The 115,343-nt window shown below is 37.9% G+C and carries 127 protein-coding genes, 2 pseudogenes and 1 other annotated feature (1 of these 130 running past the window's edge); of the genes and pseudogenes, 41 read left to right on the top strand and 88 right to left on the bottom strand.

Translation table 11 applies throughout. The features are described from left to right. The 4 genes from FQ085_RS13260 to FQ085_RS13245 all read right to left on the bottom strand — a co-directional run. A protein-coding gene (locus tag FQ085_RS13260; protein ID WP_149456819.1) for a 2-oxoglutarate dehydrogenase E1 component crosses the window boundary here: on the bottom strand, positions 1-1,892 show its 5' portion. The gene continues 919 nt to the left of window position 1, outside the view; 1,892 of the gene's 2,811 nt are visible here — the first part of the coding sequence; the start codon lies at positions 1,890-1,892; the stop codon falls past the left edge of the window. A 452-nt stretch (positions 1,893-2,344) separates the two neighbouring features. Then, entirely contained in the window at positions 2,345-2,500 is a 156-nt protein-coding gene (locus FQ085_RS18310) for a PAS domain S-box protein (protein WP_237150223.1), read from the bottom strand. A 395-nt stretch (positions 2,501-2,895) separates the two neighbouring features. Next, entirely contained in the window at positions 2,896-3,849 is a 954-nt protein-coding gene (dapF, locus tag FQ085_RS13250; RefSeq protein WP_058385245.1) for a diaminopimelate epimerase, read from the bottom strand. 29 nt (positions 3,850-3,878) lie between these two features. Beyond that, positions 3,879-4,955 carry an undecaprenyldiphospho-muramoylpentapeptide beta-N-acetylglucosaminyltransferase gene (locus tag FQ085_RS13245; RefSeq protein ID WP_149456818.1) on the bottom strand — a complete coding sequence of 359 codons (1,077 nt, stop codon included), beginning with the start codon at positions 4,953-4,955 and terminating at the stop codon, positions 3,879-3,881. Positions 4,956-5,228: 273 nt separating this feature from the next. On the opposite strand from FQ085_RS13245, the gene FQ085_RS13240 reads away from it, so the two are divergent. Beyond that, the gene (locus tag FQ085_RS13240) at positions 5,229-6,605 is read left to right on the top strand and encodes an MATE family efflux transporter (protein ID WP_149456817.1); all 1,377 of its coding nucleotides are present in this window, start codon (positions 5,229-5,231) and stop codon (positions 6,603-6,605) included. Between the two features lie 60 nt (positions 6,606-6,665). On the opposite strand, the gene FQ085_RS13235 is transcribed toward FQ085_RS13240, so the two are convergent. From FQ085_RS13235 to FQ085_RS13125, 23 genes are all read right to left on the bottom strand, one after another. Next, positions 6,666-6,905, bottom strand: a complete 240-nt coding sequence (locus FQ085_RS13235) for a hypothetical protein (protein WP_058385242.1) — start codon at positions 6,903-6,905, stop codon at positions 6,666-6,668. Beyond that, positions 6,902-7,783, bottom strand: coding sequence for a CobW family GTP-binding protein (locus FQ085_RS13230; protein ID WP_058385241.1), 882 nt, complete (start codon positions 7,781-7,783; stop codon positions 6,902-6,904). The genes FQ085_RS13235 and FQ085_RS13230 overlap by 4 nt, the downstream gene beginning before the upstream one ends. Positions 7,784-7,838: 55 nt before the next feature. Beyond that, positions 7,839-9,353, bottom strand: coding sequence for a lmo1851 family serine protease (locus tag FQ085_RS13225; protein WP_058385240.1), 1,515 nt, complete (start codon positions 9,351-9,353; stop codon positions 7,839-7,841). A 101-nt stretch (positions 9,354-9,454) separates the two neighbouring features. Beyond that, complete coding sequence (gene deoD, locus FQ085_RS13220; RefSeq protein ID WP_058385239.1) at positions 9,455-10,159, bottom strand: purine-nucleoside phosphorylase; 705 nt, start codon at positions 10,157-10,159, stop codon at positions 9,455-9,457. Positions 10,160-10,228: 69 nt separating this feature from the next. Then, positions 10,229-10,444: a YozE family protein gene (locus FQ085_RS13215; protein ID WP_058385238.1), complete on the bottom strand. Its 216-nt coding sequence runs from the start codon at positions 10,442-10,444 to the stop codon at positions 10,229-10,231. Between the two features lie 59 nt (positions 10,445-10,503). Further along, entirely contained in the window at positions 10,504-10,929 is a 426-nt protein-coding gene (gene msrB, locus FQ085_RS13210; RefSeq protein ID WP_058385237.1) for a peptide-methionine (R)-S-oxide reductase MsrB, read from the bottom strand. Beyond that, a complete protein-coding gene (gene msrA, locus FQ085_RS13205; protein WP_058385236.1) occupies positions 10,926-11,456 on the bottom strand; it encodes a peptide-methionine (S)-S-oxide reductase MsrA in 531 nt (176 codons plus the stop codon). Before msrA ends, msrB begins: the two co-directional genes overlap by 4 nt. 16 nt (positions 11,457-11,472) lie before the next feature. Then, complete coding sequence (locus tag FQ085_RS13200; protein WP_149456816.1) at positions 11,473-12,048, bottom strand: YpmS family protein; 576 nt, start codon at positions 12,046-12,048, stop codon at positions 11,473-11,475. A gap of 11 nt (positions 12,049-12,059) precedes the next feature. Beyond that, positions 12,060-12,857, bottom strand: a complete 798-nt coding sequence (locus FQ085_RS13195; RefSeq protein WP_058385234.1) for a GDSL-type esterase/lipase family protein — start codon at positions 12,855-12,857, stop codon at positions 12,060-12,062. A gap of 39 nt (positions 12,858-12,896) precedes the next feature. Then, complete coding sequence (locus FQ085_RS13190; RefSeq protein WP_058385233.1) at positions 12,897-13,736, bottom strand: DegV family protein; 840 nt, start codon at positions 13,734-13,736, stop codon at positions 12,897-12,899. A 75-nt stretch (positions 13,737-13,811) separates the two neighbouring features. After that, a complete protein-coding gene (locus tag FQ085_RS13185; RefSeq protein WP_058385232.1) occupies positions 13,812-14,561 on the bottom strand; it encodes a lysophospholipid acyltransferase family protein in 750 nt (249 codons plus the stop codon). After that, positions 14,554-15,051 (bottom strand): dihydrofolate reductase, encoded by a 498-nt coding sequence (locus FQ085_RS13180; protein WP_149456815.1) that lies wholly within the window; start codon positions 15,049-15,051, stop codon positions 14,554-14,556. The genes FQ085_RS13185 and FQ085_RS13180 overlap by 8 nt, the downstream gene beginning before the upstream one ends. A gap of 103 nt (positions 15,052-15,154) precedes the next feature. Next, positions 15,155-16,099 carry a thymidylate synthase gene (locus FQ085_RS13175; protein ID WP_149456814.1) on the bottom strand — a complete coding sequence of 315 codons (945 nt, stop codon included), beginning with the start codon at positions 16,097-16,099 and terminating at the stop codon, positions 15,155-15,157. Positions 16,100-16,343: 244 nt separating this feature from the next. Continuing rightward, positions 16,344-16,937 (bottom strand): YpjP family protein, encoded by a 594-nt coding sequence (locus tag FQ085_RS13170; RefSeq protein WP_071154572.1) that lies wholly within the window; start codon positions 16,935-16,937, stop codon positions 16,344-16,346. A 451-nt stretch (positions 16,938-17,388) separates the two neighbouring features. Continuing rightward, entirely contained in the window at positions 17,389-17,697 is a 309-nt protein-coding gene (locus FQ085_RS13165) for a rhodanese-like domain-containing protein (RefSeq protein WP_149456813.1), read from the bottom strand. Positions 17,698-17,775: 78 nt separating this feature from the next. Continuing rightward, positions 17,776-17,958 carry a glutaredoxin family protein gene (locus FQ085_RS13160; protein ID WP_262499798.1) on the bottom strand — a complete coding sequence of 61 codons (183 nt, stop codon included), beginning with the start codon at positions 17,956-17,958 and terminating at the stop codon, positions 17,776-17,778. A gap of 244 nt (positions 17,959-18,202) precedes the next feature. Next, complete coding sequence (locus tag FQ085_RS13155) at positions 18,203-18,991, bottom strand: class I SAM-dependent methyltransferase (RefSeq protein WP_149456812.1); 789 nt, start codon at positions 18,989-18,991, stop codon at positions 18,203-18,205. Then, positions 18,988-19,425: a BrxA/BrxB family bacilliredoxin gene (locus FQ085_RS13150; RefSeq protein ID WP_058385226.1), complete on the bottom strand. Its 438-nt coding sequence runs from the start codon at positions 19,423-19,425 to the stop codon at positions 18,988-18,990. The genes FQ085_RS13155 and FQ085_RS13150 overlap by 4 nt, the downstream gene beginning before the upstream one ends. A gap of 1,191 nt (positions 19,426-20,616) precedes the next feature. Next, a complete protein-coding gene (locus FQ085_RS13145; protein WP_058385225.1) occupies positions 20,617-20,823 on the bottom strand; it encodes a hypothetical protein in 207 nt (68 codons plus the stop codon). A gap of 426 nt (positions 20,824-21,249) precedes the next feature. Then, entirely contained in the window at positions 21,250-21,552 is a 303-nt protein-coding gene (locus FQ085_RS13140) for a hypothetical protein (protein ID WP_071154576.1), read from the bottom strand. A gap of 150 nt (positions 21,553-21,702) precedes the next feature. Beyond that, positions 21,703-22,833, bottom strand: a complete 1,131-nt coding sequence (locus FQ085_RS13135; RefSeq protein WP_149456811.1) for a conserved virulence factor C family protein — start codon at positions 22,831-22,833, stop codon at positions 21,703-21,705. Between the two features lie 25 nt (positions 22,834-22,858). After that, positions 22,859-24,736: an ABC-F family ATP-binding cassette domain-containing protein gene (locus FQ085_RS13130; RefSeq protein WP_058385222.1), complete on the bottom strand. Its 1,878-nt coding sequence runs from the start codon at positions 24,734-24,736 to the stop codon at positions 22,859-22,861. Then, positions 24,733-25,368, bottom strand: coding sequence for an HD domain-containing protein (locus FQ085_RS13125; protein WP_149456810.1), 636 nt, complete (start codon positions 25,366-25,368; stop codon positions 24,733-24,735). Before FQ085_RS13125 ends, FQ085_RS13130 begins: the two co-directional genes overlap by 4 nt. 165 nt (positions 25,369-25,533) lie before the next feature. On the opposite strand from FQ085_RS13125, the gene FQ085_RS13120 reads away from it, so the two are divergent. Then, positions 25,534-25,743, top strand: coding sequence for a cold-shock protein (locus FQ085_RS13120; protein WP_058385221.1), 210 nt, complete (start codon positions 25,534-25,536; stop codon positions 25,741-25,743). Positions 25,744-25,811: 68 nt separating this feature from the next. Here FQ085_RS13120 and FQ085_RS13115 read toward each other — a convergent pair whose 3' ends face one another. Continuing rightward, a complete protein-coding gene (locus FQ085_RS13115) occupies positions 25,812-26,003 on the bottom strand; it encodes a zinc-finger domain-containing protein (protein WP_410477408.1) in 192 nt (63 codons plus the stop codon). Positions 26,004-26,158: 155 nt separating this feature from the next. Here FQ085_RS13115 and FQ085_RS13110 point away from each other — a divergent pair, with 155 nt between their 5' ends. The 4 genes from FQ085_RS13110 (at position 26,159) to FQ085_RS13095 (ending at position 27,903) form a co-directional block, all read left to right on the top strand. Further along, on the top strand, positions 26,159-26,842 hold the full coding sequence (locus FQ085_RS13110) for a queuosine precursor transporter (RefSeq protein ID WP_149456809.1): 684 nt from the start codon (positions 26,159-26,161) through the stop codon (positions 26,840-26,842). 8 nt (positions 26,843-26,850) lie between these two features. Then, positions 26,851-27,240, top strand: a complete 390-nt coding sequence (locus tag FQ085_RS13105) for a ribonuclease HI family protein (protein ID WP_058385218.1) — start codon at positions 26,851-26,853, stop codon at positions 27,238-27,240. A 118-nt stretch (positions 27,241-27,358) separates the two neighbouring features. Next, on the top strand, positions 27,359-27,568 hold the full coding sequence (locus tag FQ085_RS13100; RefSeq protein WP_058385217.1) for a hypothetical protein: 210 nt from the start codon (positions 27,359-27,361) through the stop codon (positions 27,566-27,568). A gap of 20 nt (positions 27,569-27,588) precedes the next feature. After that, the gene (locus FQ085_RS13095) at positions 27,589-27,903 is read left to right on the top strand and encodes a hypothetical protein (protein ID WP_058385216.1); all 315 of its coding nucleotides are present in this window, start codon (positions 27,589-27,591) and stop codon (positions 27,901-27,903) included. A gap of 82 nt (positions 27,904-27,985) precedes the next feature. Here FQ085_RS13095 and FQ085_RS18305 read toward each other — a convergent pair whose 3' ends face one another. Beyond that, positions 27,986-28,108 (bottom strand): hypothetical protein, encoded by a 123-nt coding sequence (locus FQ085_RS18305; protein ID WP_262499797.1) that lies wholly within the window; start codon positions 28,106-28,108, stop codon positions 27,986-27,988. Between the two features lie 75 nt (positions 28,109-28,183). On the opposite strand from FQ085_RS18305, the gene FQ085_RS13090 reads away from it, so the two are divergent. Further along, positions 28,184-29,194 carry a PQQ-dependent sugar dehydrogenase gene (locus tag FQ085_RS13090; protein WP_149456808.1) on the top strand — a complete coding sequence of 337 codons (1,011 nt, stop codon included), beginning with the start codon at positions 28,184-28,186 and terminating at the stop codon, positions 29,192-29,194. 89 nt (positions 29,195-29,283) lie between these two features. Here FQ085_RS13090 and FQ085_RS13085 read toward each other — a convergent pair whose 3' ends face one another. Further along, complete coding sequence (locus tag FQ085_RS13085) at positions 29,284-30,294, bottom strand: S66 family peptidase (protein ID WP_149456807.1); 1,011 nt, start codon at positions 30,292-30,294, stop codon at positions 29,284-29,286. A gap of 20 nt (positions 30,295-30,314) precedes the next feature. Next, on the bottom strand, positions 30,315-30,521 hold the full coding sequence (locus FQ085_RS13080) for a hypothetical protein (protein WP_149456806.1): 207 nt from the start codon (positions 30,519-30,521) through the stop codon (positions 30,315-30,317). Positions 30,522-30,714: 193 nt separating this feature from the next. Here FQ085_RS13080 and FQ085_RS13075 point away from each other — a divergent pair, with 193 nt between their 5' ends. Continuing rightward, positions 30,715-31,359, top strand: a complete 645-nt coding sequence (locus FQ085_RS13075; RefSeq protein WP_058385210.1) for an SDR family oxidoreductase — start codon at positions 30,715-30,717, stop codon at positions 31,357-31,359. Positions 31,360-31,439: 80 nt separating this feature from the next. On the opposite strand, the gene FQ085_RS13070 is transcribed toward FQ085_RS13075, so the two are convergent. Next, entirely contained in the window at positions 31,440-31,685 is a 246-nt protein-coding gene (locus tag FQ085_RS13070; protein ID WP_058385209.1) for a hypothetical protein, read from the bottom strand. 68 nt (positions 31,686-31,753) lie between these two features. Next, the gene (locus FQ085_RS13065) at positions 31,754-32,263 is read right to left on the bottom strand and encodes a cupin domain-containing protein (protein WP_149456805.1); all 510 of its coding nucleotides are present in this window, start codon (positions 32,261-32,263) and stop codon (positions 31,754-31,756) included. Positions 32,264-32,361: 98 nt separating this feature from the next. On the opposite strand from FQ085_RS13065, the gene FQ085_RS13060 reads away from it, so the two are divergent. The 3 genes from FQ085_RS13060 to FQ085_RS13050 all read left to right on the top strand — a co-directional run bounded on the left by FQ085_RS13060 (position 32,362) and on the right by FQ085_RS13050 (position 35,146). Then, on the top strand, positions 32,362-33,162 hold the full coding sequence (locus FQ085_RS13060) for a TIGR00266 family protein (RefSeq protein ID WP_058385207.1): 801 nt from the start codon (positions 32,362-32,364) through the stop codon (positions 33,160-33,162). A gap of 164 nt (positions 33,163-33,326) precedes the next feature. After that, positions 33,327-33,905 (top strand): TetR/AcrR family transcriptional regulator, encoded by a 579-nt coding sequence (locus FQ085_RS13055; protein WP_058385206.1) that lies wholly within the window; start codon positions 33,327-33,329, stop codon positions 33,903-33,905. Between the two features lie 62 nt (positions 33,906-33,967). Next, complete coding sequence (locus tag FQ085_RS13050) at positions 33,968-35,146, top strand: MFS transporter (protein ID WP_058385205.1); 1,179 nt, start codon at positions 33,968-33,970, stop codon at positions 35,144-35,146. 119 nt (positions 35,147-35,265) lie between these two features. Here the strand turns inward: FQ085_RS13050 and FQ085_RS13045 are convergent, their stop codons facing one another. From FQ085_RS13045 to FQ085_RS13025, 5 genes are all read right to left on the bottom strand, one after another. After that, positions 35,266-35,982 (bottom strand): MurR/RpiR family transcriptional regulator, encoded by a 717-nt coding sequence (locus tag FQ085_RS13045; RefSeq protein WP_058385204.1) that lies wholly within the window; start codon positions 35,980-35,982, stop codon positions 35,266-35,268. 255 nt (positions 35,983-36,237) lie between these two features. After that, positions 36,238-37,536, bottom strand: a complete 1,299-nt coding sequence (locus tag FQ085_RS13040) for an MFS transporter (RefSeq protein WP_149456804.1) — start codon at positions 37,534-37,536, stop codon at positions 36,238-36,240. Between the two features lie 16 nt (positions 37,537-37,552). Continuing rightward, positions 37,553-38,986: an FGGY-family carbohydrate kinase gene (locus FQ085_RS13035; protein WP_058385202.1), complete on the bottom strand. Its 1,434-nt coding sequence runs from the start codon at positions 38,984-38,986 to the stop codon at positions 37,553-37,555. A gap of 135 nt (positions 38,987-39,121) precedes the next feature. Continuing rightward, the gene (locus FQ085_RS13030; RefSeq protein ID WP_058385201.1) at positions 39,122-40,606 is read right to left on the bottom strand and encodes an FAD-binding oxidoreductase; all 1,485 of its coding nucleotides are present in this window, start codon (positions 40,604-40,606) and stop codon (positions 39,122-39,124) included. A 29-nt stretch (positions 40,607-40,635) separates the two neighbouring features. Beyond that, positions 40,636-41,430: an SDR family oxidoreductase gene (locus FQ085_RS13025; RefSeq protein ID WP_316834440.1), complete on the bottom strand. Its 795-nt coding sequence runs from the start codon at positions 41,428-41,430 to the stop codon at positions 40,636-40,638. Positions 41,431-41,682: 252 nt separating this feature from the next. Between FQ085_RS13025 and FQ085_RS13020 the strand changes: the two genes are divergently transcribed. After that, complete coding sequence (locus FQ085_RS13020) at positions 41,683-42,204, top strand: GNAT family N-acetyltransferase (RefSeq protein ID WP_149456803.1); 522 nt, start codon at positions 41,683-41,685, stop codon at positions 42,202-42,204. 78 nt (positions 42,205-42,282) lie between these two features. Here FQ085_RS13020 and FQ085_RS13015 read toward each other — a convergent pair. The 6 genes and pseudogenes from FQ085_RS13015 to FQ085_RS12990 all read right to left on the bottom strand — a co-directional run bounded on the left by FQ085_RS13015 (position 42,283) and on the right by FQ085_RS12990 (position 48,453). Then, positions 42,283-42,735, bottom strand: a pseudogene (locus FQ085_RS13015) (GNAT family N-acetyltransferase). A 39-nt stretch (positions 42,736-42,774) separates the two neighbouring features. After that, complete coding sequence (locus FQ085_RS13010) at positions 42,775-44,037, bottom strand: MFS transporter (protein ID WP_149456802.1); 1,263 nt, start codon at positions 44,035-44,037, stop codon at positions 42,775-42,777. Positions 44,038-44,302: 265 nt separating this feature from the next. After that, positions 44,303-44,710, bottom strand: a complete 408-nt coding sequence (locus FQ085_RS13005) for an HIT family protein (RefSeq protein ID WP_058385197.1) — start codon at positions 44,708-44,710, stop codon at positions 44,303-44,305. A gap of 392 nt (positions 44,711-45,102) precedes the next feature. After that, positions 45,103-45,642, bottom strand: coding sequence for a PadR family transcriptional regulator (locus tag FQ085_RS13000; protein ID WP_058385196.1), 540 nt, complete (start codon positions 45,640-45,642; stop codon positions 45,103-45,105). A gap of 45 nt (positions 45,643-45,687) precedes the next feature. Further along, positions 45,688-46,881, bottom strand: a complete 1,194-nt coding sequence (locus tag FQ085_RS12995) for a YhgE/Pip domain-containing protein (protein ID WP_058385195.1) — start codon at positions 46,879-46,881, stop codon at positions 45,688-45,690. Between the two features lie 186 nt (positions 46,882-47,067). Further along, positions 47,068-48,453 (bottom strand): M1 family metallopeptidase, encoded by a 1,386-nt coding sequence (locus tag FQ085_RS12990; RefSeq protein WP_237150140.1) that lies wholly within the window; start codon positions 48,451-48,453, stop codon positions 47,068-47,070. A gap of 320 nt (positions 48,454-48,773) precedes the next feature. On the opposite strand from FQ085_RS12990, the gene FQ085_RS12985 reads away from it, so the two are divergent. From FQ085_RS12985 to FQ085_RS18470, 3 genes are all read left to right on the top strand, one after another. Next, entirely contained in the window at positions 48,774-48,980 is a 207-nt protein-coding gene (locus FQ085_RS12985) for a helix-turn-helix transcriptional regulator (RefSeq protein WP_058385193.1), read from the top strand. Then, complete coding sequence (locus FQ085_RS12980; RefSeq protein WP_058385192.1) at positions 48,977-49,240, top strand: hypothetical protein; 264 nt, start codon at positions 48,977-48,979, stop codon at positions 49,238-49,240. The genes FQ085_RS12985 and FQ085_RS12980 overlap by 4 nt, the downstream gene beginning before the upstream one ends. A gap of 83 nt (positions 49,241-49,323) precedes the next feature. Further along, positions 49,324-49,689, top strand: a complete 366-nt coding sequence (locus tag FQ085_RS18470) for a DUF3169 family protein (RefSeq protein ID WP_082707563.1) — start codon at positions 49,324-49,326, stop codon at positions 49,687-49,689. Between the two features lie 33 nt (positions 49,690-49,722). Here FQ085_RS18470 and FQ085_RS12970 read toward each other — a convergent pair whose 3' ends face one another. The 5 genes from FQ085_RS12970 to FQ085_RS12950 all read right to left on the bottom strand — a co-directional run bounded on the left by FQ085_RS12970 (position 49,723) and on the right by FQ085_RS12950 (position 53,648). After that, positions 49,723-49,938, bottom strand: coding sequence for a hypothetical protein (locus FQ085_RS12970; protein ID WP_058385191.1), 216 nt, complete (start codon positions 49,936-49,938; stop codon positions 49,723-49,725). Positions 49,939-50,233: 295 nt separating this feature from the next. Beyond that, the gene (locus FQ085_RS12965) at positions 50,234-51,172 is read right to left on the bottom strand and encodes a metal ABC transporter substrate-binding protein (protein WP_149456801.1); all 939 of its coding nucleotides are present in this window, start codon (positions 51,170-51,172) and stop codon (positions 50,234-50,236) included. A 26-nt stretch (positions 51,173-51,198) separates the two neighbouring features. Next, entirely contained in the window at positions 51,199-52,056 is an 858-nt protein-coding gene (locus FQ085_RS12960; RefSeq protein WP_071154592.1) for a metal ABC transporter permease, read from the bottom strand. Positions 52,057-52,058: 2 nt separating this feature from the next. Further along, complete coding sequence (locus FQ085_RS12955; RefSeq protein WP_058385188.1) at positions 52,059-52,799, bottom strand: metal ABC transporter ATP-binding protein; 741 nt, start codon at positions 52,797-52,799, stop codon at positions 52,059-52,061. 300 nt (positions 52,800-53,099) lie between these two features. After that, positions 53,100-53,648, bottom strand: a complete 549-nt coding sequence (locus FQ085_RS12950) for a CGNR zinc finger domain-containing protein (RefSeq protein ID WP_262499796.1) — start codon at positions 53,646-53,648, stop codon at positions 53,100-53,102. Positions 53,649-53,774: 126 nt separating this feature from the next. Between FQ085_RS12950 and trxA the strand changes: the two genes are divergently transcribed. The 5 genes from trxA to FQ085_RS12925 all read left to right on the top strand — a co-directional run bounded on the left by trxA (position 53,775) and on the right by FQ085_RS12925 (position 57,827). After that, complete coding sequence (gene trxA, locus FQ085_RS12945) at positions 53,775-54,092, top strand: thioredoxin (protein WP_149456799.1); 318 nt, start codon at positions 53,775-53,777, stop codon at positions 54,090-54,092. Positions 54,093-54,192: 100 nt separating this feature from the next. Beyond that, positions 54,193-54,840 (top strand): peroxiredoxin-like family protein, encoded by a 648-nt coding sequence (locus FQ085_RS12940; protein ID WP_149456798.1) that lies wholly within the window; start codon positions 54,193-54,195, stop codon positions 54,838-54,840. Positions 54,841-55,356: 516 nt separating this feature from the next. Next, a complete protein-coding gene (locus FQ085_RS12935; protein ID WP_149456797.1) occupies positions 55,357-56,319 on the top strand; it encodes a LacI family DNA-binding transcriptional regulator in 963 nt (320 codons plus the stop codon). A gap of 255 nt (positions 56,320-56,574) precedes the next feature. After that, positions 56,575-57,015 (top strand): MarR family winged helix-turn-helix transcriptional regulator, encoded by a 441-nt coding sequence (locus FQ085_RS12930; protein WP_058385182.1) that lies wholly within the window; start codon positions 56,575-56,577, stop codon positions 57,013-57,015. An 11-nt stretch (positions 57,016-57,026) separates the two neighbouring features. After that, a complete protein-coding gene (locus FQ085_RS12925) occupies positions 57,027-57,827 on the top strand; it encodes an SDR family NAD(P)-dependent oxidoreductase (protein WP_058385181.1) in 801 nt (266 codons plus the stop codon). A gap of 434 nt (positions 57,828-58,261) precedes the next feature. Here FQ085_RS12925 and FQ085_RS12920 read toward each other — a convergent pair whose 3' ends face one another. Further along, positions 58,262-59,623: a copper amine oxidase gene (locus FQ085_RS12920; protein WP_149456796.1), complete on the bottom strand. Its 1,362-nt coding sequence runs from the start codon at positions 59,621-59,623 to the stop codon at positions 58,262-58,264. 380 nt (positions 59,624-60,003) lie between these two features. Here FQ085_RS12920 and FQ085_RS12915 point away from each other — a divergent pair, with 380 nt between their 5' ends. Together FQ085_RS12915 and FQ085_RS12910 are read left to right on the top strand one after the other, a co-directional pair. Next, complete coding sequence (locus tag FQ085_RS12915) at positions 60,004-60,510, top strand: plastocyanin/azurin family copper-binding protein (protein WP_149456795.1); 507 nt, start codon at positions 60,004-60,006, stop codon at positions 60,508-60,510. Positions 60,511-60,652: 142 nt separating this feature from the next. Next, entirely contained in the window at positions 60,653-60,913 is a 261-nt protein-coding gene (locus FQ085_RS12910; protein ID WP_149456794.1) for a hypothetical protein, read from the top strand. An 88-nt stretch (positions 60,914-61,001) separates the two neighbouring features. On the opposite strand, the gene gshAB is transcribed toward FQ085_RS12910, so the two are convergent. The 3 genes from gshAB to FQ085_RS12895 all read right to left on the bottom strand — a co-directional run bounded on the left by gshAB (position 61,002) and on the right by FQ085_RS12895 (position 65,499). Then, entirely contained in the window at positions 61,002-63,260 is a 2,259-nt protein-coding gene (gene gshAB, locus FQ085_RS12905) for a bifunctional glutamate--cysteine ligase GshA/glutathione synthetase GshB (RefSeq protein WP_149456793.1), read from the bottom strand. A 285-nt stretch (positions 63,261-63,545) separates the two neighbouring features. Further along, positions 63,546-64,379 carry an S-formylglutathione hydrolase gene (gene fghA / locus FQ085_RS12900; RefSeq protein WP_058385176.1) on the bottom strand — a complete coding sequence of 278 codons (834 nt, stop codon included), beginning with the start codon at positions 64,377-64,379 and terminating at the stop codon, positions 63,546-63,548. 4 nt (positions 64,380-64,383) lie between these two features. Then, positions 64,384-65,499, bottom strand: coding sequence for an S-(hydroxymethyl)glutathione dehydrogenase/class III alcohol dehydrogenase (locus FQ085_RS12895; protein ID WP_149456792.1), 1,116 nt, complete (start codon positions 65,497-65,499; stop codon positions 64,384-64,386). A gap of 413 nt (positions 65,500-65,912) precedes the next feature. On the opposite strand from FQ085_RS12895, the gene FQ085_RS12890 reads away from it, so the two are divergent. After that, positions 65,913-66,275 carry a winged helix-turn-helix transcriptional regulator gene (locus FQ085_RS12890; protein ID WP_058385174.1) on the top strand — a complete coding sequence of 121 codons (363 nt, stop codon included), beginning with the start codon at positions 65,913-65,915 and terminating at the stop codon, positions 66,273-66,275. 62 nt (positions 66,276-66,337) lie between these two features. On the opposite strand, the gene FQ085_RS12885 is transcribed toward FQ085_RS12890, so the two are convergent. The 5 genes from FQ085_RS12885 to FQ085_RS12865 form a co-directional block, all read right to left on the bottom strand. After that, a complete protein-coding gene (locus FQ085_RS12885; RefSeq protein WP_058385173.1) occupies positions 66,338-66,832 on the bottom strand; it encodes a GNAT family N-acetyltransferase in 495 nt (164 codons plus the stop codon). Positions 66,833-67,014: 182 nt separating this feature from the next. Continuing rightward, a complete protein-coding gene (locus FQ085_RS12880) occupies positions 67,015-69,855 on the bottom strand; it encodes a YhgE/Pip domain-containing protein (RefSeq protein WP_149456791.1) in 2,841 nt (946 codons plus the stop codon). Further along, entirely contained in the window at positions 69,852-70,358 is a 507-nt protein-coding gene (locus FQ085_RS12875) for an RrF2 family transcriptional regulator (RefSeq protein WP_058385171.1), read from the bottom strand. The genes FQ085_RS12880 and FQ085_RS12875 overlap by 4 nt, the downstream gene beginning before the upstream one ends. A 234-nt stretch (positions 70,359-70,592) precedes the next feature. After that, positions 70,593-71,864: an ergothioneine biosynthesis protein EgtB gene (egtB, locus tag FQ085_RS12870; protein WP_149456790.1), complete on the bottom strand. Its 1,272-nt coding sequence runs from the start codon at positions 71,862-71,864 to the stop codon at positions 70,593-70,595. A 60-nt stretch (positions 71,865-71,924) separates the two neighbouring features. Beyond that, a complete protein-coding gene (locus tag FQ085_RS12865) occupies positions 71,925-72,827 on the bottom strand; it encodes a glycine betaine ABC transporter substrate-binding protein (protein ID WP_149456789.1) in 903 nt (300 codons plus the stop codon). A gap of 348 nt (positions 72,828-73,175) precedes the next feature. Between FQ085_RS12865 and FQ085_RS12860 the strand changes: the two genes are divergently transcribed. The 3 genes from FQ085_RS12860 (at position 73,176) to guaD (ending at position 76,332) form a co-directional block, all read left to right on the top strand. Then, the gene (locus tag FQ085_RS12860) at positions 73,176-73,925 is read left to right on the top strand and encodes a Crp/Fnr family transcriptional regulator (protein WP_262499795.1); all 750 of its coding nucleotides are present in this window, start codon (positions 73,176-73,178) and stop codon (positions 73,923-73,925) included. A 156-nt stretch (positions 73,926-74,081) separates the two neighbouring features. Continuing rightward, positions 74,082-74,786, top strand: coding sequence for a purine-nucleoside phosphorylase (gene deoD / locus FQ085_RS12855; protein ID WP_058385168.1), 705 nt, complete (start codon positions 74,082-74,084; stop codon positions 74,784-74,786). 196 nt (positions 74,787-74,982) lie between these two features. Next, positions 74,983-76,332 carry a guanine deaminase gene (gene guaD, locus FQ085_RS12850; RefSeq protein WP_149456788.1) on the top strand — a complete coding sequence of 450 codons (1,350 nt, stop codon included), beginning with the start codon at positions 74,983-74,985 and terminating at the stop codon, positions 76,330-76,332. Between the two features lie 97 nt (positions 76,333-76,429). On the opposite strand, the gene FQ085_RS12845 is transcribed toward guaD, so the two are convergent. Then, positions 76,430-77,533, bottom strand: a complete 1,104-nt coding sequence (locus tag FQ085_RS12845; RefSeq protein ID WP_149456787.1) for a flavin monoamine oxidase family protein — start codon at positions 77,531-77,533, stop codon at positions 76,430-76,432. Between the two features lie 288 nt (positions 77,534-77,821). On the opposite strand from FQ085_RS12845, the gene FQ085_RS12840 reads away from it, so the two are divergent. After that, complete coding sequence (locus tag FQ085_RS12840; RefSeq protein ID WP_149456786.1) at positions 77,822-79,138, top strand: VTT domain-containing protein; 1,317 nt, start codon at positions 77,822-77,824, stop codon at positions 79,136-79,138. Positions 79,139-79,144: 6 nt separating this feature from the next. On the opposite strand, the pseudogene FQ085_RS12835 reads toward FQ085_RS12840, so the two are convergent. Further along, positions 79,145-79,710, bottom strand: a pseudogene (locus tag FQ085_RS12835) (2Fe-2S iron-sulfur cluster-binding protein). A 247-nt stretch (positions 79,711-79,957) separates the two neighbouring features. Here FQ085_RS12835 and FQ085_RS12830 point away from each other — a divergent pair. Beyond that, on the top strand, positions 79,958-80,149 hold the full coding sequence (locus FQ085_RS12830; RefSeq protein WP_149456785.1) for a hypothetical protein: 192 nt from the start codon (positions 79,958-79,960) through the stop codon (positions 80,147-80,149). 223 nt (positions 80,150-80,372) lie between these two features. Here the strand turns inward: FQ085_RS12830 and FQ085_RS12825 are convergent, their stop codons facing one another. Beyond that, positions 80,373-80,552 (bottom strand): hypothetical protein, encoded by a 180-nt coding sequence (locus FQ085_RS12825; RefSeq protein WP_149456784.1) that lies wholly within the window; start codon positions 80,550-80,552, stop codon positions 80,373-80,375. A 157-nt stretch (positions 80,553-80,709) separates the two neighbouring features. On the opposite strand from FQ085_RS12825, the gene FQ085_RS12820 reads away from it, so the two are divergent. Both FQ085_RS12820 and FQ085_RS12815 read left to right on the top strand, forming a co-directional pair. Further along, a complete protein-coding gene (locus FQ085_RS12820) occupies positions 80,710-81,330 on the top strand; it encodes a hypothetical protein (protein WP_149456783.1) in 621 nt (206 codons plus the stop codon). After that, entirely contained in the window at positions 81,327-81,875 is a 549-nt protein-coding gene (locus FQ085_RS12815; protein WP_149456782.1) for a peroxiredoxin family protein, read from the top strand. The genes FQ085_RS12820 and FQ085_RS12815 overlap by 4 nt, the downstream gene beginning before the upstream one ends. A gap of 559 nt (positions 81,876-82,434) precedes the next feature. On the opposite strand, the gene FQ085_RS12810 is transcribed toward FQ085_RS12815, so the two are convergent. From FQ085_RS12810 to FQ085_RS12800, 3 genes are all read right to left on the bottom strand, one after another. Further along, on the bottom strand, positions 82,435-82,935 hold the full coding sequence (locus tag FQ085_RS12810; RefSeq protein ID WP_316834412.1) for a GNAT family N-acetyltransferase: 501 nt from the start codon (positions 82,933-82,935) through the stop codon (positions 82,435-82,437). A 23-nt stretch (positions 82,936-82,958) separates the two neighbouring features. Then, positions 82,959-83,678: a nucleotidyltransferase domain-containing protein gene (locus FQ085_RS12805; protein WP_149456781.1), complete on the bottom strand. Its 720-nt coding sequence runs from the start codon at positions 83,676-83,678 to the stop codon at positions 82,959-82,961. 74 nt (positions 83,679-83,752) lie between these two features. Then, on the bottom strand, positions 83,753-84,850 hold the full coding sequence (locus tag FQ085_RS12800; RefSeq protein ID WP_149456780.1) for a hypothetical protein: 1,098 nt from the start codon (positions 84,848-84,850) through the stop codon (positions 83,753-83,755). Between the two features lie 153 nt (positions 84,851-85,003). Between FQ085_RS12800 and FQ085_RS12795 the strand changes: the two genes are divergently transcribed. Next, positions 85,004-85,327, top strand: a complete 324-nt coding sequence (locus FQ085_RS12795) for a hypothetical protein (protein WP_149456779.1) — start codon at positions 85,004-85,006, stop codon at positions 85,325-85,327. Positions 85,328-86,133: 806 nt separating this feature from the next. Beyond that, a complete protein-coding gene (locus tag FQ085_RS12790; protein ID WP_149456778.1) occupies positions 86,134-87,795 on the top strand; it encodes a M4 family metallopeptidase in 1,662 nt (553 codons plus the stop codon). Between the two features lie 96 nt (positions 87,796-87,891). Here the strand turns inward: FQ085_RS12790 and FQ085_RS12785 are convergent, their stop codons facing one another. The 6 genes from FQ085_RS12785 to solA all read right to left on the bottom strand — a co-directional run bounded on the left by FQ085_RS12785 (position 87,892) and on the right by solA (position 94,219). Then, positions 87,892-88,386 carry a DinB family protein gene (locus tag FQ085_RS12785; RefSeq protein ID WP_149456777.1) on the bottom strand — a complete coding sequence of 165 codons (495 nt, stop codon included), beginning with the start codon at positions 88,384-88,386 and terminating at the stop codon, positions 87,892-87,894. 87 nt (positions 88,387-88,473) lie between these two features. Next, positions 88,474-88,917, bottom strand: coding sequence for a hypothetical protein (locus FQ085_RS12780; protein ID WP_149456776.1), 444 nt, complete (start codon positions 88,915-88,917; stop codon positions 88,474-88,476). Positions 88,918-89,198: 281 nt separating this feature from the next. Next, on the bottom strand, positions 89,199-90,341 hold the full coding sequence (locus FQ085_RS12775) for an SH3 domain-containing protein (protein WP_149456775.1): 1,143 nt from the start codon (positions 90,339-90,341) through the stop codon (positions 89,199-89,201). Between the two features lie 277 nt (positions 90,342-90,618). Beyond that, positions 90,619-91,557 carry a magnesium transporter CorA family protein gene (locus FQ085_RS12770; protein WP_149456774.1) on the bottom strand — a complete coding sequence of 313 codons (939 nt, stop codon included), beginning with the start codon at positions 91,555-91,557 and terminating at the stop codon, positions 90,619-90,621. Positions 91,558-92,088: 531 nt separating this feature from the next. Next, positions 92,089-92,568 (bottom strand): hypothetical protein, encoded by a 480-nt coding sequence (locus FQ085_RS12765; RefSeq protein WP_149456773.1) that lies wholly within the window; start codon positions 92,566-92,568, stop codon positions 92,089-92,091. A 523-nt stretch (positions 92,569-93,091) separates the two neighbouring features. Further along, positions 93,092-94,219, bottom strand: a complete 1,128-nt coding sequence (gene solA, locus FQ085_RS12760) for an N-methyl-L-tryptophan oxidase (protein WP_149456772.1) — start codon at positions 94,217-94,219, stop codon at positions 93,092-93,094. Positions 94,220-94,666: 447 nt separating this feature from the next. Next, positions 94,667-94,892 (top strand) — a binding site (T-box leader). Between the two features lie 57 nt (positions 94,893-94,949). On the opposite strand from solA, the gene FQ085_RS12755 reads away from it, so the two are divergent. Next, positions 94,950-96,320, top strand: coding sequence for an amino acid permease (locus FQ085_RS12755; RefSeq protein ID WP_149456771.1), 1,371 nt, complete (start codon positions 94,950-94,952; stop codon positions 96,318-96,320). Between the two features lie 657 nt (positions 96,321-96,977). Here the strand turns inward: FQ085_RS12755 and FQ085_RS12750 are convergent. Continuing rightward, entirely contained in the window at positions 96,978-97,628 is a 651-nt protein-coding gene (locus FQ085_RS12750) for a hypothetical protein (protein ID WP_149456770.1), read from the bottom strand. A gap of 1,604 nt (positions 97,629-99,232) precedes the next feature. Between FQ085_RS12750 and FQ085_RS12745 the strand changes: the two genes are divergently transcribed. Next, positions 99,233-99,499 (top strand): SunI/YnzG family protein, encoded by a 267-nt coding sequence (locus FQ085_RS12745; RefSeq protein WP_149456769.1) that lies wholly within the window; start codon positions 99,233-99,235, stop codon positions 99,497-99,499. Positions 99,500-99,769: 270 nt separating this feature from the next. Here FQ085_RS12745 and FQ085_RS12740 read toward each other — a convergent pair whose 3' ends face one another. Together FQ085_RS12740 and FQ085_RS12735 are read right to left on the bottom strand one after the other, a co-directional pair. Continuing rightward, the gene (locus FQ085_RS12740) at positions 99,770-99,949 is read right to left on the bottom strand and encodes an ABC transporter permease (protein WP_149456768.1); all 180 of its coding nucleotides are present in this window, start codon (positions 99,947-99,949) and stop codon (positions 99,770-99,772) included. Positions 99,950-100,037: 88 nt separating this feature from the next. Further along, positions 100,038-100,367: a GNAT family N-acetyltransferase gene (locus FQ085_RS12735; RefSeq protein WP_149456767.1), complete on the bottom strand. Its 330-nt coding sequence runs from the start codon at positions 100,365-100,367 to the stop codon at positions 100,038-100,040. A gap of 614 nt (positions 100,368-100,981) precedes the next feature. Between FQ085_RS12735 and FQ085_RS12730 the strand changes: the two genes are divergently transcribed. Next, positions 100,982-101,416 carry a hypothetical protein gene (locus FQ085_RS12730; RefSeq protein WP_149456766.1) on the top strand — a complete coding sequence of 145 codons (435 nt, stop codon included), beginning with the start codon at positions 100,982-100,984 and terminating at the stop codon, positions 101,414-101,416. A gap of 161 nt (positions 101,417-101,577) precedes the next feature. Further along, positions 101,578-101,988, top strand: a complete 411-nt coding sequence (locus FQ085_RS12725; protein ID WP_149456765.1) for a GNAT family N-acetyltransferase — start codon at positions 101,578-101,580, stop codon at positions 101,986-101,988. A gap of 248 nt (positions 101,989-102,236) precedes the next feature. Here FQ085_RS12725 and FQ085_RS12720 read toward each other — a convergent pair whose 3' ends face one another. The 3 genes from FQ085_RS12720 to FQ085_RS12710 all read right to left on the bottom strand — a co-directional run bounded on the left by FQ085_RS12720 (position 102,237) and on the right by FQ085_RS12710 (position 104,389). Continuing rightward, positions 102,237-103,340, bottom strand: a complete 1,104-nt coding sequence (locus FQ085_RS12720; RefSeq protein ID WP_149456764.1) for a DUF4179 domain-containing protein — start codon at positions 103,338-103,340, stop codon at positions 102,237-102,239. Continuing rightward, entirely contained in the window at positions 103,315-103,737 is a 423-nt protein-coding gene (locus tag FQ085_RS12715; protein ID WP_149456763.1) for a sigma-70 family RNA polymerase sigma factor, read from the bottom strand. Before FQ085_RS12715 ends, FQ085_RS12720 begins: the two co-directional genes overlap by 26 nt. A gap of 274 nt (positions 103,738-104,011) precedes the next feature. Beyond that, the gene (locus FQ085_RS12710) at positions 104,012-104,389 is read right to left on the bottom strand and encodes a hypothetical protein (protein WP_149456762.1); all 378 of its coding nucleotides are present in this window, start codon (positions 104,387-104,389) and stop codon (positions 104,012-104,014) included. Between the two features lie 572 nt (positions 104,390-104,961). Between FQ085_RS12710 and FQ085_RS12705 the strand changes: the two genes are divergently transcribed. Together FQ085_RS12705 and FQ085_RS12700 are read left to right on the top strand one after the other, a co-directional pair. Next, a complete protein-coding gene (locus FQ085_RS12705) occupies positions 104,962-105,483 on the top strand; it encodes a TetR/AcrR family transcriptional regulator (protein ID WP_188074752.1) in 522 nt (173 codons plus the stop codon). Between the two features lie 28 nt (positions 105,484-105,511). Beyond that, entirely contained in the window at positions 105,512-106,561 is a 1,050-nt protein-coding gene (locus FQ085_RS12700; RefSeq protein WP_149456760.1) for a flavin-containing monooxygenase, read from the top strand. A 301-nt stretch (positions 106,562-106,862) separates the two neighbouring features. On the opposite strand, the gene FQ085_RS12695 is transcribed toward FQ085_RS12700, so the two are convergent. The 4 genes from FQ085_RS12695 to FQ085_RS12685 all read right to left on the bottom strand — a co-directional run bounded on the left by FQ085_RS12695 (position 106,863) and on the right by FQ085_RS12685 (position 109,373). Beyond that, the gene (locus FQ085_RS12695; RefSeq protein WP_149456759.1) at positions 106,863-107,423 is read right to left on the bottom strand and encodes a class I SAM-dependent methyltransferase; all 561 of its coding nucleotides are present in this window, start codon (positions 107,421-107,423) and stop codon (positions 106,863-106,865) included. Positions 107,424-108,027: 604 nt separating this feature from the next. Further along, entirely contained in the window at positions 108,028-108,282 is a 255-nt protein-coding gene (locus tag FQ085_RS18400; protein ID WP_316834396.1) for an FAD-dependent oxidoreductase, read from the bottom strand. Beyond that, on the bottom strand, positions 108,283-108,933 hold the full coding sequence (locus tag FQ085_RS12690; protein ID WP_316834394.1) for an NAD(P)/FAD-dependent oxidoreductase: 651 nt from the start codon (positions 108,931-108,933) through the stop codon (positions 108,283-108,285). It lies immediately after the preceding gene. Positions 108,934-108,959: 26 nt separating this feature from the next. Continuing rightward, positions 108,960-109,373 carry an RrF2 family transcriptional regulator gene (locus FQ085_RS12685; RefSeq protein ID WP_149456758.1) on the bottom strand — a complete coding sequence of 138 codons (414 nt, stop codon included), beginning with the start codon at positions 109,371-109,373 and terminating at the stop codon, positions 108,960-108,962. A 511-nt stretch (positions 109,374-109,884) separates the two neighbouring features. Between FQ085_RS12685 and FQ085_RS12680 the strand changes: the two genes are divergently transcribed. Continuing rightward, on the top strand, positions 109,885-110,331 hold the full coding sequence (locus tag FQ085_RS12680; RefSeq protein WP_149456757.1) for a site-2 protease family protein: 447 nt from the start codon (positions 109,885-109,887) through the stop codon (positions 110,329-110,331). A 348-nt stretch (positions 110,332-110,679) separates the two neighbouring features. Beyond that, complete coding sequence (locus tag FQ085_RS12675; protein WP_149456756.1) at positions 110,680-110,877, top strand: hypothetical protein; 198 nt, start codon at positions 110,680-110,682, stop codon at positions 110,875-110,877. A gap of 314 nt (positions 110,878-111,191) precedes the next feature. On the opposite strand, the gene FQ085_RS12670 is transcribed toward FQ085_RS12675, so the two are convergent. Then, positions 111,192-111,542, bottom strand: coding sequence for a YciI family protein (locus FQ085_RS12670; protein WP_149456755.1), 351 nt, complete (start codon positions 111,540-111,542; stop codon positions 111,192-111,194). 375 nt (positions 111,543-111,917) lie between these two features. Beyond that, positions 111,918-112,115 (bottom strand): DUF6440 family protein, encoded by a 198-nt coding sequence (locus FQ085_RS12665; protein WP_149456754.1) that lies wholly within the window; start codon positions 112,113-112,115, stop codon positions 111,918-111,920. 275 nt (positions 112,116-112,390) lie between these two features. Here FQ085_RS12665 and FQ085_RS18115 point away from each other — a divergent pair, with 275 nt between their 5' ends. Continuing rightward, a complete protein-coding gene (locus FQ085_RS18115; RefSeq protein ID WP_188074751.1) occupies positions 112,391-112,567 on the top strand; it encodes a hypothetical protein in 177 nt (58 codons plus the stop codon). 484 nt (positions 112,568-113,051) lie between these two features. Here FQ085_RS18115 and FQ085_RS18110 read toward each other — a convergent pair whose 3' ends face one another. The 6 genes from FQ085_RS18110 to FQ085_RS12640 form a co-directional block, all read right to left on the bottom strand. Continuing rightward, positions 113,052-113,225: a hypothetical protein gene (locus tag FQ085_RS18110; RefSeq protein WP_188074750.1), complete on the bottom strand. Its 174-nt coding sequence runs from the start codon at positions 113,223-113,225 to the stop codon at positions 113,052-113,054. Positions 113,226-113,272: 47 nt separating this feature from the next. Further along, positions 113,273-113,455, bottom strand: a complete 183-nt coding sequence (locus FQ085_RS12660; RefSeq protein ID WP_149456753.1) for a hypothetical protein — start codon at positions 113,453-113,455, stop codon at positions 113,273-113,275. Positions 113,456-113,584: 129 nt separating this feature from the next. Further along, positions 113,585-113,878: a hypothetical protein gene (locus FQ085_RS12655; RefSeq protein WP_149456752.1), complete on the bottom strand. Its 294-nt coding sequence runs from the start codon at positions 113,876-113,878 to the stop codon at positions 113,585-113,587. A gap of 157 nt (positions 113,879-114,035) precedes the next feature. Beyond that, positions 114,036-114,479: an ASCH domain-containing protein gene (locus FQ085_RS12650; protein WP_149456751.1), complete on the bottom strand. Its 444-nt coding sequence runs from the start codon at positions 114,477-114,479 to the stop codon at positions 114,036-114,038. A 136-nt stretch (positions 114,480-114,615) separates the two neighbouring features. Next, positions 114,616-114,843 (bottom strand): hypothetical protein, encoded by a 228-nt coding sequence (locus FQ085_RS12645; protein ID WP_149456750.1) that lies wholly within the window; start codon positions 114,841-114,843, stop codon positions 114,616-114,618. A 101-nt stretch (positions 114,844-114,944) separates the two neighbouring features. Beyond that, positions 114,945-115,160 (bottom strand): hypothetical protein, encoded by a 216-nt coding sequence (locus FQ085_RS12640; RefSeq protein ID WP_149456749.1) that lies wholly within the window; start codon positions 115,158-115,160, stop codon positions 114,945-114,947. Positions 115,161-115,343 lie beyond the last annotated feature (183 nt).

Here is a 115,343-nt window from a genome sequence, read left to right as displayed (position 1 = left end):
TCATGCAGAACAAGGTGACGATGAGCAAATGTGCCTCGCTGTGCATCTTGACCAGTCAATCGAATGGGGTTGCCGTCTTGCAAAATCGTACCGAATGCAAGTGTTTCAGCATGCGCCCAATCAATTTTCCCTTTTCCTTTAAAAGGCTCTTCACGACGCTTTAAAATTTTAGCTAATTTACCAAAAGTTGAAAAGTCGGTTGGCCAAGTCAATAATTCTTCGTTCATTTTAGTTAAGACAGCTTTATCAACGCCCGTTGGCACTTCAGGATAACCGTTTAAAACAGCTTCCGGAATTTCAAGTTTCGGGAATTCTGCAGATTTGTTTTCTTTCACTTTGTCATAAGCTTCTTGCATTTCTTTTTGAGTATCAGTATCAAGTTTCTTCACATCAGCCTCAGATAACACTTTTTCAGCTGCTAATTGTTTACCATACAGTTCACGAACTGTATCATGCTGATGAATGCCATGATACATGGTTGGATTCGTCACTAATGGCTCATCCATTTCGTTGTGTCCGTATCGACGATAACCGATTAAATCAATTAGTATATCTTTGCCAAATTTCGCACGGTATTCAAAGGCCAAACGAGCAACTGCAACTACTGCCTCAGGCTCATCCGCATTAACATGAATGACAGGCACTTCAAAACCTTTTGCAGGATCAGAAGAATAATGTGTTGATCTCGAATCAAATTGCTCTGTCGTGAAGCCGATCAAGTTATTGGCAATAATATGAATAGAACCACCTGTTTGATAGGCTTTAACACGACTGAAATTTAATGTTTCGGTTACGATACCTTGTCCTGGGAATGCCGCATCCCCGTGTACAAGTATCGCGTAGGATTTTTTAGGATCCATTTTTGCGATACCGGTTTCATCCGTTACTTCCTGCGCAGCACGTGTTTGCCCGACTACAACGGGACCGACAATTTCCAAATGAGAAGGGTTATACGCGAGTTTTACGCTTGTTCCATTTACAGACTTATAAGCTGCACCCATATGGTATTTCACATCGCCAAACCAACCTTTAGTGATTTGAAGTGAACCGTCTTCTGGTAGAAAAGCATCGTCTCCTACGTGCGCGAAACCGGCAAACATCATCTCATATGGTTTATTCAAAATATGCGTAAGCACATTTAAACGACCGCGATGCGCCATCCCGATCATGATGTCTTTCGTGCCTGCTGATTCAGATAACTGAACTAGCTCATCCATTAAGACAACTAATGAATCGACACCTTCAATAGAAAAGCGTTTTTGTCCGACGAATGTGCGGTGAACGAATTTTTCAAAACCTTCAACGCGAGTTAACAAATCAAGAACTTGTTTTTTCTTGTCTGCATCGAGTGTTGGTTTAACTTCTCCTGCTTCGATTTTCTCCTGCAACCAGCTGCGTTCTTGTGGCTGAATTACGTGTGAAAATTCAAAAGCAACTTTATCTGTATAAAGAGATTTCAAATAATTAATCGCTTCCAAGCCATTTGTTACATTGCTTGGTGCATTATTTAAAATCAACGCTACAGGTACTTCTGTTAAATCTTGTTCGTTCAAGCCATATGTTGATGGTTCCATACGACTCGTATCTTTTGGTTGATCATTTAACGGATAAATATCTGATGCCAAATGACCATGTGCACGAATTGCTTCTGCTAGATGAACAGTAGCCAAAACCTTTTCAAAATTATTCGGATCTACAGCTGTTCTAGCTGAAGATTGGTGGCCTACAGTAACTTCAATAGGTGATCCGTATTGCTTAAAAAGTTCAACGTATTCTGGATCAAGCAATTCCGGGGATTCTTGATACAGGTCATACATTTCCATTATGTATCCCAAGTTAGGACCCGTAATGGAGCTCCACGGTGATTTTGCATCTGAATAATTGCTAGACATTAAAAAACCTCCAACTAGTTGTTTGACGGCAGTCACTTTATTTGTATATGTCTTGCCTATTTTATCACGCATCCCATTAGACTTAAAGCAGAAGGCGCTTAGGCAGGACAAGTTTAAAATTCCCTATCAATCTTACTACTTCCTCGTTGAAAAACAAAGCATTTTCGTGAAAAGATTCACATAACAGGATTTAAAGTGATTTTATCCATTTTCTTACTCTCGTCTGACCAATTTACAGGGATTTAGTCAGTAGTTTGAATAGAAATGACAAGTTCCCTTGCCTTTGGCTTTCGCCATATAATGAAGCTGCTCTTCTAGCAGTTTTCGATCTGTCACATCGAATAAGATTGATAAACTTGATAAATCTTTCCGTCTGCATTCACTAAAGGAATGATTGTACTATCTACCCAAAAAAAGTTACCGCTTTTCTTCAAGCTTTTAATTTGTCCAGGCTAAATCACTTTGTGAATTTCGTCGTATTGTTCTGCAGAAATTTTTGTATTTCCTATTTTAGAGATAGTTAAGCCACTTAATTCTTCAGACTCATAGCCCGTTAATTCATTAAAATCATCATTGACGAATTCTATCGTACCAGAGACGTCCCATATTGCGACAAGCGCTGCGTAATTAAGAGTATCCTCGTAGCTTTCCAGAATATTCTCCGTTTTTTCAGCTCATTTTTTACTAACAGTTCGCTCGTTAATTCCCTAAAGACCCTATTTTTGGACCAAGGACTCATAAAACAAATAGTCTTCTTCTGAGCGGCGACGTTTTTCGTTACCGCTAGCACAAATGTTTCACCTTCAAACACGATTGGCGTCAATTCGGTTTCTATTGCCACACCCAGGTCACTAAACAAATTATAATCACGGTAAGTATGTGTCATACCTACTTTTAAGGCAATTAGATATTACTTTTTACATTTCCTTCTAAAGCTCAATTTGTAAAGCGAATCCAGTTGTTCTGTAGTAAAAGGCATTCGCATCTAACGCACCGCTTTCCTTTACACAAATTGACTTGAAAGCGTTGTAACTTGTTCGATAAATTCTTTGTAATCTGTTTGCTCATCCAAAGGTTCAGTAGATAAAATGCAGCTATTTTCCCCACTGCTAGACCAGTTAAATTTAACAACTGATAAATACGTCGCATTACCAGTTAGTTGAAGACGAATAGTATCTTCTGTTTTAGAGACAGCACATTTCACCATGCCACCTGGATTGTATACAGTTACGTCGCCATAAGGCACGAGCCCTGCTAGACAGCTGATTAGTGCCGAAGCTGTCATTGCTGTACCACAAGCATTTGTAAACCCAACACCCCGCTCATACGTCCGTACGAAGATTCCGTTTTCTATTGGCGTTACATAGCTAACGTTAACACCATCTGAAAAATAATTGTTTTCTTCATTAAAATAGTGTGCCCATTTTTGCTGATGGCTTGTATCTTTCTGTAATGCTGCTGGAACGATGCCAATTAAATGTGGATTGGGGACAGATACCGCTGAAAATGGAATTTCTTCCGATATAAAAGGCAATGGTTTGTGAAGCCATTCACTGTTACTTAAGTAACTCATTGGTAAACTGTTTAATGCAAATGATATCGGGGAGATTTCCACGGCGTAAGTTTCGATTTTATCGTTCAAGGTTTCTTCTTTTTTAACATGAAGAGAAGCTTTCATCGTTTCGATCACCGCTTCGGTCACACCGTCACGTTCACACACAAACCGAGCAACGCAACGGAGACCATTTCCACACATGGAAGCTTCCGAACCGTCAGTATTGAAAACTCGCATTTTTGCATGAGCAATCGTTGATGGCAAAATCACTAAAATTCCATCGATGTCTTGATCTATTGAAGAAAGCTGAATTGCCAATTGTGCATAATCCTCATGTTCCTCACCTTCAAACATATAAAAAGTGTTCATAGAGCCGTGGACTTTTAGCAACGTCATTTCCATTTTGATCACCTCTTTAAATTAGTTAGGTATTATTTTGTATGAACTGCTACTAATTTAGCCATTTCTGCCGCCGTAATCGGGGCTTCTGCTTGTGTCATTGCTGTAATTAGCTGCTCTTTATCCGTTTGTAAACGCTCTAGTTCTTCCATGAAACGATCTGCAGACAGCTGTTCTTCTTCCACAACATGTGCAAATCCTTGTTTTTCAAATAAATTCGCATTCAGAATTTGATCGCCGCGGCTTTTTTGCATAGATAATGGAACGAGTAGCATTGGTTTTTTCAAAGCCAAAAATTCAAATATGGAATTAGAACCAGCTCGCGATACGACAAAATCTGTCAGATGTAATAGATGTGGCAATTCATGCGTGACATACTCAAATTGACAATAATTTGAATGATGATCTAATTCTGTCATGTAATTTCCTTTACCACATAGGTGGATGATATTAACTTGCTTTAGCAAACGCTCTAGGTTGTTGCGGACGGCCGAGTTAATCATAGCCGATCCTTGACTACCTCCCATGATCAGTAGAACCGGTAAGTCGTTGTCGAATGAACAAATTTCCTGTCCTTTTATTGCAGAGCCTTCCATAAGTTCACTACGAATAAGTGATCCCGTGCAAGTCGATTTGCTGCTTGGCACATGCGCCAAAGTTTCCTTGAATACAGTAAAGATATGATCAGCAAAAGGTAAGGCAATTTTATTTGCCAATCCAGGTGTAACGTCCGATTCGTGAATAATGACCGGAATTGACATCATACGCCCTGCCATTACGACTGGTACAGAAACAAATCCACCTTTAGAAAAGATAGCTACTGGCTTAGTTTTACGAATAATAGCAACTGCTTGCATAAGTCCCGCTCCTACGCGAAATGGATCCGAGAAATTTTTAGTTGAAAAATAGCGTCTCAATTTACCACTAGAAATTGCATGGTAAGGAACGGAAGGGAAGGACTCCCGGATTAGCTCATTTTCGATACCGTCTTTAGAACCGATATATTCAACGTTAAAGCCTAAATTTTTTAATTCTGGAATCAATGCCTGATTCAAGGAAACATGTCCTGCTGTTCCGCCTCCGGTTAATAAAATTGTTTTGTTGTTCATTTCTTGTCCTACTCTCATCTGTTAATTTGGCTTAGAGGATATGCCTGAAGCATACTTATCTATGCTATACTGGATTTTATTTGCTAAATTGTAATTGAGTAAGTTTATCTCATGATAACGTTTTCTGGGCAGTTGGCGCTGTAACGTTTTTACATCCCGACTGTGTGCTAGAAATCGTCCGTCCAAAATAGTATAAAATTTGCTGCGCTTTGATCGATAACATTTGATGCATAAGTTTGACTTACTAAAGGTAAATTGCGGGAGGAACGAGATATGTACCAGACAAGAACCAAAAAAGAAAAGCTACTGCTTTTAGTGAAAATTGTTTTCCCGATTCTCGTCACACAAATAGCGATGTACATGGTGACGTTTTTTGATATTTATATGACTTCCCGCTACGGAACAGAAGACTTAGCCGGCGTTTCCATCGGGTCCTCATTTTGGGTTCCCGTCTACATCGGACTTGCCGGTATCCTCATGTCCATTACTCCAATTGTAGCACAATTGATGGGAGCTAAGAAAAAAGATCAAGTAAAACAAGCTGTTCAACAAGGGATTTATTTGGCTATTTTGTTGGCTGCTATTGTCTTCGCTTTCTTCTATCTTGGCATTGATTACTTGATTGCCTTTATGGATCTCGAACCGACTGTTGCCGACGTTGCGAGCCGCTATATTTTCGCAATGACGATTGGGTTACTTCCGCTCTTTGTCTATAACGCTTTGCGTTCTTATATCGATGCACTTGGAGCTACACGCGTAACGATGGTTATTTCGCTTTTATCAGCACCTATCAATATTTTCTTTAACTACTTACTAATTTTCGGACACTTTGGTTTCCCAGAACTCGGAGGTCCGGGCGCTGGACTTGCATCAGCTATTACCTACTGGCTGATTTTAGTTATTGCAGTCTGGATCATCCACACGAGAAGCCCGTTCAACTCCTATAATATCTTCCGGACTTGGCCGAAATTGTCATTAACTCGCTGGATGGAGATTAGTCGCATTGGCGTGCCGATTGGTATATCCATATTCGTAGAAACTAGTATTTTCTCTGCCGTCACGTTTATGCTGGCTGTTTACGGCACTGTCACTATTGCCGCACATCAAATTGCGTTAAATTTTGCATCTTTGCTATACATGTTACCGCTCAGCATTTCTATGGGTGCCACAATTCTTGTAGGCTATGAAGTCGGTGCCAAGCGTTTGCAGGATGCGAAGCAGTATAGCTGGCTGAGTGTTGGCACGGCTGTTTCGTTAAGCTTCCTGTCAGCTTGCGTATTGTTCTTTATGCGTAGTGAAATTGCAGCCTTGTATTCGTCAGATCCTGTAGTGGTCGAACTGGCTGTTCAGTTCCTACTGTTTGCTGCTTTGTTTCAATTGTCAGATGCTATTCAAGCGCCCGTCCAAGGGGCACTTAGAGGTTATAAAGACGTCAACATTACCTTCGTCATGGCGTTAATTTCTTACTGGGTTATTGGGCTACCTACAGGTTACTTACTCGCAAACTTCACTGATTATGGAGCTTTCGGTTATTGGATCGGCTTGATTGTTGGTTTAACAGCAGGAGCGATTACGTTATCACTCCGTTTACTACTGATCCAAAAAAAATTGCAGCATGTTCAACCTAAGATTATTAATTCCAAACCATAAAAAAGCAGGAGACGAAAAATCAATGATTTTTCGTCTCCTGCTTTTTTAATAGCGTTCTCTTTATGGGTTCGCAAGCTTATTATACAGTGTGATTAATTCACTTTTTTCTGAATCTGACAAATCCGATTGCTCGATTCGCTCTAAAGCCAACGCCAGCTTTTGCTGCTTGGTTTTGCGAACACGTGGATGAGTCAGTTCGTCATTCAGTTCGATAAGTACGTATTTTTCGAGTTCTTGTTGAGTGGTGATTTGTTGTACAGCTACTCGTTGTGGCCAGAGCTTACGATATGATTCAATCATGGAAGCTCGACTCCTTCCAGCCCTTCTCCAATAATCACAATTTGATTCTGCATTTTCATGTACTCGGGAAGCCATTGCGCCATTCCGTAAGCAAACTGAAAAGCATGAGGGTATTTATCGCCTTCAAGCGGTACATAGCCTTTGATTCGAAAAACCGTATCTGGTAGCGCACGTAGCCATTCTTCAAATAGCTCTCTTCGAACTGGCGCCTCAAATTTCAACACCTTAGCATTTAAATTCAATTTTGAAACAGGTGCTTTGACGACCTCTTCATTTTGTAATGGCGACAATTTTTCTAATGCCGAGAATGGTATTTTAGCGTGTATCGTTTGGATGATTTGTGCTTTTGGATTGAGTGATTGGATTTCATATACGACAGTGGCCTGCTGTCCTTCTGTCAACAAATCCATTTTATTGGCCAGTAGTAGGTCAGCATGGCGAATCTGCTCTAAAAACAGCGAACGAATTTGTGGAGATAAGCTGTTGCGATCCATCCATCTTTTGCTGTCTGCTACTGTTACAATGCCTTTAAAGTTTAGTTGTTCAGCAAATAGTGGGGAAAAAATAGCATCCAGTGCTTCTACAGGGTGTGCTGCACCTGTTGTTTCAATGAGTAGGACATCAAAATCTTCTTCTGCCAATAATGTTTGAATTTGCGCTTCTGATTTCTCTGATCCCGAACAACAGATGCATCCATCAAGAATTTCTTTCAGTGGAATGCCCTCTTCTACTGCATCCGAATCCATGTTCATTTGGCCTAGTTCGTTCATGAAAACTGCCGGTTTTAACCCTTTATCTTTCATTTGACTAATCATTGTTTTTAATAATGTTGTTTTGCCACTTCCTAAAAACCCACTAAATAAATATACATCTTTCATCGTCTCATCCTTTCAATTTTGAAGAAGAAAAGGCCCGCATAAGCGGACCTCCAAATCATTCATCAGTTTTTTTAGATGCAGAAGCTTTGATTCCAGCTTCTTCCATTATAATTGTTTTAGCTTTCTGTAATTGCGGATCATCATTTTCAATTTTCTCACGCAATGCATCCATTACTGCGAATGTACTTTCTCCAGTCAAGATACCTGTCACTTCCAATTCGTTTTCTTCTTGGAAAGTTTCTACAGCTTCTTGCATCTGCTCTTCGAACACGCCATCTACTTTTCCAACTTTAAAGCCAAGCGCTTCAAGCATTTGTTCAGCGGTTTTGACTTGTTCGGAAATAGTGCCGTCTTTTAGCTCCAGTGAAGTATCCAAAAGCGGAAGCGACGCATATGCGGGATACGCAACTTCTACGTCTGGTTCGATTCCTTTTTCATGAATCCAATTGCCGTCTGGCGTTAGCCATTTAGCCGTTGTAAACTTCAGGTTCGAACCATCTTGAAGATCGTTAGCTGTTTGTACAGTCCCTTTTCCGAAAGTCTTTTCTCCGACCAATTTGATATCTGCTGACTCATTCATTGCACCGGCCAAAATTTCAGATGCCGAAGCACTTCCACCATCAATCAATAAAGTAACGGGTACTTTGATTTTCGTACCTGGTGAAGACATATAAACTTCAGGTTCAGCGCCTTTTGCCTGAACTTCAAACAATGGTTTCCCTTCTTCAATAAACAAGTCAGAAATATCAAGCGCTACATCAAGTAAGCCACCCGGATTTCCACGAACGTCCATAACGACGGCTTTCATTCCTTCAGCTTCCATTTCTTTAATGGCATCAAGCAATTCTTGATACGTATTTTCAGAAAAACTAGTAATTTGAATATGAGCTACATTGTTTCCAATCATTTCTGCGTACACAGTTTCAATCGGTATTTCATCACGAGTGATGGTAATATCAATTGGATCTGCATTTTTACCACGCATAATGCTCAGCTTGACGTCAGTTCCTTTTTCGCCACGGATCAGCATGACAGCTTCAGTTGTTGTAAAGCCTTGTATGCTTTCACCATCAACTGCTATAATTTGGTCATTTGGCAATACGCCTGCTTTTTCAGCAGGTGAATTTTTGATCGGTGAAACTACCGTGATATAACCTTCACGCTCTTGCACTTCTGCGCCAATGCCTTGGAAGCTTGATGAAATTCCTTCCAGAAATTGAGAAGCTTCTTCTTCGTTTAAATAATCGGAATAAGGATCTTCCAAAGAATCGACCATCCCATTGATGGCTCCATTAACTAGAACATCTCTGTCGACATCTTCAAAATATTGATCCTGTATTTGATCATAAGCTGTATAGAGTTTCTCGAATTCGCGACGCTCTGGAGAATTTACTTCTACAGCTTTATCGTCGCCGAATGTCAATGCAAAAACAGTTAATCCCGCCGTTGTCAAGATTAAGAGGAATCCAAGCATAATAAAAGTGAATGTTTTCATCTTAATAATATGTGACGGTGATTCTTCTACCGGCGGAATTTGTTGCTGCTCGTCTTCCGGGCGTTTATCATCCATCTATTTCACCACTTTCGTAATTGCCTTTAGAACCGTAGGATATGAAAAGAAAAAGACTGTCAAGACAGTCTTTTTCTAATTTGAGAAAGAACGGCTTTTTTCTACTCTTGAATTGCTGCCTCTAAAGCTACAACAATCATGTCGTTAAACGTCGTTTGACGTTCTTCAGAAGTTGTCACTTCACCCGTCAGTAAGTGATCGCTTACTGTTAAAATAGACAACGCTTGGCAACCGAATTTGGCAGCCAATGTGTATAGAGCTGAAGATTCCATTTCAAGACCAAGTACTCCGTATTGCGCCCATTTTTCGTGTTCTGCAAATTCGTTGTAGAAAACATCTTCAGTAAAGACATTCCCAACACGCAAGTTTAATCCTTTTTCCATACCTGCATTATATGCTTTCAATAATAATTCAAAATCAGCAGTCGGTGCATAAGTAATGCCTTTAAAAATGATATCATTCATTTTTGAATCGGTTGATGCACTTTGAGCCAAAATTACGTCACGTACTTTTACGTCTTTATGGATAGAACCACATGTTCCAACACGGATCAATTTTTTCACATCGTATTCTTGCATTAATTCTGTTACATAAATTGAAATTGATGGTACACCCATTCCAGTTCCTTGAACAGAAATACGTTTGCCTTTATATGTTCCGGTATAACCAAACATATTACGAACTTCATTGTACATCGTTACATCTTCTAAAAAAGTTTCCGCTATGTATTTTGCGCGAAGCGGGTCTCCTGGTAGTAAAATTGTTTCGGCAATATCGCCTTTTTTCGCATTAATATGAACGCTCATCTAAAAAACCTCACTTTTATATAGTAGATTTAATCATACTGTTTTTTTAACTATAGTGCAACGACAAGCCTATTCACTTATGTAGTCTTCCCATATTTCATCAAAGATTGAGGCTTTCATAACGGGATGCGCTTTTTCTTCAATGTATTTAGAAAGCAGTTCAAAGTCTGTTGCTGTTTTAGGAAATGAATGATCCAAAAATAACGCATCGGCAAAACTTGAATAGTCATCTGGATCAATTTTCCCACGATATTTTAATGCAAATTGATAAAAAGAACGTTCCATAACGGTCTCCTTTCCTATTTTGGGCAAAAAAAACCGGACTTAGTTGTCCGGTTAACCCATTATTCAAATAGTTTGTTGTATTCGGATAGACCTTCTGCATCCAATTGCTCTTTAGGAACAAAACGTAGTGCTGCAGAATTGATGCAATAGCGAAGGCCTCCCATAGACGATGGTCCATCTGGGAATAGGTGCCCTAGGTGAGAGTCAGCGGTTGAGGAACGGACTTCTGTTCTTCTCATGCCATGACTGGTATCTAGATTTTCTTTTACTTCTGTACCTTCGATTGGTTTTGCAAAGCTCGGCCATCCGCAATGAGCGTCGAACTTATCTTTAGAACTAAATAGCGGTTTGCCGGAGACAATATCTACGTAAATGCCGTCTTCAAAATGCTGATCAAATTCACCTTGAAAAGGTGGTTCTGTCCCACTTTCCTGGGTTACATGATATTGCATTGGCGTTAATTTTGCTTTTAACTCTTCTTTCATGCTTGTCCACCCCAATTCTTTTCGATAAACGCAGTCCGCCCAGAACCAACTGAATAACGGTTGTAATGAGCAGGATTTTTCTTATAGTAATCTTGATGATGCGTTTCTGCTAAATAAAATGGTTTTGCTTCTAGTATCGGCGTTGCAACAATTTTTTCAAACCTTCCCGAGTTGTCCAATTCTTGCTTAGACTTTTCTGCAGCTAGACGCTGTTCTTCGGAATGAAAGAAAATCGCGGTTTGGTAAGATTCGCCACGGTCAAAAAATTGACCACCAGCATCTGTCGGATCTATTTGTGTCCAGAAAACATCCAATAATTTCTCATATGGGAAGACGTCTGGCTGAAATGTAATTTGGACTGCTTCCACATGACCAGTCGCATTCGAACAAACCTGTTCGTAAGTTGGGTTTTTTAACTCTCCACCTGTATAGCCACTTACTACTTCTTCAATGCCGTCTAATGAATCAAAAGGCTTGACCATACACCAAAAACAGCCTCCTGCAAATGTAGCTTTTTCCGTATTCATATACCCACTCCATTCTTTATGGTTCAATTGTCACCAATAATCGAATATCGTCTTCTTCCAAATTGAACGATGCCGCTCGCACTGAAATTCCTCCATCTAACGGAATATCCGTTAACTTTAACAACACTTCTTCATCCGCAGGCATGACTTCCATAAATTCTGGAAGTTCTACTGAGTCTCTAAGCAATTTTAACGCAGCTTCAGGAGGAATATCCAGCATACCGACTTCTACTGACTTTTGTTCTAACAGCAAATTGCCATCTTCTTGCACAAGTGGTTCGAATTTCATTAAAATAGGCAAAGTTACTGAAAAAACGGTAAGTTCCGTTGATATACTAACGTCATCATCAACTGATAAAGCCAAAGGAATTGGCTGGTCTTTCATAGCTTCTTGTATATAGGTGTTGGCAATTCCTTCAAAATCTGCTTTTGTAGCGTTGACGACTACTGTGTTTCCTTCCGTAGAGGTATTTTTCAAAGCCTCATAAGACGTAAAATCTTTGGAAGGAGTCGTAACAAAAAGTACCACTCCCACAAGCGCCAACACATTTATTGCGAGTAAAACAAAAAATGCAACGCGCCATTTTTTCATCAGTTCACCACCTATCCTTCATAAGTCATGCCACATTCATTCATCCGTTTTAAAATACGTTCTGTCATTAAATCATAGCCCTTGCTATTCGGGTGAAAAAAATCAGAATGGTAAACCAAATTCTGATTGCCAACAAATAAATCACTGACAGGCACGAAGCATGCTTGTGGATCTGATTCTGCTCTTTTTTGCATCGCCTGATTATAGGAATCAATAATTTGATCAAACTCTTCTACTTCATCCGTTACAAGTGAAAACGGGTTATAGATGCCCATGATGATGATAGGCGCATTCGGATTAATATCTCGAATGGCTGTCAAAATATGATCAAATCTACTTTCATAAAATACCAATTCGTCTTCAAAGGCTTCTGTATTCAATGAAAACAAGTCACGTTTGACGACTCGCATAACATCATTTCCACCAATGGTCAGCGTTAAGTAATCGGCATCTGCTATAGGACTCGTTAGTTTTCCTTGTTGGAACATGGCCAGCAGCTGATCACTACGACGTCCACGTTTTGCTGTATTTTCAACAGCCACGCCTTTAATTCCTTGCCAGGTCTTAACCTCTGCTGCCACTCTGCCTGTGTAGCCGCCTAACTCCTCTTCATCGCCAACACCTTGAGATAAGGAATCCCCAAGAGCGGTAATAACCACTGCTTGAGGAATGAAGTTTGGCGGTATGGTATAAGAGTCGATAGCCGGTTCATTTCTCGGTTCTGCTTTTTCATTGCCAAAGTTAAAAGATGGACTGCACCCCGCTAGTATACCCATAGACAAGATGATGATAAACAGGATGACTTTCACGATTGTCTCTCCTTTTTCAACTAGACCTTGCTAATTCGTTTAATCCGTATAGTACATAAAACCAATTGCCCCAATACCTGTATGAGTAGAAATAACTGGCGTTGTAAAATCAAATTGGATATCGCTAAAGCCTGTTTCTTTAATTTTTTCACGCAGTGGCTCAGCCATTGCCAATCCATTCGCATGAGCAATGCCAACCCCTTTAACAATTTTGCCTGCTGTCCGCTCTATAAAATCCTTCATCAAGTAATCGACTACTTGCTTATGGCTTCTGACTTTAGCAACCGGAGTATACGATCCATCATCTAAAGAAGCAATTGGCTTGATTTTCATTAAAGATCCTAACAAAGCACGGCCTTTCCCAATGCGGCCTCCCTTCACCAAGTTATCAAGGGTATCTACAACGACGAACAATTTTGTATTGAGACGAATCTGCTCTACTCGTTTAACGATTTCTTCCATTGATTTTCCCGCTTTTGACATCTCTGCCGCTTCAAATACTTGGAAAGTTAAGGCGTGAGAAATATAACGAGAATCGATGACAGTAACGTCTGATTCAGTCAATTGAGCTGCTGTTTTTGCTGACTCCACAGTACCACTCATCCCACCTGTCATATGAATAGACAAGACTTGGTCACCGTTTCTACCTAAGTTATCGTACAACTCTTTGAATACGCCTGGTGCTGGTTGAGAACTTTTTGGCATTTCATCGGTATTTTTCATCAATTCAAGGAAAGATGCCGGCTCTAAGTCAACGCGGTCCAAATAGGTTTTTCCACCAATTTGAATACTTAGAGGAACCACATGCAAATCATATTTTTCAATGATCTCTGGCTTTAAATCAGCGGTCGAATCCGTGACGATGTGAATCTTTGACATGAAATCACTTCCTTTTTACCTTAGTCTAAGCAATTATTTAATATCTAACAACTACAAAGCAGATTGTTTTACCGGTTAGTTGTCATTATTTCTTTGTTTTTCCGCAGACATAGCAGAAACAGCTTCTTCAATTTGCGTATGGATCACCGCAATTGCTTCTTTTGGCTTCATGTCCTTAAGAACATCAACAGAAACAGGATCCAATAGTTGTACGGTGACCGTAGCTGCCTTTACTTTATTGTTGTTTTTTTCCATTATGTCTGAAGTTCCGTGAATCGCAACCGGTAAAATAGGGACATCTGCATCTTTTGCAATACGCATAAATCCTGCTTTAAATTCACCCATACTTTGACCTTTACTTCTTGTGCCTTCCGGAAAAATCAAAATCGAATGACCTTCTTTTAATTTTTCTATAGTGTCAGTAATGGATTTCAATGCACTCCGACGATCTGTGCGGTCTAAAAAGACACAATTCATTTCTTTCATATACATCGGAATAATCGGGAATTTATTTACTTCTTTTTTGGAAATAAAACCAAAAGGCTTCGGAATGGTCGAAAGCAATGTTGGGATATCGAAATTCCCTTCATGATTGCTGACAAACAATACCGGTCCATCAGGTAATTTATCCAGTCCTGCAATCGTAACGGTGCTTTTTGTCCGTTTCATAATACCGGCTGCCCATTTTTGAGGTTCTGTATGAATCAGCTGGTCGTACTCTTTTACGCTTAATGTTGATTTTTGCTTGATATTTTTTTTCAAATTCACAGCGCTAATCGGTAAATAACCAAATAAAAAAGAGAACGTGCGAATGGTATTAAACATTGGCCGTTTTCTTTCGCCGTCTTTCGTATACCAAGTACGAAAAAGGCACTTCATTTGAAATTTGCTGCTCAGATTCAGAAACGAGTTTCCACTCACGTCCATATTCCGGGAAATACGTATCACCATCAAAAGCTTGATGAACCAGTGTTATGTAAAGACGGTCAGCATCTGGTAAAATTGATTCAAAAATCTGTTCTCCACCGATAATCATTACTTCTTCATGAAATTCTGTCGCTAACTTTATAGCATCTTGCACATTATGAACGACATCTACTCCATCTTCCTGATAATCATCGTTGCGCGTAACTACAATATTGCGGCGCTTCGGAAGCGGTCGCCCAATAGATTCATACGTATTACGGCCCATAACAATCCCTTTTCCGATTGTCTGTTTTTTAAAATATGCCAAGTCCGCTGGAATATGCCAAGGCAGTTCGTTATCTTTTCCGATAACTCGGTTCGGATCATGCGCGACCATCAATGAAATCATGTATCTTCCTCCTATCCCGCTTTTCGCGGGTATTACGTATTATTTAAAGTATTTTGAAGTTCAAACTAATTGATACACTGTAGATGAAAGTTAGTACTTGCTATTAAACTGCAACAGGCGCTTTAATCCGAGGATGTGGATCGTAGCCTTCGATCGTAATGTCTTCTAGTTTCAAGTCGAAAATCGATTTGACTTCCTCGTTAATTTTTAAGGTTGGCAGTGGTTTTGGTTGTCTAGCTAATTGTTCTTGCACTTGAGACAGGTGATTTGAATATAAATGTGTATCGCCTGTTGTGTGAACAAAATCACCGACTTCTAAGTTACATTCTCTGGCAATTAGCTGTGTTAATAGCGCGTAAGATGCGATATTAAAAGGCACGCCTAGAAAGACATCTGCACTGCGTTGATAAAGTTGGCACGACAATTTGCCATCCGCTACATAAAATTGAAACATAATGTGGCATGGTGGTAAAGCCATGTCATCAATAAATTCCGGATTCCACGCGGTCACTAAGTGACGTCTGGAATCTGGATTTTTTTTAATCGATTCAATGACGTTTTTCAATTGGTCGATGGTACCACCTTCTGTTGTCGCCCATGAACGCCATTGCTTGCCATAAACGGGACCGAGGTCTCCGTATTTTTCAGCAAACTCTGGACTTTCAATTACCTTGCGCTGAAAGCTTTGCATCTCAATCTTATATACTTCCGCAAATTCCGTATCTGTTTGTGCACGGCGACCGAAATCAGACATGTCAGGTCCCGCGTATTCGTCGCTTGCTACCCACTGTGCAAACGCCCACTCATCCCAGATGTGATTATTATCTTGCAATAAAGATCGGATATTGGTATCACCTTTAAGAAACCAAAGAAGTTCCGAGACAATCAAGCGGAACGCCGTTTTTTTTGTTGTCATTAAAGGGAACCCTTCCGTTAAATCGAATCGCATTTGATGGCCAAAGACACTCAAAGTACCTGTACCGGTCCGATCTTCTTTTGTTGCTCCGTTATGTAGAATGTGTTCGCATAAGTCTAAATATTGCTTCATATAACTCGCCTCCGTTGTTAGTTTAATCATAACAATACTACCGGTGTTAATAAAGATTTTAGACATCTTAAATTATACGGAAAATTTGTATTTACTAAAACCTCTTCGCTCTCATTATGGTTCACTCGATAAACCGATAAATTCACACACTTTCTCTTTCTCCTTCTCCCTTGGACGCACCAGTTACGCTAGTTTGGCAAAAAAAATCGAGCACACATAAAAAAAACCGCCAAAATTGGGCGGTTTAAGAAAGCCATTTCGGCGGTGTATTTTTAGACCAGTAGATGTCTCCTAGCGTAATATGCTTTTGGAAATCATCTTCAGCTAAATGATAGTGAAAATTAAAAGAATAGCCTAGCTGTGGTTTGTTCTCCGTCCTAACGTGGAAACGGATTTCGTCTTTGTTGGTTTCAGTGTTATATACATGGAAGATTTTTTCAGCATAATCACCAGATGGCTTTTCAGAAATGGCTAATTTTTTTAATTTGCCGATATCTAGGGTTGCCAAATGGACATCAATCGCTCGTTGAATGTTTGGCAAAATCATGGTTTGGAACTGGTCTCCAATAACTGGTCCAATTCGCGAACCAAATTTCAAATACGATTGCTCTTCTGCAGATTGATACACAGAATGGATAAAAGAGTCACCGGTGTCGTAGAACTCACTGGGGTCGACCCAATCGTAGATATATTGTTTGTTATCACTTTCCGCTGCATGTGATTTCGGTTGACCTTTTTCGTCTAGAAGCGACTCCCAGATTAAATGGTTCGGAGAGATTGCTCCCAATGTTAAAACGGCAACAGTAATCATCAGCGACTTTTGCCACCAATTTTTCATCAATATCACCTTTTCTTTTATGAACATTTTTGTCATAAGGTTTGCTTATTTATACGAATTTCGCGGGTAAAGGTTTCATCTTCTTGAAATTCATTGTACAATAAAGTCATTAACAACGCCTTGTTTTTTTATTGAAAAGGAGGAATTTTTGTGGATGCATCATTATTAATCGGACTGGGTCTCCTGTTTATGCTTGGATACTTGACTTCACTTTCATTTACAGACTAATAAACACTAAAAAAACTCCCTGAATTTCAGGGAGTTTTTTGTTTCAGATGGTCGATAAATCAGACTTTTTACATCATTATGCAATAAAAGAACTGTCAATTCAATTGTCCATTGACAGTCCTTTTGCTATTTATCTTCAGTTTTTGCATAAACCAACTCTTACTCTTCAGTGTCTTTTCACAAAGACTTGCCTTGAGCTCCATTGCTAAACTCATAAGCTTTTTCAATTATCAATCCGCTCGATGTCACCTGCCCATGCGTTCATGCCACCTTCGACATTTATCACTTTATAGCCCTGATAGTCTAAGAATTTACATGCCGAACCGCTACGTCCGCCAGCTTGGCAATTAACATAGTATTCTTCTGATTTGTCCAATTCATTCATCTTAAATTCCAATAATCCTAAAGGCATATTGACAGCTCCAGGAATTTTCCCACCGGCTACTTCTGACGCTTCACGCACGTCGATTATATTCACTTGTTTGCCTAGTTCTAGTAATGTTTGCAATTCTTGCGTCGAAATCACTTTCACTTGTTATTCCTCCTGGTAATTTAGTTTTCGTTGAATTTTACTCAATGTGGGTTTCACATTTGTTGTTTTAGGCGTTCACTAATTCCGTGGCACGGTTTGGATCAAATCCAAGCACCCATTTGGTCGTTTGTCTGCACGAGGCGCTTTGTCTCGCTGTACGTTTACTTTCGTATAAGGGACATCACTTGCCGCTAGAAGTTTTTTCATCATGATGCAATGTGGGCAGGTATCCGTTGAATAAACTGTTACTTGGTTTGACATAACGGCTCACCCCCTCAAAAAAGAACTATTTTGAATACACCCAAAACATACCACGGGGGGTATATTTTGCGCAAGAAATTAGCTTGCTTTGAAAATAGATTCACAATACAAAACACATGCAGATAAATTGAATCTGCATGTGTTCTATAAGTGAAACCAAATGTACTCCAGAACACTGTCAGCTTGAGATCACGAACCTGAAACATAGCTATACTTTAAATTCCCAACTAACGAGCATCCGTTTTTATTGTTTACTCTCTGGTTCAATTGAAATGACACCATAGTGGAACTTGGTATTGGGCCGCATGCGCCTAATAAATCCAAAACGTTCGAAATCCTGAGAACGAAAATGTGCTTTTAAAACGACAGTTTTTCGTGCTACACGCTTTGCCTCAGTTACCCACTGCACTGTTAATTGCCCTCGGTCAGCTGTTCCTCTGAGTGGCGTAAAATTTGAAGCTTCTGTTATTTCTTCTGTAAACATCGGATCCATGTAAATTACATCTATCGAATCTGCTGGCAAAGTTCGCAAAAATGAAACTGCTTGGCATGACATTACCTCAATACGCCTCATCGCCTCTTCTAAATGTGGCATGTTGCTATATTGCTGCAACCCTTGCGCCACCACGTAAGCGAGCACTGGATGGCTTTCACAGCCCACCACTCGTCCTCTTTGACCAACACGCTGTGCTGCCACAATTGAGTCAGCTGCTAACCCTAATGTACAATCTAAAAATGAGTCGCCTGGAACTAAACCTGCCACTTCAATCAGCGGATCTTGTTCAAGAGGTCTTTTTGTTCGAAAAGCTGCTGAGTTCGGATGAAAAAAGAACGGCTCGGTTTTACCCATTGGGTAAAACTCAAGTCGTTCTTTTAAGCACACCAACAAATCAGCTTGTTCATCTTCTTGCATCCGGTCAATGGAACGCTTATTGCGCGGAACTTGTAAAATTTCCAGTTCTGCTGAAACGCGATTTGCCCATGCCAATGCAGACGAAGTTGGCCGGTATGCTGTGGTGACTATTGTTTTCACTGAGCTGCCACCTGTTCAAGAACTTGCGACAAATGATCGCGAATCTGTTCCATTGGGTAGCCTTCAATTTGTTCACGTGGAATAAAATGAGCCAATTCACCGTCTTTCAATACGGCAATCGATGGAGACGATGGTAGCACTTCTTCAAAGTAATTGCGCATCTGTGCAGTTGCTTCTTTATCTTGACCTGCAAATACGGTCACTAAATGATCTGGTTTTGCTTCCACAGCTTGAATGGCTCCAATAGCTGCTGGACGCGCTAACCCTGCTGCACAACCACAAACAGAGTTAATCACAACAAGACTCGTTCCTTTAGCACTGCTCATATGTTCATTGACTTCTTCTGCTGTCAATAATTCTTTAAAACCTGCTCCAGTCAACTCCTGGCGCATAGGCACGACAATGCCTTTCATATACTCATCATATGCGTTCATGCTTTCGCCTCTTTTCTTTAAAATCGATTTTCTCAATATATTGTTTCCTATCTATTTCAGTGTAACCTAGTTTGTTGGTAATTTCATCGTGAAAGGATTTGAATAGGAGTTTACTTAAAAGGAATAGATAATGGAACATTCATTAAAGGAGACTAGAGTCGTATTATTGAAAAGACAGATTACACCAAACTCAACAAAGAGCCGAGCTTTCCTAAAGAAGCGATCGGTGAAGTGGTCTCATTTTACAAATGCTCAAATATTGTCCCTGGATTTCACTTAGATAATGTTCAGTCTCTAACAACGTTTATAACTCAGTTGCAGAAAAAAGACTTTCGGTTTGAACGTCTTTACAGCCTATTCAGCCATGGAATCAGAAAACACCCCTGCTCCCTTTACGTAAAGATGCGATAATAGAAAGAGTAACTTCCGAGAATTATTACGAAGCACTATGGATAGGATGTCAGATTAAAGAATTCGGAGGAAAAGCAGTTCGCGAAAAGGCACTTGAATCTGAATTTGCCGATAATCGCTACTGTCATTACCTAATTAAGATACAAAGGAGTACTATGTCCGATTGCCTGCTTATTTGCTCATGGCAGTCAAGGGAAACTAGAAAATTTCGCCTCAATCGAAGAAGGCAGAGGAAAAGGATTAATCGATTTGCTGCAACAGATACAAAAAGAAGCGTAAAATCTCCAACCGGAAAAACTATCGGTTTACCCAATCAACGACCCCGTTGAAAAAGTTTACAGTTGTTACGGCATTACAACGCTCTTTACAGTCGGTCCATGCTTTTTAAGCGACAAAAGGATTACGTATACAAAGACACGCCTTGCCGAATTAGAAGAACATGACAAGGAGACCACCAATGAAGAAGAACAAGCAGAAGAGAGAAAACTGTTTTACTGATTTATTTATGGACCTTAGTATAGGGGTAATTTTTGAAATTGTTTTTTCATTGGTTTGGAATACCTTAATCGCCATTCCTAGATCAATCATTCGTTTTTTTAACATATAATTTTTTTAAAATCACTTAACCATCAGTGAACTCTTAAACAAAATGAAGAGTATGCCCATTTTTCTGAACGCTAAGCAGTCATTAAAAACGCCTTGCCTATCTAGTTTTCTAAGATTTACCTACACTAAAATAGCAGATAGCTTCTTTTTCCACACAATATAAAAAGCCACCCCTCAGGATGACTTGAATAATGAAATTTGAATTCCTTCAATTGACGGCGGACGAAGAATAATCGAACTTCCCAAGTCTTCTACCTGATAATCCTTTAAATACTCTTCTACGTCTTTCGCATGTTCTGCGACAGACTCTCTTATTAATTCTCTAACGATAAGTGCACTTCTTTTTTGACTCAATACTACTCCATTGACCGTAAGATTCACCTGTAACCCTCCTATGTATACTTACAAGATATCATAAATTTAACAACAACAAACGTATACATGGACCTAATATTGTTTATTTTTTTTATTAAAAATAAATAACTTTATGCCTTTTGTTATATAAAGTGATTTTAAATACCTATTCTGCTCTATATTTATGATAACCCGAAATAGCCTATCACATATTTCTAGCAATAAAAAAACTACCCGAATTGGGTAGTTTTAGATATTTTCAGTATGCTCTGACTATTTATCGGCATCGTTTTAACTCATTAATTCTTTAGTACTAGCTTTGTAAGTCTAAGTAAAAAAAGCAATAGCTTTTTAAAAAATATTCAAAAGACATCTTTATTCACCGAGTCTTTGTACTTCTACACTTTATCATTTTATATTTGATTGCATTTAAAAATTTATTTTCTAACAAACTTACTCGCTTTGGTTATACTTGTTGTTAATAAAGTCCAACATTTGGCTAAATACATCGTACTCAAACCATTCATACCTTGTATCCTGAGCGTATTCTCCATTTTCTTGGATTTTCAGATTGTTAGAAGACAGTTGGACAATGCGTGTATCATCGATCCCTTCCTCTTGACCATTTATTTTTTGATCAGCAAACTGCTGAACGACTTGCTCATAAAAAACATCGCGTTTTTGTCGATTTTCAAACTCCCATGATTCATATTTTCCGCTGTATAAAATCTCCATTGAAAAAACATTGTTTGACATATTTATTTCCTCCTCGTATAGCAACTATTATAATTAGTTTGATTACCAGCACTTTACCTCTTAACAGCAATGAGGAAACATTTAATGCAGTTCTAAGCAGCCAACAAGCAAAAAAAAGGCCAGTGACTGTTTAGTCACGGGCCTTTTCTACTATTCCTCTTTTATCGCTTGACGCGCTTCGGTCATTTGTTTCCAAACTGACCCTTTTGCATCTTCGCCTTCTTCAATACGTGCAATTGCCATTTTGATTTGTAGTTTCACTTCAAACTCCGGATCATTTTCGGCTTGCTTCAGACCTGGTAAAGCGGCTTCTGTTCCTGTTTCATAGAGGAACATCGCTGCTCTCCAACGAACCAATTTGTTTTTATCACGTAAGGTTTCAAGCATAACCGGCTCAAATTCCTCAAAACCGAGATCGCTGATGGTATCGCCTGCTGTTCTGCGGACAGCCCAGCTCTTGTCTTTCATCGCACGTTCAACATAGGGCACAACAGCTTTGTCTTTAACGTCGCCTAGGAAAATAGCGGCTTGACGACGAATCGACATTTTTTCATCGTTTAATGCCGCTGCCAGTAACGGTAAATCATCAACATCTGCCTCAATCATTTGATCAAGTAGCTGAAAGCGAGTTTCCCAGTCGGGTGCATCAAAGTCTTCTACTGACACTCTTTGACCACGAGGGGCTGACTCAGCTTGGGCTGCATCTTCTTTCGTCGTCATTGCAACTAATCGTTCTTGTGGATACGCAGCTTCGATTTCTTCCATCAGGCTTTTGCCAATTTCACTTTTATCCCCATAGCGAACGCCATAATCCACCCATTTACGCTGCATGAGGTAGTTTTCTTCTGTCGGGTCCAAAACTTGCTTCATCGCCGCGACAAAACGTTCTGGCATACCAAAGCGTTGCTCTGAACTATTATCGAACACTTTGACTTGCAGTGGAATTCCTTTGAATTGTTGCACATGGACATAAATTTCTCCAAAATGCTCGTCTAATTGGACTTCTTCTCCACTATGCTGACGGTCTTCGCCAAAAACATTCCGGACCTGCGTCAAAATAATTTCCCAATCGAATTTAGAGATGCGCTCGACTGCCAAAAAATCAGCTACGTGGTAAACGCCTTTTACACCGTCAATCGCTAGCAACTGCTGCACTTCTTCAGATGCACCTTCTAACTTATCTTTCGTGTAGTTATGACTTTTGCCAAATGGCAATTCCTGGTCGATGATCACTTTCATCGTATTCGGGCTTGGTGTCGGTTCAATCGTTAAAATTTTCACAAAAATCCCTCCTGCAATTAATAGATCATGTTTCTGCTATTTCTTGAAGATAAGTCCAACGTTCAATTAACGCGTCATACTCAGCAGTTAATCCATTGACTTCTTCGGTCAATTTCTGCAATTTATCGTAATCGGCCCCAGCTAAAGCCATTTCTTCCTCACGAGCTTCAATCTTCGCTTCTGTTTGTGCAACTTTATCAAGAATACCGTTGTATTCCTGCTGCTCCTTGTAGGTCATTTTCTTTTTAACTTTGGCTGGTTGTGCGACTTCCGTTTCAACAAGCTGTTGTTCAGCTAATTCAACCGGATTATTTTTTTCTTTAATAAACTCAGAGTAAAGACCTTGATATTCTTCGATTTTTCCTGTTCCTGTTGTCCACAATTTCTGGGCAATGCGGTCAAGGAAAAAGCGATCATGCGAAATTGTAATAACTACGCCTGGGAAGTTTTCTAAGAAATCTTCCAAAACAGATAGTGTTTGGATATCCAAATCGTTTGTCGGCTCATCGAGGAATAAGATATTCGGCTGTTCCATCAATAATTTCAATAAATACAGACGCTTTCGCTCGCCGCCTGATAATTTACCAATTTGCGTGCCGTGACCATTTGACGGGAATAGGAAACGTTCAAGCATTTGAGTTGCCGATAAACGAACACCTTTTTCTGCTTCAAAATCACTCGACGTTTCTTGAATGTATTCAATCATGCGCTGCGATTCATCCATTTCAGGCAAATGCTGTGTAAAGTGAGCAATTTTCACGGTACTGCCGTATTCCATTTTTCCTGAAGTTGGTTCTAATTCTCCGGCAAGCATTTTCATCAACGTCGATTTCCCGGCACCATTTGGTCCAACAATTCCAATGCGATCTCCACCTTGCAACAGGAAATCAAAGCCGCTGAAGATTTGTTTGTCCCCATAAGCAACGCCCATGTCTTGGCCTTCAATGATTTTCTTGCCAAGTCGCTGGCTTTGCATGGATAGTTCAAGCGATGTATTGTCGTTTTCTTTTTGCACGTTTTCTTTGATTTCATCGAAACGCTGAATCCGCGCTTTTTGTTTAGTCGAACGAGCTTTTGCACCGCGGCGAATCCATTTTAACTCAGAACGGAAACGGTTTTCTAATTTTTGCTGAGACGATGCATTCATTTCATCACGAATCGCTTTGTTTTCCAAATAATCGCCGTAGTTGCCTTTGTGCGTGTACATGGTTTGGTCTGCTATTTCGAAAATATGTGTAGAAACCGCATCCAAGAAATACCGATCATGCGTGACAAAAAGCATAGCTGAACCCATGCGCAACAGGGTTTCTTGCAGCCATTCAGTTGACACCGCGTCCAAATGGTTTGTTGGCTCATCCAAAAGAATCAAATCTGCTGGTTCAATCAATGCTTTCGCAAGAGCCACACGTTTACGCTGACCGCCTGATAATTCACGTACTACTTGGTCATACATATCGATCCCTAGTTTTGACAGTGCGGTTTTGGCCAAGGCATTAATATCCCATGCATTTTCTTGCTCCATTTTTTCTTGAATATCCATCAACTCGTCTTGTAATTGTGTAGAACTTGAATCGACCATCATATTTTTCAAGGCATTTTCATAAGCACGGTTTAATGCTAAAATCGGGGATTTCCCTGAGAAAACTGTTTCGAGTACAGTCAATGATTCATCAAATTCAGGTTCTTGCATTAAATACGTAATTTGATATTTTTTCGGGTGGTCCATGACAACATTATCTGCATCCATTGATCCCGCTAGTATTGACATTAAAGTCGATTTCCCTGTACCGTTTACGCCGATTAAACCTGCGCGTTCTCCTGGATATAATGAAAATTCGACATCCTTGAATAATGTTTTTGCTCCAACAGTTTTCGTTAACTTCGTAATATTTAAGTGGCTCATTTATTCCCATCCGTTTCTGTTTGTAGTTGCTTTAAAAAGATTAGCATAAATTCATGGCGCTCTTCAGCCATGTGCTTACCCGTTTTCGTAGTCATTTGGTCTTTCAACAATAAAAGCTTTTCATAAAAATGTGTGACGCTACTGGTTTGCGCTTCGCGGTATTCATTTTCCGTCATTTTTGTACGTGCCTGTTCGTTCCAGTCGTACAACTTACGTCCCTTTGCCCCACCGTAAGCAAATGCTCGCGCGATCCCGATTGCACCAATAGCATCTAATCGGTCAGCGTCTTGGACGATTTTCGCTTCGATGCTCGTTGCCGGTTTGCCATTGCCGCCTTTAAAAGAAACCGATTCAATAACTTTCTGAATCTCTTGGCGCTGAGCATCTGAAAGTTCTAAACGATTCAGAATATCACGCTCCAAGTCTTCCTCGGGCTTTTTATACTTCGGGTCCGAAACGTCATGTAAAAGTACGGCCAATTCGACTATAAATGCATCTGCTGTTTCTTGTTGCAAAATCATTTTGGCGTTTTTCATGACCCGTTCGATATGCTGCCAATCATGGCTAGCATCAAACTGTTCATAGATTTTCTTAACCTCATTGCGACATTGCTTGATTTTTTCCTGGTCCATACTTCCGCTCCAATCGCTTGTTTCTTCTATTATAACCTGAAGTTGAAGCAAAATGCCTGTATTCCCAACGATTATTGACGTTTCCATAGGCTTCATGTATAGTATACCCATCCATAACATGGCGTCTATAGGTCCATGACATACTCAATAATAGGGGGAACTCGCATGCACCAGGGAACAGTGAAATGGTTTAACTCAGAAAAAGGTTACGGATTTATTGAGTATAATGACGGTGATGATGTATTTGTTCATTTTACCGGCATCCAAGGTGAAGGGTTTCGAACATTGAATGAAGGCAAAACTGTATCGTTCGATATTATTGATGGCAACCGTGGACCTCAGGCTGCAAATGTTATCCAAATTGATTCAGAATAAACTAATAGAAAAAAGCAGGGGCGGGAATTCCGTCTCTGCTTTTTATAGTTTTGAAGAACAACCAGTCGTTACGCTTTGCTGCCGGTTCCGACTTTATTCAGTTCGTTTCCAAGGAATTGCAGTTGACTTCCAACTGTACAATTGCTAATACAAAATCTATGAGCAGCGGTCTTTCCTTCATCTTTGCGAAGCTGAGATTTCACAAAGCAACCTTCACAGTATGTGGTCATCATTTCATCAATTTCGTTAATAATAGACATTTTTTTCACTTTGTCACCTCACTGCAAATCGTCATTTCTTCATTCTACTACGCATTTGTTTTTTATTCCAACAATAGTTATACTAACTGAGGACATTTTTACGGTACCAAGCGGTTCGCAAATTCCCGCTTTACCAAAACTAAGGAGGACGTATTTTGTTTAATGAATTTTGGGGACTTGGCTTTGCCTTGTTCAATTTTGTTCTGTTAGTAATCATGTATAAATTTTTCGGAAAGACTGGATTGTTTGCGTGGGTAGCTATTTCGACCGTTTTGGCTAATATCCAAGTAACGAAGACGATCGAAATCATAGGATTGACAGCAACTTTAGGCAACAGCCTTTATGCTTCGACTTTTCTCGCGACCGATATATTGAACGAGAAATATGGCAAAAAAGAAGCCAAAAAAGCTGTCTGGCTTGGTTTTTCTTCTTTGCTCATTATGGTACTAGTCATGCAGTTCGGGATTAAGTTCATACCGGATGACAGTGATTTCGCACAAGATTCGTTGGAAACCATTTTTGGTTTAATTCCGCAAATTGCTATTGGTAGCATGGTAGCTTATCTCGCCAGTCAGCATCTAGATGTCATCATCTTCAGTGCACTGCGCAAAATGTTTCCAAAAGATAGCCAGTTTTGGATCCGCAATAACGGCTCTACGTTGATTAGTCAGTTGTTGGATACGTTAATTTTTACATCCATTGCATTTGGGGGAGTTTTTCCGTTTGATGTGTGGATTCAAATTTTCATCTCAACATATGTATTGAAGTTTATTGTTTCTGTCATGGCTACGCCTTTCGGCTATTTGGCAAAAATCATCAAACCCATTGACGAAAAGTAGGTGATCAGATGCTTGAAGTGTTTGTGGATGCGGCGACTGCGGGTTCACCTCAAGTAAGTGCAGTCGGTGTTTTTATTCGAGGGGAAGGCCATTTGATTCACTGGAGCGAATACGTGGGTGAAATGGACAACCATACTGCGGAATTCACCGCGCTCGTAAAGGGATTGGAACTAGCAATAGGGTTAACATCTGGAATGGTATCGATTAAATCTGATTCCCAAGTAGCGGTAAACGCTTTTGAAAAAAGAGGCATCAAAAATGCTAAGTTTAAGCCATTGCTTTTACACGCGCTTGAACTCGGCGACCAATTTGATTTTTGTTTTATCAAATGGATTCCAGATTCTCAAAATCGGGCAGCCGACGCCTTAGCCAGAACTGAACTTCGCGCACATAAATAATCTGTCCAAACTGTGTCAGCCGCCCTTATCTTTTCAGGGTGGCTGTTTTGGTTTCTGTGCATACTCTTCAGCGAAAGTCTGATAAGATAAATGTATTATCTTTTATTGGAGGAACCTCATGAGAACAAAACTTGGTACTGCACTCGATATTTTCATTTTGGTCATTGGACCATGGATCGTCTATTCCCGCATTATTGAAATGATGCAAAGTGGAGTTTCTGTTTATCCGATGATTTCGGTCGTTATCGTTACCGTCGCGGTTATTTTTTCCATTTACAATCTTTATTTGCTGGCAGTTCGCAGACAGCAAAATAACATGAAAAAATAAGGAGAAATGAGGCTTTTAATGTGAAATCGCTATTGTTTTATCTTATACCGCTGTTGATTTTCGCAGTGATCAATAATACGATCGCTGTTTTAACGTGGCCCTATTATTTAGTTTTACTACTGGCTTTCCTTGTTTTTCAATTAGGCCGCACGCGCTATCCGAAAGACGCATTACCGGCAGTTGCAAAAACTTCACAAGTGGCTTTTTACATACTGACAGTTGCAACTATTTTCCGCGATCAATTTTTAAGTCCTTTGCTTATTAATGTGCTATTGGGTATCACGATTGGTGTCGTTATCGCAGAAATAATTCAAACGAAAAAAAAGTCCTCTTAAGACAGTAAAACCACAGTCAGCTCGAACAATTCGAGTTAACCGTGGTTTTTTTGTGTATTGCAGTTGAATTTATGCCGCCTTTTTAGCTAGTAAAATACCAAATAAGTACGAGCGCAATCGCTATAAACACCCATGTCATGACGCGAATCAAGTTCTGTTTTTTACGAATTTCTCCTTGTTCTTTAACGTCTTTTAATAATGGCATAAGTTCACCTCTCTCATTAGATTATTGCCTATAGGCAGTTTGTTCAATTATGATAGAAAAAAGGAGGTTTTCTGAATGAGAAAAATTTTAGTTTCTTCACTTTCCCTACTGCTTTTAGCAGCTTGCGCTAACGAGGCTCCTAATCCAGACAAAGCGAACGCCCCTTTTGAAGAAATTGCGTCAGGGCTTGAAGCTCCATGGGCGATCAATAAAATAAATGATGAATTTTATATTTCGGAACGACCAGGAAAAGTTGTTCATATAGACAAAGAAGGGGTCATGACACGGCAAAGCGTCAATTTTTCTGATAGTTTATCTGAAGCTTCAGAAGCTGGATTTTTAGGCTTTGTTTTGGCACAAGATTTTGAAGAAAGTCAAACTGCATACGGCTATTACGTCTACGAACAAGACGACGAAGATTACAATAAAATCGTCACACTTGTTTTAGAAAATGGAACTTGGCAAGAACAAGATGTCTTGTTAGCAGGTATTCCAACAGGGAATGTGCATCATGGTGGCCGCTTAGAATTGGACGATGATGGGACACTTTTTGCAACAATTGGTGATGCTTCCACTCCTGAACTTGCACAAGACTTAGGTTCAGTAAACGGCAAAATATTGAAACTCAATACAGCCAACGAGTTTGAAATTTATTCGTCCGGTCATCGCAATCCACAAGGAATGACTTGGGACAATGACACGATGTTCGCGTCTGAACATGGTCAATCCGCCAATGATGAAATCAATATTATTGAACAAGGCAATAACTACGGTTGGCCTACAATCGAAGGCGATCAGTCAAAAGACGGCATGGAGGCTCCTTTTTACACAACAGGCTCTAGCGATACTTGGGCGCCAAGTGGAATCGACATGCATAATGGTCTGCTTTACGTAGCTGCGCTTCGAGGAACCGCAATTAAAGTGGTGGATCCTAAGAGTGCTGAAGTGACAGATTCAATTGAAGGGTTTGGCCGTGTCCGAGATGTTTTTTCTGATGGCGACTCGCTCTATTTTATCACGAACAACACGGACGGTCGCGGCACACCTGCAGACGGTGACGATAAACTTTATAAATTGAATGAATAGCCGTGTACAAACTAAAAGGTGTATTGGACAAGTCCAATACACCTTTTAGTTACTAAATAAATTTGACCATCAGATTTTCATCAACGCTTTTATATGAATTTCTGTATCACAGTTCCTTTACCGTCTGCGACTCGTACTTCTGCATGTGCGCCATTGATAAATGTGATCTGTGGTGGCATATGACCTAAATCGATATCGTACGCAATCGGTAACTCTAATTCTTTTGTTAAATCTTGGTACATTCTATCGATAGTGTATCCACCGACCGGCTCATTTGCCATACTTCGCCCAAAGAGAATACCTGAGCAATTGTCAAACCATCCCGCGTATTTCATTTGCGTTAGCGACCTTTTTAAATCCGCCACTGACATTTCGCAGTTTTCTAAGTACCAAATGACCTGTTCGCCCGGAATGTGCTTGTCCCTAAATGGTTGAACTTCTCCGAATGGTGTTCCAATTAGGTGATGGATCACATCAATGCAGCCTCCAAGCAAGCGGCCTGAGAATATTTCCTCGGTTCCCGAAACCGTTTGCCATTTAGTCGGTTCTGTCAAATGAAAGACGACTGGTGAAGCAATGGAATGGTCCCACTCTTTCTGATAGAGTTTAGAAGAAATTTGCTTTACAGTTTCTCCTTTTGCTGTTTTTAAAATATCTAGCCAGCGCGCTGTTGTTTCATCGCTTTTTTCACCACGCAAATCAATAATGTTCGTACCATGTGCCGTGGCAATACCGGTTTTCAACGTGATAGCCAACAACAACACGCTGATATCAGAATAACCAAGTACCCATTTCGTTTGTATCTTTGTGAAGTCTACATATTCCAACATCTCAATCAATAATTCCCCACCCCAGGGCGGGAAGATCAACTCAATTTCTGTGCTGGTCATCATTTCCATAAATTCTTCTGCACGCTTTTTAGCAGGAGCTGATTTAGCCAACTCTTGAGTCCAAGCCGTGTCCCCTGTCACAACAGTAAACCCCTTCTGCTCTTGCCGTTCAATCGTCAGTTTGAGAAGATCGTGGTGCTCAGTTCCCACTCCTGAAGACGGTGCGGTAATGCCCATTGTTTTAATGGTAGTAGCAGGATAACGAATCATTCAATAGTCCCCCTTTTAGTTTAAACAAAATAAAAAAGCGAAAAAATCATTGCGATTAAAATACTAGCACCTACACAAAACCAAAGTGCTTGTTTGACCATTTCGAAAAACCGACTCGGTTCCTTATCCAATCTTTCCCCTTTAAATTGTGAAAAGTCAGGCGGTATTTCTCTCTTTGGCTTGATTTTTTGCAATTTTGTCGTTTTCGTTTCTGTCATCGGGTTCATTGTGTTCCTCCTAAAATCAGTAGCAATAGAATCTGTAAGATACCTTCCATTATACTAAACTTAACTTGAGAATATAGTCCCCTTTTTGGCTAATTGTCATTTTTCAGAACAAATAAACAGAAGTACTTCTTGAAATGACTTTTTTGAGGTATATGATAGGAGAGAATAGAAAAATTCTGGAGAGGTGATTGGGATGAAAGTGTTGGTAGTTGGGGCAAATGGACAAATCGGACGGCAGTTTGTCAAAATGCTTGCTGATAGTGATAAATACACACCTAAAGCGATGATCCGTAAAGAAGAACAAATCAGCTATTTCAATGGTCTCGGAGTAGAATCCGTATTAAGTAGCCTCGAAGGCAGTGTTGAAGAAATTACTGAAGCGATGAAAGATTGTGACGCTGTGGTCTTTGCAGCTGGTAGCGGTGGCAAAACCGGAGCCGATCAAACCTTACTGATTGATTTGGACGGTGCTGCAAAAACCATTGAAGCCGCCGAACAAACGGGGACAGAACGCTTTCTCATGATCAGTGCCATCAATGCCGACAAACGGCAAATGTGGAAAGAAGATATGGCTCATTATTATGTCGCAAAACATCATGCCGATAACATTCTACGCGCAAGCGGTCTAGTCTATACCATCATTCGCCCAGGTCTTTTAACAAACGATGCCGGTACCGGTAAAATACTAGCGGTAGAGGACTTGGAATCGGGACAAATTTCTCGCGAAGATGTAGCGCGTGTCCTTTTGCATTCGCTTGATAACGAACATGTCTTCAACAAAACGTTTGCCATTATTTCTGGTGAAGACGACATTGACCATGCGCTCAATCAGCTGTAAATATGTTTATGATGTAAAAAAACAGGCCAGATGATTTAAGATCATCTGGCCTGTTTTTTGATTATTCAACTGTTTTTTGATTATTCAACTGTTTTTAAATTTCTAATACCTATCACCACTTGGAACAAAAATGCAATCGAACAAAGAATAATAGCGGCATAGCCGAGTCCGCCAATTGGTGTCATTTGAAATGTCTGTATAACCAATAAAGCCATCATTACAGCAATCCCAAAATTCATAATATAGGGCTTGTCGTAAAATTTCTTAGAAGCGATCCCTACAAATATCGCAACCGCAATAATAGATATCAATAAAAAATTCCCCATTACTTTCCCTCACCCTTTGCTTCGTCTTTCATAAGTCTAGCATGTATCCTTTAGCTCTGATAGTTTAATTAGAATTTTTCATAAGCCATTTTCTTAATAATTTGCTCGTGTTCAGGATAGAGTGCAAGCAGTTCCGCCTGCAGCAATAATTCAAAATCCTCAAAATCAAAACCTGGTGAAACCATGCAGCCCACTAGTGAAAATGTATCTGCCGCTTCTACTGTTGAACCGAAAATACTGCCTTTTTTAACCAATACTTGTGGCCTTTCCCCTGCCGCTAAATCCAGTCCCAGTTTTTCAGCACGATAATTTCCATTCGCATCTAAAATATGCACTGTAACGGCATGACCTGCGTGAAAATACCACAGCTCGTCTGATTTCAATCGGTGAAAACGAGAGATATCTTGCGATCGCAACAAAAAATAAATACTGGTGTACAAATTTCGTTCTACCGGATGTTCAGTGGTCCTGATTTTTTCAGGAGAAACGAACGATTGTTTGTAATATCCTCCCTCGGGATGCGCCGTCATGTCTAAATAGGTAATCCAATCTTCAGCATTCACTATATCCAACTCCATTCCTTCTCTTCTAACCGCTTGTTTATATGAAACTTTCTATCTCTATAGACGTATTCATTATATAACATAAGTCCATAAACAAACGAGGAGGAATAATAATGAATAACCACGAAATTGATTTTAAGTTGCACGGAGACGATATGCAGTTTGTGGAAGTAGAACTAGACCCAGCTGAAACGGTTGTTGCAGAAGCAGGAGCTTTAATGATGATGGAAGACGGTATTGTGATGGAAACGATTTTCGGAGACGGTTCTACAAGTTCAGGTGGCAGCGGCTTGATGGGCAAACTAATGGGCGCAGGAAAACGAATTATCACAGGTGAAAGTTTGTTTATGACGGCATTCACTAATAATGGAACAGGTAAACGCCATGTGTCATTTGCTGCGCCTTATCCTGGCAAGATTATTCCTATGGACTTGAGCATGCTAAACGGCAAGATTATTTGTCAAAAAGATTCTTTCCTAGCTGCTGCCAAAGGAGTTTCAATTGGCATTGAATTTCAGCGCAAATTGGGTGCAGGATTTTTTGGCGGTGAAGGCTTTATTATGCAGAAACTGGAAGGAGATGGCTTGGCGTTTGTACATGCTGGCGGTACGATTTACCGAAAAAACCTTCAAAAAGGAGAAGTATTGCGTGTGGATACGGGTTGTTTAGTCGCCATGACCGGAGATGTTGATTACAATATTGAAACAGTCCCGGGCATTAAAACAGCATTGTTCGGTGGTGAAGGTTTATTCTTTGCAACTTTGCGTGGTCCCGGAAGTGTCTGGATTCAATCGATGCCATTCAGCCGATTAGCGAGTCGTGTATTTGCAGCCGCTCCACAAAACCCTGCTGGTCGTTCGAAAGGGGAAGGCAGTGCCGCTGGTGGATTATTTGACTTACTCGGTGGAAGATGATTAATTGACTTATTAAAATAAAAGACGCCTATTCATTTCCTTACAGGGTTTGAATAGGCGTCTTTTATTGTTCTATTAGAGAGATTTGATAAAAAGCTTGAAAAATTGACAAACCTCTATTAATCATGAGATTATTACCTAACGACCGTTAGGAAGGTGAAAAAGTGAAAGCAGATCTTATTCTCCAAACCGCTGTCAGCCATTTTGCAAAAGAAGGCTTTGAAGGCGCATCTCTCAGTAAAATCGCTGAAGAAGTTGGAATCAAAAAACCATCTATCTATGCCCATTACAAAGGAAAAGATGATTTATTTATTTCTGCACTTCAGTATTCACTCAATACTCAAAAAGCTCAGTTAGCTAGTTATTTTAATTCTACGAAAAATGAATCGTTAGAAACTCTTCTTTTCGGTTATTTTGATTGGTTGGCAAAAGAAAGCAGAGACAACGAACGAATGAAGTTTATCTTGCGTGTTGCTTATTTCCCTCCACTCAAATTAGAAAAAGAAGTCGGCGAGTTGTTTAATCCGTTTTTTGACCTGATGCACCAGCATCTTACTCGTTTATTACGAGAAAGACATCGCTATGAAAACGTATTACACTCTGTAGATTTTTCAAATACAGCGTTAGCTTATCTGACTGTAATTGAAGGAACGATGTCTGAACTTGTCTATAGCGGCATCGAAAGATATGAAAAGCGACTTCAAGCAGTTTGGCCAATTTTTTGGCGTGGCTTAATCCATTAATACACGAATCACAGCAGACCAGAAACACCTATTAAGCACGAAGATTATAAGGAGATCACTGCATGAAAACAAATAAATTAGTTCTTTCAACTTTACTACTCAATCTATTTATCGCATTTCTAGGGATTGGACTGGTCATTCCAGTAACTCCGACCATTATGAACGAATTAAGCATCTCAGGAACTGTCGTGGGCTATATGGTTTCTGCTTTTGCGCTAGCTCAGCTCATTGTTTCTCCTATTGCCGGACGATGGGTAGATAATATTGGTCGTAAACCCATGATCATTATCGGCCTGTCAATCTTCAGTATTTCCGAATTTCTATTCGGTATTGGTGAAACAGTAGAAGTGCTGTTTGCCTCTCGTATTCTCGGGGGTGTCAGCGCAGCCTTTATTATGCCGGCTGTTACGGCTTATATTGCTGACATTACGACCAGTAGCACACGACCAAAAGCTTTAGGTTATATGTCTGCGGCGATTTCTACCGGTTTTATTATCGGTCCAGGAATCGGTGGGTTTTTAGCCGATATCAGCACGCGACTTCCCTTCTTCTTTGCAGCAGGATTCGGTTTGTTTGCAACGATTTTGTCACTTATCACATTAAAAGAACCCAATCGCAGCTACGAAGTTGAGGAAAAACACCAACCCCTGCCAAAATCAGGATGGAAACGAATTTTTTCACCGATGTATGTTATCGCTTTTATGGTTATTCTCATATCATCATTTGGTCTGGCCGCATTCGAATCGCTTTTCGCGTTATTCGTTGATCACAAATTCGGCTTTACGGCAAAAGATATTGCCGTGATTATCTCACTCGGCGCAATTGTCGGAGTCATTTTCCAAGTCGGTTTGTTTGATAAACTAACGCGACGGTTCGGTGAAATCCGATTGATTCGTTACAGTCTTTTTGTGTCAACCGTTTTAGTATTTATTATGACTTTCGTTACGAGTTACTGGTCGATTTTGCTTGTTACCATGGTCGTGTTTGTCGGCTTTGACTTGATGCGTCCAGCCGTTACTACTTATCTGTCACGAATCGCCGGCAATGAACAAGGATTCGCCGGGGGCATGAACTCCATGTTCACAAGTATCGGTAATATTTTCGGTCCGATTATTGGCGGTATTCTTTTCGACATTGATTTAAACTATCCGTTCTATTTTGCTACTGTCGTCTTAGCAGTAGGAATTGCATTAACGTATTTATGGAAGCGCCCAGCGTTTTCAGAACCAACAAGAATATAGTATTCAAAAAATATCTGTACGTATTTAAATCCCCCTAGCGAAAACAGTTTTCACTTGTTTTCGCTAGGGGGTTCTTGTTTTCTAAACATATTAGTCGTATTTGAGTTTATTTTTTTAACCTACAGTTGTGCCCTCTTTTTTAATCTAGTAATTACTTCCTCTATAAATATAAAAAACACTGTTCTAGTTTTTTCGAACGCTAATAATTCATCACTTTGAGTATATTTTGTTAAAAAAATTATGTAATCTACCGCAGAATCCTTTACATCAATATGTTCCTCTAATACCAACATCGTTTCGGCATCTTTTTTCTTCATTTCTACAAACAAGTTTTCAAAAGATGCAAATGTTCCTGTTACTGATAATACTATTAATAATGTCTCTTTATCAGCTAATCGTATAGCATATTCCTCATTTTGAGTAACAAACACATTTTTGTCTGTTACAGTAGAAAGTTTGTATGAAAAATACTCTCCACTTATGTAGGAAGGACCTAAACCGTATATAATTATTTTATTAAAATTTTCAAATACCGCTGTAAATTCATCCACAATTTTTGGATCATAATCCACTAAAAAGGATATCAGTCGCTCAATTTCACTGGATTTTTTTTTAACTTTCATTTCTTCTTGTTGGCCACTAAAGTATAATTTATACTGTTTAAAATTATCAAAGCCTAATTTACGAACCATCTTTGAAACTTTCGAAGGTGAAACTCCGCATAGTTCAGCTGACTCTACTATTTTTAATTTGCTATTTTTAGAAGCTTCTTCCGATAACAAACGATGTATTTTCTTTTCTAAATCAGTCAAGTCGCTCGTATGTAATTTCAACATTTCATATCACCCATTTCCAGATACTTCACTACATAGAAGCTAAAGGTAGCACTAGTTATTAACTAAAGCTTTTATAACTAAGGATACCTTATTTCAATTAATAATAAACTGAATTCCTCGATATTCTTATATTATGTATTCAAACAGAACATTGGATATTACTTTTAACCCCTAATTTTGCTAAAGATAAATAAAAACAATGAGAATTGGCTTGAAGCCAACTCTCATCGTATTCTGAATATCCATTTTATTATTTCAAGAACTTACTTCCTTTATTTGTGCAGCTAATCTCGTTTTCCTAACATTCCTGCTAAAGAGGATTGTGAACGCAATTGCCATAATACCAGCGCTTGCACTGAATATGAAATACGCATTATACCCACCAGTATCCCCATAACTACTCATTAAACCGCTGACAATGAGTGGTAATACAATATCAGGTAAATACCCAATAAACGAGATCAACCCAATTGATAATCCTAAGACTTCCTCTTCTACGTCACAATCACCTAGAAGTGACCAATACAGTCCACGTATCGAATATACTGACAAGCCGATTAAAAGAACTAAGATATTAAAATAGACCTGTGGTATTCCTGTAGGAAGCAGTGCTATTACGAATAAAACAATAACAGCCATTAATAACGAAATTATTAGAATTAAACTTTTACCGAATTTATCTCCGAGAAATCCGCCTAATACTCCACCAATAGGACGCATCCACAACATCATCACCGTTATCGTTCCTGCCGCTGCAGCTGTAATACCAATATTAGTTTGTAAAAATCCGCCCACATAATAAACTGTCCATGCGACAATATAGGACGTAAAGATAATCCCCCCGAGTAGCAATACAGATTTATTTGTAAACACCTTTTTAAAAGCGTTTAAATTCACCGTCGATTTTTCTCTGGTTTTCTTTTCTTCTTTTCTTTTTTCTAAACCAGGATCATCCACTTGCACAAATATCATTATTAAAATAGAAACTAAAATTAAGACACCAGAATACATATAAATAACAGAAACTAATGCATCTGTTTTACTTGACAACGCATCGCTGTTTCCCAGTACTACCGAAAATATATAAACTGCAATACTAGCAAGTACGGCCTCAATTACACCCTTACCCCCGTCTAATATCCCAAAAAATCTACCTTCCTCTTCTTTTTTAGAAATTAATTTAACTAATTTAAGATGGGCTGACCAAAATGTCAATACGGAGAAAATACCCCAAATGATAAATATTATAATAATGTACGGATAACTTGGAACTTGCGCAAACCATATACCTGCTAATCCTACAGCTAGTAGAGATATAGACAATAATTTTTTTGCCGAAAATCTATCCGCAATCCATCCACTAGGGAAATAACCAACAACATACGCAACTCCTAATGCCGATAAAATAATGTTTAAATCGGATAAGCTGATGCCATATACCTCTAAAATTGTTTCTTGATAATTGGTTCTTAAATAGATTAATGGAAATATAGATCCTCCCGCTAATACAATGAGTGCAAATTGGAAGTATCTTTTCAAATTACTAGATCCCACAAAAATCCCTCTCTTCTTATTGAAATATAGGATAAGTTAATTTTAGAATTTCATCTGTATGCATTCTGACATTCTTGACAACTTTTTCATTTACCTCAGAATAAAACGCATGATTCTTAGATTCAGGAACGAAGAGTGCATCTGTTTTAACCATATGATCGATTGCATCTTGGAAATTTTGATAAATCTTTAGATTTACACAAACACTTATTGCTGCTCCTAAACTAGAACTACTGCTCCCTTTACGTCTATGTGTTGGTAGGCCAAACACATCTGATATTATTTTCATCAACACATCACTTTTCGCCCCCCCACCAGTAACAATAATTTCTTTTATATTGGCATTCGTCTCGTTTAACATATCTTCAGTATTGTTTTTAATGTTATAAGCAATTGCCTCTAATATAGATCGGTAAATATGATATCTGGTATGCCTTTGGTCAAAGCCGATCATGATGCCTTTTCTATATGGAATCGTAGGGCTGGCTAACCAATCTAAAATTGTAATTAACCCTTCGGAGCCTAGAGGTATTTCTTCAGCTTTCAAATTTAAAAAATCTTCTTCTGAAATATCTAAGTTTGAAGCGTTTGTTTCTAATTCTTCGCCAATCAGTTTCTTAAACCAACTAACAGTCCACATTCCACGTCGAATGCCATTCGATTCATACGTATACTTAAAGGGCATGGCCGCTAAAGTAGGGAAGAAATTGGAAGCGTTCTCAAAGTTCTCATCTTTTAATAACATGGATGAAATATATGTGCCAAGCGATACCATCAACGTATGATCATCTTTTATCCCTGCACCTAGTACTTCAACAGCTTTATCATTCGATGTTGCAACAACTGGAATCTCTTCCTTAAAGCCAAATTTTTCAACAATGTCACTTCTCAATTGACCAAGAGTTTCTCCAGGTTTCACCAAATTAAATAACATGTCTCTTTTTAACCCTTCAGCTGCAATTACGCGATCATCTGTTGACCAATCTAAAGTTTCACGATTTAAAGGCCAATTCACCTCATAGTTTCCAGCTGTATCATTGTATTCTCCCGTTAATTTAAATCCTAAATACCCTGAAGTGGTCGTAACATACTTCACTTGGTCATTTTCATGTTGATAGGGTTTTGACAACCTCTGATCCATCCAACTTAGAACAGGGTATGCAAGTGATCCATCCTCTTTTAGCAAGACTCTGCAACTTCTAATAGTGCATAATCCAATTCCTTCGATTGCCTTTCTATCTCCAGTGAAACTATTTAAACAATTTTCTATAGCCACACTCACACTATCCCACAAATCATCATCTGGATGAACCACGATACCAGGTTCAGGTGTTAAATATTCCTTTAATGCGCATGAACCAATTGACACCTCATTACCATGTAGATCAAAAAGTACTACTTTTGTGCTTTGTGACCCATTATCAATTCCCATAATGTATCTGTCATTCATAATACTAGTCCTACCTTTCTATTCATTATCATAACGATAAAAATCCCCTTGTTAGAATGATAATTTACTACAATACCTTCTAATCAAGGAGACTTTTATCAACCACTTTTTAAAAATTTACCTAGTAAAAGTTAATTATTCTTTAGATCTAATATATTTCTTAATTTCATTTTCTTGCGGAAAGATAGTGCCATGATTCATAATCCCGTTCGGATCAAATGCTTCTTTCAATTTTTCTAACATATAGTAGGCTGAGCCATGTTCTTGTTTCGTCCATTCAGAACGGTATTTACCAATACCATGATGGTGGCACATAGACCCACCCATTTTCAAAGTTTCTTCAATAATAATTTCGTGAATTGGATGATGATAAGTCAACATTTCATCTTTCGGTTCACAGTTAATCGTGTAATTATATACAAAATACATATTCGTTCCATTTAAATAACTATGTGAAGAATGACCACCTAACATTGTTAAATCTTCAACTCTGTTAAATTCCTCTTTTATTCTGTGCATAACGTTATTATAAATTTTGATAACATTTTCCCAATCCGCTGATATTTCTGTTGTAAATCCGTCATGAGCATTATTACGAATCATATCTTGAATTTCTTCATCGATACGACTTTGTTCCCAATTCAAGTTATTGAACCAATTTTCAATATGTGAAGCATCCACTTTTTCAATAATACCTGACTTGTATTTTTCAACGGCTTCAACAATGCCTTCGTTTGTTGCCTTTACAATTCCAGCAGGTCCTTCAGTCATAAAAATCAAAACGCATTTATTTTTATAAAAATGTCTGAAATGTTGCCTAGCATCTTCTTCAGAATAAAGTCTAGCTACAGATGGTCTATACCCATTAACCATAACTTCTCTCAAAATCTTTAAACCTGATTCCATATCTTCTACAAGATATCCGTGGAATGTATTGTTTTCTGGATAAAATTTGAATATCTTCACAGTTACTTCAGTGATATAACATAAAGACCCTTCGTTGCCAATGGCAATATGGCGAATATCTGGACCACCCGAACGTCTCGGTACATTCTTGATATTTGAAATATGACCATCTGGAAATACACATTCCAGTCCAACAACCATGTCCTCAATTGCACCATATAATGTTGAAAATTGTCCTATGCTCCGTGTTGCTACTAACCCGCCCATTTGCGCGACTGGTTTGGATTGTGGAGAATGGCCAGTTGTATAACCCAATTTACGCAATTTATCCTCTAAATCTTGTAATTTCACACCAGATTCTGTAGTTGCTTGCATATTATAAGTGTCTATTTTAAGAATTTTATTCATTTTAGATCCATCTATGACTATCGTTTTTTCTTTCCAGTTTTCTAAGCCGCCTTCTGTAGCGGTTTTACCACTTCGCGGAATGACGTTGATTTGGTTCTCGTTACAATAGCTGAGTAAAGCTTTTACCTCCTCTTTTGTATATGGATAAACAATTGCGAGTGGCAATGGCACTTCTAATACATTTTTTGTTTTTGCGTATTTTTTATATCTATCTGCAGATGCATCGTATAATTCAGCTTGATCCGTAATAATCTGCTCTTGAGCTACAATTGATTTTAGTTCTTCTACGTTTTTTTGAACACTCATCTTAATATCAATCTCCTTTTAATTTATATTTATCTAACTAGATACCCACCATCTACTGTTACTAGTGTTCCATTAACATAATTAGATGAATCTGAGGCCAAATAAACAATCGTGCCCATCAAATCAACAATATTGCCCCATCTGTTAGCAGGAATATGATCTAAAATGCGTTGATTTGATTCAGGATTCGATCTAGTTTCTTTTGTCACATCCGTTGCAAAGTACCCTGGCGCTATTCCATTTACTTGAATATTAAATTGTGCTAATTCGTCACAATAAGCTTTTGTAAAACCAGCTAAGCCATGTTTTGTTGCAGCGTATGCTGGAGACCACTGTCCACCTAAGAAAGAAAATAAAGAACAAGTATTAATTATTTTCCCGCTTTTCCTTGGAATCATATGCTTGGCCACTTCACTGGCCAACTCAAACGGTGCAGTCAAATTAACAGAAACCATTTTATCCCATTGTATACGCGTAAATTTTGTAACGTCTGGCTCGTTTATGCCTATACCAGCATTGTTCATCAAAATATCAATCTGGCCGAATGTCTGCAAACATTCTTCAACCAATTTTTTACAGACACCATCTTTTGTAATATCTGCGATTGATAAATGATAGTTTACCCCTTCTGCTTCAACTAAATTTTTGGTTACATCATTATCTTCGGCCATACTTACAACAAAAACATCTGCTCCTGCCTTAGCCAATGCCAATGCAAAACCTTGTCCTAAACCAGAATTCCCTCCTGTTACCATTGCTACTTTCCCCGCTAAATTGAAAAAGTTCATATTAAAATCTGTAATCTTATCTTTGAGTACCTCCACTTAAATTCCACCTTTCAGATATTTCTGTATTTATTATTATCTTAATCTTAAATATATTTAAAATCAAGAAAAATATTAGTTATTTTCCTTTTTTATTTATTTCATTAGTTTTAAAGAGAAATTTTCCTATTAATATTTAAAATTATACTTTACTTTTAAAGTTGCCACTATGCTATTATTTAAAAATATAGAACTTATACATGAAAGCCAATTCCAATAAATTAATCATTAAATCACAAAAGGAGTGAGCACATGCATATACGCAAAGCAGAACAAAAGGATGCATCCGCTATTGCAAAAGTCCACGTGGACAGCTGGAGAACCACATACAAAGAAATTATGTCAAGTGATTTCCTTAACGGCCTTTCTTATGAAAAACGGATAGAGCTGTGGGAAGAAAACCTCTTAGAAAAAGAAAATCACAAAATTGTTGCAGAAACTAGCGACGGCATCATCGTTGGATTTGGTACGGCTGCAAAGAGAAAAAGCAATACTGTGGAAAGATCTGGCGATTTGACTTCCATTTACTTATTTGAAGACTATCAAGGTCAAGGCATTGGAAAAATGTTATTGAAAGACCTTTTCTTGTTTTTCAAACACCTGGATTACGAAAGAGTTTTTGTTGAAGTATTAGAAGACAATAAAACACGATTTTTCTATGAATATTATGGTGCCAAGCTAATCGATACTGTTCAACTCAAAATTGGTGGAACGGTTCTGAACGAATTGATTTATGAATGGGAGAACATAGATCAGGTATTAGAGAAACTTTGAGCCGAGACGAGTCAAGAATTGGGGTTGTATAGGAAAAGACCGGAAGCATCGGCTTCCGGTCTTTTCCTCGTTCTGATGCTATTGCTTCGTTAATTCCCAATAGATTCTATCACTCGTGTTTTTTGTTTTTTTCATTCCTACTTTTTCTAATATGCGTATAGAACCAATATTGTCTATGTCTGTTTCTGCGATTACGGTTTTTACAGTCATCGTACTAAAAGCTCAATCTATAAGACCTCGTACTGCCTCAGTTCCATAACCCATACGCCAAAAAGTTTCTAGAAATCCATAACCGATTTCCACTTCTTGTTTAGCGTTCGGCTTGCCTTTGAAACCTGCATCTCCAAGAATCACGTCATCGGATTTTCGTAAAACCAGCCAGCTTCCCCATCCATATAAAGTTGAATCGTTTGTTAGCGCTTCTATATGATCGGCAATTTGAGGGCCATTTCTATAATTTTGAGCAGCTATCATTATTGCCGAATGGCTATCACTCGGTATCATTTTTAGTCGTTTTGTTTCTATTTGCATCTTTTATTTCTCCTTTTATTTACTGATTCTTAAAATTTATTACTTAATTACTGATGCTTTTTGCTGACTAGTCTGACTTTCTCGAGACTCATTTCCCTCCTCAGCGTACCAATCTGAATATTTCGGAGTTAACACCGCGATTGTGAACAATACAGCAGTTATCAGCATAAGGATTGCGAGAGAGCCGATTGTCAGCTTTAGCGAAACAACATCTGCGAGTAAACCAATTACTAAGATGAAAAAAAGTTGCAAAATACTTTGGATGAGTCCAAAGATGCTCGTCACTCTGCCCATCACAGATACTGGCACATTATTTTGATAGAATGTCGTAATTCCGGCGTTCAAGAACACATTAAAGAAACCGAGGATAATAAAGCCGACAGTAACGGATGCAAAAGACCAGGAGAACGCATAAATAAGATAACCGGTTGTCATCATCAACATGCCAATAATCATCATTACCCGAATCGAAACTTTATTGGCAAATAAGGAAAGCAATAATGCGCCACTCACTGAACCGATGCCCGTAATGCTAATTAACAAGCTGTATTCGATTTCAGAAAGACCAATTACTTGTTGAGTGAAAACAACCTCCTGAACATCCATCGCAAATGAAAATAGCATAACTACGAGAAACCCTAGATAAATTGCAGAAACGTACTTTCTGCTACCAATAAAATCAACAACGACAGTGAAATCTTTGGCTACTTGTGAAAAAGTCAAAGCAGGAATCTTTTCGTGTTTGACTTTTTCTGTGTCCGGTAAAAGACTCAACAAAACGGCAGCAACCAAAAAGAATCCAGCATTTAACCATAAAGTCACCGAAATATTAGTTAGTAGTATAAGTGTCCCTCCTAAAGCCGGTCCAATAATAAAAGCGCTAGAAGAGGTAAACGAACGCAGTGAATTAAACCGTTTTCGCTTTTGCTGAGGAACAAGCATTGTGACATAGGTCATGGAGGCTGGTCCAAAAAATGATTTGGCAACGCTTAACAGAACAAGAATCGCGTATATCGCAAAAAGGCTTGGTGCAAAAGGAATTATGGCGATAAAAGTCGCTCTTAACACCATCGTCACCAACACGATTTTTCGCTTACTTCGGTAATCTATAAAACTGCCCGTCCAAAACTTTGTCAAGATATTGGTTAAAGGACTGACCATCCATAAACCCGCTACAGCAGCTGCAGAACCCGTCATCTGATAAACAATGATATTGATAGCAACTAGGTAGAGGAAATCTCCAATATTGGCAATACCTAAAGATCCTAGTAGGATCGCGGGAATCTTCCATTGTTTTAAAATCTGCTTCCCCTCCAGAAACTTCGATGCTATTGATGCATCTTGTCGTATCAGCTCATATGGATCATTTTATATTGAATTAAAAGTGGTGTATCTATATAATTGTCTTTGTTTGCGGAAGAGTAAGAGTTGTTTGCGTAATTCTCTCGTTTGTTTGCGGTGTCACTTTGTTTGGTTGCAGAAAATCACGCTTTTTGCAGCACTCAAAATTACAGTCTGCGTGGCTTGAGATGATCACTCCACAGCATCCCCTTTTATAACTCAACCTTTAATTATCCCTAACTCTTCTATTTTCTGGTTGTTTCAACCAATGGCGTAACCCTTTGCCTGCAAGTGGTTCGTCGTTAAACCGAGGGATTACGTGAAGATGACTGTGCTTGATCGACTGATTTGATGCCTCCCCTACGTTCCAGCCAAGGGTGTAACCATCTGGAGAAAGTTCACTTTCCATGTAATCTTTGGCTTGTTGGAGAAGTTCGTATGTGTCACCCCACTCTTCTTTTGTTAAATCAAACGTATTGGTACGATGCTGCTTTGGAACAATTACACCACTGCCTTGTAGTACCTCTTGTTGCTCTGTATGCTGCAGATAATAACAACTGTTATTTTCAAAGATGATTTTTTGATTAAAATCGATACTCGGATTGCAAAACGGACATTCTGCGTCATGAGACATGGTAATTCCCCTTTCAAATTCTTCTTACCTTCCTTCTGAGTTGTTATTCCCAGCAATTGAAATCTTTTTTTAATACGAGTGTGACAACGCTGATTAAAGCTAGTCTTTTCTCTTGTTTGAAGTCTAAATTCACGGTAACTCCAACCGCTTTATGGAAGTATTCGCGTTTATTTTCGGAAATTAGCAACTTGTTTGCGCAATTTCACACGTTATTTGCAGAATCTAAAATTTCTTCCCTAGACAATCGGAGAACACAAAATCTCCTCTCGACTTAAGGTTATATTCTCCATTTATTCAAATAATCCCTTCATTTATCGTCTCAAAAAATTTCTCTTCAAAGCAATAAAAAAAGAAGGAACTTTGAAAAAGTTCCTTCCCTTTAACTAAATCAATCACAGCACACCTTGCTTGATTTTATTAATTAATTCTTCTAGCCATTGAACATTATGGTCAGTTCTTGCCGTAATGTATCCTCTAACAAAGTTTCGTAATTCCTTATCTTCTTCAGTTACTTGGACTTTTCCTTCCATCCCGCTCAATTGATTCCAGCGTTCCTTGATTTCGTTCACGTTATTTTCCAATATGTCGACGACTTTTTTCTTATCCACATATTGCAAACCAATTAAGCCCACTATCATATCTTTGACGATATCCGTGTTTTCAAATAGTTTGTAAATAAGTTTGGGTAACTCTTCACGTCCTTTAGCCGTAATCGCAAACACTTGTTTATCTGGACGATGTTCTTCTTTGATAATTTCAACGATTTCAATTAATCCTTTTTTGGCTAAAGTTTCAAAATGATAATACAATTTACTTTCGGTCAATCCACCCAATTGATCCAGTGGGATAGGCTCTGACAACTGCTTTTTCAATTTATAAGGATAGCTGTTTTCTTTCATCAAATTACTTAAAATAAAGACTTGAATCGACATGTTAAAACTCCTTCAAGATAGATCGTATTCCAATTGTACCAGAAATTACACAGAAACCTCAGATGGGTTGAGCCGTTTATTGGTTTTCTTATCCGCATTGTTGTTTTCTAGTTCAACTGGCTTATGGAGAAATGCGACGATACAAATGTTGATGAGCATAGCTACTCCACCAACAGCCACCATCGACCATATAAATGGAGCCGTGCTAATATGCCCGTATAGATTCGCAGTATATGCTTGTACCGAATAATACATAGGCGAAATATAACTCATCCATTCGTAGGGCAAGTACATCATTTCGCGGGGCATAATTGCACCGTTTGATAATGTTTGAAAAAATAAAATTGGCAAGTTTAGCATCATGCCTCCTTCACCGATTAAGAAAATGACGATTGCGGCAAAGTTAAAACACACCATATAGTTTAAAATTTGCTGACCCGCGAGCTCAAAAAACAAATTACCACTTGGTCCATTGATCAAATACGTTACTCCTAAAGCAACTACCGTCGAAAGAACGGCTATGATTAGAGCAGTCAGTTGAACATAACTGAATAATCGTGTCTTGCTTGCTTTTGTTCGATTTTCTCTATATGCACCAACTAGTTGCATGGCGCCTATCATTGCACCTACATAACACGCCATTGATAAGAACATGGGCAGCATACCATTATTCATACCATCTGGCACTTTGTTGATTGCTACAATGTTCCCTGCATAAGCTGCTTCAATCTTTTCAGCTAACGCTGCAGCTTGATCTTCTGGGACATTACTTTTCATTAACACAGTTTGAGCTGTTTGCTGTGAGAATTGTGTACTCAATTGGTTATTAATTTCCGCTACAACTGAATTCATCGCAGAAGAAACTGATTGTGCGCCAGCTTCATTGATTGTAAAGTCAATCGTTGAAGTTATTTCTCCTGTTTGGAGATTTTCAGAAAATTTTTCTGGAATGTGCACAACTAACGCGACTTTGTTGTGTTCTAACTCCTCTAAAGCCTGTTGATTTGTTAGATTGGTTTCGATTTTTTTAAATGGTAGGTTTTCTGTTAACTGATCTGCAATTCCTACACCATAATCGCCATTGTCGTCATTAATAATGGCGATTGGTAACTTATCAATATTTGCAGGAATGGCTGAATAGCCTGGCAGGAAGATGCCTAGCATCGCAATGGCGTAAAATATCCCCATAACAATAGCGCCGGTTGCGCCTTTTGTTTTTAAAAACTGTACAAATTTCATTTAACTTATCCTACTCTCTATCAAAATAACTTCAAACAAACCACTTTAATAAAAGCACTTTTTTATAACTACTTTGTATCATAATTCTATTTCGAATGAAAGTCAATGGCTATGTTATATAAACCTACAAATAGAAAAATAGGAGCTGCTGTAAATCCAGCTGCTCCTATTTCTTCTTTAACTATTTTATTTCAACCAATTATTTAAAAATTCACTTTGATCACCTTCAAAATATTCTTCAAAAAATGTTTTAAATTGTTGGGTGTTTACTTGTTTGAATTGAAACTCCGCATAATAAGCCGATAGAAATTCAAGTGCACTTTCTCTTCCACCGTTCTCATCAAAATATTCTTTTAGCACCATTGGAACTTTGCCATAGATCGTAGAATAATACGTCTCATTACCAAACTTAGAGAGTGGTAAATTGACATATTTTTCTGGCCGGTAATACTGCTCTGCTGAAGAGGCACCCCAAAATCCAAATTCATCATCATCGTAACGATCGCTGATGAATAACGAGCTACTAAATTCTGTTACGCCTTCATCTAACCAGGATTCATAATAGGGATCATTGGTAACAAGGTAATAAAACCATTGATGCGCAATTTCATGCACTAAAACTGACTCCTGAGATTGCTGATCTGCCGCCACTTCAATAATGTTTGGGTATTCCATGTAGCCATCGTTTCCAATAATATCGAGTTCATCAAAAGGATTATCGCCTATTTTTTCTTCAAAATATTCATAAGCGTCAACTGCAAGTGAAGAAGTTTCTTCTAGCATATTTTGTGACGCCGGTGTAAATACACGAAGCGTCGTGTCGTTAGCTTGTACAGTTTCTGCTTGCCATTCATCAGGATTCATAATAGCCATATAAAAATCTTTAATGTTTTCACCTGTTACCGTCCCTTTTGATGTAGGTTGGATTTCTCCATCATTTGCGGAAGTTGCAACTAAATAGTTCTTCGGTAAAGCATAGTTTACTGTAAAGTCGCCATAATCCGTGTTGTAAGATTCGCCGTTTGAATTGTAATCTTCGATGTTCCAACCATCTTGGTACTGCCCGAGCATCGGATACCAATGCGCTAAGTAAAAATTATCGTCTACTTGAGACAAGCGCATACCGCCTTTAGGTAAAGTCATCGAATAGTCGACTGTTACGTTTACTAAATCGTCCGTATCTAAAGCTTTTTCTAGCTCGACCATTAACTCGTTGTTATCAAGTGTATACGCAGCTTCTTTACCATTAACCACAACCGAAGAAATCGCAATAACCGCTTCGTCACCTTCATAAACGTTTGTTTCATCAGAATTCATCGCATTGGGTATTAAATAAAAGCCGATATCTGACCACGATTCAGCCGAATCATTTGTAACATCAATTGAAGCCTCAATGTGAAAGTCGTCTTTAGGACTCAACTTCACTTTTAAGTTATAAACTGCATTAGTAGTATCCTCATAAGGCTCAGTTATCACCATATTGTCATCTTCACGAAGAGCAATGGCCATGATTCCCCCAATAATTACGATGCCTATAAGTAAGGCTATACCCCATCCTTTTAACTTCATCATACATCTCTCATCTCTACTATTTTAATGGATAGCTAGTCAACCAGTTTAAGCTGCTAAAATAAGATTTAGTGCCATCTAATAGAACATGCAAAATGTCTTATTTGGAATTGGATTTAACTCGAGAGAACCAGAAAATCCTTTCACGTCCTAGGCTAATTTGATTGTACCTTATTTCAAGAAGATAGGTGATATAGAATTTCTTTGTTTTCCTTTAATCATTCTTACCAAAAAAATTTCAAAGACTCGTTATTCTTTCTGACTAACATACTTGTCATTTCTGAAACATATCGTTTGCACTTTAGCTTTAAAGAGGTGTAGACATGAAAACAAGATTAAAAGAGTTAAGCACGAATTTAGGGATAAACCAAACAGAATTGGCAAAATGCACAAAGACTTCGCGCCAAACCGTCAGTTTGATCGAAGGCGAAGAATTTATGCCTTCATGGCTCGTTGCAACGAAAATTGCGCGTATTTTTGATAAACCGGTTCAAGAAATCTTTCAATTCGATGAGGAGGAATTAGCATGAGGAAACTGTTTAAAACAAGTGGTCAATTGATTATTGGCGCATTAGTTGGATTTTTCGGAATGCCAGTTTTGCTGGAAGCCGATTTTCGTATTGATTTGTCTGGCTATGCATTTATTGGCAATACCATTCTTCTAACACTCGCAGCACTACTGACTTTGTTTCACTATATCGTTATTTCAGCATTTTGTCTCTTACCAATCAAAATTTTACTGGAGATGAAGAAGATGCTGCGTAAGGACGTGTGTACAGACAGTATTTAGATGCCCGTCTTTGTTCTAAGCTTGCCACGTTAATCGGTTTAGCATCTTTAAGTGCAACTGCTATAACTGCTCAAGCTTTTTAGATGCTTGTGACAGGTATCGCTTTAGTGTTTACGAGCGCTTCACTGTCTTTCATACTCCCTGGTCTTACACAGAAAATGTATTCAGAGCGTCAACCTCCCTCAATTAACGACAAAAATTACACTAAAAAATCACTAAAAATTTCCGCTGATGGAGAAAAACATGTCATGCTCGGTGGTTTATACAAAACCTACCTTACAATGCATTCTCTTTTAGTCAGAGCGATAATCCTGCTGTTATTTTATTCGATTGTCTCAGATTCATCACAACTTTTCAGTATTTTTACGATTGTCATTATCTTACACTTACCAACACACAGTATCAAATTCACGTTCGGAACAACTAAATTCTCTATTAAAAAACACTGATTTCTGTTTAAAGAAATCAGTGTTTTTAATTCATTATTCGCCACGTGGCGCTTTTGGTGGTTGGCACACGTCACATTTACGTTGGTTTTTTGTATTGAATTTCGTAAATGTTTTTTCAAAGTTATTGCCACATGCGCATTTGAACAGTAGCTTTTGAGAAAATCCGTGGTATTCAGTCGACAGTAATTTACTGTCCGAATTTTTCTCGACAAATGCTTTAATTTCTTTAAAGGTCCATCGTTTGTTCATTTTGTTACACCTCCATATTCTATCGGTAAGCGGAGGCTTTTTGGCATCCGTTCAATTACGAGCAAAAAGCTTAGCTGCCTTAAGTTCTTTAGTATAACACGAGCTGCTCACTATTTATAAAAAATGTAGTTGTAAGCTTAGGTTTCTTATGAACCGCAAGATTTTTACGGTTCACTTGTTATCGCTATCTTGACGAAATACCTCCATATTTCCATGCTATTAACCATGTGTTACCTTCTTAAAAAAAGCCGACGTTTGTCGGCTTTTTGGATACTTGTAAATCGCTTCTCACAAATCAGTCGATCAATCCTGATAAAATTGTATCAATATTCCACTGCATCATTTTGATATACGTATCGCCATCTTCTCCTGGCTTACCAATTGAATCCGTAAAGACTTTTCCTTTAATGTCCATACCGGTTTCTCTTGCAACTGTTTCCATGCTGCGGGCATCAATACTTGTTTCTAAAAACAATCCTTGAATTTGTTGATCATTTATTTTGTCTACAACTTGTGTAATTTGTGACGGTGTCCCTTGGTTTTCTTGATTGATCTCCCAAATATATTCTGCTTGGAAATCATAGGCTTTACTAAAATATTTAAACGCTCCTTCACTTGTTACAAAAACGCGTTTTTCTTTTGGAATTTTGCTGTATTGATCAAGAGCTTCCTGGTGAAGTACTTCCAATTGACTAGTGTATTCTTCTGCGTTTTTTTTGTATTCTTCTGCGTTCTCTGGATCTACTTCAATCAATGCATCTCTTGCATTTTCTGCATATTTAATCCCATTTTGCAGGTCTAACCATGCGTGAGGATCTTCTTCCCCTTCTTTTCCTTCAGTTGTTAAAAACATAGGTTCAACACCTTTACTCATCTTATAAACAGGTGCTGATTCGCCACTTTTATCAGCGGTATCCATTAATTTTTCGAACCATGAATTGCCAGCTTCTAAATTTAAGCCATTGTAGAAAACCACATCAGCATCTGTTGCTTTTTGCGCATCTAATGGCAACGTTTCGTATTCATGAGGGTTAGAGCCAATCGGTGCTAAGCTGTGTAATTCGATTTTGTCACCGCCTACATTTTTAACAATGTCGTAAAGGATGGAGTACGTCGTTACGACCTGTAACTTATCATGACTGGTTTTTTCATCACTGTTGTCATTGTTTGAACATCCAGCTAAAATAAACAGCAAAACGATACTTATCATAAAAAACTTAGTACTTTTACCCATAAACATTCTCCTTTTTCTTTACAAGTTCAATTAGCTAGTTGTCTTTTTTTCATTGTGCTTATTTTCCGCCATAAAATTCCTTGTTTTGGTGAAAAAAGAAAAGCTACGATGAAAAGAGCTGTCGCGGCAAGCACTATCGTTGCACCTGAGGCCAAATTGTAAGTAAAACTGAAATACAAACCAATTACAGCTGCACTTGCTCCTATTGAAGCCGATAAGAAAATCATTGTCGATAAACGATCGGTCAGGAGATAAGCTGTTGCTGCAGGTGTAATCAGCATGGCAACTACAAGGATAATACCCACGGTCTGAAGTGAAGCAACTGTAACCATCGTCAGTAAGGTCATTAAAAAGTAATGAATCAGTCTCACTGGTAGTCCGTATACTTGTGCCATTGTTTCGTCAAAAGACGTAACAAGAAGTTCTTTGTAAAAAACAAAAACAGAAACCAGTACAACCAACCCTGTACCTAACGTAATCCACATATCTGAAGGCCGTACAGCCAATACGTTACCAAATAAGATATGGTACAAATCTGTACTGCTTTCAAGCACCGTTATGAGAATAACACCTAGTGCAAATGCTGCAGAAAATACTATGCCGATTGACGTATCTTGTTTGATTCGGCTATTTTGACTAACAAAACCGATACCAATCGCTGTTAATACGCCTGTAAACACGGCACCGAAGAAAAAGCTGATGCCAAGTGCGTAAGAGATTGCCACTCCCGGTAAAACAGCATGTGAAATAGCATCTCCCATAAGCGCCATTCCTCTTAAGATGATAAAACAACCGATGACTCCGCAAATGACACCGACCATAATCGATGTAAGCAATGCTTTTTGCAAAAAGTCATATTCAATCAGTCCTTCAATAAAAGCCATAATTAGTTCACCCCAACTTCAAATAGAAAAGATAATTCACTTTCATACGCTTTGCGCATAACTTCTGGACGCAATACTTGCTGTGGGTTACCAAATTGAATGACTTGTTTGTTCAATAACAACAACTCATCAAAGTATTCATTTGCCTTACTTAAATCGTGGTGAACGACTACTACTGTTTTGCCTTGATCGCGTAAGTCTTTCAAGAGTTTAACGATCATTTCTTCACTAGAGACATCAATTCCGACAAATGGCTCGTCTAAAAAGAAAATGTCTGCTTTTTGCGCAAGTGCTCTGGCAAGAAAGACACGCTGTTGCTGCCCACCGGATAATTCGCCTATTTGACGATTAGAAAACTCTTCCATCCCCACTTTTTTCAGGCATTCATAAGCCCATTCTTTGTCTTTTTTCTTTGGACGCTTGAATATGCCCAAATTCGGATAAGTGCCAATCAACACAGTATCAAGAACATGAATTGGAAAATCCCAGTCATACTGATTTCTTTGAGGTACATATGCGATTCGCTTGCGATTTTCCTTTAATGTCTCTCCAAATATTTCAATACTACCTTGATCAATGGAGACAAGATTTAATAATGCTTTTAATAGCGTTGATTTACCCGCGCCGTTAGGACCAATAATTCCTAAGACTTTTCCTTGTTCAAGCGTCAAATCAATTGCATCAATTGCTGGTCTGCCAAAATAAGAGACCTGGATATTTTGCACTTTAATTGCAGGAACCATTTTACTTCCCCTCCGCCATTTATTTTCCGTTGTGAAATATTTTTCCTACAGGAAACTTTTTCTTTATCTTATACTTTTTGAGTAGGATTGTAAATAGGAAAAGCTTGTGTATGTCTATATTTTCAATGTAGTGAAAGTATAGAGTGTTAAGCATAGTCGTCAGAAAAAATGAATGAAGGAAGCTATTTGCTCTTTGTCTCTTTCATTTCAAACTGCATAGAACGCAAAAATTGGTAGAGAAAAATCAAACCTTTTCTCTACCAATCTTATTTTAGAAACTTATGACGCAGTCTATGAAAATCATTCTTTGATTTTTTTCGAGTAATGTCTCCTTGCTTTTTCTCGATTCCCACAAATTTCCATCGAACACCATTTACGTTTTCCACTTATGTCTACAAAAAAAGCATAGCAAAGCGAACTCTCGCATTTCTTTATTTTTTCGAAAACTCCGCTTTGTAATGCCAGCAGCATGTCATACGACAAGAGCGCTAACAATCCTTCTGTTCCGCCTTTACTCGGAATAGGCTCACATACTTTGTTGAAATACAAAGGAACTTTTGTTGTGTGTGCTACCAAAGAGTCCAAAGAACTTTTGTCTCTTTGATCAGTGGAGAAATAATTTCTCCACTGATCGCGAAAAACTTTCAGCTCTTTAGCTTCAACTGGCGAGCTTTTAAGTTTTTCTACTTGCTGCAGATTTAGTACTTCCTGACTTCCCAAAAATGCTAGCCAGTCATCTATGCCTCTTTTTTCTTCAAGAAAGTCTATCGCTGTAATTTTTTTGATATTGATCGTATTTAAAAAATTAATGAAAAGATACTGACTCACGAAAGAATATTTTGTTTCCATATTGTTCTCCATTCTGAACACTCCTTAAAACTGATTGATTGACTTACATACTATCATACCGTAAAGTTTAATTCTAACCACAAGAAGTTAATTAAATGGTTATAAAACAAGAAGAGGAGAGATACTATGTCGATTAAAGATGTTACGGATTCAACATTTGTTCAAGCAACTGAAAAAGGGTTTGTCATTGCCGAACTCGGCGCAGCTTGGTGTGCACCCTGTAAGATGATCGCTCCTGCATTAGAAGAAATTAATGAGGACCAACATAACCAAATAAGCGTCGTTCAATTAGATGTTGATAACAATCAAGAAACAGCACAAAAATATGGCGTTATGAGCATTCCGACACTTCTTTTCTTTAAAGATGGAGAATTGATGGAGAAATCAGTTGGCTTCCAGCCAAAAGAAGAAATTCTTTCAATCGCCCAAAAACACATTTCTTAATAAGAACGTTTTTGCTATCATTCTATTCACTGTTGATATGCACTTATACCGGCGTTTATCCTAGCAATCCAACTAGTTAACTGAAAGGAAGATGTAATTTATGACAACGATGACACAAGAAATTAATGAATATATTGAGAAATTTAAAGCCAACAAGCCAAAAGAAGTTCAAGTAAAAATGCAACATGCGATTGAAGAATTAGAAGCATCGAACGAAGGAAAAGGATTAAGAACAGGCGAACAAGCACCAAACTTTAACTTACCTAATGCCGCAGGCGAAACGGTTGAACTATACGAGCAGCTAAAAAAAGGTCCTGTCGTGTTAACGTTTTATCGCGGGAATTGGTGTCCGTATTGCAACATGGAACTACGCGCTTACCAGCAGATTATTGGAGAAATTCACGACCAAGGCGCTGAACTAATTGCCATTAGCCCGCAAACACCAGACCAGTCCATGTCTATTCAAGAAAAGCACAATTTAGAGTACTTGGTAGTAAGCGATGAAGGCAATAACGTAGCAAACCAATTTAATTTGGTTTACCAATTGCCAGAATACCTGGTTGAGCTTTATAAAGCTATCGGTCTAGATGTAGCTAAACACAACGGAGACGATACCTGGACACTTCCTGTATCTGCAACTTACATCATTCAGACAGATGGTACAATCGCTTATGAATACACAAAATCAGATTATAAAGACCGTGTTGAACCTTCAGATGTACTACAAGAATTAAAAAAAATTAACTAACCTAACAATAGAAAGAGCAATCCAAACATCAGTACTGATGTTTGGATTGCTCTTTTAATTTTGAAGTTTTTTTGATGAATGAGCCACTCTTGATATAAAAATAGGTAACTTTCTGTAAAAAGCATTCACAGTTATAATCAGCTTAACAGAACTGAAAGCCAAAATACGTCTAACGAGGTTATACTGAAATGACTAATTAATTTTCATCACTCACTTAGAAAAAACTTATTTCTTTTATATTTTAGGAGTATTAGTCGACTCGTCATAAACAATAAACAAAAATCCATAATGATCCCTATTATCACCTACAGCATTTAATGTTGTTCGCCTTTTTTTCGTGTATTCAGAAATAGGAAATGATGCAAAAATAACAACAAACATACACATCATACATAAACTTGCCAGCCCTATTAATATGGACATTTTAATACCTCCCTCCCCTGTTTCGTTAAGCATAGCGTATGAAACGGGTTTCAGAGCAAGCACAGAAATTAACTTTAAATAGGAGTGATCAACGTGGCAAATATTAAAGAACTCGCTCAAATGGCAGGAGTTTCAGTAGCGACAGTCTCCCGCGTATTAAACAATCATCCGTATGTTAGTGAAAACAAACGGAATGCAGTCGAACAGGCTATGAAAGCATCCAATTATCAACGAAACTTAAATGCTGTACATTTAAGTAAAGGCAAAACCATGCTAATTGGTGTGATTGTCCCTTTTGTAAATCACCCCTATTTTGGTTTATTGGTTGAAGGAATAGCCAACGAAGCGGTTAAAAATAATTATAAATTAGTTCTTTTTCAAACAAATTACGAAGAAACAAGAGAAATCGAAGCGTTGGAAATGCTGAAGCATAAGCAAATCGATGCGTTAATCATTTGTTCTAGAAATTCTCCATTTAGCGTGGTAGATGACTATACTAAATACGGTCCCATTACCCTGTGTGAAGATAGCAGAGAAAAAAACATGTCTTCTACTTTCGTTGATCATTACAAAAGCTTTTCTCAAGCACTGAATTATTTGCATAGCAAAGGGCATAAAAAAATTGGTTACTGTTTAGCGCGGAATTCAGGGTCTAATAGTAGATATAGAGAAAGAGCTTATGAAGATTTTCTCAAAAAAATAAATGAGCCGTTTGTTCCCGACTATGTATTTTATGATTGCTTATACTTTGAAGATGGACAAACCGTAATACAGCGACTGATTGGTATGCACAGTCCTCCTACAGCTTTGATCGTTACTAACGATCAAGTAGCTGCTGGAATATTGGTTTGTTGCATGGAAGAGGACATATCGGTACCAGATCAATTGGCCATTCTAAGTTTTGACAATCAGCCCATTGCACAAGTCATGAACATAACCACTCTTGAAATCCCATTAGTAGAAATAGGAAAAAATCTATTGCTGCAAGCTATTAATCATCGACAAATTCATCATGATGAGCTTTTTGTAAAAATGATTGAACGAAAAACCGTTTAATGGAAGAAGAATCAAAGTCTTGACGCACACTCTAGTCATCCTTAGCATAGCCACAAAGTTAACAATTTATAATTATTTGTACTATCTACTCAAAATCGCAATCTAATTACTTTAATATTAAATACTTTAGTGTTAAAGTATTTTTTGTGAGTAATCCCTCTTATGAGCTAAAAATTCAATCTATACACATAACGATACGTGTTTTCTGTGTATCTTTTTTTCAAACAGAAAATTAGAATTGGAGCGTGAAACGAATTGGAGACAGAAAATTTATTTAAACTTATCCACACAGTAGAAGCGATCACGAACAGAGCAATCGTTGATTGGAATGATATTTTCCCTCATAATATAGGTGTTTCTCCTATATTGGTTTTAAGCGAATTAGAACGGAACGGTCCGCAAAACCAAATGAAACTAGCAGATTTACTTGGCTTTACTGGTGGTGCCATGACAAATATTGCATCCAAACTTGTGAAACTTGAACTGGCCATTCGGACATTTAATGACAGTGATCGTCGACAAGTTTTACTGAAAGTTACACCAAAAGGATCTTCATTGCTTCAAGAAGCGCAAAGGTTAGGGAAACAACAGCACATCGAAATGTTCCAAGTATTGGATGAAGACGAGATTGCTCAATACTTATCTATTAACGAAAAATTATTAAAAAGTTTGAAAACCAAAAAAAGTAATCGATAGGAGCGTTAACTATGAAACGAGTTCACGGAAAAGTAGCATTAATAACAGGAGGAGCTTCTGGCATCGGTCTTTCAACAGCTAGTCTTTTAGCAAAAGAAGGGGCAAAAGTAGTCATTGCTGATTTTAATACAGCTGGCGCAAAGGAGGCTGCCGCTAAAATTAACGAAGAAGGTGGAGAGGCTTCGAGTATCTTTTTAGATGCATCGAAAGAAGATTCCATCAAAGAAGCCGTTGACTTTACAGTAAAACAGTACGGAACAATTACCGTATTATTTAATAATGTCGGTTTGACAAATCTTCAAAAAGATTTAGATGTCGTCAACATTGACTTGGATGAATGGGACCGACTTATGAATGTAAACTTGAAAAGCGTGCTGTTAGGTGCTCGATTCGCCATTCCCCACATGATTAAAGCTGGAGGCGGCTCGATTATCAATACCGCTTCCATGTCCGGATTTACAGGAGATGTTATTCGTTCTGCTTATGGTGCTTCAAAAGCAGCTGTTGTCAATTTAACGAAATACACAGCTGCACAATACGGCAAAGACAATATTCGATGCAACGCGATTGCTCCAGGACTAATTTTGACACCTGCTGCAAAAAATAACTTAACTCCTGAAGTATTATCTATTTTCGAAAAATACAATGCCCTTCCTTACCATGGCGAAGCAGACGATATCGGTTATACAGCTCTTTTCCTTGCCTCTGATGAATCTAAATTTATTACAGGACAAACAATCCAAGTCGAAGGCGGACATTATATCGCAAATCCAACTGTGCCTGACTTTAAAGCTTTCTCAGAACAAGCTTAAGAGAATAACTTGTTAGAAACAGATACATAAAAACTCTTCTATGCTGTTGTAGGAATTTCCTACATACTACATGGAAGAGTTTTTGTATGACAGTCATTATTGGCCGGTTAAAATCATGACTGTCTATTGACTTTAACACCACTTGATTTGAAAAAAAGGACTATGACAAATGAATATGGCAAGCAACCTTTTGAGTCCAGCCCCTTTGAATCTAAAAAAATGACGTAAAATTGACTTAGAAAATATCTTCGGTCCTACTAAAGGCAATTGGACATTCCCGACAATTAATTCTTATAAATTCAAAAGAGCACACAGCAAATCCGAGATTACAGGTCGCAATTTTAAAAAACAGACGGAGAAAAGGGACACCCTTTTCTCCGTCTGTTTTATTGTAGAGACTTAGGAGACAGTCCCTTTTCCGTTTAAACTAACGCTTATTGCTTGCGTGTACGAACCGCCACTACGGTCGTCAATGCCGCTAACATTAAGCCGGCCAGTACCCACATGAATGGGAATGATCCGGTATCAGACATACCACCCATGCCTGTTTTTGGCATTTCGGCTGGCATTTCAGTCGCGCCGAATTGGTCTGGGAATTGATCGACAATCGCTGCTGACAAGCCGGCTGCTGGCATTTGCATGTGTGCATACGCCTCGCGAATCGAGCTATACGCTGCGTCATAATCGCCCGCTACATACGAATCAAATGCTGCCAATAATTGCCCAACATGGGCAGTTAAACCTTCTTCCAATGCTGCTGCAGGAACGCGACCTTCTGTTGCTGCGTCTAAGAAGGCTGCTTGGTCTACGATGTACTGATCAAGCTCGGCACGTGCTTGTTCTTGCCCTTCTTTGTTGCCTTCACCCGTTGCCGTTACGTAATCCACAAAGTAACCAATGTGTGACTTCCATGTTTCTTCAAATTGTGCACCGGCTTCGTCGCCGTAAACCGATCCTACGGCTGCTGACAAGTCATCTGCGTTCGCAAGAAGTGCCCCTGCTGCTTGGTCAAAACTTTCGGCCCCGTCCGCGCCGTCTTGCATCGCCATAACCGCAAGTCCTGCGTGTTCAGTGAACGTTTGGTTCAATGTTGCACGCAAATCAATGGCCGGTGTATCGGCACTGGTGTTGTCAAATTTGTCCGGGAATTGAGTCGTGATTGCAATGGACAAGCTTTCGGCGAACATGCTCATGTGTTGAATCGATTCGCGCTCAAGTGAGTAAGCTTTTTCAAAATCGCCCGCCACATACGCGTCAAACGCCATGATCAACTGATCGACGTGCACGTCCAATCCTTCTTGAACCGCCGCTGCTGGCAAGAGTCCGCCTGTTGCAGTATCAAAGAATTTCGATTGTTCCACTTTGTATTTTTCCAGTTCCGCTAACGCTTGGTCTTTGCCTTCTTGGTTGTCTTCAGCGGTTGCTGTCACGTAATCGACGAAATAGCCGATGTGCGACTTCCATACTTCGTCAAACTGTGCGGCGCCTTCTTCCCCGTAAACTGAACCAACAGCTGCAGACAAGTCGTCAGCGTTTGCCAGTAAGGCACCGGCTGCTTGGTCAAAATCTTCTGCCCCGTCGACGCCTTTCCGCATCGCTTCAACTGCTAGAAATGCGTGCTCTGTTAAGGTCGTATCCAGTGCAATGCGCAGTTCCGCCGCAGGTGTTGTCGTGCTTACTTCCGTTGCGGTTTCGCTTGACGCAGAATGACCGCCGTGGCTGTCGGCAAGTGCTGCCGTTGGTACAAGTAACGCTAGGCTAAGTGGTAGGGCTAACAGTAATTTGTTTAATTTCATAATAAAATCGCTCCCTTTTTCTTGTTTTTTTTTAGTTATACAGACATAACGCAAAGGGGATTTGTTTAGATCACTTTATTTTTAAAAAGATTGAATTAACATTTATTAGAGACAGGCTTAATCAACCTACATACAAGAAAAGATTTTTGCTTATTTACATATAATTATTGATAATCTCAATCTGTTTTCTTTTCATTAAGCTATTGCAACTACTTTGGTGTGTGATAGTGGTTGAATCAAGCACTAGCTCTACGCCCAAAATGAGCAATTGACTTTTCTGCACATTTATATAGAAGGAAAAATCTTTTTTCAAAAAAAGTAATCTAATTCTCCCCTTACTGCGTTTTATAGGCAAGAACAAAAAACGAGGAGGAACTAAAATGATTAACAAAAAATTCGGGTTTATTCTCGCTGCATCAATCTTGTCATTAGCAGCTTGTGGAGAAGAACAAACGTCGGGTAACGAAAAGGCTGAACCGGCAGTTGAGGAACAAGGAAGTACCGCAGAAGAAACTACTACTGAAGAAGTAGAAGAAGAGCCTGCGGAAGAAGTTGTGGAAGAAGAACCAGCTGAAGAAACAACAGAGGCTGAACCCGTGGAAGAAAGCTCACCTGAAGCGAAAAGTGGTACCGCTTCTGATTTATTATCAAATGGAGACAAGACGAGCTTTGTGTTTAACGAAGCAGGTGAATTTTCGATATTCTGTGAACCGCACCCTGTTATGCAAATGACCGTGATTGTTGAAGAAGGTGCTGAAGCTATGGATAAAATAGAAGTCGATATTGCAGATTATGCATTTGGCGAAGAAACGATTACTGTTGCTCCTGGAACAACGATTGAATGGACCAACCAAGATCAAGTTCAGCACAATGTTGCATTTAAATAAGACAATATCTTTTAGCAAATGAATTTCAATACACTAGCACAGGCAATATTAAGCTATTGCCTGTGCTGGTTTTTCATAATTCCTTAAATAAATGGATGTCCCTTCACCATATCCAAGGTCACTATGAATGAGGAGGTTTCTAATGAAATACAGGCACTTTAAAAATGCAATTGAAAGTGAATACAAAAAATCATTAAAAGACTTGATGTACGAAGTTTGTGTAGTCAAGAACCTAAATGCTGTAGAAGGCTCCAAAAAAATTGGGATAGCCAAGGAAGTATTTGTCTATTGGCGGCATTTTTATCGCCTAGAAGCAAGGCAACGATTATTTGACCAAACAATAAATGAATTAAATAAATCCTTTTTTAATGCCACTAATGAAAAAAAGATTAGTGAATGCTGAAATTCCAGTTTCTCATAAGGATTAAATCAAAAAAGATGACGCCGGCAAAAACGCCGACGTCATCTTTTTTAGTTCGATCTCTATCAACTTACACAAGCTCCGGAAATAAATAACGTATCAACTTCATTGTCACGCGGCGCGATTTTCCTTTGTACGGGAAAATATGCATATACATAGAGGGATTGAAGTTCGCTTCAATAATTCCATAAGCATTGTTAGCCGACGCTGGAACTTCAATACTTTCAATAATTAAATCAATGCCACTAATCTTAGCTCCAAGAGCAGCTACTGCATCTACAGCTATCTTTTTATAGTCATCTGAAATTTGGTCGGTAACATCAATTGAATCGCCGCCTGTGCTCACATTTGAGTTCTCGCGCAAATAGAGGATTTCGTCTTTTTTTGGAATTGAATCCAATTTCTTTCCTTGCCCTTTAAGCATTAACACTTCTAACTCGCCTAATTGAATCTTTTCTAACGGTGTTCGGTGATCTCTGCCTCTCAGTGGATCCTGGTTTTTTCGAGCTACTAATTCTTCAACCGTGTGTTTACCATCCCCGACGACATTTGCTGGAATTCTTGACATAACGGCTTGTACTTCGTCATTCATGATAAAAAATCGGTATTCTGTTCCGTTAAGAAACTCTTCTATTAACACAGAAGAATCTTCTTCAAAGGCCAGTGTAAGAGATTTTTGATAATCCTCATAGCTTGCCCCTTCTTTGAAAATCGAAATTCCCAAACCATAATTTGTCGATTTCGGCTTTACGACAAAAGCTTTAGTGGAAAATAACTCAAAGGCTTGTAAAGCTTGTTCAATGTCGTTAAATTCTTCACCTGCTGGAACACGGAATCCCTGCTGCTGAAGAATTTTCTTCGTTACGGTTTTGTTTTCCATAATTAAAGTCGCAATATAGCTGTCTTTACTGGTCATATTGCCATTCTTGACATATTCAATATGATTATTCAGCTTCAGTTTTAAAAATTGATCTTGACGGTCTACAATTTCCACTTGAATTCCTTGCTGCATTGCATCAAATATTAAAAATTGAGTGGACAATTCCATATCTGTAAATGAAGTTAATTGGTATGGTTTTTCCCATGCAGTTTCATGATATTCTTTCGCAATGCACGTGGCTACTTGACCTTGACTGCTGTCTTTACTTTTTTCAAAAAGCTTTCCTGCTAAAGTTTTACTTGGGTCTTGTAACATTTCTCTAAAATTAGCAAATAAGCCTTCAGAAACAGCTAATCCTAGCAATTGTGTCAATTGCTCTATTTCATCAACGATAGTTTCAGCTTCTGCTTTAAATTGTGTAATTGCCAATGGGTGTTCAAGTGCCACTGCTTCGCTATAAAGTTCTCCTTTTTTAACCCATTCGTCACAATCCATCTCTTCATCTTTCCATAACATATAAATCAAGAACAGATGCAGAAACTCTGCTTGTTCATAGCTAATTCCATTTTTGTCAAAAGGATTAATATCGATGTTTCTTAATTCGATATATCCAATGCCGCGTTCTTCTAAATCTGCAACTTGACTTCCACCTCTTAAACGGACAGCCGAGTAAAACTCTTTTTCTTCACTGAGTATTCCCTTTTCAATCATTAAAGAAATATCAGCTATATAGGTTTTTAAACTTCTATAGGATACTTGCACATTGTTTCGATTTGTATAACCGTATTTGCTACTTCGAATGCTTCTCACTGGCTCATCTAAAGAATCATTGTCAAAGAAATTCTTTTCACTGCTAGGAGAGGCCCCATACAAATAGGTAATTAGCCATCTATAGTGCAAATAGTTTCGAGTAATTTTCATATAAACTTCAGTTTTAAAATGAGGAAAAGCTATGATTTCAGACTGCGCCTTAAACAAAGCTTGGAGCAATTCATCACTAAATTCAAAGTTATAGTGAATACCACTAATCATTTGCTTGCGACGACCATAAGAATGGGCTAATGATTGACGGTATTGAACACCTTCATCGTCAGCTAATTTTGCAATAATAATATCTTTTTCGTCTTTTGGTAATTCCGGTGGCATACTTAGTGGCCAAAGCATTTCGTTTTCATCCATCGACCGATAAGCCACTTCATGAATAGCTGTTAAGTAATCAAAAAGTTCTTTTAGTGAATTCGTAACCGGTGTAACCAATTCCATCTGTGTCTCCGCAAAATCACGTTTGATATAAGGATGGTCATCGCTCATCGCTATATTTTCAGGATGGTTTGTGTGAACCAACATCCCCGTCAAATCAACCCGTTGACCTTCTTTTTCAACACCGTAACGAGCTTTTGACAAATATGGTTTTACACGTTCATTGACTAACATTTTTTTCATATCCATATATTCTCTACCTCTTAGTTAACATATTTTTTCCGAACTTGTTGTTATTTTCAAACTATACATTGAAATAGCAATAGCAAATAGCATCAATCCTGTTTTGATTATAACGCATATTTGTTTTTGTATCGTCATACTAGGCTTGATCGCAGAAAATCTTACATCTAGTGTTTCTTAAGTTCAATCTGCTTTGCAATTTTTAAAAAATGAACTAAAAACAATAGGACATCCCCACATTTAACTGCAATGTAGGCATGTCCCATTTTACATCTTATTTTAAAATGAGAATCATTTTAAGTTCTTCATATGGAAGGCGAAATGATCATCCAAGAAAGTGGAGATAAAGAAATAACTATGATCATAACCAGCGTTTTTCGTGTACTCCACCAATTGGTTATTTTCTTTAGCATTTTTTAAGAAAGCTGTCTCTTCCAATTGTTCTGGATAAAACGAATCTTGAGTTCCTTGAGAAATCAGGATAGGTGGTGCATGAGTTGTTTTTACTAATTCTGTCGCATCCCACTCTAACCAAGTTGCTTTATCTTTGCCTAAATAAGTTGAAAAAGCTTTTATTCCCCATGGTACTTGGCTTGGACTCAAAATAGGGGAAAAAGCAGAAATTGCTTTAAAACGTTGTGCATTTTTCATCCCAATGACTAAGGCTCCATGACCGCCCATGGAGTGGCCCATGATGCTTTCTTTGCCTGAAAAACGAGGGACCAGTGTAGACGCAATTTCAGCTAACTCTTCTGTAATGTACGTATACATTTTATAATGCTCTGACCATGGTTGTTCAGTAGCATCTACATAAAAGCCTGCACCTTGTCCAAGGTCATAAGCAGCGTCATCTGCAACAGCTTCTCCGCGCGGTGACGTATCTGGAATTATAACCGCTACTTGGTGTATTTCAGCCAATCGTTGAAAACCACTTTTTTGACTAAAATTATCATCTGTGCACGTTAAGCCTGATAGCCACCAGATAAGAGGAATTTCTTTCTTTTCATTATTGGTTGGTAAGTAAATGCTAAATGTCATATCACATTGCAAGGCTTCCGAAAAATGACTGTATTTACGTTGTTCCCCGTCAAAAGCTATTTTTGTTTCAACATTTTTAAGATTCATTGTATCACTCTCCATAAGTTAAAATCGTACGAATCGACTCACCTTTATGCAAAAGTTCAAATGCTTCGTTTATCTCTTGGAATGCTAAGTGATGCGTGATAAACGACTCCAAATCAATGTCCCCGTTCATAAAGTCTTTGACCATGCCAGGCAATTCCGTACGTCCTTTAACACCACCAAATGCCGATCCACGCCATACGCGTCCTGTCACCAATTGGAATGGACGTGTGCTAATTTCTTTGCCCGAACCTGCGACACCTAAGATAATGCTTTCGCCCCAGCCTTTATGACAACATTCAAGAGCTGAACGCATAACCTCAACGTTTCCGATACACTCAAAGCTATAATCAACGCCGCCATCGGTCATTTCAACAATTACTTCTTGAATCGGCTTATCGAATTTCGACGGGTTAATAAAATCAGTCGCACCCATTTTCTTCGCTAGTTCAAATTTATCTTCGTTCAAGTCGATCACAATAATACGGCTGGCATTTGCTTTTACCAATCCTTGAACGACCGCTAGCCCAATTGCGCCTACTCCAAAGACTGCCGCTACAGCACCTTCTTCAACTTTCGCCGTATTTTTCACTGCGCCCATGCCTGTCGTAACACCACAACCAAGCAAGCAAACTTTATCTAATGGAGCATCTTCATCCACTTTTGCTAAGCTCACTTCGTTCACAACCGTGTATTCACTAAATGTGCTCGTGCCCATGTAATGATAAACCGGCTCTCCGTTATAAGAAAAACGCGTTGTGCCGTCTGTCATTAAGCCTTTACCTTGTGTTTCGCGCACTGCACTACACAAGTTTGTTTTACCTGACAAGCAGAATTTACACTCGCCACATTCCGCTGTGTAAAGTGGAATCACGTGATCTCCTGGTTTTACAGACGTTACACCTTCTCCGACAGATACCACGACACCGCCGCCTTCATGTCCTAAAACAGCTGGAAAAACGCCTTCTGGGTCATTGCCTGATAACGTGAACGCATCCGTATGACAAACCGATGTATAGAGTATTTTTACCATGACTTCTTTTGCTTTTGGTTCTTCTACATCGATTTCAACGATTTGAAGAGGTTCTCCTGCTTTAAACGCGACTGCTGCTCTACTTTTCATATTTATGCCTTCTTTCTTTTTGTTTGTTTTATACTATGTATCTATCATTACATACAAAAATCCTTTAAACAATACTGACGATTTTGTCACTATACACGGCTACTCCTTTTGCAAATGTTTAAGCGAGATACAAAAAGAGATGTCTAAGTCCAATAATCTTCCAGTCAACTTCAGCTATTGTTTCATCAGTGTCATTATTTGATAATGACTTTTTTGTTTTTAATTTTTCAGTTTCACACTTTTTCATATGAAGGACTTTTTCTGATCTAAATGCAATCGCCGCTCTTTTATTTATGCCATCTCCCTCTTTCTACTGTTTTTTAGCCGAGACTTATCTTTTACTAAAGTCCTTTTGAACAGTACTGACTTTTTTGTCATTACAGGTTAGTATAAACATAAAGGAGTGAGAACACTTGGAAATTCATTATAAAGAAAAAACCTATTTCTCTGGAAAAGATTTGGCATTGTCAGCTATTGGCGGCCGTTGGAAAATAGCTGTTATCTGGTGTCTATTACATGATTCTCCACTACGACTGAGTGAAATACAGAAAAAACTTCCCCAAGCCAATCAGCGCATGTTAATTAGGCAACTAAGAGAATTAGAAGAAGACCAAATCATAACTCGTTTTGTTTATCCGGTTGTGCCACCTAAAGTAGAGTATCAATTGAGTGATATCGGTCTTCGTCTAGAGCCTGTAGTTACATCTATTTGTAATTGGGGCGACGAATTTAGTGACTTTGTCAGAAAAGAAGCCACTAAAATTCCAGTCGAATAAACACTTTGTCTAAACCTTCATTGACTGCGTATCAGTCAATGAAGGTTTATTTTTTATCCCTTTCAAGTTGACCAATAAATTTTACTATCCTTTTTCTCAACTCTTCTCAATCCAGCTTTTTCTAGCACACGAATAGATGCAAAGTTGTCGTAATCGCAACTGGCAATTATTCTGTTGATACCTGACTGCGTTTTCCCCCATGCTACTAAAGCTTGTGCCATTTCGGTTGCATAGCCATGGCCTTGATAACTCGGGACGATGCTATAGCCTAGTTCCAATTCATCTTGCTTGCCATCTCGGTACCGAAAACCCATATCTCCTATAATGGTTCGCGTCTGATTATGTACAAGTATGCCTTCCCATTTATTTTCGTGTGGATATTCGCTAAATTGTTTTATTTTATATGGAATGATTTCTTTGTAAGCAGTCATCGGGTAGCCGTCAGCTACTCGGTATGTTGTGATCCTTTCCAGATCAGCCTTATTAGAAATTGCAGCTTTCATCATTGCCACAGTAAATGTGATTAAGGTCAATCTACTTGTCTGAATGTATGGCACTTTCGATTTCTCTCCTTCCTACTATTCACGTAGTTTTGTTCGGTGTAATTTTTACGCTACTCTTACTTTCTCTTTTCAATGCAAAAGTCCTTTAAAAAAGCGAAAGACCTTTCATACAAAATAAAAAAGGAGCTGTACTCAAAAAGTCATTGTTTATGACCTTTTGAGACAGCCCCTTGTACTTAATTTTCTTCTGCTAATCTATATGCTTTACGACTTCGCAAGCTAAGTACTAGCCATAACAGCAGATTAAAGACGACAATAAAAGCGCCAAGCACTAAAATACTCGTAATGAAAGTATGTGTTCCATATGCCGAAGACATCGATTCTCGGAATCCGAGGATGGCATAGCTCATGGGAACAAAATCATGCACCGTCTGGAAAAATGTATTTGTTAATTCTACAGGGAATGTACCACCACTTGCACCCAATTGGAGAACGAGAATAATCATTGCCACAAATCGTCCTGGATTTCCAAAAGTAATACCTAAGAACATAATCAAGAACATGTAGGTAAGTGAAGTGATGACTGAGACCGCAATAAACTCTCCGATGTGATCGACTTGAAGATGGAAACCGAACAGCATAATTGCATCAACAATGAGTGCTGCTGCTGTTGCTTGGATAAAACCAAGTGAAAACTTACTAAACCACCAGCCAACTCCTGAAGTCGGGCGTCCAGCTGGCGCGTTAATTGGGAATACTAAATTGAAAGATAAAGCTCCGACGAAAAGAGCAAGCGACAAAATATAAGGTGCTAATGCATGACCGTAGTTCGGTACATCGCTCCGTTCACTTTCTGTTGCTGTTGCTGGTGCAGCGATCATTTCGTAATTATCATCTGTTACTTGTTTACTTGCTACGTCTTCTGCGCCATCAGATAAACTTGTAGCAAGTTCAGAAGTTCCTTCCTCTAGCTTTGTAAGGCCTTGACCTAATTCACCAGAGCCGTCTTCTAGTTTGCTGGCTCCGCTATGTAAATCAGTTGCTCCACCAGCAAGTTCACCTGCACCACTTGAAAGCGCTGGTACGCCCTCGGCTAGCTGATTTGCACCATTTGCCAAATCACTGGAACCAGAATTCAGCTCTGCAGAGTTAGCCGCAAGTTCAGCCGTTCCTTCTTGAAGCTGCCCTGCTCCTTGTGCTGCTTTTGATACTCCTGCTGTGTATTCAGTTGTTCCTTTTTCTAATTCTATAGACCCTTGTTGCAACGCGCTCGCACCTTCAACAAGTCCAATTGAGCCTGAAGCAAGAGAAGATACACCGTCATTCAGTGAAGAGCTTCCTTCTGCTAACCGGTCAACTGCATCTGCAAGCTGAGGTAGACTTTCTGCTGTTTTTTCAATTCCCGCAAGAAGTTGTCCACTTGTCTCAGCCGCTTGCTCTGCTCCCGCATTGAGATTCTTCACACCTGGAATAAGTTGATCGTTCAGTGCATTTCGGACGGCTGAATATCCACCAAGAGCTTCTTGGGCTGCAGGATTTACTTGATCTACAGCACTGTTCAATTCTGCTACTTTCTCAGGCATGGATCCGAGTGATTGAAATGCGGGAATAATTTGCTCGTTTATGTTAGCTGATACAGCAGCAAGACTTTTCTCGAGCGTTTCAAATGCACCTTGTTGTGCTGCTGCTTGTTGCTGTGTACTTCCAGTTACTGCAGCTGATAATTCGGCTTGTTGCTCCGCAGTTAAACTGCTATAAGTAGCTGTTGCTTCAAGAGCTGCCACTGTTGCAGTTGAAGAAGTTGGCTGCATTTCGCTAACGGCTTGTTGCGCCGCCGCTAGATTCGCCTGCAATTTTGATGCATTCTGTGCACTACTGGCTGAAACAGCACCATTTAATTGGTTAACGTTTTCTTGAATAGCTAATAAACCTTGTTGCAAATTGTTGAGTTGATTTGGTGTTGGAAGTTGGTTATTTAATGCACCAAGCCCCTCTTGAAGAGTGGTACTGCCATTAGCCAGTTTAGCAAGACCCTCACCAAGCGCAGCTTGACCTAATACCAACTGTTGAATGCCAGAAGAACTCCCTGTTAACTCGCTTGTTTGTGTTTGAAGCTCATGTAAGCCATTATTTAGCTGTGCACTACCAGCTTCAGTAGCTGATAGACCTTGACTCAGTTGTTCTGCTCCTGGAACGAGAGAATTTAGACCTTGTTCTAATTTTTGTGATCCTTCAACAAGTTTTGGACCATTATTATTTAGCTCTGCAGTTCCTTCGGCAAGTCCAACCACACCGCTTTGCAACTTGCCTACTCCTGCTGTATAAGAAATAATCCCTTTATTCAACAGGTTCGCTCCTTGATTTAAATCTGCGGCTCCTGTAGCAAACTGTCCGGCACCAATTTCTAATTGCTCTGCGCCTTCCTGGAAAGTTAAACTTCCTTCTGAAAGTGTGCCAAGCCCTGCGATTAATTCTGCATTGCCTTTTTGTAATTTGACAGTTCCATCATCAAGTTGTTCCGCACCTTCTGCTGCATCTCCTAAACCTTCGCCCAGTGTATCAATTTGTTCAAATACTGCTTTTACGTATTCTTTTGTCACACTTTCTGCAATTTCCTCTTTAATCGTCGTAGTCGCTTGCTTACTTATTGATTTTATAAAAAATCCGCGACCGGGATTGGTTTCATACTGTAAATCCATCGGTTTTGGATCATCACTCATTACAGATGCTGCATGTTCCGAGAAATTTTCTGGAATGGTCAAAACCATAAAGTATTTCCCATCGTCCATTCCTTGCTCTGCTTTTTTTGCATCGGTAAACTGCCAATCCAATGCATCATTCTCTTTTAAATTTCCAACTAACTCTGAACCGACATCAAGTGTCTTGCCCTCATATTCTGATGGTACATCTTCGTTGACGACCGCTACCGGTAAGCGTTCTGTTTTTCCGTAAGGGTCCCACGACGAGCCTAAGAAAAAACCACTATAAATAATCGGGATAAACATCATAACAACCATGGTTCCTAACAAAAGTGGTTTGGAAAACAATTGCTTCCATTCCTGTTTAAACATTTTCATTTTAAATCATCCTGTTCTTTTTTCAATACATCACTTAACGTTTCTCTATTCCAGTTTAACGTTGGCAAATTTGATGTTCCTAATCCTTCTTTTAAAAGATCAGCAGCTGTTACTTTAGATAAATATTCAATCAATAACCGATCTCCTTGTGAAAAAACATTTTTAAGAATTTCTTGTCCTTTTTGTGCGTACTCTCCATCTTTAAAAGCCAGACGAATTAACCCTGTATCTGGGTATAATTGTATCGGACCTTCCATTGCTTCAATAACGTCAAGCATTGTAATATGCGTTGCCGATTTTGCTAGTGAAACGCCGCCATTATTGCCAGGTACCGAAACAGCAATTCCTTGAACGACTAATTTCCTCGTTATTTTCTTCATATAAGATGGTGAAACGCCCAGCCTTTTGCTAATTTCATCTGAAGCAAGCGGCGCGCTGCTTTCTTGCGTCGCCAGCAACACAATAATACAAATAGCCTGCTCGACACCCTTTGTTAGCTGCATAATCTGCACTCCTTTTCTGTCTAATATAAGTTAACAGTTATTTTCAATGTTAAGTAGCTATTTGCAATATCCATTGTGGATATGCAATGTCTATTTAGGTATATTACTCTTTTTTGACGAAATTGCAATAAGTAAGTCGAAATATCATTCTTTTTTTACAGAAAAAAGCAGACACCCCGAGTAGAATCGGTTGTCTGCTTTTTCGCATAAAACAGTTGTACTTCTCTTAAATGATTAATTTTGGTCTTGTGCTAGTCTAAACCCACTAAATTGCCATCTTTTTTCTGGCGGGAAAAAATTTCGGTATGTTTCTCGGATATGTTTTAGCGGCGTTGCGCATGAACCTCCGCGAAGAATCATTTGGTTGCACATGAATTTTGCATTGTATTCACCTAATGCACCTTCTAACGGTTTACTTCCTGGATACGGTGAATAGGCACTGGCAGTCCATTCCCATACATCTCCGAACATCTTAGACAACAATTCCCTTTGTGAATCGCTACTGCTTGCTACAGGATGGTAAACTCCCTCATCCAACGTATTTCCATGAATAGCAACGCTTTGAGAAGCATATTCCCATTCAGCTTCAGTAGGTAACCTTTTGCCTTTCCATCTACTAAAAGCATCTGCTTCGTAAAAACTAATATGACTAACCGGTTCATCGAGTTCTAGGTCCTGTATGCCCGCTAAGGTAAAGATTTGCCAGTGCTGTTGTTTGTCTTTCAGCCAATAAAGTGGTGCTTTCCAATTGTGTTCGTTGACTATACTCCAACCATCAGAAAGCCAATATTCCGGTTTTTCATAGCCTCCGGAATTTATAAATTCAAGATACTCTCTATTTGTCACTGGGCTTGTTGCTAATTTAAACGGTTCTATCCAAACTTTATGACGCGGACTTTCGTTATCAAACGCAAAGCCATTCCCGTCGTGACCGATTTCGACCAATCCTCCCTCAAACTCAACAAACTGCGATTCCTGCTGTTTACTTACTGGACGTTTTTCAGTTTCTGTATACGTAGGAAAAAGTGGATTAACAAAAAAGTTGTATTTTATATCCATTAAGATCAATTCCTGATGCTGTTGTTCGTGTTGAAGGCCCATGTATATTAAAGCTTCTATTTCTTCCTTTGTTTCACTAGCTGATTCAGCAAGTAAGTTAGTTACTTGCTGATCCACATAATTGCGATATTCAATAACTTGATTTACAGTCGGTCGTGATAGCACGCCGCGTTGGTGGCGTGGTTGATAAGGTCCAATCGTGTTGTAATACGAATTAAACAAAAAATCAAAAGCTGGATTGAACTCTTCATAATCCGATTTGAATTCTTTTAAAATCATACGCTCGAAAAACCAGGTGGTATGGGCAATATGCCACTTTGCTGGACTCACATCTTCGTGGGATTGAATGATAAAATCTTCCGTTTCTAAAGGCTCAATTAGTTTCATCGTAACGCCTCTAATTTCTGCAAAGCGCTCTGCTATAGACGTATTTTCTACTGCTTTCATCGAATAACTCCCCTTACCTACTAAAAATTTTCTACTTACTTTACATGTTAATAAGTTTCTCTATTCTTCAATCAATTCTTTTTCGATTAGAAATTCTCGAGCTACGTCTTGCGGTTGCTCTTTATCAACATCTACTTTAGCGTTCATCGCCAACATTTCTTCTTCGCTGATTTGCCCAGCAAGCTCGTTTAAGACATCTTTCAACTCTGGATACTCTTCAAGTGTTTCTAATCTGACAACTGGGGCTGCATCATATTTTGGAAAGAAGTTTAAATCATCTTTTGTCGTTGCTAGGTCGAACAACTCAATTCTGCTATCTGTTGTAAATGCCGGAATAACGTCTACATCTCCATTTTTCACAGCTTCGTACATAATAGAGGGATCAAAACTTTCGGTAGCCGAAAATTTAAAATCATAAGTAGCTTTTAAATCTTCGTAGCCATCACCCTGTCGTTCATAAATAGAGTGGGGTCCGCCAAAAGTGACATCCTCAGAAGCAGAAATCGCAGCTAAATCAGAGTAAGTTTCAGCATTAAAGCCGCTATCTTTAGAGTAAGCTAACGTATAGCCATTTTCAAAACCCAGCGGCTCTAACCATGTCGCTCCTAGTTCTTCTTCATACCCTTCTCTAACTGCCTCGAGCACTTCTTCAGATGATTGACCTGGTTCTGAATCACGTTTCAGCACATCTTTTAATCCTGTACCGGTATACTCTACATACATATCAATATCACCTTTTTCCAAAGCAGGTGTTAAAATTGCCACTTCCCCTAGGCCATCTTCATACTCAACCGTATACTCTGATTTGGACTCTATGTACTCACCTAAAATATAAGGCAAAATATACTGCTCAGTCCAAGGCTTTCCTCCAATAATAATTGGCTCTTTTGCATCTTCTCCCGAACTACACCCGACCAAAGCGATTGAAGCAATGATCGACATCCCGACTACTTTTTTATTCATATTCATACCCCCTATTTTTCAGTAAAAATCAACTACTTTTAAACGATCAAGCAAGTCAAATGTCTATTTCTTTCTAACTCACATTTATATCATCTCTTTTCGAATACCCTTTTTCTAAATTTTCAATCTCACTTTTTCGCTCGCTTCTATTTATTGATACTATGCATTGTAAGTTGGAAAAATAAAAGAATTAGTGTAATTCAGCCGCCATCATATGATTTTCAGTTTGTGCTGTATAATAAAAAATAAAGTTCCCTTACATCCAAGTTAGCATAGACGATTGCTAGTTGATTACATGTGACTTTCAATAAGGGATTACGGTATTAGAAAAACAGCGGCGGATACGCAATGAAATTTACCGAATCGAAAGGACGGATTCACATGATGACAAACCTCTCAGATATCCCTATCTTCTCAGGTATCCCAGAAAACGATTTGCAACAGATTCTTCTGCTGCTCAAAGAGCGTCAATTCAAGAAAAATCATATGCTCATGTTTGAAAATGATGAAAGCGAAGATATTTACATTATCCGTTCTGGAAAACTGAAAATTTTCCGCTTGCACGAAGACAAAGAAATTGTGCTCAGCTTTGCATTACCTGGAGAAATTTTAGGAGAAGTTGAAGCTTTATCTCTTGTTAATTACCGAATTTCTTCTATTGAAGCACTTGAAAACGTTGCAGCCTGGCAAATTAAGAAGACAGATTTCCTGGAACTTGTGGAACAATACCCAGCGATTTTAAAAAATGCCTACAGGATCCTTGTTGAACGCACGCGTATACTAAATCGCTTGATTCGTTATTTAAGCTTGCATGATGTCCGGACAAAAGTCGCGAATTTACTCGTCGATTTCTATTTCAATTTTGGCGATCAAAGTAATGATGGCTACAAAGTGGATTTAAAAATCAATCAATCTTTTCTCGCAACGATGCTTGGGATTACGCGAGAATCCATGTCTAAAACTTTGAACGAATTTCAGGACGAAAAGATAATTGAAATTCGAGAAAAAAATATTTATATAGTAGATATGAAAAAACTCGAGTCTATTTGCAATCAAGCAGAAGAAATACAAATGCTTCGTAAATGGAATAGTATGTAATCAAAAAACCAGCTACCTTATCCTCTGCTTTTTTTGTGAACAAGTTCACAAAAATAAGGTAGTTGTCTTCACAGCTCACTTCTTTCTGTCATGTTATGATGCTTTAAAGATGCAATTACATGCAAACGAACAACAACGACAATGGAGGTTTTTCTAATGAGTTTTCATATTGAAGCAAAAGTAGGAGAAATAGCAGAGTCAGTGTTACTTCCCGGAGATCCGTTACGTGCAACCTATATTGCAGAAACTTTTCTTGAAGATGTAAGTTGCTACAATAATGTGCGTGGCATGTTGGGGTATACAGGCACCTATAAAGGAAACCGCGTTTCTGTTCAAGGAACTGGAATGGGTATGCCCTCAGCATCCATTTACATTCATGAGTTAATCAATGACTATCAGGTAAAAAATCTTGTGAGAATCGGAACATGTGGTGCAATTCAGCAAGACGTGAACATTCGCGATGTGATTATTGCACAAGCTGCTGCAACGGATTCTGCGATGATTCGCAAAGATTTCCCAGGAATTGATCTTCCTCAAATTGGAAACTTTGATTTAATCAAAAATGCTTATGATATTGCTACAGATAAAGGACTTACGCTTCATGTAGGAAATGTATTTTCTTCTGATAGTTTCTACTCTGATGACCAAGCAACAACTAACAAGCTTGGTCAGCACGGTGTATTAGCTGTTGAAATGGAAGCAGCTGCTCTTTATTACCTGTCTGCTAAATTTGGTGTAAGAGGATTAACGTTGTTAACGGTTAGCGATCATATTCTTACTGGGGAACATACGACTTCACAAGAAAGACAAACGACGTTTAATGACATGATTGAAGTGGCGCTGGAAACGGTAGCAAAATGAAGTTTCAATTTTAAAAAGAGTGTTGACCCTTACCGGTCCCACTCTTTTGTCATTCTATCTTGTTTTGATTTTGTTGAAAGTAACCAAAAGAAAAATCACACTCGTCGGAAACGTATGGTCATCATGAAAAATAAGTCAACACACATGAGAACTTTTAATCTACCTATACAAAACAACTATGGAGGCATCGGCTGTTATGAATAAAATTATTAAAGGAACAGGCTTTTCAAGTATTAACCTACAGGAAATCGAAATATTGGAAGACTATCTTTTCTGTATAAATGATGATGGCTTTATTGCTAAACGTCTTTCACCGAATGATCAAGATTACAACATGGTATTGAAACAAGCTCGCAGTGAAGAAACGCTGATGGAACTAACAGAAGGTCAGTATTTACTTCCTGGATTTATCGATTTGCATATTCATGCTCCTCAATGGGCTCAAACCGGCACAGCACTTGATTTGCCACTTTATGAATGGCTGAATACGTACACATTCCCACTAGAAGCTAAGTTTTCAGATATAGCATTTGCCGAAGAAACTTATAGCCACTTAGTCGATACATTGCTTGGAAACGGCACAACAACCGCTCTTTACTTTGCGACCATCCACGAAGAAGCAAGTTTTTTGCTAGCAAAAATTTGTGCCGAAAAAGGACAACGCGGACTCGTCGGAAAAGTCGTGATGGATGACCCGGCTGAAAACCCGGATTTCTACAGAGATGCTAGCCTAGAAGAAGCATTAACAGGCACAGAACGCTTTATTCAACGAGTAAAAGAGTTGAATAAAACAACAAAGCAAGGTGTCTACCCAGTAGTAACGCCGCGTTTTGTACCAAGTTGTACATCTGAAGCTTTAGAAGGATTAGGGAAAATTGCGGCTAAACACGATGTTCATATCACTTCGCATTGTAGCGAGAGTGACTGGGCACACAATCATGTGAAAGAGCGTTTCGGCAAAAATGACGCACAAGTATTAAATGATTTCGGCTTATTGACTGAAAAAGCAATTATGGCGCATGCTAATTTCTTGAGCGATGATGATGCAAAAACGTATATCGAACAAGGAACTGCAATCGCTCACTGCCCTATTTCCAATGCTTATTTTGCCAATAGTGTAATTCCGATCAAACATTTTGCTGACATGGGTGTTGAAATTGGACTCGGTACGGATTTGTCGGCAGGTTATGACCCTGGAATTTATTCCGCCATTCGCCAAGCCGTTATTTCTTCTCGCATGCTAGAAGATGGGGTAGATCCTTCTAAAAATGCTTCTTCTCGCGGTCGTGATCATTCGCGTATTACGGCCAACGAAGCGTTTTATTTCGCTACAGCGGGCGGCGGTGAAAGCATTAGTTTACCAGTTGGTCGACTTACGGAAAACTATGCTTTTGATGCACAAATTATTGACACACGAATTGAAGATGCATCGATGCCCATTTTCGAAGGCATGAACTCTCTTGAAGATATTTTCCAGAAGCTCTTGTACATGACACAACGACGTAATATTATCTCCGTATTCGTCCAAGGCGAACGAGTAAAATAATCCGATAAAAAACCTTCAGGCATTTAGTTGCCTAAAGGTTTTTTGTCATTATATCTAGCTTATGAAATAAAATAATCACATGCATGTCTGTTATTAATTACTTAGAATTTAACGCAAGAATTTTATTAACCGCTTGTTCAGCTGACCGAAGCGCGCCTTCTAAATGGCCACTGTACTGTGAATTTGTCTCAGTTCCTGCAAAAAACACTTTTTCTTCCCAGTCACCAGCTGATGGCGGTTGACCATAACTCGCATAATTTTTGAATGGGCTAGAGTCTTCTTCAACTGCAGTATTCAAATCACTGGACCAATCTTTGTAAAGAATTGCTCGAGGATTTTCAGCATCCTTGCCAAACAGTTTAACTAATTGATTTGCGACCAATTTTTTTACTTTTTCCGGTCCCATATGTTGACGTGCTTCTGACGGAATTCCAAAAAATCCAAATAACGCACCCGAACCATTAGTAGGTGAAGCATCGTAAATTTCTTGCAAAGGACCAACCGAACTCAACACCAAACCTGACAATCCAGATTCTCTCCAAAATGGACGATCAAAAACCACAACCACTTTGGCTTGTGAGCCCATCCATGTCGGTTTTTCTGCAATATCAGTTAAAAGTTCTGTCGGAAGTGATGGGGAAAATTTAATATGACGTGCTACAAGACGCGGTGGCAATGCCAAAATAACCGAAGCTGCACGCATATTTTCTAACTTTCCACCTGCTCTTTCTACTGTAACCGTAATTTTTCCAACCTCGTCCATACAGATTTCTTTAACACGAGTTTCTAACTCAATCATTTTTGCAGGGATTTGCTCTGCCAATGCATCTATTAACGACTGCATTCCCCCGGTTAACCGAACTCCTCTGGCATCAATGTGTTCTTCCATAACACAGCGCTCTGGAGACTTTGTTTGAAACCGTTCCATTAGCATGTCTCCTTCGTTCTGCTGAACGAAATTCACCAACCCTAATTCTTCTACTAGAGCCGAAATTTTGCGCTCATGTTGCGGCCAAAACCACGTTGGCCCCAGATCGAATCTTCCGAGATCCTCTTGATTTGGAACAGACTCACTTAAAATTCTGCCACCAATTCTATCTCGTGCTTCAAGTACTTTACAAGTTATTCCTTGTTTTGTAAGTAGTGATGCCGCGCGCAAACCGCTTAATCCTGCACCTACAATGATGACTGGATTGTTCATATGTATTCCTCCTACTGCTACGTTTAGCTAGATCGTTTTATTGGAAAGCTGTACATTCCAAAAGCTATATCCATCATTATAATGCTAAAATTCCTTATTGCACCTATGATGTGTTTCTAGTTTGCAAATTAATACCTCGTGTTAACATAGAGTTTAACCACGTTCTGCTGTAAACTGAGCCACAAGGAATGTTTGCTTTCAAATTGTTCCGCTTTGAATTGCCAAACTAAATACAAGCTAGAAAACCTTAGTTGGATATTACTCTTAGTTTACAGAGGAGGCATTCTATTGGGAAATCTTACTGATTACATTGAACAGTATGGATACATTGTTTTATTTGGTGCACTCCTTCTTGAACTGATTGCTTTTCCTATTCCCGGTGAAGTGCTCATGACCTATAGTGGATTTCTTGTTTTCCAACACGAATTAAATTGGGCTTACTCTATTTTAGTGGCAGGTGCTGGCACTTCTTTAGGTATGACCATCTCCTATTATATTGGGTGTAAATTAGGCACTCCTTTTTTCATTAAATATGGTCAGTATTTTCATATGAGTCCAGAGAAAATCGAAAAAACATCACGTTGGTTTAATACGCATGGAAATAAATTATTAATTATCGCTTATTTCATTCCAGGGGTTCGGCATATTACCGGCTACTTTTCAGGTATTATTCAAATCCCTTTTCGAACATACGCATTGTATGCATATAGCGGAGCTTTTTTATGGGTTAGTATATTTATAACATTTGGGAAGATTTTGGGACCTCAGTGGGAGCAATTCCATATGGCTATAAAAAAATACCTCTTGATTATAGGCTGTATAGCGGCTGTAATTTTAGTCCTTATGTATGTACGCAATAAGTATAAACAAAAAATCAAAGCTTATGCTATTTGGCAGTTAAAAATTGCGTTGTATTTCCTGCATTCACGTAGAAAAGTCGGAGTTATATTAATCACAGCAGTAGTAACTATCTTTAGCCTATTTCTTCTAATGATTGGTTTAATCCAAGACTTTTTGGGAAATGAATTTCAGGATTTTAATGACATTACCGGTTTGTTCCTTCATTTCGCTTTTAATGACAAGTGGATACCTGTGATGAAACTGTTTTCTTTTATGGGATCTAGAAATACATTGATTGCACTTCTTATTGTGACTGTCGTTTGGACTTTTTTGAAAGGCCAGGATACTTTCCGACGATTGGCATTAGTGGCAATCGTTGTATGCGGTGGAGAAGTATACGAAGAATTTCTCCGCCGATTATTTTACAACTTCTCTCCTTTAAAACAGTCACTTACAAATCCATTGTATTCGTTTCCTAACGAACAATCTTTACTTACTGTTGTCGTGTTTGGGATTAGCATTTTCACTGTCATTTGGACAATTAATTCTATTTCGGTGCGTAGATTCCTCTCTATTGCGACCTTGATCCTTTTAGTCTTGATTGCTATTAGTCGCATGTATCTCGAGGTTCAGCTTCCTAGTAATATCCTTGCTGGTTACGTTTTCGGAAGTGTTTGGCTAGGATTTACTGTTTTTGTATTCGAAGTACTACATCTGCTAAAAAATTTAGATTTCGACTATAATTCGTTTGAGAAAAAACTTTAGACGACTCTAGTTAACCACATGATCACTCCCCAAAAAATTACGAAACATTTTGACTGTTGTCTCGCGATTTATCGATGCAATCGATGTAGTTAAAGGGATTCCTTTCGGACAGGTCTCCACACCGTTTTGTGCCATGTTACATTCTTGAATTCCACCCGGTCCTATTAGTAATGTTAACCTTTCACCTTTGTTCATAGCACCCGTTGGATGGGCATTCATTAAGCGCACTTGTGAAATAGGAGCTTGCCCAATGTAATTGGTTTTGTTTTTCATTGGCTATAGCCGCATAGGCTGTTTTAAGTGGTCAACTAAAGCTGTATATGATTGAAGAGCATAGCCATTGATGACAGGAGCAGGCTCCATATACTTCTTCTAAGCAGTTTCTATCCCATGTGATAGGCGGCGTTTTCTCCCCCTTCCATGTTAATGGGATTTCGCCGAATCTTCATCAAAGCAGAAATGACGTTCGTGTTCATCATGTAGGGAAATTCAACCTTTTCCCCATACGAACTTTCTTCTGATGTGTTTCTTCGTTCGATTTCAAAAACAACGATCTTTTGTGCATTTTCCATGTCTCTCGCTCTTTTTAAACAGCATAGTAATGGTTATGTTGTGAAAAGCAAACGTTATTGGCTTTTTCTATAAATCCCCAATTCCTTTTTCTCCATTCTATGCTCAAAAGATTGACTCTTCTGCAACATGTTTATCAGAAAATTGAGTCAATATGGTATACTAAACTAAAACGATGCAAAGCTTCAAGGAATTCGAATCGATATGCTGTCACAGATAAATCTAAAACGATAATGAGGAGGAAGTAACATGAAAGATCCACAACAAACAGCGCTTGATCGCTTTCATGCGATTGACCAGATGATTAATGAAGGACTAGGCAGCGGCACGATCAACCCAAGCTATACAAAAACTCATTTAAAGTTAAAAGAAAAACAAGAAGCACAATTACTTTCTGCCTTGTCGGAAAAGCCTTTAGACAACAAGCCTACTAAGAAGTGAAAAAGCAGTAACAAGCTAAAACTATTGTAATTTGGTCTCTTTGCCTCAATGACAAACTAAATGATTTCTTCAAGTAAAAGACGTCTAACCAGCACTTGAAAATAGGTGCCGGCTAGACGTCTTTTTGTTGCTTAAAAAAGAACATATTTATCTCAGTTGACAACTGTCATTTTCTAGCTTTTTTCGTAATCGCTGATTAAAGTCTGCTCACTTACTTCTGTAGTTAAGACAAATTTGTGAAATCGTCTTCATAGGGTGAATTTCTATGGTAATCTATAGGATACTCTATATAAAAAGTAAATGGACTAGGTATGAATTTCGGATGAATCATTTCGATGAATTCATTTGGCGCTGTCCCATACAAATATTCCTCTGTTTCAAAACGTTCCTGCCATGACATCATACTGTGCCTCTTATAATCATCTTGTTTTAGCTTAGCTGCAAAACAAAAAAGATGAAAAAAATGTGCATTCAGCTATAATGGGACACGTTGAGTAGTTAAATCCCAATACAGATGGAGGTACTTTTGTAATGAATACTATCCGATCAGAAGAGCAATCATGAGCTATATTCCTATTTTTCATCTGACCATTCCCGCTGTATGGGTTGCTGTTTTGTTGGCAGCTGCCGTAGTTAAACTTTTTATGCGTTTTTTTACCGGAGAAAAAATCGGAGAATGGTATTGGAATGCGCTGACGTTCTACATCCTTACCTGGAAACTCAGTTACAGTCTATTTCATTTCGAAAACTTTCGTAATATGCCTTTATCCATCCTTTATTTTAACGGCGGTTTATATGGACATTTCCTTGGAATTGTTGTCGTTAGTATCTATTTAATCATGGCACAGAAAAAACAATGGAAGGTAGCGAAGCAATCCGTATTTTCCTGGCTTTTGTTCTTTCTATCTTATCAAGCAATTCTGCAAAGCTTTGAAAAAAATGTGGTTGAAGCAATTTTCCATACTTTGCTGCTGATTATAAGCATTTTGGCTATTCGCTTTCTCGCAAAACGTACTGACGTCCCGAACGTATTATTGCTTGCCGCATTATTAACATTAGAGTTGCTAATTTTAAGTGCATTTGGTTCGCTTTGGTCATGGCAAAACGCAACATTCGTTTTACTAGCGATCGTCACTAGCATCATGTACACCCGCTTTGAACAGAAAGGACAGACTCTATGATTAAAAAAATACTTTTTGGAATTCTGCTTTTAGCTGCTATTGGCATCATGGCGCTCAATTTCTTTACGAAGAGTGAATCAACTAAGCAATCAGAAACCATTACACCTACATCAACAGGTCTCTCTCTAGGAGCAAAAGCACCCGATTTCACTTTGATCGACCAACATGGTCAAACAGTTCAGTTATCCGATTATCGCGGCAAAAAAGTCATTCTCAATTTCTGGGCTACTTGGTGTCCTCCGTGCCGTGCAGAAATGCCACACATGCAGCAATTTCATGAAAACAATCTAGATGGCGATGTCGAAATACTGGCCGTCAATTTGACAGAGCAGGATAATGGCGAACAAGCAATCCGTTCGTTTATTGATGAATTTGGATTAACCTTCACAATGCCTATGGATGAGACAGGTAGCGTCGCTCAAACTTATCAAATTCGCACTGTACCAACAACATACATCTTGAATACAAAAGGCGAAATTGCTCAAAAAATCATTGGACCGATGGATGAGCAAATTATGAAAAATCAAACAGACAGCATCGATTAGTTTGTTAAGTAATCTTTAAGTTACCTATCGTAGATGAAAGGGAAATTCAGAAATAACGAACGGAGAGGAGGTGGCGAATGACGCCTCTTCTCCGTTTCTATAGTACATTTTTCTTCTGTAGATGAGTATTTTCTAGCTTCACGTTTTCAGCATATATGCAAGTCAGAAATTCATTCATTTGCGTCCATTCACTTAGGATTTTTTGGAATCGCTCAATCTTATTAAGAAGTGCTTGGAAATCTTTTTTCTTTGGTACAGCTCTATAAATTTCGATATCATTGCCAGTGTCTTACTCCTCTACGCCAAATGATTTAATGATTTTCTTAGTTTAATTGATTGGCTCCCGTCCTCGTATAAAGAATCTAAATTCCAGGTTTGGCTAATGGTTTCATTCACTGTCAGTCTCTCCTTCAATTCCAACGTTTAATCGTTTCTCTCTTTGGATAAATTAACAATAACTCTTGTGCTTTTTATTCTCTATACTCCTTTTGGATGTTAGACATATTAATCTCAATAGCTTCTGTATCTACCCCTTTACTCGTTAAGCTTTATCATTATCTCAAGTATCAGACAAGCCTTTGTAAAAGCTAGGTTTTTTCACCATCGTAATAAAATCTGTGAAATTTGTACTAAATTCATTAACTTGAATAAACCCAAGTTTTTTGTATAAATAAATGGCTCTCTGGTTAAATTTCGCTACAGTCAATCGAATAGAATGACTATGATAATATTCTTCGATGAATTTAACAATATATGAGCAGAACTCATATCCGTTACCTCTTCCTACTAGTTGAGGATTCATCCCTAATCCCATATCAACAAGGGGTTCTTCGTATACTTTGAACTTTTTCCCACTTGGAATTTGGGCGCTTTTACCGGTACAGAAGAAACCGATTAACTCGCTTAAATCATTGGTGATAGCAAAGTATGAACCATCCATCATTTCGGCCAGTGTCTCTTGCGTTAACTTATTGTTGTAAAAATCATAAGGAGAATCATACTCCCATTTCAATATTTCAACCGCTATTTTCCCATTCATGGCTACATGGTCTAACTTCACGTTCAGCACCTCTGTCATTCTCATTAACTTTTACCCGAAGAAAAACCTTCAAATAACCGTCCTCCATAAGGCAGTAAGACTTCGTCAACCAGTTGGATAATTTTTTGTTTGTTGTCATTTTTATAAAATTCCTCAAAAGCCTCAATAAAATAATTAGCAAATTCACAATCATAGTGTCTCAACGATCGAATTATCCATTTTGACGAACCACTCCATTGCTTGTTCGTTCGTAGTACAAATTCACTTACGAGTTCAGCTATAGCGCCAGCAGTAAAGATCGCTTCGGCTCGGTCATGACAGCCGATAAAGTCATCGAGTAAGTCGGTAATAATGTATCGTTTAGTATCGATGATTTGGGTTGGCCATTCTTTCGGACCCCTATCTAGTAATACCTCCGCTTCTGCTTTTACTCGCTCAATAATTCCATTGTCTTTTAAAACCACCCCTTCGGCTACCATCCTAGGCATTGAAGGTCTAGCTCTTTCGCAATCACTTGAAAAGTACTCCTTATACGAAGTCAAATTATGAACAAATACTTCAATATTCCAACCAAAATCGATAAATGATTCTCGGTAAGAAGAACGTAACTGATGATCGAATACCACAATATCAAGATCAGATGTTGCTGTCGCCTCACCACGAATTACACTTCCTGCGAGCAATGCTGCATCACAGGAGGGATGATTCTTTTCCACAAATTGCTTAGCTGCGTTAATTGGATTCTCTTTATGATCCTTCTTCATTGTCTCAATACCTTCTTTCTGCGCAGTCTAAATCTATTAACAAATTAGACATGCAACGTGAACATAATTTTCTACTAAAATAAATTATTTCTTTGCTTGAAATACAAAAGTTCATCAATTTGAGAAGAGGCTAAATCCTTTAGCTCTTCACAAAATACCGGTAACCTCGCTTCGATTTCTTCCTTACTGCCATATCGAATTTTTGTTTCCTCAGCAAGATCCTTTGAAAGCAAACAAAAATGGCTATAAGCGGTTTCCAGTAATTGAAGCAACTGCTCTCCTCTCACTTCACTAGCAATTTGTCGATTGCCGGCACTATAACCGGTTATATATCCTTGCGCAACCAACTTTAATTTAGCCGCACATGTTGAAAATTGATGTCTGCTGTAACGAGGTGTATCCGAGAGAGCGATAAAAAATGTCTCGTAGAGATTCATAAAGTTGCCGGCCATTCCTCTTGAATAATAGATACTAGGATAAGGGTCAATTAGACATAACCCATTTTCATCAATCAAAATATTTTCTGGCGAAGCATCTTGATTAACAAGTTGCGGTTTCGTAAATGCTTTTTTTCTACTAGTCACAGCTAATTGAAGTGCTTTACTAACCACACTGTCTTTAAACTTCGGATGTGCAAAGCAAAGCGTTTGATAATCTGCTAAATGCTCCTTGCTTTCTTCTTTCAAAAATTCGTGTACATCTCCATTTAATGTGCCTTTTAGTCCATTTTCTTCTGACCAAGTTAGATAACCAAAACCACTCAATCCATGTGGAACATCTTCTGTTTTACGTTGGATTGATCCGACTTTACTGCCTATCTGAAAAGCCGCTTTTTCTGTCATACTGTGTAAATCAATTTGTTTTCCTCTAAATGTTTCTAATGTGTAAGTCAGCTCAGACGACACATGGAATTTAAAAAAATCCGGTGCCGCCCCTTTTTGAGCTTTATTTACAGCCCAGTAGTAGAGTTCAGTGCCTGCATACTCTGCTTTAAATGCCTCTTCATCAAACGAGACAGATTTTCCATAAGCAATCGCTTTTGGAATTCGAAGCACTAATTTTTTTTCTTCTCTACATACTTTCCAGGCATAATGCCAGGCTCCTTCACCGAGAAAACTCGCTCGGTTGACTCCAGCATGCACCAATGCTGCTTGTAATTTAACTTCAATCATTTCTTCTCTCCCTTTCTTTTTTTCACGGCATTACTAGAGGCTCTAGTTAATCTGCTTAATATTCTGTTTTCTTGAAACCTTTTTTCTATTGTAACGTAAAGAATAACTAAATAGATTAACATTTATTACAAAAACTATAAAATGGAGGTAGCTATGAAAAAAATATTCATAATTCTTTTAACCCTTTCGACTATCGCATTTGGCAATTGGGCAAGTGCCTTTGCTCTACAACTAGCTTTCTTAGATATTGCAATCCCATTCGCAGGGTTGGCCTTAGCCCTCGTCTACTTTTTTAAATCTAAGGGTGGGATGACGAGTCGTCAATTAGATATGTCAATTCAAGGACAAACAGGAATTCGAATGGAACAGAAAGTTCACGTATCAGAAAGGTCTTATATTTTTATTGGTTCAGTCCTATACTTCGTATTAGCACTCGGATTTACTTTCTATACGTACCGAGAGTATTTCTTGACTTGACTAAATGTATCCGTTCATAAATTAAAAAAAGGACACCCGTTGTAGACATCTCTACTCCTTCTTAATATATTTACGACTTTAAAAGGCTCATAGAAAAAAGGATAGAATGGCTCATAAGTGAGCTGCTATCCTTCTTTTTTTCGTTTACGATCCGCTTTCATTAGTAAGCGACGCGTACCTGGTTTGTTCTATTGCTTTTTCTGTATAAATAAGCTCTCTTCAAAGTCACAAAATGTTATTTCCCTTCGTAGTACTCGTATAAATTACTATCCAAAATTTTACAAATTGCGATGGAGTTTAGTGAAATTAACTTTTGTTGAACCAAATCGTACACTCTCAAAATTTATTGTGCCTGAAACAATATCTCCAACCACGAACACAGTCGTACAGCAAATTCCCTGATTTCGATTCATGCAGAATTTTTTGAATAGCATGCCGATACTTAACGATTTTTTCCTTGCCATCAAGCCAAAAAAAATCATAGACATCTTGTTTCTCCTGTTTTTTAAAATTTATCTCGTAATGTACAGTGGAGGCTTTATATACATGAGTTAAAAAATAGATTTTTCAGTCTTTACTGCCTGTTTCATTATTTTACATTAACTTATCGAATACTTCCCTAATTTCCAACTTACATAGTCCTACAAATTATACATAATTCGTTTTCCTTTAACTTTTGGAAGTATAATTATCACTTTTTTGTGATGTTTAAAACACATAATCTACCCTATATATTCAGAAAAGTTAAAAAGTTATGCTGTTTACACCGAGCTTCGATGCCGGTAAAACGAGAAGGAGTGAATTTGATGAATAAGAAAAAATTACTAACTTTAAGTTTGGCAGCATCACTAGCGTTATCAGCAACAGCGGTTTCCGCAAATACGTTAACTCAGCAACAAACAGCAGAAAAAGTTCACATCAATAAAGAAACACAAATGCCTGATTTTATTGCTGGCGAACTTACGATGCCTTCTACTAAATCAGCAAAAGAAATTGTATTTGCCTATTTAGAAGAAAATCAGGAAACATATAAAATTGGTAAAAAGGAATTTTCAAGTTTTAAAACCCTTTCCGAGGAAAAAGACGAGCTTGGATTTACAAACTTAAAATTACAGCAAAAATTCAAAGGAGTTCCTGTTTTTGGATCTGAAATAAATGCGCACGTCGATCAGGATGGTGTTCTTACTTCAATTTCAGGTAACTTAGCACCTGAATTATTTGATAAAAAATCGTTGAAAAAAGGAGCTACGCTAAAAGCAGATACAGCGCTTAAAAACGCTAAAGCAGACTTAGCCAAAAAAATTGGCAATTCACCAGAGCTTGAATCTGAAGCAACACCAGAATTGGTTGTTTATGCCAAAGATGGACAAGCGAGTTTCGCTTATCGTATAGAATTTGAATTCTTATATCCAGAGCCCGGAAATTATCAATATTTTGTTGATGCTAAAACTGGACAAATAGTGGAATCCTACAACCAAATTCATGCTGCAAAACCATCATCTGGTGGACCTGGTATAACTGGCAGTAATACGATGGGTAGCGGAAAGGGCGTTCTAAGAGATGCTAAAACGTTCAATACTTTGACTAACAGCAATGGCTCTTACTTGGTTGATGGAACACGAGGAAACGGCATTTTAACTTACGATGCTAAAAACCGGACGCAGACTCCAGGAACTTTGTGGTTGGATAGCGACAATATTTATAACGCCGTGTATGACGGGGCTGCAGTTGATGCTCACGCCTATGCAGGCAATACTTATGACTATTTTAAAAACGTTCATGGCCGCAATAGTTACGATGGTAACGGAGCACAAGTAATTTCCACGGTCCATTACGGTCGCAGCTACAATAATGCTTTCTGGAGTGGTTCTCAAATGGTCTATGGTGACGGAGATGGCAACACTTTCATTCCATTATCTGGAGCGCTTGATGTTGTCGCTCACGAACTGACACATGCCGTAACAAACACAACTGCTGATTTGATTTATCAGAACGAGTCTGGTGCGATTAATGAGTCGATGTCTGACATTTTTGGAACACTTGTTGAATATCATTTTAATAACAACCCCGATTGGCAAGTTGGTGAAGATATTTATACGCCGAATGTTGCGGGTGACGCCTTACGCTCATTGAAAGACCCTACATTAAGTGGTGATCCTGATCATTATTCAAAGCGTTACACAGGTACAGGTGACAACGGCGGTGTTCATATCAACTCGGGAATAAGCAATAAAGCTGCTTACTTATTAGCGAATGGTGGAACGCATTATGGCGTTACTGTAACTGGTATTGGCAATAATAAATCGGGCGCTATTTATTACCGCACATTAACACAGTATTTAACACCAAATTCAAACTATAGTCATTACCGCGCTGCAACAATCCAAGCTGCAACTGACCTCTATGGAGCTTCAAGTACAGAAGTTACAAGTGTCAAAGCTGCGTTTACAGCTGTAGGAGTTAACTAATTTTAAAACACTATTATTTTAGAAACCCCCCAGCGGAATTTATTCCACTGGGGATTTGCTTTTTATTGCTAGAAGTAATTTACTCCTTACTTAGCTCTATAAAGATCTTTCTAATTCCTCTTGTTGACGTAAATGGTGGTGACTGTGCATACCGACTAATGCATACCATTCTTTGGCATTCAGCCAGCCAAATCCTCCGTGTTCAACTTTGTAATTGGGGTTAATCAAATCTACTTTCACCTCACATTGTTCTAGTCTTTCAATCAGCTCATTAATTCTATTTATAAGCTCTTCTTGGCTGTCAGAATTGTTGGGCGGTGCATTTACTTCATCTGGAAGTTTGATTTTAATAGGGGGAAATCCACCTCTTTGAACTAATTGCTCACCAAAAGGAGTTTTTCCTAGTAGTTGTTCTTGCTTTTGTTCGGCACAGGTCTCGACATGATCGAGATACTCGTGTGCTACTAAGATGATATGATCATACATTTGTCCGATCGACCAAACGCCTTTTCCTGAAATTTTCTTCAGTTGTTCAGGCGAGTATTTGCTTAAATCATTTCTGAAAGCATACAGAATTTCTTTTCCGCTCATTTTTACGACTCCTCCTTATAAGACATGTTATTTTTTGATAGAAAGCATAGATCTTGCAACTAACTATTAGTTTAGATTCCCATAGATTCACTTATAAAATCTCACAGAATCTTTATTTTTAAAACTATCCAACAGCACATAACCAAAAATCAGTCCGGCAATAGTAGGTAGCGTCGTGCCACTGTAAAGAATGAGATTGATATTCATATTAAATACCGGAGTCCAGCTTTCGCTATTTGGTAAGTAATGCATAAAAGAAAAGACTAAAATAACAAACACCGGCAAACCCACAGCAATAAATTTAATCCAATCAAATGAGTGATTCTGTCGTTCTTTTATCTCGAGAATAAATTTGGGTGTACGCAAAAGTAAACCAATAATTATTGGAAATAAAATAATGTAAGCTCGAAGTGGATAAAGAGTAAACGTCGTTTGCGATTTTGTAACTAATTGTTCTTGAAAGTACAGTCCTAAATAGATTAAAAATCCAATAACTAATGTCCAGATGAAATAGTAGAAAAATCGCTTCATAACTCTCCTGCCTTTCATTAGTAATACCTAATTCAATATACCTCTATATACATAATCAGAAGTGAGAAAGTTTCGTTTATTCAAACAAATTAATAAACCCAAAAATGTTTAAGCAATCCTTTGACAAAAAAATTAAGTAACGCTCGTTCAATGTAATATTGAACGAGCGTTACTTAATAAACAGTCCTATTAAGTAGAGAAAACTGAAAGATAAGCTATACATAACTAGTAATCAGTTTATTCTCTATCTCAATCTATTTGAATCCCAATCAACGCTCTTATTATTTATAACTCCGCAATTCATAGGATAGACGATTTTTAGAATCTTTTACTTTAATCAATCCATATCCTGGCGCAAAATAATAGTGAATCGTAAAAGATATATTAGTCATTTTTGTTTCAATGTGTACAACATTTTTAAATGTTCCTGCAGGTGTCGTGATTGTTTCCTTTGTACTGCGTAGGTACGCATTTCCAATCTGAACATCTTTATACGAATTCCAGTCAAAATCATAGAGAGCAGCAGCTTTGTTTTGAGTTAATGGCGCCGGAATATTGATCCAAATAAAGTCAGATTCTGGTGTCCCAATCTGAAAACTTTTTGGTGAAAATGATGTGTAAATAGAAGGAACTGTATAGCTATACTCTTTATTTTCAACAGAACTTCGAATATTCCCTTGTAACACATTTCCATCAAAATAATAGTTCATCCATTTGATGTTTGACGGGCGTAAGTCAGTAAATGAATTCAATGTTTGTAGGGTTGTTTCTTGTTTTTTTGCAGAAAATTGACTAGTTGGTGCATAACCCTTTATGGAACCACTTGTTACATACGACCAGTTGGATACTTGTGAATGAACATAGACTTCTTTGTTGTTATTTAGAGAACCTGTCTTCTTCCCACTTGTGGCCGCAGCATCTCGGAGTGTCACGTTAGTATTCGTATACTTTTTAATCGGCTTTGTATCAGTAATGGACTTGGAGTTAGCATAGCCTATCACATTCCCCGACTTTATGAGGGACCAACCACCTCCAACTACACCAAAATCTTCTACAATTACATGTTGTTTAAGAGTAGAGATGGTTTTTGAATTTGATGATTCCGTGTCTTTTATGATTAACCCACTTTTTGAGCTCACGATTTTAGTTTTACTGTTTGGAACAGTAAGGGAACTTGTCGCTACATACCCTTTTTTATTATTTGTTTGAACGTTAGACCATCCGCCTTTTACCGTATTTAAATGCGTTACTAAAGATCCTTTTGGCAAAGTACTTATGACACTTGCCTTTGGACTTGCGGATGTCCTGAATTGTGTCGTAACTTGTGTTTTCTTTGCTTCACGAACAGTAGTGGCTTCTATTACGGATGAAAACAAAGGGAATAGGATAAACAGTATGACGATAACACTTAATACTTTTTTCAATTTGACTTCTCCTCGATTCTAATTAGTTATTTAAACCTATTACTAAGTTCCTATATATTGTATCAATTGTTTTTAATTTAACAACTCCTGAATTTAAATATCAATCAGCATACTCAATGATTGCCAGAGTCATCCTAATAAAAACTAGAAAAGTTATTTCTAATGGATAGGCTTCAGTATTATTGCAAGATGACAAAACTTCCGTTAAAAAGGTCTCTTCATCTAAAAAACAGCCTGATTTTTGAAAATCGGCTGTTTTGTTCGCTATGTGTCGTTATTAGAAGATTCTTCTTTTCCACAATGCCCCCCCAATTAAGACAACCAAGATCAACGCTATTAAAAGTGTACTAATCCATGAAGTCGAATCAGTACCCATTGCAGGCAAATCTACATTCATCCCGTAAAAACTAAATACTAATGTTGGAAGAGTTAAAAACACAGTAAATAGCGTTAGCGTTTTCATCGTATTGTTCAATTCGTTTGATATGAGCGAAGAATATGAACTTGTGATGCTGTCCAAAATTCTCGTATACAATTCGGTCGTTTCAATCCCTTGATTGTTTTCTATTTTCACATCTTCTAAAAGATCTTTATCGTCTTCGTACAACTTGATCGAATGGATACGAAACAGTTTGGTTATGACGGTTGCATTTGACTTTAACGAGGTGAGAAAATACACCAAACTTTTCTCAATTTCCATTAGGTCATAAAGTTGCTTGTTTGTTAATGAGTCACGCAAGTTACTTTCTATTTTAAGGCGGTGCTTATTAAGGTGTTTTAAGTTGTCCAAATACTGGGTTGATATGGACAATAATACTTCTAAGGCAAATCGACTTTTCATTAAGGTGCTGACGTTTTTCTTAATGAGTCCGTTTAAAAAGTTACTTGGCTGCTGACAAACCGTGACGATGTAGTCGCTTCCTAAGATAATGCCGATGGGAATAGTGATATACGAATTAAACTGGTCGTTGGTCACATCGACGATTGGAAAGTCATTAATCAGCAATGTGCTATTCGTTTCTTCGTCATATTCAATACGAGCACTTTCTTCCAAATCTAATGGATCTTCTAAAAAATCCATTGGGATCTTACAAGAACGAGATACTTCCTCAAGTTCTTCTTTTGACGGTGCGGTAATATTGATCCAGCAATTACTTTCGAATTTTTTTATTGTTTTTAATATTCCATCCGGTGAGGATTTATAAATGGTTAACACGCTTTACTTCCTCTCTATTTTAATCGCACAGTTGTTGTCGATTTGGCTCTTATTTTAATACTAACCGCGTACCATAGAAAACGGTCTCACTTTCTTTTTAATTTTAGCAATAAAAAATAAAAAAAGCAGGTGTTCAAAAGAAAAAAGGAAAAGATGTCGAGCTTTCGACAGCTTTCCCTTTTTGTATGTTTGTTTAAATGAGTATAACCTACTGAAATGCCGACAGAGACTGAGCTACTTCTTTCAGTTGCGCTCAACTTCTATAAGCGAACTGTATTCTTTCTCCGTTCGCTATAATACTCTATCCAGCACCTATTACGTAGCAGATTAATAACAGTAAAATAAAAGTCAATGAATTTTAAAAAAAGCAGCAACTTTCCTATGAAGCTTCCTCCACCGTTGAATTTTTTTAAGTCATCAGAATGTCTCTACTTGCTTTAGGTGCTCTTCCGTATGGAATCGGTTCTGTATTTAAAAGTTTGCTTCCTACTCCTACGACATTCCTTGGCATATTTCGGAGTACGTTCACTATCAAAACTTAATATTCCAATCGGTTTTTAATTGAGTCAGCAAATCCTTTGGCGGATTTTTGATAAAATACGAAGTTCCTTCTTTGTCTACTTGAATCGTTCCATCTTGATAAAAGAGAAAAGGCAGAATATCCTCACCTTTACTGTTGACACTCGGTTTGTTGTAAAGCAACACACGGTAACTGCCTGACTGTTCTAGTGTAGCGGCTCTTTTTTGAATCTCTTTTTCGTTTGGTTCAAACAAATCTTTCCCATTTAACAGGTCAATCAACTCATTAGCCTTATCTTCACTTTTAACGAAAACCTCTTCATAGCCATCCGTTTTGACCAGTGAAGAAGCATCGGAAACCAAAATTCCCTCGTAACCTTTTGGATTTTCAATAACGAGCGTTTTTGAGACATTCGTATTTGAACATCCACTTACCAACAGAAAGAGTACAAAGGGGAAAAAAACTAAAAATAACTTATTCATCGCTTTCATACAAATCCTCCACTTATCGTATAGATGATTTTAGCATATCACTAATGGTAAAATTTACAATACTAATTATCACTTTGAGAAATGCCGTCTAAAAGGAGATAACTATTATCTCACTTTACGTCTCAAGTTAAACAGAAAAAAGGCTCATCTTTATCACTCAATTGAACCTTAAAATAAGAATTAGAATAACTATTAAACACAAGTAACTCAAGGCGAACAAAGCTTATGATCAAAACGATATACATTCTTTGTCATCCTAATTTGGATAGTCTTTTCCATTTACGAAATCAAGTTATCCTATTTCTGTCAAACTCCATTTAACATGACCATTTATACAACTCGCCACAAATTCTCCTTTTTTTAAAAAACAACTCACTCTTTTGAATGGATTGAAGCACAGACTCTATTCGTCAATTGGCATGATTTATTTGAATAGATTTTCCCAAACTTATAAGTAATGAAGAATGCGCTTAGCTCCTCTCTTTGCGCCTAAACACGAACTACGGTTGCATAGTTCAAAACTTTAGTTGAATCGATCCAGTGAAAATGGTGCAATGTTTTGTTCAGTCTTCCCAGAACTGATCAATTCACTCAAAATTTGACCAACGGCACTGCTGAATTTAAAGCCGTGTCCAGAAAAGCCTGCAGCAATAGCGACGTTTGAGTAGTCTGGATGTAAATCGATAATAAAATCTTCATCAGGAGTCAATGTATACATACATGTTTTTCCATACTTTAGTTTTTTTACTGAAGGCATATAATGATTTAAAAAGTTTCTTAGATCTGTTCTGTCTTCATCTAGCTGTCCAAATTCTGGGATGGATTTGTCTGGATCAATTGATTGTCCTCCATCGTGGCGGCCAACTTTTAATCCGGAACCATCAATGCTCGGAAAACCATAATAGAATCCTTGAGATGTCGCAAACGTAAAAGCTGGAAAATTCGTATGATTGTATAGATTTTCGCCAGCATCAAACCAAGCAAATGTTTTTCTTACTGGATTTAACGGCAGATTTAACCCCAACATGGAAAGAAGGTCTTGAGACCATGCGCCTGCTGAAATCACCAAAGCATCCGAGCTAAAAGTCTGAGCCTCAGTTTTGACGGTAACTCTTTGATCATGAACCGATAATTCGTTCACTTTACTATCCGTCAAAAGTGTAGCACCGTGCTGCTCTGCAAGTGTTCTATATGCTCTAATACACGACTCGCATTTTAGTATGCCGGATGCAGGTTCAAAACATCCGATGTACTTGGCAGGTATCGTTATGCCGGGCCAACGTTTGTTCACTTCAGGTGAGGCTAGAGTCTCAAGTGGTAACGAATAGGTTTTTGAACTCGAGATGATGTTCTGGATAAAATCAGTTTTTTCATGGCCAACGTTTAACACACCAGTGGCAGAAAATAATGATATTCCCGTCATTTCCTCTAAGTCGTTCCATAATTTTTGAGCCTGAAGTGCCAAAGGGACGTATTCTCCACCTTCTCCATATGCATGCCGAATGATTCTTGTTTCCCCGTGATGACTTCCTTTATTGTGCGGAGGGCTAAAAGAATCTAGTAATAACATTTTCTTTCCACTCTTTGCTAAAAAATAACCTGCTGCCATTCCCATCGATCCTGCTCCAATTACAATTACGTCATAATGCATCGCACGTCCACTCCCATCAAAAAAGTAGTAAAGATCAGGTACTGGATTGTCTTTCTAGCTTTTCGATCAGCTAGAAAACTGAATCAGCAATCGACAAATTGAAAAAACTTCCCTATTATCAGAATACGAGTACGGCCATATTAAATCAAACCGCTATCGCATACAGCAATTCAGTAAATAGCGCTAGATACACATATACCCATCTGTTGTGTATTTCTCTAACAGTCCTCACTATTCTTTCTTTATAAATAAGGTAGTTTTTAAATTGCGTAATTTGTCACAAAAACTAGAAAGTAGGTTACCTTTTTTATATTCAACGCTTAAAAAACATCTCTGAAATTCACATGATGTCTTTGTTTAAAATTATTTTAAAATAAATGATTGACAAGATTAGAAGCTGTAAGTATAGTGTTGAATAACAGTTAAAACTTTTCTTATATAGTTTAAAGAAACGCGATGAGTAGGAGTAGTAAAAGTGTATTAGTTGGTCAAGAGAGCTGCGGGTTGGTGCAACGTAGTCCACTAATTCTTTGAACTTGCCTAGGAGTGGTAAAGCACATAGAGCTATCTATACGCTTTAACGATTCACCTCCGTTACAAGGTGGTCAAGTAGGGTTCATAAAGAACCAATTAGAGTGGTACCGCGGTTTGCACAAGGCATGTCGTCTCTTCTTTCATGTACTCATGAAGGAACAGACGGCATGCCTTTTATATTTTAGGAGGTAAGAAAATGGAAAACAATAACGAGAAATTGCAGAGAACGATGACATCACGTCATATCATGATGATGGCATTGGGTGGTGCTATTGGCGCCGGATTATTTAAAGGGAGCAGTGCAGCCATTGATATGGCAGGTCCAGCCGTACTTATTGCGTATTTAATAGGTGGTATTATTCTATTATTTGTTATGCAGGGCTTAGCAGAAATGGCCGTCCGCAACAGCGAAGCAAGAACTTTTAGAGATTTGGTGCAATCGATTTTAGGAAAATATCCTGCTTATTTTCTGGACTGGATCTATTGGAAGATGTGGGTATTAAATATCGCAGCTGAATCAGTAGTTGCAGCTATTTTCATTCAATATTGGTTACCTAATTATCCGATTTGGATACTCGCATTATCTGTTTCCATATTGGTTACAGTCATAAACTTGTTATCCGTAAAAGTATTCGCGGAAACAGAATACTGGCTGGCATTAATCAAAATTGCTGTTATCGTAGTGTTCATTGTAGCTGGGTTAATCCTATTACTCGTCACGTTTGGTAACCACACAGCTATTGGTTTTTCTAACTTAACAGACCATGGTGGTTTTTTGCCGAATGGACCCTCCGGTTTAGTCGCCGCTATGCTTGTTGTGATTTATTCTTATGGAGGAACTGAAATTATTGGTATTACATTAGCCGAAACCAAAAATCCAGAAAAGGCTGTACCAAAAGCTGTAGGTGGCACACTTGTACGCATCATTTCCTTTTATTTACTTCCATTTTTTATTATTGTCAGCTTAATTCCTTGGAATGAAGTAAACGGAGTACCGGAAAGTCCGTTTGTTATGGTATTTAAGATGATTGGTGTACCAGGCGCTGATCATATTATGAATGCCGTTGTCATACTCGCTATTATTTCATCTATGAATTCGGGCTTGTATGGCTCATCGCGCGTCCTGTATACGCAAGCTGCAGATGGTCGTATTCCTAAAATCTTTGCACATTTATCAAAAAGGAAAGTACCCGTCTACGCCATATTCATGTGTACAGTTGCTTTATATGCGGGTGTCATTATTTCTTTATTTGCAGGCAGTAAAACCTTTGAGTTCTTAATGGGCTCACTTGGCTATACCGTATTATTTATTTGGCTAATCATTGCGGTTGCACACCTAAAATCCCGAAAAATACATCCAGAAAAAACGAGTGCCTACGCAGTAAAATGGTTCCCCTACACAACCTGGGCAGCCATCATCGCTTTGAGCGCTATTCTTATTGGAATTGTTGCCACAACTCCTATAGTCATTACAGGTGTTACATTAAGCATTTATATCTTTATTACGTTAACATATATCTTCAAAGGTCGTTTTCATGAAGATAAAAGTGAAAACCAAATTTTGTAAAGGAACTGATGGAGCGTTCTTTTCGTCAATGACTTTGTTAAAAAACTTGCGATTTTCACTGTTTAAAATCCGATTCTCTATAAAATTATTATTCGTTAATTTTGACATTAATGAAAGATTTGAATATTTGTGTTAAAATTCAAATTAATCAACTAATTGAGCTTGAGAGTACTGCTTTTTGTAAATTAAAATACAATTATTCAACCAATTCACTGAAAGGACGTGCTTAACGGATGTGGATTTTTGTCATTCCGATAACTTCTCTATTGGCTTTCGGAGGATTTATAGAATGGAAACGTAAGAGAAGAAATGATTTCACTTATAAAGTGAGCAATCCCCACACGCGACCTGGAGAAAGTACAAATTTTAAAATGGGCGATAATAATTATACTAGTGGTGGAGAGTAAGTTCTATTTTCTTCATAATAGGCTCATTACTGGAGCAACAAAAGCGTATTCGAAGAAAATCGAATACGCTTTTGTATTGGTCTTCACTGTAATACTAAAAGATTTTTCGTAAAATATACTTTGCAGACAAAAGAGAAAGAAGATGCTGATCAAAGTCTATTTTTTTCTTTCTATTCGAATAGCTTCCAATCGACTGCGATATGTAAATCCCAATTTATTGGAATTCAATATGCGTCTTCACCATGACCTTCTACAATACACGTTCCCCTTCATTATCTATCAATTTGAAATGGATATCAGTCGATGTTCCTCCACCAATATGTTCTTGGACATCTGTTACGTCGAGTAATTCATTTAAATGCACAGTTTTTTCTTGATTAGCTTCTATAGTGATACGATACGGACCGGCTAAATTCATAAGCGACTCCAATTCTACAGTCTCTTCCATAAAAATAGTATCTATAAACTCTAATTCAAATGATACTGCCTCGTTACTCCGATTATGCAAGATAAAATTGCACTTACCATTCATCTTTTTATCTACCAACTCCAAATTACATTGGCCATTATTGTCATAAGATATTGCTGCAACCCCACTTGCTAACGTTTCTTGATACGCCGTGATAAGAAAACTGGGTAAAATTGCATATGCAAAGGCAACTAGAAATAGTATTCGAAATTGATATTTTTTTAAGCCTTTGAAAAGTAAAGTTAAAGCGGCGATAAACAAAATCGACCCTATTATTCCAAGTAAAAGATAACCATCTTGATTGAGGATTGGAAACGACATGAACGTAATACGTGCGTCTACCATTACATTATTTGGAAAAGGAAAAAACAAATACATGCATATAGCTAGAATAATAAACGAACTAAAGAGTGCTAATTTATTTTTTATCATCTATCCTTATTCTCCATTTTTGGACTCTCCTCTATAGTGTAAAAATATCTAATTTTCTCTATGACCAATTCAAGTATGTACACTTTTTTCCTATCATTTTATATACTGCTGTAATTACTTATTGATTTAACATCTTCTAATGATACAACCTCAAAACCTATAGCTTATTCTTTTTGTGCTATTCGTTAATTTACTCAGGTATTGTATCTCCTTCCATTAAATAAAGAAAATCAAATCTATGCCATCTTCAGAATCGCTTAAAAGTTCACTTGGCTATAGACAATAAAGAGAAAAAGCTGTCTTCCGCTGTGGCTCTTCCAATAATTGGTCAACTGTTAACTGACTATCTAATTGACCCAGATAATTATAAATCAGCGCAAATCTAGCTAAACTCTCGATTTTCTTCCTACTGTTTCCCTTTAATTTTACCATGTTAAACGGCCATTAAAAGAAAACTCTTTGTATGCCACTCTTAGCTAATATTCTATAAAGCAAAAAGCCATAGCTTTAACTACTTCGAATCATTTTTTCGGAATTTACTTAATCTGTACATAAGGTTTAAAAGAGCTTCTTTTTAGCATCATTCCTTCCGCCAAGTTGCATTATGTAACTATTTTTAGTCAGCTTAACTCATAAAATAACTTCATGACAAATACATTTCCCAAAAAATGACTTTAGAAGCTCCTTTTAAAAAGAGCGAATATTCCACCTTTATGAAACTTCACTCTTATTTTAGCGTATACAATAATAGAAGTAACCTAACATTTATTTCAAAAAATACAAAAAGGAGTGAAATGAAAACACTAACGAGTACTTTGCTAACTTTTCTATTTGTTCTTATTGCTTAATACAAAAGTCTTGAAAACAATTAATTTCATTGCAGACGGTATGCATTTCCTGCCGTTTACTTTTTTGGTCTTTATCCTGCTAATTCCAACTTCGATCAGGTATGAGGAATGGGACAGTACATTATCGGAACGCTTGATCTTTCAAGTAGTTGTCATGTCTGCGATCATGCTCCCTGTCCTTATTAACGCTATTGGTAGGGAGATAAAGAGTACGTCAGCAGTTCTGTCTTAATGGGCGGCTCGTTGGGTTGGACTCTAACCTTCACCCTTAATTCTGGTCGTAACTGGTGTTGCTATGAATGCATTTCTTAGTCCAGATACTCCAAATGTTTGTTCACTTAGGGATTTTATCGATCTTTTTAGAGGAGTACGCTATTAAATGCATTCGCCGTATCCTGTACTGGATGATTGTGCCTCCATTATTGATTTAATAGTCCTGATCTATTGCTTTACGACAATTGCAAAACAATTTGCTCAAAAAAAATAGATGCAAGCATCTTCTTTTACACAAATGAAGAATGCAAGAGTGAACGATAAAGTGAATGAACTAGCCCCAAATCACTTTACGCCTCATTCCCATTTGAGAACTTCAAAAAAGAAAGGAAAAGTTCGTATTAGCTGCTCTCCTTCTTTTTACTTCATTCTTTAAACAGTGAACTACTTTTGAAAAGTTATATTTGCAAGCTGAATACATGAATTTAACAATGGAATTTACCTTTCTATATATAAAACTGATTAATAAGGAGGTCGAATATTTTGTTTGAGATATTTGTAATAAAAGTTAATTCTGACATCGTCATTAAATGGCTTTTCTCAAAAGTAACAATTCCAATCGCTGATATTGTAGCCATTAGTACAGATGATACCTATGGCGGAAAAGAAAAGCAGGCAATAAGACTTGGAATGCCCTATGGCACGACAGATAGAGTGGTTATCATCACAAAGGAGAATATATACATTTTGTTTACAACCAATTATGTTTCGATACAAAAAAAACTCAACGCGTACATCAATTCATTTTAATAACTGGACTGTTAAAACCGTCGGCGCCTTTGCGCATTCGGTTTTTTGCGTTCTCAATCTATCGCCTAGCTTAATTTTGGCTAAAGGTTATGTGTGTAACGTGATCGTTTTATTAGAACATTTATTGCTAATCCTTAAACAACAGTGAATTGTGTGCATCTTATTACATTGAAAAACTCAAAAAATCCCTTCAACATCATTCTTATAAATTTAGTACAATTAGCACTACGGCACCTCAAAACTAGTCTCATCTGCTGTTTAAAAGATAATTTAAACTTCCTTATGATAGCTCTTTTTCTGCACAATCAATCCACCCCCAACACCAATTGCTATGAATATGGATGCTGTAACTAAACGAACTGCAAAACTGTCTGTTAAAAACAAATGATGGGCAGCTCTTTCTAAAATTGCGGCGAAGATCACTATCCAAACTACAGTCCATTTTTTCATAAATTATCCTCCTATTATTGTTTTCATTTCTTAAAACCGAATCCAACTTACCCCCATAAGTAATGTACAAACCTCAGCTTCTGGCTATTCATTTCAAATTCTTCATTATCAATCCCCCCACTTGTTTGAAATCGTTTTTCTCCAATACCTTTTGAGACGCTTGGTTAACAGTCGTCGTTTTTCCGCGTATTTGTTTTACACTTAAATCGGTTTTTAAAAGCAGCTTCAATGCCTGATTCCCAATTCCTTTTCCCACGTATTCTGCGCCTATTCTAAATCCAATATCCGCTATATTATTTCGTTTATCAATATCGACTAAGTTAACCCTACCTACAATTTCTCCAGAATTATTTTTGATCAGATAAAAATTAGAAAGGCCATTCTGTTGTTCTTTAGGTGTTGCCATTACTAACTCCATATTTTCACTCCGTCTCAACCTTTTTCAATCATTAAATTTAGTATGGATAAACATACTATGCCTTAACATATTTTGAATGCAACTTAATTTCACTTTTGTTACATTCAAATCCTAGTGTCAACCCACTGACTTCTTTTGGATATTATTGAGGATATGTTCAGATTTTATCTAATCTAATTAAAATCGAAACTCATACATTAAATATACTTAGACCTCCACACATTAGCTAGATAATTTTGGAAATATAAGCGTTCTTAAAAGTACGGTATCACGAACAGAAAAGGAGAAAAGATACGCTGCGTCCGGCTTCTTTTCTCTTCTAAATCTGCTTTCGATAGACAGGAATATGTAAACTAAAATAATTCGATATTTTTACTTTTAAATTTACGCATATTAATCAAATCTTTTTAACTATTCATTAAAAGTTTTGTTCATGACTTTCGGGATGTTTTCTAAAGAGCTATTCATTTGTCCGATAGCGTCTGTTCTAAACAAGCTATCACAAGAGCCTGTTTTAATTTTAGTTTATCTAATATTTCGAAAATTTTGCACTTCACTTACGTAAGTAACATATAGATTAAATATAATTTATTTCAAGAAAGGGGCTACGCATTATGAATAAGTGGTTTGCTTTTTTATTACTCTTTTCTGTACTACTACTATCAGCTTGTAACGATAATAATGATTTAGTTGGGAAAACTTTCGATGTTGCTTATGTGCCAGTACTTGAAGAGGATATTGACAGTCCAGATAGGTATAACTCTATTTTGACACTAGAATTTTTAAACGAAAATACGATAACGAGTCCTGTCTACGGAGAAGGAACCTACGAGTTAACCGACGATAACCTTGTCCTTTATTATGAAAATGAAAATGAGTCTTTAGAAATAACAATTGGCGTTGCAGAAAGTGATAAAGATTTTAGTGAGTATTACGCATTAATCAATGACCTTGATTATCAGATTACTGATTCTGATAAAATAAGTCATTTCCAGAATCTAGCCTTTAAATTAGATAAAGATAGGCCCATCGAATTTATAAAAGATTAAAAGTAGTTTTTTAGAATGGCGTTATAGAAAGCTGTTTACTTATCAGAAATTTACGTATAACAAAAAAGATCACGCGTGTATCGTATTGTTAAAGGAGGTATAAGACAGTGGATAAATTACGTAAGTACTCTTCAAAATAACAATTTTGAGGAGGAAAAATAATGACTATAGTATTCAAAGAAACCAAGCAAATTGATCAGAAAAATTTACTAGTACTTTACGAAGATGTGGAATGGTACGCCTACACTAAAGATATCAATCAGTTAGAACAAGCAATATCAAACTCATTATACGTATTATCTGCCTGGGATGAAGAATGTTTAATTGGCTTAATAAGAATTATTGGCGATGGCCTTACAATTATCTATATACAAGATATCCTAGTATTGAATAGCTACCAAAACCACGGTATTGCAACTAAATTGATGGATCGTATTCTTGACAAATTTAAGGCTGTGCGTCAAAAAGTGCTGTTAACTGAAGAAGCTCCAAATGTTCGTCACTTTTATGAAAAAAACGGCTTTGATTCTTGTAACAAAGGAACACTTGTGGCTTTTGTAAAACTGACTTGATTGACCACTAAATCCTTTTCTTTTGGTTAGTTGTTGCATCAAAAAAAAGATTGAAATGAGAAACTTTGTATATAAAAAAGAAAAACCTTCATAAAAATACACTAAACCCCAAATAGATCACTTTAAAGCAAGTGATCTATTTGGGGTTTAGCTAAAAGAATCAAAAGTGCTGATTTATTTTTCGGGATTTTTTGGTGTGATGCTCATCCTTGTTCATTAAAGGCAAGTAAAAAATTCACTTGTGCATTCTAATTGCTTTCATTCTCTTCGTTTTCTTTTAAAACAGGAAAAATAGGATTATTAATAATTTTATGGGTACCTTCAAGCATATTAATTTCTAAAGCATCAAACTCGATCCGGTATGATTCTGGGGTTTCTCCGTTCATATGGCTAACATGTGCAAACGGATAAAACGTCAGTACCGTCGCTTCGGGATTTGAGCCTCTCATTGTTGCTGTCCAGAAAAGGTCCTCCTGTGTATTTGCTCCTCCGTAAGCAGTACCCCCGTTGTGCGGAACTTTATAGACATTCCCTAAATTATCTTGAGCAATTAATTCGGCTTCTACAGCTCCCGACTCTTTTAATAACGATGGATCAACTAATTGCTGATAAGCAATATTCACCGCAATATCCGTAAAAGTAACTTCAGTAAAATGAACCGTCACGCCACTTCCCAAAACTTTTTCATCCAGAACGATAGGATCCTTCTTCAGTTGGTCCACCGCAAACTCAAACTTCCAATCTCCTTCAATCTCTCCTTCTTTAGTATAAAGGCTTGCTGGCTCCCAAAGTACATTGACTTGGGCAGCCTCTTCGTTAAGATGTGGAATACTGTTTATACCAACCAGTATATCTTGTTTCATCTCCCATTCCATTGAAGTGCTTACGTCTTCTGCTTCCAATAATGTTGGGAATCCAGTAATATGAGTCGAGTCATCCAATTCCACATCACCCATGACCGTATACGTAAAGGTTACATTGGTTCCATCATAAACTGCCTGGTCAATAGAAATCGTCACTCCGTTACTCGTTTTCGACAATCCTACTTTTTCGCTGAATCGTTCATATTGTAATAATCCTTCTTCTTTCTCCGAAAAAATTGAAAATACACTGCCGATGATTGGCAACTCTGTCATATAATTTGCGAGGGCTGGAGATGCGGTAAGAGTTGCTACTGAAATGCCAGTAAAAAGGATAGATGCTGCTATAGCAGGAATTAGCCACTTCCGTCGCTTTCTTGCTTTTGTCCGAGCTGGATCAAAGAATGCGTTGCTAATAATCAAATCCAATTGATCTTCTGGCACTTCTATTTGCTCAATCGCTTTTTTAATTAGAATCTCTTTGTCTTTCATCTACATACACTCCCTTCAAGTTTTTTTTCAATAATGCCATTCCCCGATGAATATTTGTCTTCACCGTTCCTTCTGGACATCCCATCACTTCCGCAATTTGCTTCACCGTAAAATCCTGAAAAAAACGTAGCATCAAAGCGGTTTTATATTTCTCTGGCAACAAATTCAAAGCATTTGCCACATCGAGTTGCTGGGCAACATCAATAGAAATAATATTTTCTGTTCTTTGTTCTTCTACTTCACTTATCACAATCAACTTTTTCTTTTTCTTGATAACTGCTAATGCTTTATTGATGCATATCCGCGTCAACCAAGTCGAAAAGTAGGATGGTTCTTTTACTTGATGCACTGATTCAATAGCCTGAAGAACCGTCTGCTGAAACCATCTCTTCATCATGCTGCATCCACCTCATCCTCCCTTTACTTATTAGATACATCTATACGTTGAAACGTTTCGTTTATTTTAATTTCCTATTAAAACTTTGTCATTTCTTATTGACATACAATAGTTATGCCTTCATTTTAAGGAGTTTTTAATACTTCTTCATAGAAAAATCTCATTTCCTTTAAATTAACTTCTTTTTCATTCACATAAGGTATTTTACGCTCTCAACAAAAAAAAGAAGCTCAAAGTTAAGCTTCTTCTCTTCCGATAAGGTGTCATATGTAAACTATTTTGAATTATTTTCACCATGTAATTCAAAAAGTTCTCCTGATTCATACAATTCAAGAGCTATTTCTGCTTGAAAACTGGTCAATTTACTATCCATACCTGCTACTTTTTTTAGTGTCTTAATGGCATCATCACTCCGTTGATTTAATACGATTGCATAAACGCTGCTAGCATATAAAACGAAAGGGTTGTCATTTAGAAGTAATTTATCAAATACTTCTTTTGCTAGTTTAGGATCTTGTCTTAATTGATCCCGGATAGAAAGATGGACATCGTGAGACTTATTCCCCTTTTTATAATCACCGGAGAATTGAGTCTTTTCCATAATCAGAGCGTGTTTGATAAATTCTTCTGCCAATAGATTTCCCTTAGTCATTTGACTCCTCCTAAGTTAGTACGACTTCGTATTTATACTTGATGGGTAACTTTTGGATTTATGAAATCATAACATTCTCGAATAGAGTATACGTTTTTACTTCTCTTTTAGCTTTAAATTAAATTGGCCTAAAAAATAGCAGCAAGAACAAAACCAAAAGCTCGCTAGAAAAAAGTTCCAGTAGTTTATTAATGATGGATAGATGTACTTCAGCTTAAAACCGTTCGTAAAAGTACACTTTCACTCAAAAGATAGAAACCAAGCTTTAATTGGCTTATTTTCTCTCTTTCCATTATTCTTCTTTAGAAACTATTCAAGAACCTACAAATTTTCATCTATTCAGCTTGAGACACATATGAATTTCTCAAGTTAAATGCATTTATAAAATACACCTATTGCCATATAGTTACGTTGACTGACTAGTCAATCAAAAAATCGAAATAGAATAAAAAAACACTTATCCCAATCCTTAAAATGGAAGGAACTTTGCTAGAATAACACCAAGAAACGAGAATCAAAATAGACAGCTTCGAGAGGAACGCCGAGAACAAATACTGCAAGCGGCGCTTAAAGTGTTTTCCCGTAGAGGACTTATTGCAACGAAAATAAACGATATTGCAAAAGAAGCTGGACTAAGCCACGGATTGGTTTACCATTATTTCAATTCAAAAGACGAAATCTTGACCACGCTGATTGAAAGGGCATTAGAAGGTTCGAAATACGTGGTCCATCTTGCTTCTCAACAGAACTTATCACCAATAGATCAACTGCATTGGCTGATGAAAACCATCCTGACGGGCCTTTCAAACGACGGCGCTTACCTATTTCTCCTCACAGTTCAAGCTTTCACTTCTGATACGGTGCCGGAACAAGTAAAAGAGATGCTCACCTCAAAATCTACTTCTACATTTGAAGGAATCCTACCGATCATCCTGGCTGGCCAACAAGCTGTCCAAATTGTAAAAGAAGATCCGACCAAACTTAGCAGCAGTTACTTCGCAATGATTCAGTGCATCTCTTTACAGCAAGTACAACAAATAGATCAGTTGACACCATCGGATGCAGATCTCATCTTGAAAATATTTAAGCCATAATAGCTACCACATGAAGGGCGGAAGACCGTTGAATAAAAATATTGATGTACTCATTATCGGTGCCGGACAGGCAGGGTTAGCCATAGGATACTATCTTAGCAAATCCAATCAATCCTTTATCTTGATCGATGCCGCTGGCCGAGTTAGCGATGTCTGGAGAAATCGTTACGACTCCCTTGTTTTATTCAGCCCGCGAAGATATAGTTCATTGCCTGGCTTGCCATTAGCCGGCGATTCGGACGGCTTTCCAACGAAAGATGAATTCGCGGATTATATGGAAGCGTATGGGATCCATTTTTCTCTTCCGTTCCATTTGAATACGAAAGTAGAAAAATTAAAACAAGCGTATGGTTCTTTTGAAGCGATCACTTCCAAAGGCCGGTATTCCGCCAAAAGTGTCGTGATTGCAACAGGACCTTTTCAAAAACCTTTTATCCCTCAGTTGAAGGGTTCATCATCCACTTTCCAGCTCCATTCCAGCGATTACCGTGGGCCATACCAGCTAGCAGAAGGACCCGCTTTGATTGTTGGAGGCGGAAACTCGGGAGCTCAGATTGCACTGGAGCTTGCCGAAAGCAGACAAGTCTATTTGTCTGCCGGACATGAAATGGTCTTTATTCCGCGTGTGCTCCTAAAGCGCAGCATCTTTTGGTGGCTTGAAGTGACAGGACTGGCAAAAGCAGCCGATGGTTCGAGACGCGCCAAGTTATTGAAAAAGACCGAACCGGTGATCGGCACGGAATTGAAACTCCTCATAGAGAGCGGAAAGGTCATCGTTAAAGAACGGGCTGTTGCGTTTCAGGACCAAGAAGTCGTCTTTAAAGACGGTTCCAAAATTGCTGTCGATAACATCATTTGGGCAACGGGCTTTTATTTCGATTACAGCTGGATTGACATCCCTGGCGTTTTGGATTCTCAGGGAAAAACCGTCCACCAGCGGGCAATCAGCCCTGTAGAAGGAATCTATTTTTTAGGTCTCCCCTGGCTTTCCCGTGTAGGGTCTGCTCAAATCAATGGCATCAATTATGATGCAAAGAATATCTTTGAGGACCTCGAAAAGAGAAACTCTGAAAATTAGGCCATACATTTCACTTTTTTCTCTATACGATAAATAATCCGGCGATATGTAAACCAATTTCTACTCCTTCTGTTAAATCTTTTACAAATAAATTATTTTTTGCTTCCAACTATAATGAATTAATTTTCGATGTTCCTGTTGAGCATGGTGATAACCTCTATCTAGAGAAGAAGTGCCCTGTACCGCTCAAGCACGCAACAATCCAAAGTGTTTTTTATTCCCTTTGATTTTAGATAATTCTTCTACTTTTTACCGTTAAATAAAACCAGTCATTAAGTGGATCTTAATGACTGGTTTTATTTTATTTATTTTTCTGAGCCACAATAATATAGACAGGTTGATTAGCAATTTGTGTTGGTGAATGAACCGTTTCTTTAATGCTGAAACCTGCTTTGCGAATTTCCGCCTCCATTTCTACAGAAGGAACTCTTGGCCCAGTGGGATGATCTGTTTTCTCTAGATCGATACATAAAAATATTCCTTGATCCTTTAACACTCTGTGAATTTCACTTAAAACCGATGATAGCGGGGTAACTTCATGCAATGATATCGAAGCGACAGCTTTATCAAATTTATTGTTGGCTAATGGCATTGCTTTAAAATCTCCGGCAGCTGTTTCTATGTTTGTTATATTTTTATCCTTGGCTTTAGTTTCTAAATATCCTAAAACATCCTTATCAAAATCAAGTGCTACTACTTTTTTCACGCAGGGAGCAATAGAAAGGCTGATATAGCCTGCACCCGCTCCAAGATCCAGTAGTTCGTCTTCTTTATTAAGCTGTAAAAATTTAAAGAACTCCTCTGCCGGTAGTCGTTTTATGCTCTCTAAATTATTAATCTTTTTCTGTAATTTTTGATTCATGGTCAATTCTCCTTTGATTATTGATAGTTAAAACCTTTAGGACTTTACTTTGAGGTTGGATACTCATAACGATAGTGTTTCTCTAACTTGTCTTGCTCTAACATGTACGATTTAAGCCGCTATCAAATAATTTAAAAAGAGCCGCATACCCTTACCTGCAAACATATCCTTCTTCACTCATCCAGCGTTTGATCGATTCAGCATCAAAATCATGACACTTCATGATATAGACGGGGTAACCTTTAACATCTACAAAACATCTGCGACACTGTTTCATTTGCAATAAACCCTCCAGTTTCTTCATGCATAAAAAATTAGAAGACGCAAACACAGGTCTGTAATGCGGCAGGATATTTTTGAAAGAGTTCAAACTGGTCTCCCCCTTCTTAGGAGTTCTTCCGTGATTCTTATTTTGTAATCCTACTTGGATCCAGAAGAATTCTGCTTGATTATATTAAAACCATTAAAGGTATTCTTTATCTACATTTACTACAAAAATTTTTGATAACTCTAGAAATCATTGAATTGTCCATTCCTTAACTAAGAAAATTGGCTGACTGCAAAATTGCTTCACCTTTTCGCTTAAGCAATTATCCAAGTCATTCTAGTGCATAAACTTTTCTTCAATCAGCGCCCCATTGATACTGATGGCAGCCATACTGCCTTCTCCGGCTGCAAGTATCAATTGAGACTGCCCGGCCATCAAGGTATCGCCACATGCATAAAGGCCTTCAACCGTTGTTCTTTTCCAGCTATCTGTTTTAATGCCGCCGCGTTCGTTCAGGTTGCAGCCTAACTGGATACCAATGTCAGTTGCTTGTTCCCATTCCGGCAGGACAAATCCGCCGTCGCGTGACACCTATTCTCCGCCACTAAACTGGATTTTTTGCAGGAACCCTTTTTCACCGATTAACGACCGGATCTTCTCCTCGTAAACTTTTATCCCTCTGCTTTCCTGTATTCCTTTTTCATCTGCGGAAAGTGTTTGTTTGCCATTGGTGCACACAATCAAATCATCCGTCCAGTTTGATACGACTTTCGCCAGATGAAAAGCCGGCTGATTTTCTGAGATTACCGCGAGAGGCCGGTCTCTCAATTCCCATCCATCGCAAAATGGGCAGCTGAACAAACTGGTTCCGTAAAACTCTTTTATTGCTTGGATGTCTGGCAGAACTTCCTTGAATCCCGTCGCTAGTATGACCTTTTTAGCGTTATAGATCCCCCCGTCCTCCGTGGTGATCTGGAACACGCCATCTTCTTTTGTTACACTAGACACTCGTTGCTTTTCAATTTTAACGTCGGGATAATTGCTCAATTCTTCCTGGGCGATCCGTTTCAACTCCTGCCGGTTGATGCTGTCCCGCGTGATAAATCCTTGGGATTCCGAAGTCACTGCATTTCGAGGTTTATTATCATCGAACAGAATGGTTTTCCTTCTTGACCTACCGAGTACCAAAGAGGCATTCAGCCCCGCTGGTCCTCCGCCAATCACTGCACAATCCAATAACATCTTTCCATCTCCTTCAATTGCATTTATTAGTTAGTTTCTGTCGAACGTCTGGCCTCTGCTTTTTTGACAATATCAACCAGCAGCTTTGCTTGGAGTTCTTTTTTCATATTTTCTTCTGCCTGCCGCATGGTGTCTTCAATCAGGCACCCTTCGTGGTGGATCGAACATTCAAACAGGTTGGTGTCTCCCTCAATCGCTTTGATGACATCAAAAAAAGAAACCTCATTTTGAAACCTGGAGATTTTATAGCCTCCCTTTACTCCAGGGGTCGATTCGATTAGCCCCGCTTTTGTTAGCTTGGTTAGAATTTTTGAAAGATAAGTTGGCGACAGCTTTTGAATTTCCGCCAATTCCTGAACCCCTATCGTGTTCCCTTTAGGTAAATGAATTAAATACACCATCGTGTGCAAAGCATAGTTTGTTGCATTTGAGTACTTCATTCTAATTCTCCCTTCAATCTATTCAATAGATATTAAAGACTCTTGTTATCCTTAATTTATCATCAATATAGTAATAAATCAACAAAGAACTTTGGAGTTCATTCAAGTTACAATAAGTACGAAGATACTCCAATGTTTCAGGGACTTTTATTTCTTGTTCTGCTTATTTCATTTCTAATAAATCATTTCATCCGGTTGAACAAGCTAATCTGTTAACACTCTTTCAAAGCGTTCGTAAAAGTACACTTATACAGACAAAAGGAGAAAAGATGTGCTGCTTACAGCCTCTTTTCTCCTTTGCAATAACAGCAGCTTCCGATAATCTGTTGATATGTAAACTAATTGTGCTGTCTTTAATGAAATTACAGTCAGCTAACTAAGCAATTAGTGAAACCAACACTCTAGTTATACGTATTTGTACCATGTTATCAATTTACATATGCGTACGAAAGGGCAAACTAGCAATCGTTGGATTGGTTCAATGCTTATTTAGAGAAAAAGGAGACAAAATATGAATTTTTTAATTAACTTCATGATCATTGGTTTGTTTATTTTTCCTTTTGTTGCATTTATTCATGAGACCGGACATGCCTTTTTTCTTAAGCTATTTGGTGGGAAGATCAATGAGTTCAGTATTGGAAATGGTAAAATTCTATGGAAAAAGAACAACTTCAATATCAGAAATGCTTATTTTGCCGGCGGAAGAGTCGTCGCAAATACGATCAACTGGATGAACACCACTCAAAAGACCTTCTTCTTTTTAGGTGGAGTGCTATTTAACTTAATTTGCGCACTGGTTCTGGATGTGACCACTGGATATGAGTTCGGAGTTTTCCGTCATTATTTAGATAGCTTCATATTCGTATCTTACTTAAATGTTTTTATCAATTTAGTTCCACTCACTACTATCTTTGGTGAAACCGATGGCAAAAAATTAGTAAAGTTATACAAAAGGTGATCAGAACTCCAGCTTTCATTCTTTTTCTAATAGCAGGTATATAAAAGTATCAAGTGAATTAGTGAAAATAGTTAAGCCTTTTAACATATTTTAAATAACTGTTCGTAAAAGAATGAATTCACAAGTAAAAAGGAGAAAAGATATGCTGCGCATAACCTCTTCTCTCCTTTTCTCTATAAGTAGCTTCCGATAAGCTACGATATGTAATCTAGATTTTTTTCATAAAGTTAGTTTTATTCTTGGAGAACTGATTCTGCTTAGCATACATATTTCCAACCAATACTTTATTTATTAATATTATGAACTAAGTCTATGGTAGGATAAGGATAAAATAAAAGAGGGAATTTGATGAATAAGATTTTGGCATTCTCAATTTTAGGAATGGGCTTAACTGGTGCCGTTTTAATCACCTCAATTGCTCTATTATTCAACCTTCCAATAGAAAATGTAGTGAAGATAGTTATTGCTGGTTCAGCAACAGCTTTCGTTATATTCGCTATTTCAGCTCTAGTAATTCGTCGTCGAGTAAATGAAATAAGCGAGTAAAATATTCGTTAAATTAATAAAGTCGGCATTAAGGAACAAACAAATTTGTTTACTTCTTTTTATATGGAATAATTTTAAATTGAAGATGGATTACTTATTAAGTATTTCAAAACCACCACTCTAATCGTTCGTAAAATTACACCTATACAAACATATAGAAAGGAAAGAAGCTAAATATATGACTACTTCACTTCCAACTTTTTTCACAGAATTTCCTTTTCCTTAATTTAAAGTTTTGAAACAGAAAATATGAACGATAAAGTTGTCCACATTTTTTTAAAAGTGAAATTTATGAAATTGATTGAAATGTCTATTTAATAAAATTCCCTTAATTCAATTTGTCCTTCTCCATATCCTTGAGGATCAGGCATTTCCATAGCCCATTTAATTGCTTCCTCCCTAGACTCTACATCGATAACAATGAATCCAGCAATCAAGTCTTGAATTTCATTAAAAGGACCTTCTGTAACTACTGGTTTTTCTCCTGGTTTAAGATATGAAATTCGGATTCCATTTGAACTTGGTTTAAGTCCTTTAGCCATAATACGTATTCCTGAATTAATCAGGTTTTCATTGTACTTATTCATTGCTTCAATAAGATTTACGTCTGGTAAATTTCCAGATTCTGAGTTTTTTGAAGCTTTTACAATTAACATGAACAACATACATACTCCTCCTAATTTGTAATTATAGGTTTTCCTTAAATTAAGTTGAGTTGAGTCTTTTACATCTGATTCGTCTATTTATTCATTTATACAAGTTATTTTATACTCTCTCTTTTATTCGCTTACCCTCTTACCGAAAAACTGTAGTACTAAGGAATCCTAAACCACAGTATCTCTTTGTCAGCTGTTAATCAATTTAATTTAGTAAAAAATGCTGCTTTCGAAGCGTTCATCAACATAAATTTTACGAACAAAAAGCAGTAAGAATATGCTGCTTACATCCGCTGTTTACTGTGTTGATGCAAATAGCTTTTGATAAGCTGGGATATATAAACTTATCCTCTGAGGAAAAGCAGGTTGTTATATTAGACTAAATTACGAATGCTCGTCTACAATGAACTGTCCGTTCTTGTCTAATAAAGGAGTAATACCACTACCTGCACCCATCCATGATTGAAGGTAATTTACACCGGTGTAACGATAGACTAAAATTACTATTCTGCCAAGCATAGGCACATCTTCGGACGATTTTATATAAAAACGTTGACCTTCTTCTTTTTTATTCCCAAACATAGCTTCACTCCTTTCAGACTAGTTCACTCTTTATATAAACGATTGAAATGTCTTGTAGTTTCGTCACTCGTAAGATCCAATATTAGAGTCGAAAGATAAAGCCTTTTGAATGTATCATTTCTTCAAATACATTCACATTATCTTGTAGGGCCATCAACTTCTTTAGAATCAATAAAAATAGTATGAAACTGCATGATTTTAGGAGAAAAATGAAACTTTAATGAAAATAAATCAGTATAGTACTTGATCATAAATTTTGCTGAGGAGGAAATACCATGAACGTTAGCTTACTATTGTCCATTGTGATGGTACTTGTTGGAACGGTTTTCTTGATTTCATCATTTTTATTTCCAAGCGAAATTCAAATAGGTGCATCTGTAGCTTCTTTAATCATTGCTGTTCTTTTTTATATTCAATACAAAAGGCAAAAGAAAAATGCGCCTAACAACTGAATGTAACGTTCTTAGACTTATGCTACATTCAAAACTAGTAGAAAATCTCTTGAAATTTATTTATTTAAGAAAAACGAAATCTCTATTGGATAAAAATGGTATATATAATATCCAGTAAATCCATTCCTACTTTCTAGTAAAGGAGACCATAAAATGTTTAAATCTAATCTTGCGAATCAGCTGCTTAAGATTATCAGTATTTGGATTGCTTACTTGATAGTATTTACTAATGACGTCTTTTCCTACCCTCAAGATAAAGTCTTTATTATTTTAGCTACAATTTTTTATATTTTACTAAAGACTTTTTTCCTTTGGAGAATAAAAAAACCTAGCAAAAAAGTGAGATCTGAACAAAGTGTAATTTGAAAGTAATGCCGAATAACGCTAAAGGCCAGGTAAGGGATCCCCCCTTTTCCCTGGTCTTTTTGAATGTAACTTAATTACCATTATGTTACATTCAATTCCGATAGAAATTTTCTTTATTTTACTGACTGGTTCTTTTTTTTCGGATTTTTAAATAAGTTAGTAAAACAATGTTGGCGATTACATTGGCGATAAAGATATTGAAAATATCTCGGGAATCAGCTCCAAAAAGAAGAAAGACAGGAATAGCTACAATCCATACGCCAATGAACATTAGAACAAGCTTTATCATCAAAAATCGATCTCCTTATATTTTCTTTTATGTATACTTCGGGATGAATTTTACTTATGGGCGTTTCTTTTATTTAGTAAAGGAAGTAAAAAATAGCTGCCAATAAAAGCACCTAAAGCTGTACCCATAAGCGACACCCACCTTATCTCTCCAAAGAGAATAAAGAACAGGATAAACGATACTATAAAGGTCATAATAGCGATGAAAACAGCATCTTTTAAGCGTTTTTTCATGAAAATCTCCTTTCGCCAAAAGCCATATTATTCCTTGACTCTTCTTTTCTTGCTTTTCCTAACATCAAATCCCCTAAACACTTGAGAAAAGACCAATTTTCAAAGTCGGTCTTAAACAAAATTTATTGCTTAAAATGCTTTCATCACTTTCTTTTTCTTGCCGCATCGTTCGCATTTGTAGATAAATAATGCTGTTACTTCACGATCTCGATCAACTTGTTCGAACTTATGTAAACCACTTCTGCATAAAAGGCTTTTTTCTTTGTTAGTAGCCAGCAGTGAAATCACCAGCAAGATTAATCCACCTATGATTAATATGTAAGGTGCGTTATACAGATTAAACGTTTCGTCGACTTTTGCGAGAAGCAGAACAACTCCGATTAAAATGGCCGTTGAAGCAATGAATTTCGCCTTAGAAAACAAAAAATTCCTCCTCCCTAAATTTTTCAAGTTCTTTTTAAACTTATTCCCTAAAAACTCACTTTAAATCTATTGATAAAACTAGAAACTGAATGTAACTTAATTGCTAATAAGTTACATTCAAACAATGTGATATTCTCAAGTAATTATTCCAGTAAATCTATATTTTATGGATGACTTCAAACCGTTCACATACTAGAAGCATGGTTTCTGAGTAGGGTAAATCATGTACTTTTAGTTCGCTTTTAAAAAATTGTTCATGAGCATTCCACCAATAGGTGTAATCGCCTTCACCTTCTGCTAAGGCAAAGTCAATTGGCACTTCATTCATCGGTAAAATCGATACATCTGTCACTCTAATAATTGCAACGGGTAACTCCTGTGAATTTAATACAATGTTATATTGACCTACGTGTGGTAACGGTTCATTCTCGAATTCATACCATACGTGAGCTGAACATGTAGCTGTTTTCTTCCCTTCGACTACTAAACTAGCTAACCAATCTGCATCAGCGCCGAATTGAAATGCTTCTACTTCTTTTGTCTGGATTTGGCCTTGGCTTGTCCAGTAATCATTCCAAAATTTCAACGTTTGTTCATTCATCAAAAAAACCTCGATCCCTAAATAATTTTGTCATTCAATATCGTTAAAAACGCTGTAAACGAATGTAACTTAATTCACAATAAGTTACATTCAAAATACTGCTATACAGTTAAATCTTGATTTGAAATACAATTTATTAATTGTTGAATAAGAAAAAGACAAAAAGCAGACAGCCAATATAGCCTAATAGAAATTTCCAGAAATTTGATTTGCGATTTTCCTCAAAAAAGAAAGCTTCAAGGAAAATTGCTGTGACCATTACATATACCATTACCGAACCCCAAAACTTGAACCCGATGACTCCTAAGAAAATAGTAATACCCATAAGCCATGCCACTTTATTATTTTCATCTGTTAAGCCCACCCTAAATCCTCCTCTTTTTCCAAATTTTATTATATTAAAAAAGCTGAATTGAATGTAACTTAACTGCACATAAGTTACATTCAAAACCATGATTTTATTGGTTATTTCTCGGCCAATTCAGCTGCCCATCCCTTAAACCAATCGGATGGTAATTCCAATTTTGAGAGATCCATCTTCATCAGTTGTTCATGGGAATAAAATTCGTACCAATGCCAATCCCATTGACACTCTATATCTCTTGCGATGACACGAGCCAGTTCATCCTGGTCATCTAAATCTTCATCTTCCCAAGCCATTGTTAAATTATCGCACCACATGCAAAAATCAACTTGAGAAAATTGATTTTCTTTCTTGCAGGTTGCATCTAAAAGAGTCGGCTAGTTGTATAATCAAATGCAACAGCTAACTTGCTAGAAAAACAGAAAAAGCCACAGATAAACCGTGTATGATTAAGTCGACGAAACATCAATCGATACGGAGGTTTATCTATGGCTCAAACT

The organism is Planococcus sp. ANT_H30 (genome assembly GCF_008369335.1).
GTDB classification, from domain to species: Bacteria; Bacillota; Bacilli; order Bacillales_A; family Planococcaceae; genus Planococcus; species Planococcus kocurii.
The sequence above is the reverse complement of the archived record's forward strand: the minus strand, read 5'-3'. Positions and strand labels throughout refer to the sequence as shown.

Coding starts and splice junctions, on each gene's coding strand:
- dapF (WP_058385245.1), bottom strand. CDS start 3,849: ATGGAAATGACGTTGCTAAAAGTCCACGGCTCTATGAACACTTTTTAT.
- FQ085_RS13245 (WP_149456818.1), bottom strand. CDS start 4,955: ATGAACAACAAAACAATTTTATTAACCGGAGGCGGAACAGCAGGACAT.
- FQ085_RS13240 (WP_149456817.1), top strand. CDS start 5,229: ATGTACCAGACAAGAACCAAAAAAGAAAAGCTACTGCTTTTAGTGAAA.
- FQ085_RS13235 (WP_058385242.1), bottom strand. CDS start 6,905: ATGATTGAATCATATCGTAAGCTCTGGCCACAACGAGTAGCTGTACAA.
- FQ085_RS13230 (WP_058385241.1), bottom strand. CDS start 7,783: ATGAAAGATGTATATTTATTTAGTGGGTTTTTAGGAAGTGGCAAAACA.
- FQ085_RS13225 (WP_058385240.1), bottom strand. CDS start 9,353: ATGGATGATAAACGCCCGGAAGACGAGCAGCAACAAATTCCGCCGGTA.
- deoD (WP_058385239.1), bottom strand. CDS start 10,159: ATGAGCGTTCATATTAATGCGAAAAAAGGCGATATTGCCGAAACAATT.
- FQ085_RS13215 (WP_058385238.1), bottom strand. CDS start 10,444: ATGGAACGTTCTTTTTATCAATTTGCATTAAAATATCGTGGGAAAATT.
- msrB (WP_058385237.1), bottom strand. CDS start 10,929: ATGAAAGAAGAGTTAAAAGCAAAATTAACGCCAATGCAATATCATGTA.
- msrA (WP_058385236.1), bottom strand. CDS start 11,456: ATGAATACGGAAAAAGCTACATTTGCAGGAGGCTGTTTTTGGTGTATG.
- FQ085_RS13200 (WP_149456816.1), bottom strand. CDS start 12,048: ATGAAAAAATGGCGCGTTGCATTTTTTGTTTTACTCGCAATAAATGTG.
- FQ085_RS13190 (WP_058385233.1), bottom strand. CDS start 13,736: ATGTCAAAGATTCACATCGTCACGGATTCGACCGCTGATTTAAAGCCA.
- FQ085_RS13185 (WP_058385232.1), bottom strand. CDS start 14,561: ATGTTTAATACCATTCGCACGTTCTCTTTTTTATTTGGTTATTTACCG.
- FQ085_RS13180 (WP_149456815.1), bottom strand. CDS start 15,051: ATGATTTCATTGATGGTCGCGCATGATCCGAACCGAGTTATCGGAAAA.
- FQ085_RS13175 (WP_149456814.1), bottom strand. CDS start 16,099: ATGAAGCAATATTTAGACTTATGCGAACACATTCTACATAACGGAGCA.
- FQ085_RS13170 (WP_071154572.1), bottom strand. CDS start 16,937: ATGAAAAATTGGTGGCAAAAGTCGCTGATGATTACTGTTGCCGTTTTA.
- FQ085_RS13160 (WP_262499798.1), bottom strand. CDS start 17,958: ATGTCAAACCAAGTAACAGTTTATTCAACGGATACCTGCCCACATTGC.
- FQ085_RS13150 (WP_058385226.1), bottom strand. CDS start 19,425: ATGAACGCATATGATGAGTATATGAAAGGCATTGTCGTGCCTATGCGC.
- FQ085_RS13140 (WP_071154576.1), bottom strand. CDS start 21,552: ATGTCAAACAATGTTTTTTCAATGGAGATTTTATACAGCGGAAAATAT.
- FQ085_RS13130 (WP_058385222.1), bottom strand. CDS start 24,736: ATGAGCCACTTAAATATTACGAAGTTAACGAAAACTGTTGGAGCAAAA.
- FQ085_RS13125 (WP_149456810.1), bottom strand. CDS start 25,368: ATGGACCAGGAAAAAATCAAGCAATGTCGCAATGAGGTTAAGAAAATC.
- FQ085_RS13120 (WP_058385221.1), top strand. CDS start 25,534: ATGCACCAGGGAACAGTGAAATGGTTTAACTCAGAAAAAGGTTACGGA.
- FQ085_RS13115 (WP_410477408.1), bottom strand. CDS start 26,003: ATGTCTATTATTAACGAAATTGATGAAATGATGACCACATACTGTGAA.
- FQ085_RS13105 (WP_058385218.1), top strand. CDS start 26,851: ATGCTTGAAGTGTTTGTGGATGCGGCGACTGCGGGTTCACCTCAAGTA.
- FQ085_RS13100 (WP_058385217.1), top strand. CDS start 27,359: ATGAGAACAAAACTTGGTACTGCACTCGATATTTTCATTTTGGTCATT.
- FQ085_RS18305 (WP_262499797.1), bottom strand. CDS start 28,108: ATGCCATTATTAAAAGACGTTAAAGAACAAGGAGAAATTCGTAAAAAA.
- FQ085_RS13090 (WP_149456808.1), top strand. CDS start 28,184: ATGAGAAAAATTTTAGTTTCTTCACTTTCCCTACTGCTTTTAGCAGCT.
- FQ085_RS13085 (WP_149456807.1), bottom strand. CDS start 30,294: ATGATTCGTTATCCTGCTACTACCATTAAAACAATGGGCATTACCGCA.
- FQ085_RS13080 (WP_149456806.1), bottom strand. CDS start 30,521: ATGAACCCGATGACAGAAACGAAAACGACAAAATTGCAAAAAATCAAG.
- FQ085_RS13075 (WP_058385210.1), top strand. CDS start 30,715: ATGAAAGTGTTGGTAGTTGGGGCAAATGGACAAATCGGACGGCAGTTT.
- FQ085_RS13070 (WP_058385209.1), bottom strand. CDS start 31,685: ATGGGGAATTTTTTATTGATATCTATTATTGCGGTTGCGATATTTGTA.
- FQ085_RS13065 (WP_149456805.1), bottom strand. CDS start 32,263: ATGGAGTTGGATATAGTGAATGCTGAAGATTGGATTACCTATTTAGAC.
- FQ085_RS13060 (WP_058385207.1), top strand. CDS start 32,362: ATGAATAACCACGAAATTGATTTTAAGTTGCACGGAGACGATATGCAG.
- FQ085_RS13050 (WP_058385205.1), top strand. CDS start 33,968: ATGAAAACAAATAAATTAGTTCTTTCAACTTTACTACTCAATCTATTT.
- FQ085_RS13045 (WP_058385204.1), bottom strand. CDS start 35,982: ATGTTGAAATTACATACGAGCGACTTGACTGATTTAGAAAAGAAAATA.
- FQ085_RS13035 (WP_058385202.1), bottom strand. CDS start 38,986: ATGAATGACAGATACATTATGGGAATTGATAATGGGTCACAAAGCACA.
- FQ085_RS13030 (WP_058385201.1), bottom strand. CDS start 40,606: ATGAGTGTTCAAAAAAACGTAGAAGAACTAAAATCAATTGTAGCTCAA.
- FQ085_RS13020 (WP_149456803.1), top strand. CDS start 41,683: ATGCATATACGCAAAGCAGAACAAAAGGATGCATCCGCTATTGCAAAA.
- FQ085_RS13005 (WP_058385197.1), bottom strand. CDS start 44,710: ATGTCTCATGACGCAGAATGTCCGTTTTGCAATCCGAGTATCGATTTT.
- FQ085_RS13000 (WP_058385196.1), bottom strand. CDS start 45,642: ATGTCGATTCAAGTCTTTATTTTAAGTAATTTGATGAAAGAAAACAGC.
- FQ085_RS12995 (WP_058385195.1), bottom strand. CDS start 46,881: ATGAAATTTGTACAGTTTTTAAAAACAAAAGGCGCAACCGGCGCTATT.
- FQ085_RS12990 (WP_237150140.1), bottom strand. CDS start 48,453: ATGATGAAGTTAAAAGGATGGGGTATAGCCTTACTTATAGGCATCGTA.
- FQ085_RS12985 (WP_058385193.1), top strand. CDS start 48,774: ATGAAAACAAGATTAAAAGAGTTAAGCACGAATTTAGGGATAAACCAA.
- FQ085_RS12980 (WP_058385192.1), top strand. CDS start 48,977: ATGAGGAAACTGTTTAAAACAAGTGGTCAATTGATTATTGGCGCATTA.
- FQ085_RS18470 (WP_082707563.1), top strand. CDS start 49,324: ATGCTTGTGACAGGTATCGCTTTAGTGTTTACGAGCGCTTCACTGTCT.
- FQ085_RS12970 (WP_058385191.1), bottom strand. CDS start 49,938: ATGAACAAACGATGGACCTTTAAAGAAATTAAAGCATTTGTCGAGAAA.
- FQ085_RS12965 (WP_149456801.1), bottom strand. CDS start 51,172: ATGGGTAAAAGTACTAAGTTTTTTATGATAAGTATCGTTTTGCTGTTT.
- FQ085_RS12960 (WP_071154592.1), bottom strand. CDS start 52,056: ATGGCTTTTATTGAAGGACTGATTGAATATGACTTTTTGCAAAAAGCA.
- FQ085_RS12955 (WP_058385188.1), bottom strand. CDS start 52,799: ATGGTTCCTGCAATTAAAGTGCAAAATATCCAGGTCTCTTATTTTGGC.
- FQ085_RS12950 (WP_262499796.1), bottom strand. CDS start 53,648: ATGGAAACAAAATATTCTTTCGTGAGTCAGTATCTTTTCATTAATTTT.
- trxA (WP_149456799.1), top strand. CDS start 53,775: ATGTCGATTAAAGATGTTACGGATTCAACATTTGTTCAAGCAACTGAA.
- FQ085_RS12940 (WP_149456798.1), top strand. CDS start 54,193: ATGACAACGATGACACAAGAAATTAATGAATATATTGAGAAATTTAAA.
- FQ085_RS12925 (WP_058385181.1), top strand. CDS start 57,027: ATGAAACGAGTTCACGGAAAAGTAGCATTAATAACAGGAGGAGCTTCT.
- FQ085_RS12920 (WP_149456796.1), bottom strand. CDS start 59,623: ATGAAATTAAACAAATTACTGTTAGCCCTACCACTTAGCCTAGCGTTA.
- FQ085_RS12915 (WP_149456795.1), top strand. CDS start 60,004: ATGATTAACAAAAAATTCGGGTTTATTCTCGCTGCATCAATCTTGTCA.
- FQ085_RS12910 (WP_149456794.1), top strand. CDS start 60,653: ATGAAATACAGGCACTTTAAAAATGCAATTGAAAGTGAATACAAAAAA.
- gshAB (WP_149456793.1), bottom strand. CDS start 63,260: ATGGATATGAAAAAAATGTTAGTCAATGAACGTGTAAAACCATATTTG.
- fghA (WP_058385176.1), bottom strand. CDS start 64,379: ATGAATCTTAAAAATGTTGAAACAAAAATAGCTTTTGACGGGGAACAA.
- FQ085_RS12895 (WP_149456792.1), bottom strand. CDS start 65,499: ATGAAAAGTAGAGCAGCAGTCGCGTTTAAAGCAGGAGAACCTCTTCAA.
- FQ085_RS12880 (WP_149456791.1), bottom strand. CDS start 69,855: ATGAAAATGTTTAAACAGGAATGGAAGCAATTGTTTTCCAAACCACTT.
- FQ085_RS12875 (WP_058385171.1), bottom strand. CDS start 70,358: ATGCAGCTAACAAAGGGTGTCGAGCAGGCTATTTGTATTATTGTGTTG.
- egtB (WP_149456790.1), bottom strand. CDS start 71,864: ATGAAAGCAGTAGAAAATACGTCTATAGCAGAGCGCTTTGCAGAAATT.
- FQ085_RS12865 (WP_149456789.1), bottom strand. CDS start 72,827: ATGAATAAAAAAGTAGTCGGGATGTCGATCATTGCTTCAATCGCTTTG.
- FQ085_RS12860 (WP_262499795.1), top strand. CDS start 73,176: ATGAAATTTACCGAATCGAAAGGACGGATTCACATGATGACAAACCTC.
- deoD (WP_058385168.1), top strand. CDS start 74,082: ATGAGTTTTCATATTGAAGCAAAAGTAGGAGAAATAGCAGAGTCAGTG.
- guaD (WP_149456788.1), top strand. CDS start 74,983: ATGAATAAAATTATTAAAGGAACAGGCTTTTCAAGTATTAACCTACAG.
- FQ085_RS12845 (WP_149456787.1), bottom strand. CDS start 77,533: ATGAACAATCCAGTCATCATTGTAGGTGCAGGATTAAGCGGTTTGCGC.
- FQ085_RS12830 (WP_149456785.1), top strand. CDS start 79,958: ATGAAAGATCCACAACAAACAGCGCTTGATCGCTTTCATGCGATTGAC.
- FQ085_RS12825 (WP_149456784.1), bottom strand. CDS start 80,552: ATGATGTCATGGCAGGAACGTTTTGAAACAGAGGAATATTTGTATGGG.
- FQ085_RS12820 (WP_149456783.1), top strand. CDS start 80,710: ATGAGCTATATTCCTATTTTTCATCTGACCATTCCCGCTGTATGGGTT.
- FQ085_RS12815 (WP_149456782.1), top strand. CDS start 81,327: ATGATTAAAAAAATACTTTTTGGAATTCTGCTTTTAGCTGCTATTGGC.
- FQ085_RS12805 (WP_149456781.1), bottom strand. CDS start 83,678: ATGAAGAAGGATCATAAAGAGAATCCAATTAACGCAGCTAAGCAATTT.
- FQ085_RS12800 (WP_149456780.1), bottom strand. CDS start 84,850: ATGATTGAAGTTAAATTACAAGCAGCATTGGTGCATGCTGGAGTCAAC.
- FQ085_RS12795 (WP_149456779.1), top strand. CDS start 85,004: ATGAAAAAAATATTCATAATTCTTTTAACCCTTTCGACTATCGCATTT.
- FQ085_RS12790 (WP_149456778.1), top strand. CDS start 86,134: ATGAATAAGAAAAAATTACTAACTTTAAGTTTGGCAGCATCACTAGCG.
- FQ085_RS12785 (WP_149456777.1), bottom strand. CDS start 88,386: ATGAGCGGAAAAGAAATTCTGTATGCTTTCAGAAATGATTTAAGCAAA.
- FQ085_RS12780 (WP_149456776.1), bottom strand. CDS start 88,917: ATGAAGCGATTTTTCTACTATTTCATCTGGACATTAGTTATTGGATTT.
- FQ085_RS12765 (WP_149456773.1), bottom strand. CDS start 92,568: ATGAAAGCGATGAATAAGTTATTTTTAGTTTTTTTCCCCTTTGTACTC.
- solA (WP_149456772.1), bottom strand. CDS start 94,219: ATGCATTATGACGTAATTGTAATTGGAGCAGGATCGATGGGAATGGCA.
- FQ085_RS12755 (WP_149456771.1), top strand. CDS start 94,950: ATGGAAAACAATAACGAGAAATTGCAGAGAACGATGACATCACGTCAT.
- FQ085_RS12750 (WP_149456770.1), bottom strand. CDS start 97,628: ATGATAAAAAATAAATTAGCACTCTTTAGTTCGTTTATTATTCTAGCT.
- FQ085_RS12740 (WP_149456768.1), bottom strand. CDS start 99,949: ATGAAAAAATGGACTGTAGTTTGGATAGTGATCTTCGCCGCAATTTTA.
- FQ085_RS12735 (WP_149456767.1), bottom strand. CDS start 100,367: ATGGAGTTAGTAATGGCAACACCTAAAGAACAACAGAATGGCCTTTCT.
- FQ085_RS12730 (WP_149456766.1), top strand. CDS start 100,982: ATGAATAAGTGGTTTGCTTTTTTATTACTCTTTTCTGTACTACTACTA.
- FQ085_RS12725 (WP_149456765.1), top strand. CDS start 101,578: ATGACTATAGTATTCAAAGAAACCAAGCAAATTGATCAGAAAAATTTA.
- FQ085_RS12720 (WP_149456764.1), bottom strand. CDS start 103,340: ATGAAAGACAAAGAGATTCTAATTAAAAAAGCGATTGAGCAAATAGAA.
- FQ085_RS12715 (WP_149456763.1), bottom strand. CDS start 103,737: ATGATGAAGAGATGGTTTCAGCAGACGGTTCTTCAGGCTATTGAATCA.
- FQ085_RS12710 (WP_149456762.1), bottom strand. CDS start 104,389: ATGACTAAGGGAAATCTATTGGCAGAAGAATTTATCAAACACGCTCTG.
- FQ085_RS12695 (WP_149456759.1), bottom strand. CDS start 107,423: ATGAATCAAAAATTACAGAAAAAGATTAATAATTTAGAGAGCATAAAA.
- FQ085_RS12690 (WP_316834394.1), bottom strand. CDS start 108,933: ATGTTATTGGATTGTGCAGTGATTGGCGGAGGACCAGCGGGGCTGAAT.
- FQ085_RS12685 (WP_149456758.1), bottom strand. CDS start 109,373: ATGAAGTACTCAAATGCAACAAACTATGCTTTGCACACGATGGTGTAT.
- FQ085_RS12680 (WP_149456757.1), top strand. CDS start 109,885: ATGAATTTTTTAATTAACTTCATGATCATTGGTTTGTTTATTTTTCCT.
- FQ085_RS12675 (WP_149456756.1), top strand. CDS start 110,680: ATGAATAAGATTTTGGCATTCTCAATTTTAGGAATGGGCTTAACTGGT.
- FQ085_RS12670 (WP_149456755.1), bottom strand. CDS start 111,542: ATGTTGTTCATGTTAATTGTAAAAGCTTCAAAAAACTCAGAATCTGGA.
- FQ085_RS12665 (WP_149456754.1), bottom strand. CDS start 112,115: ATGTTTGGGAATAAAAAAGAAGAAGGTCAACGTTTTTATATAAAATCG.
- FQ085_RS18115 (WP_188074751.1), top strand. CDS start 112,391: ATGAACGTTAGCTTACTATTGTCCATTGTGATGGTACTTGTTGGAACG.
- FQ085_RS12660 (WP_149456753.1), bottom strand. CDS start 113,455: ATGAAAAAACGCTTAAAAGATGCTGTTTTCATCGCTATTATGACCTTT.
- FQ085_RS12650 (WP_149456751.1), bottom strand. CDS start 114,479: ATGAATGAACAAACGTTGAAATTTTGGAATGATTACTGGACAAGCCAA.
- FQ085_RS12640 (WP_149456749.1), bottom strand. CDS start 115,160: ATGTGGTGCGATAATTTAACAATGGCTTGGGAAGATGAAGATTTAGAT.